The sequence below is a fragment of the Reyranella sp. CPCC 100927 genome (assembly GCF_007859315.1).
Taxonomy (GTDB): Bacteria; Pseudomonadota; Alphaproteobacteria; order Reyranellales; family Reyranellaceae; genus Vineibacter.
In genome coordinates this window covers 166,355-278,240 of sequence record NZ_VOHA01000004.1, presented here as the reverse complement: position 1 = coordinate 278,240, position 111,886 = coordinate 166,355, and the positions used below count along the sequence as shown (strand labels likewise).

The following is a 111,886-nucleotide window of genomic DNA, read 5'->3' as shown; positions in this document are numbered from 1 at the left end:
CGGCGACAGAACGTCGATTCCCAGCATGCGAGCGATGTTGTTGGCGGTCCCGGTGGGCAACAGCGCGATCGGCACATCGCGGCCGGCGAACGCTGCTGCCACTTTCCCGACGGTCCCGTCGCCACCGGCGACGATGACCAGTTCGCCGGGATCGTCGATCAGGGCCTTCCAGCTGCTCTTCTTGTCGACACAGTGCGCAACGGTATAGCCGGCAGCCCGCAGCAACGCCTTGAGCTCCTTGCCTGAGTGCGCCGCACCGCCCGATTTGGAATTGTACACCAGACTGACGCGCATCGGTCTCCCCCTGCGTCTGGAAGTCGGTAAACGCAGGGGACCCTGGAAAGGTTGCCGCCCTCACACCGCGCGGCGGATTGCCGTCATCACCTCGCGCAAGCCACGGCCGATGACCTTGTCGCGGCGAACGACCAGCGCCAGCTTGCGCTGCAGGCGGGGCACCAGCGGGCGCGCGATGATCGGCAGGCGCTCGGCCTTGCGGATCGCCATGCCAGGCAGCACGGCACAGCCCAGGCCGGCAGCGACCAGCTCCTTGATCGCCTCGACGCTGCCCAGTTCCATGACCGGCGCCAGCCGCACGCCGGCGCGCGCGAACCAGGCATCGACGATACGGCGCGTGTGGCCGGCCGTCTCGTAGAGAACCAGCGGCAGCTTGGCCAGCGCCGCCGGTGTTGCCTGTTTAGGCAGCCGGTCGTCATCGGCGGCACCGACCACCACGAACGGGTCGTCGCGCACGGGGATCACCTCGAACATGCGGCCCGCCGCCGGCAAGGTGACCAGGCCGACATCGAGCTGGTTGGCTTCCAACGCCCGCAGCACGTCGCCGGTGTTGCCGGTCGTGACGGCGATATCGAGTGTCGGAAAGCGCCGCCGCAGATCGCGCAGCACCGGCGGCAAAAGGTAGATGCAGGCCGTCGCCCCGGTTCCGACGCGCACCCGCCCCAATGCGCCACTGACATGCGGCGCAATCGCTTCCAGGGCCGCCGCGACCGCCGCTTCGATGTGCTGGGCATGCTCCAGCAACGACACGCCGGCGCTGGTCGGCGTCGCGCGCTTGCCCACGCGCTCGATCAGCCGCACGCCCAGCCGTCGTTCGAGTTGCCGCACTTGCAGGCTGACGGCGGGCTGGCTGCGTTGCAGCCGCTCGGCTGCCGCCGAGAAGCTGCCCAGTTCGATGACCTGCATGAAGGCGTGGATCTGATCGAGCTTGAGGTCGCGCATGCCAAAGTTTCGCTTATGCTCGGCATGAGGTGCAACAGCTTCTCTTATGAGGTGCCGTGTCCCACCATGACGATCCATGAACACTGCGCATTCCCTTACCCCGATCGGCGGACCTTCGGCATGGCACGCGGCCGACCTTCAGGGTCGCGAGGACTGGATTCTCCATCTTGCGCCAAATGATATCGACGAGATCGATGCCGCCGTCGCCGACACACGGCGGCGCGGTCTGGCGATCATCGACATCGCGCCGGCGGATTTCCCCCTGCCGGGCCTGACGGTGCGCCTGCAGGCTTTGCGTGCTGCCATCAAGGACGGCATCGGTTTCGGCTACGTCCGCGGCATCCCGGTCGACCGATACGATCGCGACACCCAGCTGCGCGTCTATTGGGGCCTCGCCCGCCATATCGGCGATCCGGTGCCGCAGAACCGCAACGGCCACCTGATCGGCCACGTGATCGACGTCGGCGACGGGCCGCAGGACGTCAACAAACGGCTGACGCAGAGCACCGCCGAATTGGCTTTCCACTCCGACTCCTGCGATGTCGTCGGTCTGCTGTGCGTGCACACGGCGCGGCGCGGCGGCCAAAGCGCCATTGTGAGCGCGATCGCCGTGCACGACGAGATGCTGCACCGCGCAGCCGATCTGTGCGGCGCCCTTTATGATCCGGTCGTGATCGACCGCCGTGGCGAAGTGCCGCCCGGCCAGGCGCCCTGGTTCGCCATGCCCGTCTTCACGCAGCATCAGGGGCAGTTCAACAGCTACGGTCCTTTGCCACAGTACATCGAGTCGGCTCGACGCTTCGCCGATGCGCCGCGCATGACCGCGCGCCAGCAGGCAGCGATCGCGTTGTTCTATGATATCTGCGGTGACGATCGATTCTGCCTGCGCGTCCCCTTCCAGCCTGGCGATATCCAGTTCCTGCACAATCACCTGATCTTTCATTCGCGCACGGCGTTCGAGGACTGGCCCGAGCCGGTACGCAAACGTCACCTGCTGCGCATATGGCTGTCGCTGCCCGACGGCCGCGAACTGCCGCCGATCTTTCTCAACAAATGGACCAATATCACGCGCGGCACCCGCCGCGGCGGCGCGGTACTCGCACCCGGTAAGCCGCTGACAATCCCGTTCGACCCGGAGATACCGGCGTTCGCTTGACCGCAGCCTCTACTCTGCCGGTGCCGTGGGTATCGCGTGATTGACCTGATGGATGGCGGGACGGCTCAGCCGTGGCGGTTGACGTGCTGGCCGCTCCTTCGACATGCCGGCCAACACACTACCGTTCCATTGATAACCCTGGATCGGCATGGTCGAGATCATGTCGAAATCCGTATCCAATGCCTGGAACTTGCGGCGTATACGCCGCACCGCCGACCGCACATTGGTGCGGTAGCCCTCCTCGCCAGTGCCGCCGATGAAACCGGCATAGTGCATGCAGTCGTATATCTCGCGTGGCGAGACGTATTCATCGACCTTCGACGTCAGCAGCTGGATGACCTTGAACTCGCTCAAGGTCAGGTTGATGTCGACATTTTTCCAGTAAGCACGGCAGATGTGCGGCCGCAGCAGCAACGGACCGCAGCGGATCGTCTCGTCGGCCTGAACCGCCGGCACAGGCCTCGCCAGCAGCACGATGCGGTGGATGCGCTGGGCCAGAATCGCAACGCCCCGCGACTTGCTCAAGAAGTCGATCGCACCACGATCCAACGCCAGGCGTTCGCGCCGGACAGAGGCGTTGCTTGCCAGAAGCACGACCGGCAGCCGCACGCCGCGATGACGCAAGCGGACCAGCAGGTCGAGGCCCGACACGTCTGAAGGCGACCAGTCCAACACGATCACGTCACCACCGCCGTCGCCGGCAAAGTGGTTCAACAACTCGTGGCCCTTGGCGAAGCCGATGGCCTCGACACCATGGTGAGTGAGCTTGGAGATGATGACGTCGCGATAGGCGTCGTCATCATCGACAAGAACAACGCGGGTTCGCTCCGCGTTGTTTCGGCCACGACACACAGTCCCCGTTACCGGCGTCGTCATTGGTATCCCCGATCAGATAGCAGCACTCCGTTGGTACGCACACGGTGTGCCAAGGCGCTGGCATGCAGACGTCTGGGTCGAAACGACACATACAGGGCCCTGGTGTGGCCGCGCGGCAACAACAACCCGAATCCTACACAAGCATCATTGCAGGATCATAAACACGTACGGTGCCTGACCTATTCGGTTCCTTTGATTGCTCTCTGGCATCTCTCCGGAAAGAAAACTCAAAGTACACCAACCCGCCGCAACCCAATACCGATCTGGTGACCAGTCAACATTTCTTGATCATTACAGTAATTCAACTCCTGCGCTGATCTTAAGAGTTCACGTCAAGAAGAGCCACGAGCGGAAGGCGCAGACACACCTCTGCCGTTAAGACGTGAGGCGAAGAGGAACAGATGTGGCAAACGACAAGGTGCCGCGCGTGGCGACTGACCACGGTATGATCACGAGCGTGCGTTATGTCTGCATGATAACAAATGGCGCTCATGGCTGCGTTTCTTGGGGGAATCATGGCCGGCGGGCAGCCATCCGGGGCAACGACAAGACGCGCGCGAGGCAACCGAAATCCGTCGCAGACGCTGCCGCCCGGCACGCATGTCGGGCGCTATGAGATCGGCAAGGTCCTGCGGCTGGGTTACGCCGGCGTCACCTACCGCGCACGCGACACGACGCGCGGGGGCGACGTCGCTCTGAAGGAATATTTGCCGGTCGACATTGCCGCGCGACGCAGCGATCTCAAGGTGGTGCCGCGCCTGCATCAGCACGGCGACGACGTCGCGTGGGGACGAGAGCGCTTTCTCGCCGAGGCCCGAATGCTGGCGGCATTGGCTGTCAGTTCAGGCGAGCGTGTGCCGGGCATCCTTGGCGTCGACGAGTGCCTGGAGGCCAACGGCACAGCTTACGTTGTCGCGCCGCTGCCATCGCGCGACACGCTCGCGTCGCGCCTGTCACGAGAAGGACCGCTGACACCCGATCAAATCAACCGGCTGGTGCCGCCATTGCTGGAGGGTTTGTCGCGGGCGCATGCCGCTGGCATCCTGCATCTCGATATCAAGCCGGCCAATATTGTGCTGGATGATCAGGGTGTTGCGTACCTGTTTGACTTCGACGGCGCACGTGCGGCATTGGCCACGCGGCTGCCTTCGGCGACATCGGCGACGGCCTACGCCGCACTTGAGCAGGTCACATCAGCGCCGACCGGTCCGTTCACCGACATCTACGCCCTGGCGGCGACGCTCTACGAATGCATCTGCGGCGTGGCGCCACCACCGGCTATGGAGCGGCCCGGCGAACGCCTGGCGGCTGTGCCGCGCAAGACGGCGAAGGCGCATGACCCGCGCCTGCTGTCGGCGATCCAGGCTGGCCTGGCGTTGCAGCCGGCGGATCGGCCAGCGTCGATCGCAGCATGGCGCGCGATGATGGAGGCGACGACGGCAGCGCCCCATCCAACGCCGACGATTGCGCCCAAGCCCACCGAGGCGTCAGCGACGTCCGTCATCCCGCAGGCACGGCCCCCGGCGGCCGCCCGTGGCACTCCCCGGTCCTGGGAGCGCTGGCAGATCGCGCTGGCAGCGACCTTGGCTTTCGCCGTGATCCCGGCCGGCGTCGCCGGCGACTACGTGGCGTTTCCGCCGTCATCGCCGACGCGGCCATCCACCGTCGTCGCCACCGCAGACCTGCGCGAGACGCCGGACGCGCAAGCCGCCGGCGAGGCACGACGTCTGGCCGACCAGGTCGCGGAAATCGCGGCGGCGGAGGCGGCCTATCGTCAGATGGCTGAGCATGATGCCGCGCACCGCAATCAGGTGGCGGACGAAGCGCAGGCGCGCCTGGCGGCAGCAGCCGCTGCACACCGGCGGATCGAAGCCGAACATGCGCAGGCTGCCGCTGCGCAGGCCCAGACCGAGGCGGACGCCCGCCAGGCCGCGGCCGCAGCGGAAGCCACGCTCAAGCTGTCAGACCGTGACCGGCGTCGCGCGCAGGTGGCGCTGACGTCGCTGGGTCACGACACCTACGGCGCCGACGGACTGTTCGGGCCGCGAACCCGCAAGATGATCGCGGCGTGGCAGAAAAGCCGCGGTGCGTTCGATAGTGGATATCTGATCCCAGAGGATCTCGCCCTGCTCTGGATCCAGGCGGCGCCTGCGCTCGCCCGCTACGAGCAGCAGCTCGCGTTGGAAGAACAGCGCCGCCAGGAGGAGAAACGCCTGGCCAAGGAAGCGGCGACGCCGACGCCGGAAACCGACGAACCGACGTCTCAGTAGAAGAGCTGGAGCGACAGGCTCACCGGGTCGACTCGGCGACCGTTCACGGTGGCCTCGACGTGGCCGTTGCGCACCTGGATATGGATGTCGGCGATGCTGGCCTTGGCACCGTTGATGAAGGCGGCTGCCTCCCTATCGTGCACGAAGCATTTCGCTGATCCCGTGCTGTGCACGATGCGCATCTTGTACGCCGACGGCCGACGGATCTCACCGATGTGGAACAGGTCGATGGAATCGAGGCTCACCGGCCGCGACCGCGTCGGGCGGTGAACGATGTGGCCGTCGCCGACATAGATGCCGACATGGGTGATCACGCCGGGTCGGAAGTTGCCGTAGGTGTTGAGATACATCACGACGTCGCCCGGCCGCACGTCGGTGCGCGATATCTTGGCACCGACATCGTCGCCGGCAAACGAGTCGGCATAGCCGGGACCGAGATCGTCGGGGTTGGGCAGCAGACCGCGGTCGGTTGGCCGGCGCGCATTGCCGATGGGCACGTGCGCTTCCTGAAAGACCGCCCGCACGAACGCGGCGCACTGCGCTTCCTGACCGGGATGAAAGTCGCGCCCGACCCAATGGCGGGCAACCTCGACCACCTTGCGCGCATCAGCGCTGTGCGCCGGAGGCGTCGGCGCCATATGAGCATGACCGTGGCCGGTGGCAAATCCATCGCCGGCGACGGGCATGCCTGTGCCGCCGCCGGTATGCTGCGCGTGGGCCGCACTTGGCCTGATTTCCGCCATGTCCACTCCCGGGAGGTACCGTCCGGCTTGGCTCTACACCCATGATTTCGCACAGCAATGCAAAACATTTGAGACATCATAGCCTTCAGGCATAGTGTGTCTCGCAACGACGCATTGACCGACGCGCTACGCTGGCGCGACCGCGTGATGCGGCGTCTCCTGGCATGGTCTGGGGAAAGCGCGATAGCATAAATCTCGAATGGCGGAAGCGGCCGGGAACGAGGAAGCATGAGCATCAACCGCAGCGTCAGCCCATCGATTCGGGCGCTGATCACGTTTGAATCGGCGGCACGGCACGGCAATTTCCGCCAGGCATCGATGGAACTGTCGCTGACGCAAAGCGCCGTCAGTAAGCAGATCCGCCAGCTCGAAGAAATGATGGGCATCAAGCTGTTCGAGCGTGTGCGCCAGCGCGTGGTGCTGACCGATATCGGCCGCAAATATCTCGATGACGTCAGCCGCATCCTGGGCGATCTCGAGGAAACCACGCACCGCGTGATGGCATCGAAGGCAGGCGCCGGCGAGCTTACGATCTCCTCCCTGCCCACCTTCACCGTTTGCTGGCTGATGCCGCGAATCGGCGATTTCCTGTGCCGCAACAATGGCATCCAGCTCAACATGGCAACGCACTTGCTGCCGTCGTTCCACGGCAGCGAGTCCTATGACGCTGCCATCCACTACGGCACGCCCAACGTTCCCGGCGCCACCTCCTGCTTCCTGATGAGCGAGCAGATCGTTCCGGTGTGCAGCCCCGCCTACCGCAAGCAGCACGGTATCAGGACCCTCGACGACCTGAACGACGTTGTACTGCTGCAGCGTACGACGCGGCCCAATGAATGGTGCGACTGGAGCGAGCATCAGGGCCTGCGGCTCAGCGCGCCGCGTTGCGGGCCGCGCATCAGCCATTTTCCGGTCCTGACCCAGGCGGCCGTCTACGGCATGGGCGTGGCGCTGGTGCCGCGTTTCTTCATCCAGGACGAGCTCAAGGCCGGGCGGCTGGTGATGCTGTTCGACTCGGACTACACCAGCAAGTCGGGCTACCACCTCATTGTCCCGGACGCCAAATGGCACGCCCCGACGGTGCGGGCGTTCCGCACCTGGCTGCTGGAGACGATAGCCAGCGACGCCAAGCGCCCGGCCCGCAGCCTGCGGTACGATTCCTCAGCTGCGCCCGCCATTCACGCTTAGCACCTGGCCGGTAACCCAGCCGGCCAGGTCTGAGGCAAAGAAGAGTACGGCGCGCGCCACATCGTCGGCGCTGCCCAGCCGACGCAAGTGGATCGACTCAAGCAGGGCCTTCTGCCCTTCCTCGCCGTAGGCCAGCCACTGGCGCTGGGTGCGGGCACTGACGTTGATGAAGCCGGGCGCCACACTGTTGACGGTGATGCCCCAGGGGCCGAGTTCCTCCGCGAGATGGCGCGTCAGCGAGATGACCGCCGCCTTGGCGGCACCGTAAGCCACCAGGCGATTGCGCGCGGTGCGAATGCCCGCATCGCTGGAGATGTTGACGATGCGGCCGCCGCCGGCGGCCTTCATGCCGGGCGTCACAGCCTGCGTGCAGTGCAGAGCGCCGGTGCTGTTGACGTCGAAGACCGCGGCCCATTCCTGCGGCGAGACACTCTCGATGGGCCGATGCGTATAGCCGAGCCCGCCGCCGGCATTGTTGACCAGGATATCGACGGTACCGATCTCGGCCACGGCGGCCAACACGGCGGCACGATCGGTGACATCGAGCGCCTGGCTGTGGCACCGCGTTCCCGCCGTCTGCGCCGTGGCTGCCGCCGTCTTCCCGTCGATATCGCAAGCCCACACGCTGGCGCCGCAGGCCGCCAGGCTGAGCGTGATCGCGCGCCCCAGGCCACCCCCGGCACCGGTCACCATCGCGGTCTTGCCCGCCAGCGAAATCTCCATCGCAGTGTTCTCCTCGTTTATTGCCGGGAGCGCGCCGCTCCAGTGGCGCGCTCCCGGCAAGATCGCTCGCTATCCAGACACTTGCGCGGGGTTGCCGCCCATCCCGCGCGGCACGAACTGTGGGCCCAGCGGATACAGGCGCACGCCTGGCCGCAGGCGTTTGTAGTCGTAGCAGGTCGGGTCGACGACATGGCCGCCCGGTGCCAAGGCGACAAGGACCTCTTCCGCGATCGGCTGGAAGTGGGCGCGGAAATGCACCGTGCTCTTCAGCACCAGGATCTTCTGGTCCTTGGGCTCGACGCCCAGATGGCGGAAGATCTCCTGGTCATGTGCCTGCATGCGCTTGCTGGTGACGACGACGCTGACCCCACCCACCGTCAGCAGCGCGGTCGGTCCGAGATCGACCATGCGGCCGCCGACACAGGGGCCGGTGGTGGTGAATCGCCCATCCGACAGCCGCGTCACCCGGAACGTCGCCTGAAAAGGCATCACGCCTTCCGGACCGGACTTGCCGCCCAGCGCCAGGCTGACGCTGTTCCCCTCGCCCGCCTGGTGCGCTGCCGCGGCGGACTCGGCATCGCACAAGGCGCCGACCACGGCGCCTTGTGCATCAAGCCGGCACAGCGCTTCCAGCATGCCGGTGGTGTCGGCGCTGCCGCCACAGCCGGGATTGTCCTGGGTATCGGCGATCAGCACCGGCCGCCGCGCCGACGCCGCGATCAGCATCGCCTTCTGTACGGCCTCGTCAGGCTGCAGCATGGGCGCCGCGAACGCAGGCTCCAGCAATGCAATCGCGTGCGCCAGTTCGTCCGCGGCGCGATCCGCCGCCGCCTGGCTGAAGGCATGCGCGATGACGGCCGGCCCGCAGTCGAACAAGTCCGACGGCGGGAAGCCTGCCAGGTACGCCAGCGTCAGCACCTCGCCGCCCTCGCCCTTGGCTGCCATCGCGACGGCGGCCTTCGACGGGTCCACCATCGTGCACTGGTGATTGAGCGGCAGCAGGAACGGCAGCTTGCGCAGCGCCCGGCCGCGCGGACGTCCCTTCTCGAGCAGGCGCGCCATGGCGGCAGCGGCGCGCTGTCCCGTCTCGATGCGATCGACATGCGGGTAAGTCAGGTACGGCACCATCGCGTCGGCGAACGTCACCATCTGCGGTGTGACGTTGGCATGGTAGTCGAGGCTGATCACGACGGGCACGTCGTCGCCCACCACGGCCCGCACGCGGCGCAGCAGCTCACCCTCGCCGTCCTCGAAATCCTGCGTCACCATGGCGCCGTGCAGGTCGAGATAGACACCCGTCACCGGCATGGCCAGCGACAGCAGGCCCAGCAGTTCGGCCGAAATCCGCTCGAAGGCATCGCGCGTCACATAGCCGCCGGCGCCGCCGCTGGCCCACACCAGCGGCACGATGTCATGCGCATCGCCGACGGCGTCGAGGAAGCCCGACATCGCGAAGTTGCGGCCCGGCAGTTGCGCCAGCAAGTCCGCGCCGCGGCTGAGCGGCGGTCGATCACGATGACTGCAGAAGTAGCCGTAGTCGGTGACCGACGGCACGAAGCAGTTGGTCTCATGCTGAACGCCGCCGACGGCGATGCGGGCCATGATGTTTTCCTTCTACACGGATTGAACTGACGAATTTTTCGCACGGCAGTCGTTCACGTCCGCCGTTCCCCAAGCCTCTCAAGGGAATGCATGGTGACAGGCGGCCAGGTGGCCGTGCGCCGTATCGGTCACGGCGGCAAGGTCCGGGCGCTCGACGCGACACTGCTCGTCGGCGTGGGCGCAGCGTGTGCGGAACGCACAGCCGGAAGGCACCGCGGTGGGCGACGGTGGATCGTCGCGCAGCGAGGGCATGTCATCGAGGCTGCCGGGCGTCAGCGTCGGTGACGCCGCCAGCAGCGCCCGCGTGTAGTGATGTGCCGGCGCGGCGAAGATCTGCGCCGTCGGGCCGATCTCGACGATGCGGCCCAGGTACATGATGGCGACGCGATCGCACATGCGGCGCACCACCGACAGATCGTGGCTGACGAACAGGTAGGTGAGGCCCAGGCGATGCCGCAGGTCGTTGAACAGGCCCAGCACGGTGGCCTGCACCGACAGGTCGAGCCCCGACGTTGGCTCGTCGAGGATCACGATGCGCGGCCGCAAGGTCAGGATGCGCGCCAGCCCGATGCGCCGTTGCTGGCCACCGGACAGCTCGTGCGGATAGCGGCTGAGGAACGACGTATCCAACCCTACCGCCATCAGCATCTCGGCGATGCGCGCCGCCCGCTCGCGACGATCGCGCACGCCATGGATGCGCAAGGTCTCGTCGAGCGCATGGCCCACGGTCCACCACGGATCGAGCGCGGCACCGGGATCCTGGTGCACGTAGTGAATGCTGGGCCGCGCCCGGCGCGCCGCCTCCGGCCGCAAACCGGAGACCACCTGCCCGCCCAACCGGATACTGCCGCTCTTCTCCGTCAGCAATCCCAGGATGGTCTTGGCCAGGGTGGTCTTGCCGCAGCCCGACTCGCCGACCAACCCCAGCGCTTCGCCCTCGCGCAGTTCCAGGCTGACGCCATCGACGGCACGCACCTCGGCGCGCGGCCCGCCGAAGGCTCGCTTGCCGCCGCCATAGACAGTCGTGATGTCGCTGAGTGACAGGATGGGGGCTGCGCTCATGCCGCCACCTCGTGGCAATGTACGCACGCGACCATCCGAGCCGCGCCGCTCACCGCCTCCGGCCGCGCACGCTGGCAATCCGCCACCATCTCGGGACAGCGTGGATGGAAGCGGCACCCCGACGGTGCCCGCAACGGCGACGGCACGGCACCGGGAATGCCCTTCAGTTCCTGCGAGCGCTCGGGATGACAGGCCAGCAGCATGCGGGTATACGGGTGCCGCGGGTTGCTCATGGTCGCCGCCACCGGACCCGACTCGATGGTCTGGCCGGCGTACATCACGGTGACAGTGTCGCAGAGCTGCGCCACGACGCCGAAATCATGGGTCACGAACAGCATCGACAGGCCGCGCTCACGCGCCAGCTGTCGCAGCAGCTTCAGGATCTGCAGCTGCGTGGTGACGTCGAGCGCCGTGGTGGGCTCGTCCGCCAGTACGATCTGCGGCCCGCACGCCAGCGCGGCCGCGATCAGCAGGCGCTGGCGCTGGCCGCCGGAGAACTGGTGCGGATAGCGCTGCAGTGCCTGCTCCGGATCGGGCAACTGCACGGCGCGCAGCAGTTCGACCAGACGCTGGTCGTACACCCGCCGGCGCACCGCGCGCGGTTGGTTCCGCTGCGGATCATCGGCCGACATGCCGTACTGCCACATCGCCTCGCGCAGCTGGTCGCCGACGCGGAACACCGGGTTGAGCGCCAGCAGCGGATCCTGCGGAATGAAGCCGATGTCGCGGCCGCGCGCGCTCTGCGCAGCGCTCTTTTGGCCGGCAGCCAGCAGCGCGCGCCCCTGCAAGGTGATCGATCCCTCGGTGGCGCGACCACGGGCCGGCAGCAGGCCCAGAATCGCCTTGATCAAGGTCGACTTGCCGCAGCCCGACTCGCCCACCACGCCGTGGATGGATCCCGGTGTCAGGCGCAGGTTGACACCGTCGAGGATGCTGGCCGTGCCCTCGTCGGTGCCGACCGCGACCGACAGGTCGCGGATCTCCAGCAGCGCCGTATCGGTGCCGCTCATGACCGCGACCGCCGCAGCTTGGGATCGATCAGGTCGCGCAGTCCATCGCCGAACAGGTTGAAGCCCAGCACCGTGATCAGGATCGCCAGGCCTGGAAACGTGGCGGCCCACCAGACGTCGGGCAGATACTCGCGGCTTTCGGCGATCGCCAGGCCCCAGTCCGGGTTGGGCGGCGTGGCGCCGACGCCGAGGAAGCCCAGCAGCGCCGTGGTCAGGATGGTGAAGCCCATGCCGACGGTGGCGCGCACGATGATCGGCGACGCGACGTTGGGCAGCACATGCACGAACAGGATGCGTGTCTTGGACGCGCCCAGCCCCTGCAGTGCCTCGATGAACACGGTGTGCCGCAGGCGGCGCGTCTCGGCATAGACCGTGCGGCAGAAGAACGGCCAGTAGGTCAGCGCCAGCGCCGCCATCGCACTGCCCAGTCCGCGGCCGGCCAGCTGCGCAATTGCCAGCGCCAGGATCAGCTGCGGCACCGCCAGGAACACGTCGGTCACCCGCATGATCACCTCGGCCGGCCAGCCCGTCGTATAGCCGGCGTAGATGCCCAGCGGCACGCCGATAGCGATGGCGATCGCCACGACCGTCAACGCCACCATCAGCGCCCCGCGCGTGCCGATGATCACACGCGAGAAGATATCGCGCCCCAGGTTGTCGGTGCCGAACCAGAACTCGGCCGACGGTGGCTCGAAGCGGCGCAGGATGTCGCTGTCGAACACCAGGTCGGGATGCGGCAGCAGGAACGGCCCGAAGATCGCGATCCCGATCACGACGCAGATGATGACGAAACCAAGCACGGCCGCCACGTCGCGCAGGAATTTGCGGACGATCAGCATCACAGTTGCTCCGCGACCCGCGGGTCAAGCAGTGCGTGCACGATGTCGACGGCGATGTTGACCGCGGCGTAGATGACGCCGACCACCAGCGTCACGGCCAGGATCGCCTTGTAGTCCGAGGTCAGGATGGCCTGCACCGCGTACGAGCCGATCCCCGGCCAGTCGTAGATGGTCTCGACCGCGACGGCGCCGGCGATCAGGGCACCGAACAGCAGGCCGATCTGCGTCGTGGTCGCCACCAGGGAGTTGCGCAGCACGTAGACCCAGATCACGCGCCGCTCGGGGTAGCCGGCGGCTTTCTCATAGGCGACGAAGTCCTTCTGCAGGGTCTCCAGCATGCCTGCCCGCGTGAAGCGCGTGATGCTGGCCAGCGATCCCAGCGACAGGGTGAAGGCCGGCAGCAGCATGTGGCGCGCCGCCGTTGTGAGAAGATCGAAGCGGCCGGCCACCAGGCTGTCGATCAGGTAGAGCCCGGTGACCGTGGGCGGCGGCGGCATGCCGACCGGGATGCGACCGCGCAGCGGCAGCCAGTCGAGGTCCATGGCGAAGACCAGCTGCAGGATGATCGCGAACCAGAACGGCGCGATGGCCAAGCCGCCGACGGTGACGATGCGCACGGCATGATCGAACGATGAGTTGTAATAGACAGCGGCCAGCACGCCGAGCGGGATGCCGACGCCGGTGGCAAACAGCAATGCCGCCAGCACCAGTTCCACCGTGGCCGGCAGGCGGCGCGTGATATCGCCCAGCACCGGCTGCTCGGTGAAGATCGAGTTGCCGAAATCGCCGGTCAGGACCTGGCCGACATAGACCACGAACTGACGCCACAGCGGCTGGTCGAAGCCGTAGGCCTTGCGGATGGCGGCGATCTGCTCGGGTGTCGCATTCTCGCCGGCGAGCGCCGTCGACGGATCCGACGGCACGACCCGCAGGAGCACGAACGTGAGCACCAACAGCCCCAGCAAGGCCGGCAACGCCAGCAGCAGACGGCGCAACAGGAAGCGGGTCATGCGATCCTCCCCTCTCCCCCGCTGCGCGGGCGGAGAGGGTTTCATTTCACGTTAGCGACAGGAGGCGGAATTCGCTGCCGCCGCCGATGGGTGAGAAAGCGAAGCCCTGGATGCGCTTGCTCAGCCCGCGCATCTGGATGGTGTTGTAGATCCAGATGTCGGCCGCCTCGTCGACGACGATGCGCGAGGCCTTCTCGTAGAGCCCCTTGCGACGCTCGGCGTCCAGTTCACGGCGTGCCTCGCGCAACAGGCCGTCGACCTCGGCGTTCTTGTACCAGGCCGATCCCTTCCATGTGCCGTGGAAGGCGCTGTCGTACATCTGGCCGATCCAGTTCTCGGGGTCGACGAAGTACGCCGACACCCAGTGCAGCCACATGTCGGGCGACGTCTCGGGCTTGGTGGTCGCTGCCGCCAGCGGCGGCCACAGGTTGGGCACCACTTTCAGCTTGATGCCGATCTTGCGCAGGTCGGACTGGAAGACCTGCGCCGCCTGGGTCGTCTGCGCCTGCTGGTTCTGAGTGTGGATCTCGATCTCGCGATCGACCGGGGCGCCGGCGGCGCGCGCCTTCTCGAGTTCGGCCTTGGCTTTCTCGAGATTGAACTCGTAGCCCTTGAGGTCGGCTGGCGAACCCCACAAATTCTGCGGAATCGGGCCGGGATTGCGCACGGCGCCCTTCTTCAGGATGCCGTCGATGAAGCCCTTGTAGTTGAAGGCATAGCTCAGCGCGCGCCGGTAGTGCACGTTGTCGAACGGTGCCCGCCCGTTGTGCATCGTGATGACGAAGACCCGCATGGTCTCGTCGTTGGTCACCCGCAAGCCGGCGGTGCGCCCGATACGGTCGAGCTGATCGACCGGCAAATAATGGTCGATCGCATCGATGTCGCCGCGCATCAGCGCGCTCACCCGCGTGGTCGTCTCCAGGATGTAGCGGTTGCGCACCAGCTCGACCGGGTTGGCGTTGTGGCCCCAGCCCGCGAAGTGCTCCTTGAAGCGATGGAAGTCGATCGCCTCCATCGGCCGGTAGGTGGCGGGATCGAGCCGGTATGGGCCCGAGCCGGCCGAGTTGGCGCTGAGCCAGGCGGCACCCCAGTCGTCGTTCTTCACATTCGGCGCGATGACACGCGGATTGACGATCGCAACGATGGGCACAGTCGACAGGAACGGCGCGTACGGCACCTTCAGCTTGAACTGCACCGTGTAGCGGTCCTCGCCGACGCTGACGCTGTCGAGGATCGGCTTGAACACCGCTGCGGGACCGCGGTTGAGCGCCACCAGACGCTGGAAGCTGTAGACCACGTCCTCGGCCACGATCTCGCTGCCATCCTGGAACTTGGCACCCTGACGCAGCTTGAACGTCCAGGTGAGCCCGTCGGGGCTCGCCGTGTAGCTGCTGGCCAGCCACGGCACGATCTTCGGCGGATTGCCCTCGTAGCGGTAGAGCGTGTCGTAGGTGTTCAGCATGTAGAACACCATCGGCCCGTCGAAAATGACATGCGGGTCGAGGATGTTGGGCGGCCCCTCCGACCAGTTGAGCTCGTGGGTGCGTGTCTGTCCGTGCGCCCACGAAATGCGCGACACCATGGTCGCCGCAAGCGCCGTCGAGTTGATCAGAAGCGAGCGCCGGCTAGGCACGTTTCCCTCCCCTTGTTGATCATGTTGCTTGCTCCCTTCTCCGCCTGCGCGGGAGAAGGGATCACTGAAGATCGTGCAGCGTGTCGCGGATCAGGTCCTGGGCATCGTGCAGGCCGTCGGCGACCCGGTTGCGGGCGCGACGCAGCTGGGTCTCCAGCAGCCAGCGTTCCTCGCCCTCGGCTGTCGCAGCCAGCCGCGGCACGTCGTACAGGCAGGGAATGACGGTGCTCTGCGGCGTAAACCCGTAGGGATCCTGCTCGTAGACGCCGCAGGCGGTCGACTGCAGCGGCACCAGCAGGCGCGACAGCCGCTTGAGGCAGCGGTTGAGCCGCAGCGCCGCGCTGTCCGAGCCCTGCTTCTTGCTGAACCGCGCCGCCTCGCGTTGCGCGACATCGTCGAGCCGCTGGGCTTCCCGTATCAGGTCCTGGGCCATCGTCGCCAGCGCATCGACACCGACGCCGGCGCCGGCCGCGCCCAGCGCCGACAAGCGCTCGTGCAGCAAGGCCGCCACCGGCACGAAGCGGAACGGCAGCACCGGCGCCGTGCACAGTTCCCAGATGTAGGCGGCATAGAGGCGGATATGCTCGCCCATCAAGGTCCAGTCGAGCTTGTCGATGCGGTTGTCCAGCGTGTGGTGCCACCAGCCGTAACTTGCGTTGGCGGTGGCCTTGAGCTCGGCGTCGGTGTAGGCGCCTTCGGCCGCGAACATCGGGATGCCGATGCCGAAGAAACTGGCATCGCCGGTCTTGGTCGACGGCTTCCACTTCAGCGGCTTGTCGAGCATGCGCTGCTCGATGGCGGTGTGGAACGCCCGCAGCTCGCTGTTGGACTTGGTGCTCCACTGTGTGGTGCCGATGCAGCCCGGCTGGTCGATCTGCAGGTAGGCCACGCAGTGGGCGCGCAGGTGATCCCAGTTCTGGTCGCAGAACCAGGTCGACCCGGCCATGGTGCCGGTCTCGTGCGCCGTCCACAGGCCGAAGGTGATGCCGCGCCGCAGCCGGTCGCGATAGCCGTGGAACGCGCGCGCCAGCTCGACCATGCAAGCGTTGCCGGCGGCATTGTCGGTGGCGGCCTCGCCGAACCAGCCGTCCTGGTGGCCGCCGACCAGCAGGAAGTCGTCGGCTTCCGGCGATGACGCCGCGGGCGACAGCCGTCCCACGGTGATCTCGACATCGCGCCAGCCGTTCTCGACATGGGTGTGGAACCAGACCTGCACCGTCCCCTGCTCGCACTGCGCCTTGAGCTGCAGACCGGCAGCACGCGAAATGCCCACGCACGGCAGCGTCGGCATCTGGGTGCGGATCGTGTCGGGTGTCGGGTTGCCCCAGGCCGGCTTGACCGACCCGTAGGGCAAGGCCTCGTTGTCGGCCGGACCCCAGTTCATCATCACGGCGCCGATGGCACCCTTCAGCGCCGCGATGCGCTGCTTTTCATGCCGTCCCGGCGCGTAGGACAGCTCTGTCAGGATGATCTTGCCGCGCACATCCTTGCCGGCGTAATCGTCGAAGCCGCCGGGGCCGACATAGACCAGATCGCCGCGCAGGCCGCCGACGGCGGTCTGCAGTGAATGCCCCAAGGTCGTGGCCTGGATGGCCCGGGCCTGCGGGCTTTCGACACGCAGATCGGCGTGCTCCGGAAACGAGACGATCGCCGGCAACGACTGCACGGCAGCATCACGGACACCGGCGGCGATCAGGGCGTCGCGATTGTAGTGCGCGCCGCGTGTGCCGTTGGGGCTGCCGGCCGCGCGGTACGGAATGGCGACCAGGTCTTCGACGTGCTTGCGGATGGTGTCGACACGGACATCGGCGCAAACCGGCGCCTCGCTCTTGATCTCTGCTGCCATGACTGTCTCGCTATCCATCTTCATATCCACCATCAGCGCGTCGCGACGGCCAGGTGTGCCAATTCGGCGATGTTGCTTTCATCGAACCCGCGCGTGCCCGCTTCCACTGCATGGATCATGTCTACCAGCCTGTGCAGCAACGGACAGTCCAGCCCGTGCATGGCGCCGATGCGCACGATCAGACCCGGCTGTTCGTCGACCTCGGTCTTACGCCGGCGCACCGCCATGTCGCGCCACATGCCGGAGTGGTTCTTGGTCGTGGTCTTGCGGTAGGCGATCATGCCGTCCAGCGACGCCTGCCGTTCCGACGCGCTGCCGTCAGGCCGATAGGCAGTCGGATCGAAGCCGTTGAAGCCCTCGGGCCGCACCTTCTCCGCCGTCGCCACGGCAATGGCCTCGCCGGCCAGGCCGTGCCACAGCGGCGCCCAGTCGGGACGCGCCAATGCCTCGCCCATCGGCAGATGGCTGAGGGCGGTGGCGAACAGCAGGGACGAATAGGCCAGCTTGCCCCAGAGATAGCCGCGGATGTTCTGCGTGCGCTTGACCGTTTCGTCGAAGTCGCGCAGCACGGCGTGCAGGTGCGTCAGCCGGTTGGTGATGCGGCCGTCGAGTTCGCCCACTGCAAGCGCGCCGCGGCCGCCATAGAGGATACGGCCGGGCTCGACATAGTCGGCGCCGAAATTGACGAAGGCGGCGATCGTGCGCTGCGCGCCGATGACCTCGGTGATATGGCGATCGTTCAGTCCGTTCTGCAGCGACGCGACGAAGCCCTCAGCGGCCAGGAACGGCTGCAGGGCGCGCGCGGCGGTTGATGTGTGTTGCCCTTTCACGCACAGCAGGACGGCATCGAACGTCCCTTGCAGCTCGTCGGGAAGATAGGCCGGCGCCTTGACCGCAAACGTCGCCACCGGCCCCTCGATGCGCAGGCCCGCGGTGCGGATGGCCGCCACATGCTCGGCCGCGACGTCGACGAACGTCACGTCATGGCCGGCGCGGCGCAGAAATCCGCCGATCGTGCCGCCGATGGCGCCAGCGCCCCAGACCAGCCAGGCTGTCACCGATACCTCACGTTACAGACGCAGAATGACGAAGGACGCTATGCGGGCATGGCGCCAGCGAAAAGCGATTTGACGGACACAGTTGATCGCCAATTGGAACCAAGAGGGCCGCGAGGCGCAAAAGTCATCATCTGGTGGAGAGATGTCGCTTTACGCGCCCGCTGCGGGTCGATGGATATGCCGGCCGCGAACTCAACAGCGAACGGCAGCACCATGGACAGTCCCAACGACAAGCCCAACCCCGACAGGCCTCGGATCGTGATCCTCGGCGCCGGTGCCGTGGGCGGCTACATCGGCGGCAATCTGGCCCGCGCCGGGCACGACGTGATCCTGGTCGATCCGTGGGCCCAGCATGTCGATCACATGCGCCGTCACGGCCTGCGGCTGGAGGGCACCTCGGCGGAAGAATGCTTCACGACGCCGGTGCGCGCCCTGCATCTGGGCGAACTGCATGGCCTGTGGCGGGAAAAACGGATCGACATCGGCATCATCTTGCTCAAATCCTACGACACGCCGTGGGCTGCGATGATGTTGCGCGACCTGCTGGCCCCCGGCGGCTTCGTCGTTACCATGCAGAACGCCATCAATGAACCGGCGATTGCCGACGTCGTCGGCTGGCCGCGCACGGTGGGCGGCATCGCCAACAAGATCGTCGTCGAACTGGTCGCGCCCGGGCACGTCCGCCGCTCGATCAAGAAGGGCGGCGGCGGCTTCGAGGTCTTTCGCATCGGCGAGGTGCACGGCCGCATCACGCCGCGCATCCAGCGCCTCAAGGACATGCTGGCGGACATCGATTCGGCCAAGGTGATCACGAACCTGTGGGGCGAGCGCTGGTCCAAGGTCGTGCAGAACGCGATGTCGAACGCCGTGTCGGCGGCCTGCGGCCTGCCGACCAAGACCTACATCGAAGAACCACTGACGCGCCGGCTCTCGATCCGCATCGCGGGCGAAGCCGCCGATATCGGCCAGCGCCTGGGCTACCAGCTCGAAGCCATCAACGGGCAGGAACCGTCCCTGTGGATCGAGGCCTGGCGCGCGGCCGGTGGCCAGACGAGCGATACCGGCGCCCTGCAGCGGGCCGAGGCGATCCTGCTCGACCTGGCATCACGCATGGTCTCGACGGCGCGGCCATCGATGGGCCAGGACATCGTCAAGGGCCGGCGTACGGAGATCGACTACCTGAACGGCATGATTGCGCGCCAGGCCGCCGATCACGGCCTGCAGGCGCCCGCCAACGCTGCCCTCACCCGGGTCGTACAGGCCATCGAGCAGGGCCGCACGACACCAGGCCTCGATGCCGTGCGCGCGATCTGAGCGAGCGGAGACGCGATCCTATCTCAGCCGGAAACCGAGACGGTTGACGAGCACCAGGAAGCCCGGGTCGCGGTGCAGCAGGTTGAATGCCGGGTCGATCACCAGGTTCAGCACTGCGGACTCGCGGCGCTCGAAGGCCAAACGCAGGCCAGCCAGCGCCGCGGCACCGTCGCCGGTGAGCGCATGGGCCTGCGCCAGATCATAGGTCGACGACGTGCCGGCGCCGTGGAGCCTCTTGCGTTCGGCCAGCATCGCGGCGGCCATCGCCGCCGGGCCGCCCTGCTCCAGGCCGCGCTGGCCGGCCAGCGCTGTCTCGTAACCGGCCTCGTCGCCGCGCAGGCAGACGACACGCAACAACGCCGCGAGATAGAGCGCGTGATCGCCCAGCGACAGGCGGATTGCGGCGAGATAGGCATGCGGCGGCAGGAAGTCGGGCGACGCCACGGCCAACTGCGTCAGCACGGCCATGGCGTCGGCGCGCTGGCCGGCATGGAACAGGATGCGCCCCTTGTCGGCGAGCACCGAGCGATAGACCGGGTTGAGCGTCTGCGCCGTGGTGATCTCGTCCAGGGCTTGGGCGAAGCGACCCATATGCAGCAGCGCCAATGCATAGCGGTGATGGGCGAGCGACGATTTCGGATCGAGCTGCAGGGCGCGCTGGAAGGCGGCGAGCGCACCCTTCACGTCCCAGGCACCGTAGAACATGACGACGCCCAGCAGGCTGTGCGCCTCGGGTAGCCTGTCATCGAGGGTAACGGCGCGCTCGACCGCGGTCCGGGCGCGGGCATAGGCGTCATCGTCCGGCATCACGGTGAGACGCCGCAACTGCGTGTAGCACAGCGCCAGCCCGACAAAGGCTTCGGCGTAGTGCGGGTCGATGGTGATGGCGTGCGTGAAATGATGCAGCGCGCGGTCGATCCCCTCCGCCGTCTGCATGTTGTAATAGTACATGCCGGCAAGGTAGAGCTCGCGCGCCTGCGGGTCCGTGGACCGCGCCGCGCCGATGTGTGGCACTGTCGGCGCCGGCAACGGGGCTGTCGCCGGAGCGGTCATCGACGCGCCGCCGCCTTTCAGCCACGCCGTCAGTTCGCCCACGAAGCCGAAGACCTTGGTGCCGCCGCGGCCCGGCACGCGATGGACCGGCAGGCCGCGAGCGGCCTCCCAGCGCTTGACCGTCCGTTCGTCGCGGTTGAAGAACGTGCCGATCTCTTTCCAGCTGTTGAGGCGTCGATCGGCGATCGCACTGCCGGTGTTCGCCATGATGTCTTGTATCCCGGTTGGAGAATGGTCTGGCACCACCATACGCGCGAATGAGCCGGCGCTCCCCTCTCCGCGAGGAGAGTTGACAGGACCAGCACCTTATGATCCGCCCCGCAGGAACAGGCGCGCCACCGCCTGCGTGCGGCTGTGGGCGCCGAGCTTGCGGCGCGCCCGCTCGACGTGGAACTTCACCGTCGTAGGCGCGATACCCAGGATGCGCCCGGTTTCCCAGTCTGATTTGCCGGCCGCCACCCAGCGCAGGCAGTCGTTCTCGCGCGCCGTGAGCTTCTCAATCTGCGGGCCGCCGGGATCGACATTCTTCAGCGCCCGGCAGCGCTCGTGCGCCAGGAACGACAGCATGTAGAGCCAGGCACGCTGTTCGGGCGGCGGCGACGGCAGCGACCGCGTGCTGAGCAGCGAAGCGACCGCGACATAGCCGCCGGGCCCGTGGATCGGCACGACGAAGCCGTCCTCCAGCCCGCAGGCCGCGCTGAAGGCGCTCAAGGGCTCCTCCTCCGGCGGCTCCGGTCTCATGGCCAGCAACTCGGCCCAGGTGAACGGCGCAATCCGGCGGCGTGACTCGGCAATGACCGAATCGATGGCCGACATGTTGTTGTCGAGATACGTCTGCCGCCAGACATCGGGCGTGTTCGAGAAGAAGACATAGGGCGGTGGCCCCCGGTCGGCAGGCAGGAAGGCGGCCAGCACGGAATGGGTGTAGCCGGAGGGCGCGATCGCGTCAGCGAACGCCGCGGCCACGGCGGCAATGTTGCTGCCGGCCTCGATGCGCGCAGCGGACTGCCAGCGTGCCGCCGTCGATGCCCGCCTCACGTCGGCATGCCCCCGATCCTCTCCCCGCGCGTACACGGCGGCCGCGACGCCTCTCCGCGCGGAGAGTTGACGGCGATCACGCCTTATGATCCGCCCCACAGGAACAGGCGTGCCACCGCCTGGGCGCGGCTGTGGACACCGAGCTTGTTGCGGGCCCGCTCGATGTGGAACTTCACGGTCGTGGGCGCGATGCCCAGGATGCGCCCGATCTCCCAGTCCGACTTGCCCGCCGCCACCCAGCGCAGGCAGTCACGCTCGCGCACGCTCAGCGGCTCGGGTAGCCGGCTGCGCGACTCGACGCCCTCCAGAGCGCGGCAGCGTTCGTGGGTCAGGAACGACAGCATATGCAGCCAGGCCCGCTGCTCGGCGGACGGCGGCGGCAGTTCGCGCGTGCTGACCAAGGAGGCGACACCGAAATAGCCGCCCGGCCCGTGAATGGGTACGACGAAGCCGTCCTTCAGGCCCCATTCGTCGACCAGGGCGCGCAGCGGCAATTCCTCGTCGGGCAGCGGCACGTCGGCGCGCAGTTCGGTCCAGGTGAAGGGCGCGATGCGGCGGCGCGATTCGGAGATGATCGAATCGATCGCCGACATGTTGCGCTCGATGTAGTCGCGCCGCCAGGACTCGGGCGTGTTGGTGAAGAAGAGATGCGGCGCCGGCCCCTTGTCGGTCGGCAGGTAGGCGCTGACGGCCGAGTTGGTGTAGCCGCAGGGCGCGATTGCGTCGGCGAAGAACGCCGCCAGGGCAGCCATGTCGGCGCAGGCCTCGATCTGCGCCACGATATCCCAGCGCAACGCCGTCATGGGCGCCACGGGAAGCGTGCGCAGCAGAGGGATAGGGAGGCTTTCACGACAACTTTTTATCCGGTCCCACGCTGCCGTGCAGTCGAAACTTGCGGTGTCTCGCCTTGCCCTGCCCTGCCCCGAGAAACCCTCTGCCGGCGCCAACGCCCTTCCCTACGGTGCGATCATCGACTTGTGCAGGTGGCCGCGATGGATCTGGATCTGGAACTCAGGCTCCTGATGGAAATGATCGAGACGTTCGAGGGCATGGCCAGCGCCGAAGCCGCGGCCGCCTACTGGAGCTCGACGGTCCTGCCGCAACTGGCCAAGATCGCGGCGGCCACCGGCCTGGGCCGCAAGGTTGCCCAGGAATTCGCCTATCGCGCGCTGGGCTTCCTTGCCACCAACATCGCCTCGGACGCCGAGATCGCCATGCTGAGCGGCATGCTGGCGCGCCGGCAGATGAGCCTGTTCATGCAGCGTGCCGTGGCGCGCGCCGCGGCCGCCGGCATCGGACCACAGGATGCCATGCCGCTGGTGGCACTGACCCTGATCGGCGTCTCCCTGATCGGAACCGCCCGCGAAGTATCGGCAGCCACCAACGACATCGAAACCTACAAGCAGTACATGTCGCGCTACCTGGGACATGTGTTCCGCCACGCCCAGCTCAACAGGAGCCGGCACCTGCCGCCGCCGGCGACGTTCGACCAATGGCTCAAGCGCGACCGCTCCGGTGCCTGGTGGCAGTTCTAGCGCCGCCGACACAAGCATTGCCAGCACGCGGCCGGACGCGGTTGAATGGCCGGGCGCCGGGGGTGCGCCAATGATTCTCCGCCAGATCGAAGCTTTCCAGGCCGTCATCGAACAGGGAACCTTCAGTTCGGCTGCCGCGGTCATCCGCGTCTCGCAACCCACCGTCAGCAAGCTGATCCAGAACCTCGAGCGCACCCTGGGCTACAAGCTGTTCCAGCGTACCGGCAGCCGGGTGGTGCCGACGCCGCGGGCGCTGGCGCTCTATCACGAGGTGCATCGCGCCTGGCGCGGGCTGGATCGCCTGGCATCGGCAGCGCAGACGCTGCGCCAACCGGCGGCCGGCCACCTGCTGGTCGGGGCCGACCCGACGCTATCCTTGGGGTTCGTGCCCAAGCTGCTGGCGTTGTTTGCCACCGCGCACGCCGACGTCGCCTTCACCCTGGAGTGCGAGAATGGCCGCATCCTGGCCGAGGCCTTGCGCGCCGGCACCATCGATATCGGCTTCGTGACCCGGTCGTCGCCGGCCGACAGCGTCAGCGGACAGACGGTGGTCAGCGGTGAGATGGTCTGCGTTCTGCCGGCCGACCATCGGCTCGCCAACGCCAATGTCCTGCATCCGGACGATCTGGCGGACGAGGCCGTGATCGGCCTGCTCGACGGCACCGAAACCCGCCGCGCCGTCGACCGCCTTTTCGACCACATGCCGCGCCGGCCGCGGAGCGTGGCCGAGGCCACCACCGGCCTGGGCGCCTGCATGCTGGCAGCCGAAGGCATCGGCGTCGCCCTGGTGCCCGACCTCAGCGCTGCCGCTGCCCTGCAGGCCGGCGCCGCCGTCGTCGTCCGCCCATTCCGGCCGATCGTGCTCTACACCATCGACTACGTCCTCTCCGCGTCGGCGCAGGCCCAGGCCTTGCCGGCGGCGCTCGCCCGTTTCGCGCTCGAGCGCGGCGGCGCCATCCACGATGCTGTCGGGCAGCGCTGGCTGGGCAGCGTCGCCTTCACCGCCGCGATGATCCCGGTGGATCTGCCGCATGCAGCTTCGGCAGATTGAAGCCTTCCAGGCGGTGATCGACGCGGGCACGTTCAGCCGTGCCGCCGCCCGCATCCGTGTGTCGCAACCGACCATCAGCAAGCTGATCGCGGCCCTGGAACGTGCACTGGGCTATACCCTGTTCGAGCGTCATGGCGGGCGTGTGGTACCGACGCCTCAGGCGCTGGCCCTGCACCAGGAGGTGCAGCGCGCCTGGGCCGGCATCGATCGGTTGACGTCAGTGGCCCAGGCCCTGCGCGCAACGGCGCCGGCGCGCCTGGTGATCGGCACCAGCCCCATGCTGGCCATGGGCTTCGTGCCGCGGCTGATCGCGCTGTTGCGGGCGGCGCGGCCGGACGTCGAGGTTGTGCTCGACACCGACAACCTGCGGCCGATGATCGAGAACTTCCGCAGCGGCGCCATCGACGTGCTGGTCATCACCCAGTCGCCCAGCGCGGCGCGGCCGATCGTGGTCAGCACGCCGTTTGCCAGCGGCGAGCTGGCCTGCGTGCTGCCGGCGGATCATCGTCTGGCCGCCGCCCGCGCCATCACGGCCGCCGACCTGGCGGACGAGCCCTTCATCGGCCTCGCCGCCGTGCCCTCGGCGCGCCGCTCGATCGACCGCGCCTTCGAGCACCAGAGCGGCCGGCCGCGCATCGTGGTCGAAGTGACCTCGGCCCTCAGCGCCTGCATGCTGGCAGCCGAAGGCATGGGCATCACCCTGGTCGGCGATATGACCGCCGCGCGCGCGATCCAGGCCGGCGCCGGCATCGTCGTGCGCCCGTTCCGACCGGCCGTTCCCTACACCATCGACTACGCCACCGCGCGCCCGCCCGACGAAGCGCCACTGATCGGCACCTTCTGCCGCCTGGCCCGCAAGCACGGCCCGGCACTGCATGCGGCACTCGCACGCCGCGCATGAACGACCGCCTTGGCTCGCGTCAGGCCAAAATACCGGCAATCCCCTGTCCATATTTTCCAGGTCACCGTATCCGTTGAATTCGATAAGTTCACTTTATTGTTTCTAGCAGATAAACGATAAATATCCCGACTAGCGCATATTGAAAAAATATCCCAATTGCCGTATAAGAAACGAATGATACTGGCTCGCACCCCTCAGCAGATTGGCAACGCCATTCGCCGCGCCCGCAAGCAACTGGGTCTGAATCAGGCCGGGCTGGGGAAACGCGCCGGGATTCGCCAATCGACCGTATCGCTCATTGAGACGGGCAATCCGGCGGCGCGTATTGATACTGTGCTGGGGTTACTCGCCGCGCTGGAACTGGAATTCCAGGTTGCGCCAAGAACGAAGCAATCCTCGTCGGATATAGAGGACTTGGCCGGCTGATGGGACGACAACCCCGTCATGTCCCCTTGCGGGTCTATCTGAACGATCGCCTTGTCGGACGCCTGACCAAGGCCCCCAGCGGCGCAACAGCGTTTCGGTATGATGCGGCCTGGCTGGACCTGCGGGACGCGATCCCAGTGTCTCTTTCCCTGCCGCTGCGCGAGGACGCTTACCGGGGGGAGTCCGTCAATGCCGTTTTTGAAAACCTCTTACCCGATTCCGACGCGCTGCGGCGGCGCGTGGCGGAAAAAGTCGGTGCGCGCGGCACCGACGCCTACAGCCTGTTGGCAAAGATCGGACGCGATTGCGTCGGGGCTTTGCAGTTCATCGCCGGGGACGACGCTATCACGCCGAATGACGGCATCAGCGGCGAGATCGTTGATGACGAACAGATTGAGACGCTCCTGAAAAATCTGGCGCAGGCGCCGCTCGGACTTCATCGCGACGATGGTTTCCGCATTTCGGTCGCCGGCGTGCAGGAGAAAACGGCGCTGCTCTGGCATGAAGGACGATGGCTCAAGCCTCACGGCACGACGCCGACCACACATATCCTCAAGACGCAGATCGGCACGCTGCCCAACGGTATTGACCTGACCGACAGCGTCGAGAACGAGTTCTATTGCCTGGCCCTGGCCGAAGCGTTTGGCCTGCCGGTCAACAAGGCGCGGATCGCCACCTTCGGCAAGACGAAGGCGCTGGTCATCGAGCGGTTTGACCGCCACTGGACGAAAAGCGGACGACTGATCCGCCTGCCGCAGGAGGATTGCTGCCAGGCTTTGTCGGTGCCGCCGACCCTCAAATATCAGGCTGACGACGGGCCGGGCATGGTCGCGATCCTCAACCTTCTGAAGGGCAGCGACGCACCGGCGAAAGATCAGCAGACCTTTCTTATCGCGCAGATGCTGTTTTGGATGATCGGCGCGACCGACGGCCACGCGAAGAATTTCAGTGTATTCCTTTCGCCCGGCGGCGGCTATCGCATGACCCCGCTCTATGACGTGCTGACGGCGCAGCCCAGCCTTGACCGGCGCCAGATCGCCCGCAAGCAGATGAAGCTGGCCATGTCGGCCGGGACCAATCGCCACTACCGGATCGATGAAATTCATCCGCGCCATTTTCTTCAGACAGCCGCAGCGGCCAACATCCCCGAGAGCGTCGTTCGCGCCGCCATCGCGCATGTCGTGGAGCACGGCGAACGCGCCTTTGCCCGCGTGGAGGCCGCACTGCCGGAAGATTTTCCGGCAGAATTGCACGCCCGCGTCAGCGCGGCGGCGCTGCCCCGGCTGAAGGCGTTAGCAGAAGCGGAAGCAAAAGGCTGACGTTGCAGCCATGACAACCGGCGCCCATCTGCTGGCCAGACACCGCCTGCCCCTTTAGAACGAACCGTATGGTGAGGAAAATTCCACCGACGAGTCGCCCGGTGTATTCCATCACGATTCTTGTGCTATGGTCGGCTACTGGGAGTAGCATACCGGGGATTTTATGAGCGTTTTCGTCGTATCGGGGTCGACCTTGTGCGTGGCCCCCAACAAGCATGCAGATTGTACAACAAGTTGGGGCCCTTCTGCCGCATTGATGAGCGGCTCGGCATTGGCCCTTCTCATCGGCCTCGCCATCCCGTCCCCAACCCAAGCCCAGCTCACCGTGACCGGCGACGTCGTACCGGTCGGCGCGACATCGCCCAGCTGGTCGGCGGGAGGCGTGCTGGACGTCGGCGCCACGGGCGCCGGCAGCATGACCCTCTCGGCGGGCGCCGCGGTCACGAACACACTTGGCCGTATCGGCGCGAACCCCGGCTCCAACGGCACGGTGATCGTGAACGGCACAGGCGCGACCTGGACCAACACCGGAAATTTCTTTGTCGGCTTCAATGGCACCGGCTCGCTCACGATCGAAAATGGCGGTGTCGTCACCAGCGCCGGCTCCTCCATCGCCACGCTCAACAGCGGCATGGGCGCGGTGACGGTCAATGGCGTCGGCTCGGCATGGCGCAACAATGGCCATATCACGGTGGGCGGCAGCAGCACCGGGACGCTCACCATCACCAACGGCGGCCTGGTGGCCACCAACACGATGACCATCGCCGGCCCGCCCCTCCCCGGTCAGAATGCCGGCACCGGCACGCTCAACATCGGCGCCCCGTCGACAGCGCCTGCCGCGCCGGCCGGACGGCTGCAGACATCCTCGATCCAGTTCGGATTCAACGCCCACGGCACGATCAACTTCAATCACACCGACAGCGGCTACACGCTCGCCTCGGTCATGAGCGGCCGCGGCACCATCGAGCAGCGTGCCGGCACCACCATCTTGACCGGCGACAACAGCGGCTTCATCGGCACCACCATGGTGAGCGGCGGGGTTCTCCTTATCGCCGCTGGCGATGCCGGTGGCCTGGGCGGCACCACCACTGTCGGCGCCGGCGCCGTGTTAGGCGGCATCGGCCGTCTCGGCAGCGGCGATCTCACGCCCGTCGCCCTGACCATCGCTGCCGGCGGCGTCCATGCTCCCGGCACAGCTATCGGCACCCAGGCCGTCGTCGGTGGGTATGTCAATCGCGGCACCCTGCGGATCGAGGCCAGCTCGACGCAGGCCGATCGCGTCATCGTGACCGGCGGTGTCGACATCAGCGGGGCGACGCTCGACCTGCAGCTGTCGCCGACCAACGCAAATGCCTGGGGCATCGTCGCCGGGCCTTATGTCGTCATCGACAAGCGCAGCCCCGGCGCGGTCACAGGGATGTTCGCCAGCGTCACCAACAACCTGCTGTTTCTGGATCCGACCGTGAGCTACGCCGGCGGCGACGGCAATGATGTCACGCTGCGGCTGGTACGCAATAACGTGACGTTTGCCGATATCGCCGCAACGCGCAATCAGCGCGCTGTTGCCGGCGCCATCGAGGCGTTGCCCGAAACCAGTCCGATATGGGCCGCCATCGCCTTTGGTGCCGACCCGCAGGCCGTGCGCCGCAACCTTGATCAGGTCACCGGGGAAATCCACGCCAGCACCCGCTCGATGTTGATCGAGGACAGTCACTACGTGCGCGATGCAGTCCTCGGCCGCACCCGCCAGGCCGGGTTCTCGACCAGCGCGGCACCGCAGTTCGCCGCGCTGGCACAGGCCGCTGACCAGGCACAACGACCGCAGGACGGTACCACGATCACGGCCTGGACCCAGGCCTTTGGCGCCTGGGGGCATACGGCCGGCGACGGCAACGCCGCGCGCGCCAGCCGCAGCATCGGCGGCGTCCTTGTTGGCGCCGACGTCCGGTTTGCCGATACCTGGACTGTCGGCCTGGCGACCGGTTACACGCGCTCGACACTGGATATCAACAGCCGCTCTTCGCGGGCGTCGATCGACTCTTATCATCTCGCTTTGTACGGCGGCGCACGGTTCGGCGCCCTTGGCCTTCGCCTGGGCGCGGCCCACACCTGGCACAGCAGCGACACGTCCCGCAGTCTCAGCCTGCCGGGCCTTGCCGATACGCCGCGCGCCGACACCAAGGCACGCACCACGCAGCTGTTCGGCGAAGCGGGTTACGCCTTGGGCCTCGGCGGCGTCGCCGTCGAACCGTTCGCCGGCTTGGCCTGGGTGCATCTCAACAGCAATCGCTTCGGCGAGCGCGGTGGCGCCGCCGCGCTGCGTGCCGCGAGCGGCAGCGACAGCAACCTGTTCAGCACGTTCGGCGTTCGCGCCGCCAGCGCCGTCTGGCGCGAAGACAACAAGGTCCTGACCCTGCGGGGCACGCTGGGCTGGCGCCATGCTTTCGGCGACGTCACGCCGGCCGCGCGGCTGGCCTTCGCCGGCGGCGCCTCATACGGCATCGAGGGCGTGCCGATCGCGCGCAATGCCATGCTGGTCGAGGCCGCCTTCGACCTCGGGATCGGCCAATCGATGACGGTCGGCGCCGCCTACAACGGCGCCTTCGGCTCCGGCATCCAGGACCACGCCATCAAGGGCAATCTCACGCTGCGGTTCTGACGACGCCGGCGCATACCTCAACCCGGCGCATCAAACCGTCCCGAATACCCGGCACTTCTGCGGGGCTACACACCATCCATCCTATCTGTAATGGTTTCTCTGCCACCGCCTAGGTTCCAGTTGTCCATTACGGCCATCCGAAGGGCCTGCGTCTCAGATCGTGGAACTAGGGTCGTTCTGTTGGTCTGGGCACGGTCTCTAATTTTCCAAGCAAGATCCATTGATTCAGCCTGCGCATCTCCTCTGATAATGGCGTCAGCCTGCCACGACATGCCCGTATGGACATACCACAAGGAAGCGGCAAGGCAGGCGGCCATCTCATTTGAGATGGCGAGAATATTGGCCGGTTTCTTCGAACTCGCCATGACGTCAAATATGGCATGCGTCGCTTCATGCACCATGATCCACAGCTCATTCGTATTGGCCAACTGAAGAGTTCCCGCCGGCGCTTCTCCATATCGATCGTTCGGGAACAAAAACATGTTTGGGACTGCGCTCTGAACGCCGTCCCCCTTGATTTGGTCGGCCAGGCCCTGGTTGGCTATGTATTGCGCCACTATCTGTTTTCCGCTGTCAGCCGTCACTTTCGCCACATCGCATGTGATCTTGCGGGCGCTCAACGCACTATCCACCAATGTGAATCGGACGTGCGTTACGACCAATCCACCGTCCTGGAGTTCGAAATTGACCTTCCGTAGTGCGGGACTGCGGAGCAGGTTTTGCAGACGTGAGGTCAAGATTTCGTTGGGCATTAGACCTCAACTCCCATCCAAGCGGTATGCCCGCGACGTGCGCTTTTGCTCGTGGCGAACGACGTCAGTAGCGGATCGCGCGCGTGCCGGCGTCCTTCGAATAGAGGACGCGGCGCCCGAAAATCTGCTCGCTACTGTCCCGGGCTGCACGGAACAGCTCGTAGATGTCGCTCTCGCGATCGCCGAGTGGATGCAAGGCCGACGCCCGGCTGCGCGCTGTCAACGACATCGCCTCCACGGACCTCAAGTCGATCGGCTGTTTGTGCCGCCTTCGCAATGTCGTGGAGCATGGCGAACGCACCTTTGCCCGCGAGGAGGCGGCGCTGCATCGGCTGGAAGCGTTCGCCCATGCGGACGCAGAACCTGACGGCGGTGCCGCTGGCGATCAGCGTGATCGGCCTGCCTGAACGGCGGCGGAAATCTGTAAGGATTGCCCTTTGGAAATATATGAGATATCCTCATAAGGATATCCTTCAGCAGCGGGGATCTCCATGCCCTTGTTCATCAAGGATGATTCGGTGCTGGCCCTGGCCAAAGAGTATCAGAGTCTCACCCAAGCCCGGTCGACGACGGACGCCGTCCGATCCGCCCTGCAAGCCGCCATCGCGCGGGAGACCAGGCGCATTCCCCTGAGCCAGAGATTGGCGAAAATCCGGGCGCAGACCCTGGCCGAGCGCAAGCCCGACCGTCGACTCGATCGCAAGAAGCTCGCCGATCGTCTGTGGGGCGAGTGATGTTCATTGATGCATCCGCCGTCATCGCCAGCCTGACGGGAGAGCCCGAAGCCGAAATCGTTGGCGCCAAGATCGACGCGGCGCGTACCGCGTTTGCGGTATCGCCTGTATCGCTGCTGGAAACGGTTGCCAACCTCGCGCGCATTCTGCGTGAGGACCATGACACGGCGCATGCGCGCGTACAGGAATTCCTGCGTGTGCTTGACGCGCGGACCGTGTCGATCACACCTGAAATCGGCATGACGGCCATCGCCGCGCATGCCAGATACGGCAAAGGCAGAGGTCACAAGGCCCGGCTGAACCTGGGCGATTGCTTCGCCTATGCCTGCGCCAAACAGTTGCGTGTGCCCCTGCTGTGCGTCGGTGACGACTTCATCCACACCGACGTCAAAGTGGCCTGACGGATCCCCTATGGCGTGGACGGCAGCCCTATTCTGGCCATGACCGCGTTCCAGCGCTTGGCGTCTCGCGCCTGAAGCTTGGCAAATTCGGCCGTCGATGCCGTGGCGAGGCCGTCGGGCGGCTTGTCGACGCCGTCGACATGCGGACCGAACGTGTACGTCACGATCTTGTCCAGTAGGCGGAAGGTGGTCTCCCGCAACTGCGTGCGCTCCTCTTCGCTGATCCCCGCCCAAGGGCCCCCGGCATAGGAAAACGGCACGCGCTCAATCGGCGCCGGAACGTCATGTCCGGAACGTGCAGCGGCACCGATCCGGGAGGCAACAGTCTCGAAGGTCCGGCCGTCCAGTATCGCCACCCCGCAATGGGCGAATGCGTGGGCGACCGTGCCGTCCTTCATGAAGGGGTTATATCCCCCGATCATTCCCGTTCCGATCAAGGCTCGGAGCTTCTCCGCATGGGTGAGCTTGTCGAACGGCACGCCGGAACCACTGATAAAGATGATGACGTCCGCCAGCCCGCTCGGCACGACCCTCTTCAAGCGTTCGATGATCTGGGGCCTCGCTTCGAGCCTCTCCCTGACAGCGAGATCTGCCGGACTATAGGTGACGGTCTTGATCTCACACTTGCCGGCCAATCTTTCCGCCAATCGTGCTCGAACATGGCTGTCGATGCCCCAGTTCACTTTCACGAATTCATCTTCCGACGTGCCCGAAAACAGGACCTTGAAAAACCGCGTCCACTTCAGATGCACCGTGTCGGTGAATGACGTCAGGATCACCACCGACTTGATACGCTCCTCCGACATGGGTGGCAGTTCCTGGCGTGCCGAGACACAGCCGCACGCCGCCAGCGCCAAGGGCAGCGCCAAGACTCTCCGTCGCTTCATGTTCGATCCCCAACGCTGCGTCGTTCGTTCTAGCCCTTGGCGTAGTGCTGGCGCAGGTCGCGTTTCAGCAGCTTGCCGCTGGGGTTCTTGGGCAGCGTGTCGGTGAAGATCACGCGCTTGGGCACCTTGAAGTGCGCCATGCCGGCGCGGCAATGGTCGATCACGGCCGTCTCGGTCAAGGCGTGGCCGTCCTTCGTCACGATGATGGCGGTGATCGCCTCGATCCAGTAGGGATCGGGCAGGCCGACGACGGCGACCTCCGACACACCGTCGAGCGTGTAGATCATCTCCTCGACCTCGCGGCTGGCGACGTTCTCGCCGCCGGTCTTGATCATGTCCTTCTTGCGGTCGACCACCGTGACGATGCCCTCCGCGTCGACGGTGGCGAGGTCGCCGGAATGGAACCAGCCGCCGGCAAACGCTGCCGCGGTCTTCTCAGGATCGTTGAAGTAGCCGGTCATCAGCTGCGGCGAGCGGTGCACGATCTCGCCCACCGCGCCCGGCGGCACATCGTTCATGTCGTCATCGACGACCCGGGTTTCGACATTCACGACGGGCTTGCCGGCAGCGCCCGGCTTGCGCAGCTGGTCATCGGGGCCGAGCATGGTGGCCAGCGGCGCGATCTCGGTCTGCCCATAGAGGTTCCACAGCCGGACGTCCGGTAGACGCCGTGACAACTCCATCAGCACCTCGACCGGCATGATCGAGGCGCCGTAGTACCCTTTACGCAGCGACGACAGGTCGGTGCAGTCGAACAGCGGCGAGCGCAGTAACACGATCCACACCGAGGGCGGCGCGAAGAACGCGCTGATGCGATGGCGCGCGAGCAATGGCAGGATCACTTCGGGCTTGGGCTGGCCGGTGATGACGTTCGTCATGCCCACGTATATGGCCGGCCCCAGGAACGTGTCGAGCTGCGCGCAGTGATAGAGCGGCAACGCGTGCAGCATGCTGTCGCGGGGCGTCAGTTCCTCCTCGATCACGCAACTGACGTACTCCCACAGGATCGCCTCGTGGGTCAGCATCGCGCCCTTGGGCAGCGACTCGGTGCCGCTGGTGTAGACGATCTGCGCCAGCATGCGGTTGTCGAGTTCGACCTCGGGCCGCGAGTCGTCGTCCGACAGCAGCCGGTCGAACGGGGTGAGATCACCCGGCGGCGTCGCAGGCTCCTCGCCGGGCAGCCAGAACAGGGTCCGCACACTGGTGTCGAGTGCTGCGGCGGCACGGCCCAGCGCGACGAAATCAGGACCGACGGCCAGCGCCTTGGTGCCCGAGGCACGCAGGATGAAGGCGATCTCCTCGGCGTTGAGCATGAAATTGACCGGCACCAGCACGGCGCCCAACCGTGCCAACGCGAAGCGCATGGCGGCGAAGGCGTGCGAATTGCGCGACAGCACGGCGACGCGGTCGCCCAGCGCAATGCCCTGCGCCGCCAGGCCATGCGCCAGGCGGTTGCTGATGCGGTCGAACTGCGCGTAGGTCCACGCCACATCGCCGCAGATGATGGCGGGTTTGTCGGGGTAGCGTCGCGCCGTGCGGCGCAGAATATCTCCGATCGTGTGCTGGAAGACGATGCGCGGCGGCATGACGCTACCCGACATGATCAGGCGTCCTTGCTGTCGAACAGCAGAACGTCGGCACCGCCGGAGGCGAAATTGGCCACGTCGGCACCCGCTGCCTGCCCTTCCGGCGACCCCATCCCCTTCTGCAGGTCGGCCATGCTGTCGAATGCCAGGATCGCGACCAGGTGGATGTCGGACGCACCGGCCGGCGTTCCCACGCCGCCTTGGCTGACCTCGTACGTCTTCAGGCCCGGGATCTTGTAGGCCAGCGGAATATGCGTGCTCTTGTAATAGGCATCGAACGCCGCCTTGTCCTTCGGCGTCTTGTACAGCACCACGACCTTGGCCATCACTCTCTCCGCTCTCTCGGTTGTCGACGGGGTATGTCCGCCGTGCGGCATGCTACCCGCCCGGTCCGCGATCGCCAAACCGGCATGAGCCGGACACAGAGTTGCGTCCACGGCCTTCCATCCGCCTGCCCTAATCTTGTCGCAAGACAACCTTAGAAGTCTTATTAACGCAACGATATCAGGAGCAACCCGTGTCATTCCGAGCGGTTGTCCATCGACGTCTCGTGATCCGGTCCGCCAGCGCGCTGCCGCTTCTCATGGCGTGGGGTGTGTCCGGCCCCGATGCCGTCGCCCAGTCCGGCCCGCCGGCGGAACGTCTCCCCTCCTTCGAAGCCGCCCTGAAGGCCGACATCCGCACGTTCGCGGCAGCCGACCTGTCGAACGTCCAGTTCCTGCAGGACAAACTGTCGACACGCCTGGAGGAAGGCCCCAGCAGCAACCCGCGGCTCACCATTCGCCACGGCAAAGGGGGACGCTTCGCGCGTCAGGAGATTGGCGACGTGGAGTTGCGCACGGAGAAGGACAGCGGCGCGCAGAGCATCCTGATCATTAACTTCGTACAGCCCCGCGTGCAGGCCTCGACCTTCGTCGCATCCTGGCCGGACGCGACGCTGACGCCAGCCTCGCCGCATGCGTCCGGCTCGACGCCGTACTGGGGCTTCAAGGAAGGCGGCCGCCCCGTCTTCATCGGCATGCCCCGCGACAAGGATCTGATTTCTTCCGTGTCGTTCCACCGCAAACCTTAGAGCGCCTTACTGGCTCGGCCGGTTGACATGCCCTCAGGTGCGCTTCGGAATCACAGGGACCAGCAGAAACGACTCCCGGCCGGGCCCCGTGTGAAGGGTGGTCTTGCCGCCGAAAATGCTTGTCGGCCGGTCGAGCGCATCGTCGTGACGCCACGGGCCCGATCCGCCGCCCAGCGGATCGCCGTCGGCCGACGGACGGCAGAAATCATGGCCACGGATATCGAGTGCCAGGCGACATCCGGCCGGCAGGACAATGCAGGTCGGCCAGATTTCAACGTCGAGCTCGTAGATTTCCCCACTGACAAGAGGCTGCTTTTCGTCGTGCGTGTGATAGGGCTGAAACGGTGTCGAGCGTTTGGCGCAGAGCTTTCGGTGTGACGCCCGCAGCCAGCCTTGCGCCAGGGGCGTGTGCGGATCAACCGTGCCCTGGAACTCGACCTCGCGACCGTCAGGCGCGAACGCTTGCAGCGTCACAAACAGATCGGCATCGACTGTCGATGACGATACGAACAGCTTCAGCGCCAGTGGTCCGGTCACCTCTGTTTCCACCGTCAAGGGCGGCGACATCCAGCAGAAATTGTCGACGGTTGCCGCAAACGTCGCTTGAGCCTTCTGCGTCGGCGTCTCCCAGGTCAGCGCGCCCTTCCCTGCGTCAAGGTACAGCTTCGTCCAAGCCGTTCTGGCGAGAGGCCATTCGTTCTCCTTGCGTAGCTCGACCGCGTCCGTGAACGGCCGGCGCAGGTTCAGCCAGACACGGGCTTCCTCACCCCACCCGTTCGTCTCTCCCTTCAGGAAATGGTCGAAGAACCTCTTTTGAAGTTGCAGCCCATAGTCGAGGTAGAACCACTCCTCGTGGCGGCCGGGGTGCGCTTCGAGCCACTTCTGTGTTGATGCGGCATGCACGAATGCCGCGAAATTTCCCCGCGGGTGCAGGCCGAAACCGGCCCAGCTTGCGGCACTCAAGAACGGCGTGATCACCTTCGACCAATCGGGAGAGCGATCCTGGTACCAGTGTTCGTCCATCTCGCGGGCGCGCGCGTTGGCAAGGGTTGCGAAGCGGTTCGCGGCGCGTTGCGTTTCCGACAATTCCGCGGGTCCGGCGGATGACTCGTTCAGCCACGGGTCCGGCGGTGCCGCCGGAGTGCCATACTGAACCGAAAGAACCTGGCGCGGATACCAGAGCTCGATGAACTTGTTGGACAGAATGCCGCCATGACGGAAGACATCGCGGTAGGAATCCGCCGCGCCCTCCCATGGAATCATCGCCGTCAGATGCGGTGGCTGCAGCGCCGCGACGCGCCATTGGTTCATGGCGTAATATGAGATTCCGTTCAAGCCGACCTTGCCATTCGACCAGCGTTGCGTCCCCGCCCATTCGATCGCATCGTAGTAGTCGAGCGTCTCGCGCTCGGAAAAGATGTCGAGGATACCCGGCGAGCGTCCGGCACCGCGCGAGTCGACGCGGATCACCGCATAGCCCCAGGCAACCCATATCTCGGGGTCGACCGTTTCCCACGCCAGGTATCGGTGCTGCGAGCCGGCCAGCAGGTCCGGGTGGTGTTGAATCATCCAGTCCCAACTCGGCTTGTAATGATGGTCCTGGTACCTGACGCCTTTGCCGTAGGGCCCCATCGTTATGATCACCGGTACGGGCTCGGCCCTGTCGGGCCGATAGACGTCGGCACGCAGCTCCAATCCATCGTCCATCGCGATGGGAACATCACGTTCGATAATCATGGCTTTCCTTCCATTGCGAAGATCTGCGCCGGACTGATCGCTACTCGACGCTCACGCCGGCCTCGCCCACGAGCAGCCGCCATTGCTCAACGAGTGCGCGGTACATCGCGGGAAAGTCCTGCGGCCGCTCGGTCGCCGGATCGACGCCGAGGTCGATCAGCTGGCGGCGCAAGTCCGGATCGGCAATGACCTTGGAGAATGCTGCAGCCAACCCGTCGACGACGGCTTGCGGCGTTGCGGCGGGCGCCAGGAGGGCCTGGAAGCCGCGCGCCAGCGAAAACCCCGCCACGCTTTGGGACGCGAGCGTCGGCCATCCGGGATAGGCCGCGCCCTGTTCAGGGCTGGTGGTGCCGATGAGAGTCACCAGCCCGCGCTCGACGTACGGTTTCGCCGAGACGACGATCGCCAGTTCGATCTCCCCGGCCATGAGAGCCTGCACGGCGGCAGCTTCTCCCTTGTACGGCACATGCACGATATCGACGCCGTTGTGCTTTTTCAGGACTTCCCCGAACAGATGCCCGGCCGAGGCGTGGCCAAAGGTGCCGTAGCTGAGTTTGCCGGGATGGGCGCGCGCATAGGCCAGGAGTTCCTGCGCATTCTTGACGGGCAACCTCCTGGAGGTGATCAGCGCCAGCTGCGTTTCGCCGACGCGCACGATCGGGGCGAAGCTCTTGATCGGGTCATAAGCAAGCGTCTTGTCCAGCGCGGGCAGCACGCCATGCGATGTCCCGTTCGCCAGCAGGATCGTGCAGCCGTCCGCCGGCGCGTGCATCACGGTGGCGCCACCGATCGCGCCACTGGCGCCCGGCTTGTTCTCGACGATGATGCTGCCGCCCAGTCGCGGTGCCGCCTTGCTGGCCACCAGCCGTGCGATGATGTCGGACAGCCCGCCGGCTGCGCTCGGCGCCACGATCGTCATCGGCCTGGCCGGACATTTCTGCGCGGCGCTGGGCCATGCCATCAGGCACAGACAGGCAGCGACTGCAAATCGCCTCAGCATGTCCCCTACCCTCAATGCGATGCGAGCGCATCGTGGCGGGCAGACATGAGCGCCTTTCAGATATATTGAAAATAGTAATTTCTGATCATAGGTATGTTGATCCATGATATCTGTCATGGACCTCATCTCGCTTCGCTACTTCGTGGAGATCGCCCGGCAACGCAGTTTTTCGCGCGCCGCGATCTCGCTCGGTGTCGTTCAGCCGGCGCTGACGCGACGCGTCAAGCTGCTCGAGGAGCACCTCGGCGCGGAACTGTTGATGCGACACCGGCGCGGCGTCGAGCCGACGGAAACCGGCCTTCTCGTCCTTGAACGCGCCGAGCTCATGCTGCGCATGGCGCAACAGCTTGAAACAGAGGTGCGATCACAGGGCGCGGAGCCGGTCGGAGAGGTCGGGTTTGGTTTTCCGCCATCCATCGGCGTCCTCTTCGTCGGCGAGGTTCTATCCGAGTGTCTCGCCCGTTACCCGCGCATCAAGCTATCGCTGTGGGAGGATTTTTCATCCGCCGTCCGCGACGCTCTGCTGTCCGGCCGCATCGATATCGGCATCATGAGCGCCGAGGCAGAGCATCCCGATCTCATCGTCGACCCTCTGTTCAAGGAAACGATGTGGCTGATCGGCAAGCCTGAACGTTGGCCCTTCAAGACGCACCGGATAAGGCCAAGCGACCTCGACGATCTCCCGCTCTTGTTCGGCAGCTTCACGCGCGTGCTGCTGGAGCAGTTCCGGGCAAAATCGCGCTCCAGCCTGCGCGTCGTCGCGGAGATCGACTCGTCGACGCTCCTGATGCATGCGGTCAGCGCCGGTGCCGGATTTGCCGTCGTCCCGTCGTCATGGGTTGCACGTCAGCTGCGGGAGAAAGAGTTCGTCGGCGCGCCGATCGAGGGACTCGACGTCATGCGCGGCCTCTTTCGCCACCGTGGCCGACCGCCGACCCGGGCCAGCGTTGCCTTGACGGGCCTGATCGCCGAACAGGTCTCGCGGGTCGTCTCGGCGCACCCCAAGACGTTTCGCCGCGTCGGCACGGCTACGCCCGCAACCTGACGGGATCGAACGTCGGCAGACGCCCCGGCGCGAAGGGACGCAGGTCGACGGTGCGCGCCGCGCCGTCCAGGATCAGTTCCGCCATCGCCTCGCCCGTGGCGGGTGCGTTGAGGATGCCCCACACGCTGTGGCCAGTGGCGATGTAGGCATTGGCCACGCCGGGGATGGCGCCGATCAGCGGCAGGCCATCGCGCGTGACGGGGCGATAGCAGGCCTGGCGCGCCTGCACCGGCGCCCGACCCAGCGCCGGCGACAGCTGGCGGCAGATGGCCGTCAGGCGATCGATGGCACCGGGATCCGGCGCCACCGCCGCCGGGTCGACCGGCAGTGGCGCCTCGCTGGAGATCGCGCAGACATAGGTGGTGCCGTCGGGACGCGGGAACAGCTCGGGCGACTGCACGTCGCCGGAGGGCTCCTCGATATCGACGAAGGCTGCGTGCGCCGGCCCGCCTGCGCCGGTCTCGAAGACCACGCTGTGCCCCTTGAGCCCGAACACCGCCGGCAGTGGCAGCCATTGCGTGGCCAGGATCGACCACGGTCCCATGGCGATCAACACCGCATCGCCGCTGACGACCGCGTCGTCGACCACGACGCCGCGCGCGGCGCCGTCCTCGCGCACGAGGCCGTCGACCGTACCGGCGCGCAGCACGGCGCCATGCGCCGTCGCGGCCTGCATCAGCGCCGCCGTGAAGGCACCGGGATGAACCTGCGCCGTGCTGTCGGTCGATCCCAGGCGCCGCTGCCGGCGCGCCTGCGGCGAGAGCCAGTCGATGGCGGCGATGCCACCGTAGGTATCGAGTCGGCGATAGCCCCAGTCACCGTCGATCTGCCGTGCCAGCTCGGCATGCAAGGCGAAGCTGCGCCGGGCCAACGCCTGAAGTGGCGAGCCGTCGCACCAGTCCAGCGCCAGGAACCCGCCCGACTTGCCCGACGCGGCGCAGGCGAGCCCGGTGCGCTCGATAACGATCACCTCGATGCCCCGACGGCTCAGGAAATAGGCGACTGCCGCGCCGATCACGCCGCCACCGCAAATCAGGACACGCATGGGTTCCTTCCCGATCGATCATATCCTTCAAATGAAGGACGCGCTGTCTACCGCGCACCGTTAGTTTCGCTGACACGGAGCGTCGGCCTCAGCTTGGCAGGAGACATTGCAACGATGCCGGAACCTTCTGCAAAACCATTTCTGGAGCGCGGGGCGCGTTGCAACAACACAGCCGCCCTGCAGCATGCCCTCAATCTGAACTGCAAGATGGACAAGGCGCTGCAGATCGACGGCATCTTCGGCGAGGCAACGGATACTGCGGTCCGCAAGTTCCAGAAGCAGAGCGGTATCAAGATCGACGGCAGGGTCGGCAACATCACGGGCGGACAGCTGTTCGACATCGTTTCACTCACGCGCACGCTCAGCGTGGAGATTCCCAAACCGGTCTCCACGCTTCTCGCCAGTTCCGGAACGCCCAAGCCGCCCGCACTGACCCCACCGACCTTCAACGATGTCACCGGCACGCTGCTGGCGCGCCAGCGGTATGTCAGCGGCTGGCTCCAGACGCCGCGCGTCGAGAAGAATGTCCTCAAACTGCCCCCGCTTGCGATGCCTCTGGCCGGTCTCAGCCCGGAAGCCATGAACGCCCATGGTATCGGCACGCAGATCCTGCGCAGCCTTCCCGTTGTCGGCCCTCTGTTCGACCCCGCGAAATCATTCCAGATCGCCGCCACGCTCGACTTCGCCGGCAAGATTGCCCTGGTGAAAACGGTTCCGATCGTGGTCATGCCGAAGGGCGGGTTTGAGTTCGGCCTGACGCCACGGGTTTCCTTGGGCGACATCTCGGCGGAGGCCCGGTTGTCCCTGGGACCGCCGCCCATCGGCGTGCAGTTCGGCAACATCCTGACCATGCGGGCTGGCGTCGAGACCTGGGGTGGCATGCGCGGCTCGGTCGGCCTGGGCGGCGTTGCCGGCGAACTGACCGCAGGGGCGCAGGCCAAGCTCGGCGCCGAGCTGCGGTTGGTGCGGACGCCCGTGGCTCTCGGACCATTCCGCCGCGGCCTGGGGATCGACCTGTTCCTGAACGCCCATGCCGGGTTCAACGCGCGACTGACGGTATCGTCCGGCCGGGGAATCGAGGGTCAATACCTTGCCCCCGACTTCGGCGGGCTGCTCGGACTGAGCGTCTTTCTGGAAAAAGCGGAACCTCCCCGGCGCTGAGCGACAGGCCGACGTCGTCCTCAACCGAACCTGTCGCGCGCTCGCGCCGCCGGGCTCTAGATCTTCGTCCAGTCCATCAGCCAGTTGTCTTCCCACGTTGCGCCGCCGTCGCGCGATACCGACTGCCGCCAGCCGTGCGCGCTGCCCGTGATGCGCTCCCATATGCCACGCACCTTGATCGGCTTGTCGCCGTCCGTCTCGTCCGCGACGAACCAGCCTTCGCCGTTGACGAAGCCGCCCATCATCCCCGGGCCCCGCAGCACGCCACTCTTGGCATTCACCCACACGTCGCTCCACACGCCGTTCTCGACATCGATGAGACGCACGCCCATGCCGGTGAAATCGCGCGCCGGGATCCGCAGTTCCTCGATCAAGCCGGCGCCCTGCCACACGGTCCAGCACGTCGCCTCGCCCGCGAACGCATCCCATACGCCTGGTGATTTGAGTCTGCGGTGGTCGATGCGCCATTCGCCAATCAGGAAATCGAACTCGCCCGGCTTGGCCCTGCCCGGCGTCAGCGCCAGCGCCAAGGTTTGCGCCTCCGTGAGCGTTGCGTTGCCCGCCAGCGCCTCGACGGTCGACAGCTTCCGGCTTTGCTCGTTCATGCGGTACCCCCTTTTGCGGTACCGTCACGCCTAGCACGCATTACCTGTCATCCTGTGTCAGGTATCCGCGGCGCATTTCGCCATCGACAGCACATGCCTGGACTAGCGTCGTGTAATACTCGACCGCTTCCGAGGCGGATGTGATAGTACGGTTGCAAGCGACGTCTGGGCCGCTGGCGTCAGACGTGCGCGTCCGGCTTCAAGCTTTTCGCGCCAACGACTGCCGACGTCCCATGCGATCCGCCACGCCGCCGCAAGTTCGACGGGACGTCTGCTCGCCAGAGCTTCGATCAGAATCGCCGCCTGCTCAACGTCTTTTCCCGATTTCGCTTGATCCCGGCGCTCGGCCGCAACGATCAGCTTATGGACAGCGTAGCGCTCCGCGCGCGGTATTGTGACGGGAACACCGCCACCATAAAGCAGGACGGACCGCTCCGGTTCGTGAATCAGGAAGTCGAGATGGCGCAGTGGCTGAGCACCGGCGCCCGCCAGCGCCTTCATTCGCGCGGGCCTGCCCTGATGCCGGTCGGAGCCTCGATTCGGCGTCAGGAAGTCGACGGCGTAGTCCCTGGCATTGCGGTAGCGCGTCGATACGAACGGATCATTGATGTCTGGAATCTGTCGGAAGGACGGGTCGACTGCACGCAAAATGTCCAATGGTGCGACGATAATCTCGCCGATGTTCTCCGATATCCCCCAGAACTGGGCGAAGTCGTCATCCTGTGTCATCAGCGGGCGGCCTCCGACACGAACACCCAGCGTGCCGGCATATGTCTGAAACGCGAGCGTTCCAACAAGAACGCCCCGAAGACGGAAGAAGCCAGCCTTCCACATCGCCTCGACGATCGATCCGGAGAGCGGATCCGGCGTCGGCAGGCCCGCCGCTACAAGGGACCGGATCAGGGTCTGCCTTCGCTTGAAGCCCGACTTCAGTGCGCCGAACCGGGTGACCCGGTCGGTGATGGATTGATCGGAGACCGGGCCGACATACTTATTGAGCATCCTGTCGCCGGCGCGCCACTGGAAATGCCAATACAGCCGCCCTTTGGAGCGCTTGCGCACGAAGCTGCCCCGCTCGCTGAATTCGGTATCGAACTCGGCATCCAGGCATCGCTGCTGCAGTTCAGCGAACATGGTCTGGGTCGCCAGATCGATCTCTTGCACAGGCCCTCCAGGTTGACCATCAAAATGGAAATGATGGTCAACCTTGTCTCCATCTCTCGCAGAAGACAAATTCTCCATATCAAGAATAATCATGGGAGCGGATCATGACGTTCAGGCAGATCACGCTGATCGATCAGGAAATCATGCGCGAAGGCGGGCGCGACCTCACATCGCCAACCCGGCGCATCGCGGCCTGCGGTGTGCTGGCCAATCCCTTCGCGGGCAAGCCGCCGATCGATGACTTTTCGGCCCTGATCGACCTCTCGGTGCAGGCCGGCGAGGTCCTCACCGCCCGGGCACTCGCAGCACTGGCACCGTTGAAGCCGCGCGGCTACGGCAAGGCGGCGCTGGTCGGCACGGCGGGCGACCTCGAGCACGGCGCCAGCATGATCCATGTCCGCATCGGGCTCGCCATGCGTCGCGGGGCCGGTGGCGGGCCGGCGCTGATCCCCGGCAACGCCAAGGTCGGCGGTGCCGGCGCGGCCATCGACATCATCTTCGGCGGCCTCGAGGACGCCTGGGACTACGACGCCATGGACACCATGACGGTGTCGATCGCCGACGCTCCCAGGCCCGACGAAATCCTGCTGGCTGTCGCCTTTCTGGGCGGCACGCGTCCCAATGCCCGCATCAAGGGCGCAGCCCAGGCACAGGTGGCGCAGGTCGTGCGTGAAATCCGAGGCGGTTGAGCCTGGCAAACCATGCGATAACGCCGCCGGGCTTCGGCAACAGGATATGATCAATGAAGCGTGCTTGCGTCATTCGCCACCTCGCCTTCGAGGACCTCGGCATTCTTGCGCCGGTTCTCGCGGCGCACGGCTACGACATCGCCTATCGCGACGCCGGCGTCGACGATATCGGTCCTGCCCTGGCGACGACGACCGACCTGCTCGTCGTGCTGGGCGGGCCGATCGGCGCCTACGAGGATGCCATCTATCCTTTTCTCGCCGGCGAGATTGACCTGATCGAGCGCTGCTTACGCGCCGAGATACCGGTGCTGGGCATCTGCCTGGGGGCGCAGTTGATGGCCCGCGCGCTGGGCGCCCGCGTGTATCCGGGGGAAAAGGAAATCGGCTTCAGCCCGATCACCCTGACCGGCGCCGGCCGCCGCTCGTGCCTGCGCTGGGTGACCGAGGCCGACGGCGTCGTCTTGCACTGGCATGGCGACACTTTCGACCTGCCGGCAACCGCCGAGTGCCTGGCATCGACACCGGCCACGCCGAACCAAGCCTTTGCCGTCGGCCGCCAGGCGCTGGGGCTGCAATTCCATCTCGAGGCCGATCCGGCCGGCTTCGAGCGCTGGCTGATCGGACACACCGGCGAACTGGCCGCGGCCAGGATCAGCATCCCGGCGCTGCGCGCCGCCGCCGCGACACAAGCGGCCGCAACCGTGCGGGCCGGACACAAGATCTTCGACGACTGGCTAACCTCAGTAACGAGCGGGAAACCGCAAACATCAACTTAACCCACTTCTTGAGGTGGCAATAAATCTGGTCATTGATTCAGCCCGCTATACTGCACGGCCTGAGATAAAGATTAATCACACGCCCGTGTAACGCTGATAGAACACTGTTTTGCCACGTATAACGCGCGCAGCAGGCGCGGATAGACTCGTCAAAAATGACGAATCGCGCTATTCTAGATTCGCTTGGGTGAAGCGGCTTCGGCGGATCGGTCACGGGATCATCCGCAACGGGACGAAGCCGTGAAACCCGCTCCGGAGAACGGGGTCAGCAGTCAACGCGAAGTGTTATCACGCCGGAGGGGTGGCGTGCCTGATGATGTTTCGCCCTCGGCACCTGCGTCAGCAGCGGCCGGTGGCACACGGTTCGATGCGCTGAAGCCGGGTACGCGCATCTGGACCTATAAAATTGGCAAGGTCCTGCGACATGACGCGTTCTGCATCACGTATGCAGCGCGTGATGCCGTGCTTGAGCAGGACGTTGCCATCACGGAATACCTGCCAGCGCATGCCGCGGTTCGCGCGGCTGATCTCGCGGCGGTGGAGCCGCGCTCGACGCGATGGATCGAGGACTACCGCTGGGGCCGTGATCGCTTCCTGGCCGAAGCCAGGGCGCTGGCCGAACTCGCCGGCACGCCCGGCATGGTCCACATCGGCGACTGCCTGGAGGCCAACGGCACCGCATATCGAGTAGCCCGGCGCATCAGGGGCGAAACGCTGAGCGGACACTTGGCGCGCCACGGCACGCTGTCGGCGGCAGCGCTTGATCGGCTGCTACCGACCCTGCTCGACAGCCTCGAGACAGCGCACGCCAGGAACCTGCTGCATCTCGACATCCAGCCGGCGAAAATCATCCTCGATGCGAGCGGCAACCCGACGCTGGTCGGTTTCAGCGCCGCGCAGGCCGCGCTGGCTGTACGCCAGCAAATGATCACGGTCATGCATGCACCGGGCTATGCGGCCATCGAGCAGTTCTCCGATGGACAGACCGGACCGTCCACCGACATCCATGGCCTGGCCGCGACACTCTATCAGTGCGTCACCGGTGCGGTGCCAGTGCCGGCGATCAAGCGGCTGGCCGAGCGCCTGCAGCCGGCATCGCAGCGAGCGGCGGGCCGCTACGCGCCCGGCCTGCTGGCGGCGATCGACGCCGGTCTTGCATTCCGCGCCTCGGGACGACCGGCGTCGATCGCCGCCTGGCGTCCGCTCTTTAAAGGGCATGCGCCCACACCGCACGTAACCTCAGTACCGTCGGCGAAGATCGCGATTACCGCCCTGCCCGTTGCCGATCTGCCGCCGCGACCTCAAAGCGACTCCCCGCCGGAAACCGAGACGGATGGCAGTGGACACCGTCGGTCGCTGCTGTCGCGGCTCGCATTACAGGTCCGGCGCGAGCGCGCCGCAATGACGGTCGCCGGCCTGGCGGCGCTGGCGATCGTGTTTGGTCTTGCCGCGGGATATGTCCTGCGGCCGATCAACGACCAGGCCACACGCGACGCTGCCGAACGCGCCGCAGCGGAAATCACGGCGCGCGAACGCGCCGCAGCGGAAGCACGCCGGCTGCAGGCCGAAGCTGCCGCCGAAACCGCGGCTGCACGGCAGCGCGCCGAAGCCGCAGCGCGCCAGGAAGCCGAGGCTGCTGAACGAGCTGCGGCCGAGCGGCGACGGTCCGAGTCGTCCACGCGGCCTGAGATCGAGGCCGCGGCCAGCGCACGTGCCGAAGCGGAGGCCAAGGAGGCCGAAGCCAGGCGCCAGCAGGAAGCCGAGGCAACCCGACGCGCAGCAGAGGAGAACGCACGCCTTGAAGCCGCGGCGCGGGAGAAAGCCGCAGCGGAGGCCAAGGCACGCGCCGAGGCTGAAGAGAAGGCTCGCATCGAGACCGCGGCACGCGAAAAGGCCGCCGCCGAAGCCAAGGCACGCGCCGAAGCCGACGAGAAGGCTCGCATCGAGACCGCGGCACGCGAAAAGGTCGCCGCCGAAGCCAAGGCACGCGCCGAGGCCGACGAGAAGGCTCGCCTCGAGGCCGCGGCACGCGAGAAGGCCACCGCCGAAGCCAAGGCACGCGCCGAGGCTGAAGAGAAGGCACGCCTCGAGACCGCGGCGCGGGAGAAAGCTGCAGCCGAGGCCAAGGCACGCGCCGATGCCGAAGAGAAGACTCGCATCGAGACCGCGGCGCGCGAGAAGGCTGCCGCCGAAGCGGAGGCCAGGCGGCAGCAAGCTGCGGCGCCAGGGCCGACGACGGAAGCTGCTGGTGCGCGGTCTCCGGCGGACGATGACGCGGCGCGCCTGGCGGCGGAGGATGCACAGGCCGCGGCCGCGGTTCGTCAGGCGATCGAGGACGCGGCGCGCGCCGACGAGGCCAAGCGCGCGGCGGAGAAAGCACGCGAGGATGCCGCCGCCAAAGCGCGCGCTGACGCCGCGGCGCGCGAAAAGGCGACAGCCGAGGCCAAGGCGCGGGCCGACGCCGAAGCCAGGCGTCGCGCCGAAGCCGAAAAGGCCAAGGCAGTCACTGCCGCCGACCGCCGGCAGGCCGAGATTGCCGAACAGGGCTTGCGACTGTCACCCCGCGACCGCCGGCGGGCGCAGGTCGCGTTGACGGCGGTGGGTTTCGACACCAACGGCATCGATGAGGAATTCGGCAACCGCACGCGCCAGATGATCGCGCAGTGGCAAAAGCGGCAAAACGCGCCGGACACCGGCTTCCTGACCGCGCAGCAGATCGCCCTGCTGCAACGGCAAGCGGCGGCGGCGCTGGCAGCCTACGATGCCGAAGAAGCCCGGATCACCAGTCAGCGACGCCGGCGCGCCGATCTTGCCGACACCACGGCCTCCGGCGCGTCCCGCCAGACGGCGGCGAGTACGACAGGCAACGATGCCCGGCCCCACGCCGCCGGCACATCGAGTGCCAGCGACGTCGCGCCGGTCCCGGCGACGGATGCCGGCGGACGGACACCGGCCATCGCCGCGGCGGTGCCTCGGGGCAGTGCTTCCGACGGCGCATCACCGCGAGTCGAGGAATACACTGGGGTTGCGCGCATCCGGCTGAACGGGGGCGAGAGCCATGATCAGGTCGTCGACTACACGCTGACCTTGCGGGTGATGGGCCAGTTCGTCAGCGGCATAGTGGTCAGGCAATGCGCGAGCTGCGGCCCCGGCGGTAGTGCGGATCGCCGCAGCTTTACCTGCGCCAGCGCGCCGCTGCGCGCCGGCCGCACCTTCAGCCTGCGGTGCGATGGCGCTTATGCCTGGGGCACGCTGGACCGGGCCAAGGTTCACTTCAGCAACAGCGGTGCCGAATTCTCGCTCACCCGCGTCCACGGCGGCGGCTGATGGGCGTCGCCGCCGCGCTTGTCAGTTGAGCGACCAACTTCTTCGGCGCCTGCGCGCGGTAGCTCTCGTCGATCCAGGACTTCAGCAGTTCCAATGACGGCACCTGGCCATCGCCCGGTTCCACGGTGACCCAGCCGCTGCGGCCCAGGCCATAGGATGCCGGCTTGACGAACGGCAGCATGAGCGCGCCGCCACCGGAGTGCGGCAGCTTGCATGAGATCTTGAACGGCATGCCCTCGGCGTTGAGATAGGCGAAGGTCTTGTCGTTTACCGCCAGATCGTCATGCCCCGGCCACGGGCTTTTGCGATGAGCGCCGGGATAGCCAAGGCCGAAGGCGCGCAGTTCCCGCACCAACGCGTCAGTCCCGACAGCAGCCTTCTTGCGCATGATCCCTGCCCTCACGTGTCGCGGGCGTTATCGACCGGTGTCGTCGGGGTCTGCGGCGGGCGCGCCGTCGGCAAGCGCCAACCACGCCAGACCGCCATCACGCGCAAGCCGAAGCACAAGGCGGCACCCAGCATCATGGCTACGCCCAGTGGCGCCGACAACAGGCTGCCGACCACCACCACGGTCGCGCCGGCCAGCGCCGCGATCGCGTAGAGTTCGGCCTGCAGCACCATGGGCACCTGCGCCAGCAGCAGGTCGCGCGCGATGCCGCCGCCGATTCCCGTCAACATGCCCAGCAGCGCCGCCATCGCCGGATCGAGCCCCGACGCGAGCGCCTTGTGCGTGCCGGCGACGGCGAACAGCGCCAGGCCGGCAGCGTCGAAGATGCGCACCGGGTTGCGCAGCCGCTCGATCACGGCAGACCAGCGGAAGGTGATCACGCCCGCCAGCAGGGATACCGCCAGGTAGCGCCAGTCGCTGATCGCCGCCGGCGGCACGGCGCCGATCAGCACGTCGCGGGCGATGCCGCCGGAACTGGAGGCGGCGAACGACAGCACCAGCACGCCAAAGAGATCGAGCCGGCGCCGGACACCCGCCGTCGCGCCGCTGAGCGCAAAGACGAACGTGCCCACCAGATCCAGCCCCAGCAACAACGCCTGCATGGTCACTCCCCTGTTTCCCTACCTTCCCCCGCTTGCGGTGGAAGGTAAAGACGGAGGCGATGGCGGCGCGGCGCGGCGCGCGGTTGCCGCGAACAGCTCTGCGTCTAGCCCGCCGGCGGACGGTCGCTGCTGCCGGAGCTCAGCGGACCCTTCCGCGTCGCCGGCTCTTTCAGCGCATTCAACCGCGCCAGCTCGGCACGCAGGACTTCGATCTCGGCCTGCTGTGCCATGTTCGCAATGGCGAGGTGGCCGATCTGGGCCCGCAGCTTCGCATCGAGGCTGGTCTGTATGGCGTCCTGCAGGTGGTTCACGTGCCGTGCTCCTGTGTTGTCAAACATCGACGTCGTCTTCGCGCCGTGCCGCCGCCACGCCTGCCCGCACGAAGGCATCGCGCAGCGCCTCGCGGTAGCGCGCCCGCCACTGCACGTCGGCCAGGATCTCGCTCAGGGTCGGGCGCCATTTGTGCGCGGCGCGGCGGTTCTTCAGCGCCCGCAGCACACAGTCGGCGGGATAGCGCACCAGCGCCTCGACCACGGTGTCGATCGCCAGTTCATCGTCGACGCCCTGCCCGGCGCGGCCGGCCGTGACGGCGACCGTGCGGGCCCATTCCTCGACGATGCGCCGCTGCGCGGCGCGATCCGCCCCGGCCGGCCGGCACGATGGCTCGATGCAGCGCCACGCATCCGCCAGCCTGTCGGCATCGACGGCCGGCAGGTCGATGCGCGCGATGTCGCCGTCGTACTGGCCATCGGTGAAGGTGCTACGCCAGACCACGACGGGCGATGACCCGAGCCGCTGCGCCAGCGACGCCTGCAGGACCTGGCGTGCGTCCCGCTCCGTCACCGCCTGTTGGACGGCTGCGACCAGTGCTGCCGGCGAGCGCGCGACAGCGATTGCGGAATGTCGCGGCCCAGTCGAGCTTGCAGCCGCGGTATCCGGGCACGGCGTGCCAATAGTCGCGGAATTCGGCAGCGACCTGCTCGGCGTCGAGCCCGAGGCCGTCGGCGAAGGCTCGCTCGGCATCCGTGGGGCACCAGTCGGGCGCCAGCCGTGTGCCGCGGACGGTGCGCTCGACGGCGCTGCTACGGGCATCGGTTTCATGGGCTTTCCTGTCCGGCTTGTCGGAGGCGCGCTGCGGCATGGCAGACGGCGGCCGCGGCGCGGACGCTGTCGACTCGTCCATCCCGTCCCGTCTCGTCCCGTCCCGTAACGGCAAGTCCGGCAGGACAAGCGCCGCCGTCCCCTCGGACGATGCCGGCAGTCCCGCAGGATCGTCGTGTGGCGGCACTGCCCCGCGTGACGCCCGCTGGCGCTGCTTGCTCTGGCGCCAGCGCAGGCGCCGGTCGACGGCGGCCGGGATCACTTCGCTGCACAGGTAGCGGTGATACCAGCGGCCATCGTCACAGCGTACGAAGCCGTGCATCGCCGCGTCCTTGATCTCGGGCCAGCGCTCCAGGGCGCACTTGGCGAGATCGGCCAGCGCATCGTCATCGTCTGGCAGCGAGCCCGCCGGCTTGCCCCAGAATGCCGCCACCCAGAGGTTCACCAGGTAGAAGCCCAGCTCCGGCCGCCGCCGCGCCTGACGCCAGGCGTCGGAGCGCAGCAGGTCGGCGATCATCAGCGGCATGTAGTCGAGCCCCGACAGATCGACCACATGCGTCGTCAGCGGTGCCGGCACGGGCTCGTTCATGCGCCACCGCCGTCCGTGTCCGGTGGCGCGCCCGCGTCCGACGGACTTTCGGTGACGTGCCGTGCCACCAGCGACTGCCGGCTGAGCCGCTTCAGCAGGTCGAACGCCGTGCGCGGCACGCCCAGCGGGCGGCACTCGGCCGTGATGATGCTGAGCGCCAATGCCCGCACGATGGTCTCGGCCCGTTCGCGGCGGCCCTCGTGCGCCGTCTCGACGGCATTGCGGATGATGCGGCACAGCGCCGCCGGCGCCACGGTCTCGATCGGCGTGCGGTAGCGCGTCACCTCGGCGCCGTACAGGTGCACGTAGCTGGCGATGTTCTGGCGCGCGGCCCGGATCGGCAGCCGCGGCGGCATGAAATGCAGCGGCGGCGAGCGCGTCGCGCTCAACGCGCCCCGATCGACGCTGTCGGTCGTGATGCCATTGGCTTGGGTTTGACCGACGGCATCGGTGGTCGGCGCCGTCACCGCCTCGCTGCGCGACAGCGGCGGGACGGGATGATCGGGGATGTCGCGCGGCATGGTGACCATCGCGTTCATGGCGCTATCCGCCAACGGCTTGAATCGTATCGTGTGCATTTTCGCGGTTCCTCGCTGTCAATCCGTTCGGCGCCGCAGTCCTGGCACAGCACGTGAGCCGGCTGCGTCTGTGGGCCGATGCCGCGACGGGCCAGTTCGCGCGCCATCGCGCCGGTACTCACCGCCCGCAGCCAGGCTTCCGACACCTCGTCGGGCAGCCGCAAAACCTCGAGGCAGCGGGCGCGGTGCCGAAACAGCCGGCGCACGTAGCCGCGTTCCTCGAGCAGGCCGATCAGGGCATGAATGTTGCCGCGTGCCTTGGTCTGCAGCGCCTCCATCATCTCGCTGTTGCTGGGGCATACGCCGGTCGCCCGGATGCGTTCGGCGATGAACACGAGCAGCCGATGCTGCTGGGGGGTCAGGCTCATGCCTTTGCCTTATCCTTTAAAAGAGAACAAAAGTAAAACAAAATATTCTCATATTAGGAAATGACTTTTTCTCGCACTGTGGATAAATTTGGCCATGGCAGACGAAACGCCTAAGCGCGGCAGGAAGCGCGATCCGGATCGGCCCATCAGCGGGTTGGCGGCGCTGCGCCTGGCGCGCGGCCAGACGTTGCGGCAGGTCGCCGACGGCGTCGGCACGGTGCCGTCGAATGTGTCGAAGTTCGAAATGAAGCCGGAAGCGATGCGCTGGTACTGGGCCAAGCGGTTCGCGGACTATTACGGTGTCGACCCGGCGACGGTGATGTTCGGCGGCCGGGTGCCGGTGGTGCCGGTCGTGGGTTATGTCGGCGCCGGCGCCGCGGTCGAGCTGGTCGATTCCTATCCCAAGGGCAGCGGATTGCTGGAAGCGCCCTGCCCGCCAGGCGCCGATCCCAAGAAGACGATCGCCGTCATCGTGCGCGGCGACAGCCAGGCACCCACCATTCCCGACGGCTGGATCATCTTCTACAGCCGCGATCCCGAGCCCGACCTGTCGAGCGTGGTGAACAAGCTGTGCGTCGTGAAGGTGGTCGACGGCCCGGTGCTGCTGAAGCAGGTCCGGCGCGGCTACACACCCGGCAAGTTCAACCTGTTGTCCGCCAACGCGCCGATGATCGAGGACGTCGCCCTGGAATGGGCCGCCCCGTCACGCGGCATGATCCCCGGCGATCTGGCGCACAAGACGACGTGATCTGAACGCGCCGGTGTCCCCCGCATCGCCAACGACACGTTGATCAGGCCTGGAATCCGGGAAGGTTTGGTTCCGCGCCGAATGGTCGATTGATGATCGATAGCGCTTCTGGGGCTGCGAATATCCGGTTGCGGCGATGCCCTGTTCGTTCTTCCAGGATTCGCGCACCGACAAGCTGCTCAATCCCTGCCGTGGCGGCCGTGATCGTGATGCCGAGAAGGGCAGCCAGCCTCTTCACGGTGACCACAGGGTAATGTGGGAGCAACGCAAGGGACCGCGCGGCGGCTGATCTGGCGCGGAATACCCTGCGGGTCTGCCAGATCTCCTGCAGCTTTCGCAGAGCATCGCGCGTTGCCAACAGCTCACGGACTGTCCCAGTGATGGCATCGGAAATGAAGCCTATGGCGGACGGCCATTCGAGCTGCTGCTGCGCCTCCTTCAATGCGTCATAGTAGGCTTGCCTGTGCGCTTCGATGTATGGCGACAGGTACAGCGGTACGTGGCCTTCCGCCGCCATCATCAGTGGCAGCAGCAGTCTTCCGACACGTCCATTTCCGTCCCTGAACGGGTGCACCGCCTCGAAGTGAACATGAGCGACGGCCATGCGCGTAATGAGGCTTTGCGTCATGACATGCATCCCGTCGCTTTGCATGTAGGTCATCGTTTGGGCAAGACAGACGGAGATGTCATCAGGCGGGGTAGGATTGTAGGTGGAATAGGCAATGTCCCCCCGCCCACCGATCCAGACGACAATGCGGCGAAATTCGCCGGGCACATCCTGGTAGCTGCTATCGCCACGCATGACGGCACGGTGAAGCATCCGTACGAGCTCCATATCGAACAACCGATGGCCCTGTGCTTTGGCGCGGGGGAGCAGATCATCGAGAGCGCAAGCATAGTCCCGCACCTGAATAGCGGCTTCGGATGCGTCACGGTTGTCCATTTCCTCTACTATAAGCAGCTCGTCGAGGGTGCTGTTGGTGCCCTCAATGGATGAGCTGCTGACCGCCTCTCGCCGGGTCAGGACACGGCTGATCAGGTAGGGGTCTTCAAGTTCGGAGGCCAGGGTGTCCACCCGAGCCAGGGCTTCACTCGCAGCCTGATGTCTCTGCTGGGCGCCGCCCACGGCTATCGCCTCTTCGGGCGGCGGCAGGGGAACGACACCATAGTGAGCCGCATACGGCGCGGGGAGCCGCTTCAACCTCTGCCGGACGGCATGACAAAGATCATCCCTGCGCACGAAGAACCTGATATAACGACGCTCAATTTCATCTCATATTACAGGTTATATCATTAAACTTCAATAAGAATGGTTTCAAGGCTCTGTTATCGAGGTTAAGGGGGCCGAGGCCGGCCGGGCACCTTGCCGGAAGAAACACGCCTTGCGGCGACCGTCAGCCCCCACCTGGACAGTTGGTGGCTGTAAATTTTACCAACGCATTCCTGTCGACGGAGAAGCCATGCGCCTTCACCGTGAGCCTGCCGACCATCGTGTCGTTGCAGAGCATGATTGTCGTGGACCGATCGCTCGTCAGCTGCATGTCGCAGATGCCGCCAAAGCTCGGATTGCGGCCGCCGGTATCATCCGGGATCTCGACCAGGAGCGAGCATTTCAGCCTGGCTGACAGGCCCAGATCCGTCAGGTTCCGTTCGAATTCGCCGGTCCGTTGATTGATCTCACCAGGGGCACTGATATCGCGGGCTTGGGGATCGACAGCGATCGCCGGCATGGTGAACAGGACGAGCCCTGCAAACAGCAGACTCGCAAATCGGTGGTGCATGGTTGCCTTTCCTTCGATTGCTTAGGATATACACCGAGAGTGCCGCAGTACCTAGTCTAGCGCAGCAACGCACGCACATCCTTGAGTGACCTCGGCACGAGATCGACAGGACGTTTGCCCGCCGTGTCCTTGACGGTCTTGTCGGCGCCGCGGTCCAGCAGCAGCTGGACATCCGCCGGCGTTTCGATGCGCTCCGCCGCAATGTGCAGCATCGTGCGGCCGGACGCGTCGGTCGCATTGATGTCCAGGCCCTGCTCGAGCAGGGAATCGAGGCACGCCACCTCGTTGGCGAAACTGGCCCGTATGCTCGTCATCCGCAGGAGGTTGTGCAGCAACGTACCGCCGTCGGGCGTGCGCTCCAGGGGATCGAGGCCATACGCCTTGATCAGTTCGAACCCCTCGCGTGTCGTGCAGTAGCAGAGCGTGCTGCGACCGTCGGCGTCGCGGACCTTCGGATCGGCGCCAACATCGAGCAGCGCTTTCGCGACATCGAGGGTGCCGCCCCTGGGCGCCAGCAGCGCACCCTGGAGCGGCGTATAGGCCAGGTCGTCGGCGTCGCCGGGTGATCGCTGAGCGATAGCATTGACGTCGGCGCCCTGCGCGGCGAACAGGTGGACCAGTTCCGCGGTGCGTGCCCGGTGCAGCACCGTCCAACCATGCGCGTCGCGCGCGTGGATGTCGGCGCCGTGCTTGAGCAGCAGCCTCGCCGTTTCGACACCATCCCACATCAGCATGGTGATGCCATTGTCCCAGCGGGCATCCGGATCGGCACCCGCTTCCAGCACGGCCCCCAGCATGGCCTTGTAGGTGGGCACATCGATATGGCGCGCGACCAAGGCGGCGATCTCAGCCGGCTCCTGGGGCCAGCCCTGCTCGCGCAGATGGCGTTCGTATTCCGCCTTCGTCCTGGCGGCGACCTCGGCGCGGCGCGTGACCAGCAGGTGCAGCGGCCAGAACCGCTGGTCCTTCCAGCCGTTCGCGCGCGCACCCCGTGCGATCAGCCACGTCACGGTCTGCAGTGCGCTGAACTCGACGGCCTCCCCCAGCGGCAGTCGCCTGGTGTTGAGCGTGGCGCCGCGGCGCACGAGCGTTTCCAGCATCGTGATGTTGTCGTGGCGGGTCGCATAGGTGACGGCGGTGCAGAATTCGTCACTCCACAGCGCCATGTCGAGAAGCGATTGCTGGTTCCACACCGCATCGACCTTGGCGCCGGCAGCCAGCGCCGCGTTGACGCCGGTGAGCTGATTGGCGCGCGCTGCCGTCAGCAGTGCATGGTCGGCGGCCGTCGTCTCGACGATCGACGGTGGCGGTTCATCGCGTTCCCCGGCATTCGGATCCCGCTCGAGCCAGGCACGCCAAGCCTTGCCGCCATCGCTGTCGGCACGCAGATAGTAGGTGTCGTCGACCTGACGGCCGAACCGCAGCCATGAAGCCCATTCGGTGCCGGCGAACCCGAGTTTCGACATCTCCGTGACGAAGCTGAAAAAATCGGGTGCCAACGCCAGCCCATGCAGCATCTCCAGCTCGTGGCTGAAATAGCGTACGGGATGCGGTCCTTCCGCCCTGGACATATCGATCGTGAGCATGTCGCCGTTGACCAGGTCGTAGAAGGGAAACTGGTTCTCCCACATCTGCGGCCGGTTGGGCGCTTCCGAAATGTCGCGCTGGGCGAGGTCGCACTTCCAGTTGAAGAAATTGGGTATGGCGTGCGTGTCCATATGCGCGAGATCCCAGAGCGCGTTGCGGTTGGCGCTCATGGTCGGCATCTCGCGTTTCTCCATGGCCTGCAGATGTCCTGGAATGTGCCAACCGAACGCGACATGCGCCGAATACTGCGTCAGCAGCGTGCGCAGCTGCGGCGGGCATTTCAGGCCGTGGCGCGCTTCGATGCGGGCGATGTCGGCGTCCGTCGCCGGCGGTGCCATGCGCAACGGCGTGAGCGTCCAACCGCGCCGCCGCGCGATCGCCTCCATCCAGCGCCAGTCCGCCTGCCACTGCCGCCAGAGTCGCTCAGCCATGGGATCCTTCCTCGCGCAGTTCGCCAGGATCGACGCAAGACCGGCGCCAATCATGGCCCGGCGGTTCAACAATCGCCCCTCCCCTGCGATTGAATCCGTCGGCCAGCCGTCATGTCCTCGTCACACCAGCCGCGTCGTGATCGTCATGCTGCGCTTCAGGGTCTTGGTGACCGGGGTCTTTTCACAGATCTCGGCGATGCGTCCCAGTTGCTGCGCATCGAGGTCCGACTCCAGCGAGATGTCGCGCTCGATCCGTTCGGTGCCGTCGGCCTCGCGCACGAAGCGCGCGTGGATGCCGATCCGGCCCAGCGTCCACTCCTTGCGGGCCACATAGAGGCGAATCGTGAGCGCGGTGCAGGCCGCCAGGCTGGACAACAGCAACTCATAGGGGTCAGGTCCAGTGTCCGTACCGCTGTTGCTGAGTGGCTCGTCGGCCGTCAGCGTGTGCTGGCGGGCCCGAATGTGCTGCGAAAAGCCGCTGGCGTTCTCGAGGTGAACGGAGGCCATATTCTTCTCCTGACGCAGGACGCGTCCCTGATCTTATGATTGGCGGGCGCCTGTGATGCAATGGCACGGAGGACCGCATGACACGTTGGACCTATAGCAAGGGTCTGCATGATCTCGGCAACGGCTGTCACGCCTGGCTGCAGCCGGATGGTACCTGGGGCTACAGCAACGCCGGCCTGGTGGTCGACGGCAAGGACTGCCTGCTGGTCGACACGCTGTTCGACCTGCCGCTCACGCGCGAGATGCTGGCCGGCATGCGGCGCGCGGTGCCGCAGGCGGCGCGTATCGACACGCTGGTCAACACGCACTCCAATGGCGACCACACCTTCGGCAACCAGCTTGTCGAGGGTGCGCAGATCATTGCCGCGCGCGGCTGCGCCGAGGAAATGGCCGAGCGGCCGGCGGAGACCTTCCAGGCCATGATGGCGAACTGGCGCACCATGGGCGAGGCCGGCGCCTTCCTGCACGAGGTCATGGGCGCTCGCTTCGATTTCCGCAACATCGTCCATACGCCACCGACCCAGGTCTTCAACGGCGAGATGAGTGTGCGGGTCGGTGGCAAGGAAGTCCGTCTCGTCGAGGTTGGCCCGGCGCACACGCGCGGCGACGTCATCGTCTACGTACCGCAGGACCGCGTCGTGTTCACCGGCGACATCCTGTTTGTCGGCGGCCATCCGGTGGTGTGGGCCGGCCCGGTCTCGAACTGGATCAAGGCCTGCGACCTGATGCTGTCATGGGACATCGAAACGGTCGTGCCGGGTCACGGGCCGATCACCGACAAGAAGGGCGTGCGCGACCTGAAGCAATACCTTGAATTCATCCTGGTCGAGGCGCGCAAGCGCTACGATGCCGGCATGAGCGATGCTGACGCGGTGCGTGACATCGCCTGGGACGCCTTCCGCGACTGGACCGACCCGGAACGGGTGTTCGTCAACGTCGCCGCCGCCTACCGCGACTTCCGCGCCGACGGCAAGCCACTCGACGTGATGCGCCTGTTCACCCTGATGGCGCAGGCGCACAACGCACGCAAGGCTGCCTGCGGGCATGGGCACGCGCACTGACCAGAGCATAAAGCGGCATCTCTGGAAGGCGCGCCGTCTCGCTGACCCTGCGACCTTCGTCAACCACCCCGCGCGCCGGCACGGGAGGTTGATCACATCAGCGTGACCTGTGGGACGACCTCGAGCGCATCGATGTTGATCGGTCTGCGCGCGTTCGTGCATGGCGCCGCCGCCCCGGCTAGCGACAGACGCCACGTCGAGACCCTGCGGGACAAGCGAGCCTCGTATGCCGATCCAACTGTTTGTCGAGGCCGCGGATGCGGTCGATGGGAAGCTCAAGGCCGTCGAACAGGATGTCTTCTTTCAGCCTCTCGCTGAGGCGATCAAGGAGTCCACGGCCGTCGTCGACGACAAGAGCGCCGACGTTGTTTCGCAGGTAGCCGCCATTCGTCGCGTGCAGGAAGCGCAGGAAGACGCCGGCTTCTATGAAGTCGCCAAGATGTGGGTCGAGGGCTACACATTCCTGCTTCGGATCGGACAAGGCAAAGAGAGAGGTGGAATCGGTGGCTGGGCCGAGGATGGGCTCAGGGTCCTGGCTGTTGCGGCCCCTTTTCTCTCACGTCTCGGTGTCACGAAGATACGTAACGGCGCGGGCATCGCGGCTGCCGTGGACGTCGATGCCAGCCTCGGCAACTGTGCCTGGATCGCCGCCACGCGCGCCGCACGCGTGACCGGCCAGAAGCTTCACGCGGTCGTCGCCGACCTCGCGCGCGCGGCCGGCATTTCCGTTCCGGAGACTGGCGGTGTGCGCGGCTACCTCGCCATGCTGGGCCATCTGAACAAAATCGGCGTGGCGGCCAAGCAGGTCAACCTGCCGAGCCGGGTGGGCAAGATCCTTCAGGCCGAATCCTCGATCGCCGATCTGGCAAACGCCGCGAAAAACGCCCGAGGGTCCGTCTTCATCTTTGGCGTCGAATACAATTTCGCCAGTTCAGTCCCCGGCGTCAAAGCGATCATCCCGATGAACCACACGATGCTGGCGCGCTGGAAGGCCGGCGCGCTGGAGATCATCGACCGCACCGGCAAGCAATACAGGAGCCTGGCCGAGCTCGAGCGCGACGCCGTAAGCCGCTTTCCCGCTCTGGCGGGAATCTCGAAAGGTGTGATCGTCCCTGAAATGGTGATGGTTGAGAGCGCCTCGATCGTGCCGGCTTTCGGCACCACCGCGGCGATGACGCCGATGCTGCTGGATCTGGTTGCGGTGTGGGTCCTGCCGGGGATCGTTCAGGAAACGACGCTCACCTTTGGACGCCCGGCGCCGCCGGCCTCGATCGCGGGCGCGAAGTACCAGGGACCGATCCCGCCCGGCAAAGCCTGGCCGCCGAAACCCGACAGCATGCTGTCCTATGGATCGTACTTCACGTACGCCGCCAAACCCGCCGACACGCTCGCCAAGGTCGCCCAGGCCGTCTACGGCAGCGACGCCCTCTGGCGCCCGATACACGACGCCAATCCCAAGGTCACCAACGGCAATCAACATAGAGCGTTCGGGCTGCAGGCGATGCTCGGTCTGGAGCTGATCATTCCCAGCCAGTTCTGATGTCTGAACGCCGCTCCGTTCACGAGCAGCCGGACACCCGCACGCCCGGACGTCACGCCGCCGCGGCCGCCGGAAAGTGCTCGCGCATCCAGGCCTGCCACGCCGGCTCCTCGCGGGCGATGGTGGCTGGTGCGGTCTCGCCGTAGAAGTAGAAGCTGATGGCGACCTGCGTGCGGCCACCCCAGGTGAAGGCGCCGACCAGCGCGATGCCCGGCCCCGGCGCATCCAGTCGCAGCAGGAACTCGCCATGGTCTGCCTGCGCGTTGATGCGCTCGATGGCGCCGGCCAACGGCGGCGTACCTTTGGCCTGCCAATGCGTGCTTTCGGCAGCATCCACGAAACCCACGGCCTGTCGTAACGCCGTCCATGCCGCCGCGGCCGGCCCGGCATGATCGCCGGTGACGCGCAGATAGGACGAGCGCATGCCGACGAAGTGCCGCAAGTACACTTTCAGGATCTCGAAGTAGGACGGCCAGCCGCGCTCCATGCTGCCCAGCTCGTCATCCCACTGGTCGCGCTCGGTGAACAGGCTGTGCACCATGCGCACGCGACACGTGCCGCCGGCCTGCGCCTCGATCACGATCTCCGTCGCCAGCGGCGGCGCCTCGCCGCTCCAGCCGATCTCCTCGTAGCAGAAGCGGTGCGGCGGCTGCCAGGTCGTCACCCGGCCCCGGCTCGCCATGTCAGGCCCGAAGTGGAAAGCGATCGCCCCGCCCTCGCGCTCCTCGATCTCGCAAGCAGTGAACCAGGCCGCGTTTCCCGGGCCCGTCGCCAACGCCTGCCACACCTGCTCGGGCGTGCCGGGAACCTCGATGTTCATTTCGACCGCGCGGCGGCCGGATGCGTCTTTCTTCAAGGGCATGACGCCTACTCCTCAATCGGTGGAAATTGCGCGGCGAGCCACGCCTGCCATGCTGCTTCCGTCGGCGGCGCTGCGGCAGATGCCTGCTCGCCGTAGAAAAAGAAGCGGAAGGTCAGGAAGACCTTGTCGCCCATGGCATGCGCCATGATGTGCGCCAACCCGGGCGCAGGCGACGCATCAAGGCGGATCAGAAATTCCTCGGGCAGTGCGACATCCCCAATCCGCTCCACCACGCCGGCGAATGGTGGCGCATCTGCCGCCGCGCGCACGTGGTCACCGACACGGCTACCGTCGAGGCCGAGTTGGCGCACGAGGGCCTTCCACACCGCCGATTTCGGTGGAGCCGCCATGCCCATGAGCTGGAACGCGACGCAGCGCTGGCTAGCGAAATGAGCCAGGTAGAGCCGCAGGATGCGAAAGAACGCAGCCCAGCCGTCGGTGTGGCCCTCGAACTGATCATCCCAGTCGTCGGTACTGGCGAACCAGCTATGGACGACGCGCACGACACAGGTGCCGCCTGCGCGCGCTTCGACGGTCCATTGCGTCGCGATGGTACCGGGCCCCTCCGTGGTCTCGACCACGAAACGATGCGGTGGTTCCCACACCGTGATCTTGGCAACGGAGTCCATGCTGTTGCCCGACCCGAAATGGGAAACGGCCGTACCGCCTTCGCGCTCTTCGACATCCGTCGGCACGAACCAGGCCGATATCCCAGGGCCCGTCGCGATCGCGTTCCACACCGCCTCCGGCGTGCCGGGCACCTCGGCCTGCGCCTCGACCGACCGGCGGCCAGATGGCTCCTTCTTCACAGGCATCACGTAACCTTTCTGCTGGATCCGCCCGGCGTGGGATGCGCCACCACGATCAGGCGATGCGGCCGACCGTCCGGCGCGGATGCAGCGTGATAGCGCGCCGCCAGCGCCGTGACGGCTTGCGTGAGATCACGCGTGAAAGCAGCGCGGTCGGCAGCCGACGCGAAACGGATTTCGGTATCGATCGACAGGGTCGCCAGGCGCTTGTCGGCCGCCCGGGCGCGGCGCCACAGGTCGCCGACCTCGCGCACGATGCGTGCCGCCAGCGCGATCGCGTAACTCGCCGACAAGCGGTCGGCATTGCGCTTGGGGTCGGCGGCAGCAGGCCCCAATGCCTCGGGTGACACCACGTAGGATGCGGCCGACGCCACCAGCAGGCGCTCCGTCAGCCCGCCCCACTGCCGCTCCTCGGCAACATGCACCAGCTCATGCGCTTCGAGCGTGCGCAGGTGATAGTTGACCTTCTGCCGGGCCATGCCCAGCCGCGCCGCCAATGCCGCAGCCGATGCCGGCGCCGCCAGTTCCGCCAGCAGGCGCGCCCGCACCGGTTCGAGCGCAACCGCCGCGGCTGCCGGATCTGCGATGACATCGACGTCGATCATGGCTCGACCTTACATTGACAAATTTTTTTGTCAATGCGCCAACAAGGCCCCTGGCGCGGCGATCAACGCGTTCGAGGGCGATATTTTCGCAGGCCGCCTGGCGCCTCAGAACCTGACGGTGAGGTTGGCGCGGATGCCGTGGTCGCTGACGCCCGAGCCGATCTGTCCGTTGTAGTGGCGCAGGCCGACGGCGATGTTGCCGGTCAGGGCGACCTGGGCACCGGCATCTGTGGCGGCAATCACGTGCATTGATTCGGCACGGGCGGCCTCACGGCGCATGCGTGATCAGGGATGTCGTTCGTCCATAGGGGCGGCCCAGGGAATAGATGCCGCCGCGGCGATAGGGAAAGACGCGGTAGCAGGCGCCGTCATTGTAGAGCAGCAGGGCGCCGAGCTTTTCCGTCACGATATCGGCATGGAGCTCAACCGGGCTGCCGTAGCGCATCTCGGGCAGCGCGCGCGGCGAGCCCAGCACCTGATCCTTGCCGACGTACAGAACCCTGGTGCGATCGCTGGGATCGATGTAGGCCGTCACATACTCCCTGAAGACGTGGGCGCGGCCGAACAATTCCACAGGCCGGCCCAGGTTGTCGAAGCCCTGGCTTTTCAGCGAATCGATGTGACGCACCGCCATGGTCACCAGCGGATCGAAAGCCACCCGCTCGCCGGCCGTGTAGCGGCCCTGCCACCGGCTCTCGTCGAGCACGTTGCGGCGCAGGATGTCGAGCACACTTTCAGGCGGCAATTCAGGGGCGTCGGGCGGCGGATCATCGCTGTCCGGCACTCTGCCCTTGGCCCCCGCCAGCGCCTCCATGCGCGCGAGCATGCGGCCGCCGGGGTCGACGAAGCCGCTGGTCTGCCCGGGAAAGTGCTTGCTCTCGAAGCGCGAGATCGCGCTGTAGAGCGCGTCGCTGGCCATGCCGTCCACCATCCGGCCGTTGATCTTGCCGGTCAGGCTCCCGCCGGTACCGCCGTCGCTGACCGCAATGCGGTTCAGCAGGTCGATCACCGTTTGCTGGTCTTTGATCCAGTTCTGACAGTGGCGGCCGCCCTGGCGTGTGTGGCGTCCGACGCGGCCTTGCAGTGGCATTGCGGTCTCCCCCCGGCCCCAAAAATGGGCGCACACTCATATTAGAGGAACCGGAAGCCCTCCGGGCATGAGTTCTCCCTATCGCGGCGATCAGGGAAACTTTGAGTGCATGCGGCGGACAGGTCATCACCCGCGACGCCCGCGCTGATGGGCATTGCGGATCTGGTCGGGGGCGCAGGACGCGCGGTCTCGCCGCGTCACTCCGACGCGACGATCAGCGCATGTCAGGGCGATATTTCCGCAGGCCATCGAAGAAGGTGCGGATCTCGCCGGCCGCGACATCGGGACGTTCCGCATGCACGTAGTGGCCTGCATCGACGAACGCGAGACTGTGGTCTGTCCAGTAGTCGCCGAGGCGATCGGACCAGTCCGGCGGAATCAAGGGATCGCGGCGGCCCCACAGCAATCGCGTGGGGACAGAGATGGGTGGTTGCGGCGGCAGCTTGCCTTCCAGCCAGAGGCGTCGGGTCGCGGCGGAACTCAGGTACCAGTCGAACCCGCCCTGAATGTTGCCGGGCTTCATGAAGTTGTCGACGTACGCTTCCAGCAGATCGGCGAACACCGCCGGATTATCGCCCGACCAGTGATCGAGGAAATGCCGGAAGTACAGGCGACAGGCATGCCTGGAACTGCCGACAAGTTCGGCGGCCCAGGGCAATTGCTGGAAGTACTGGTACCAGACCTCGATGAGATGCCCCGGTTGTCCATAGCGATGCCCGAGACCTGGGTACGGCGTGCAGAAGTAGAAGCTTCCTACAAGACGCTCGGGCGCACGGTGCGACATCGCCTGGATGACGTAGGCGCCAAGATCACCGCCCACGACGCCGAAGCGCTGGATACCCAGCGCTTCCATGAGGCCGAACATGTCTGCCGCGTGCCGGTCCGCCGTCGCGGTCGGGTCCGGCTGGGCGAAGGGCTTGCCGGTATCGCCACAGCCCCGAAGATCGGGTGCGATGAGTTCGAAATCGTTTCCGAGCCTCTCCATGATCGGACGCCAGACCAGCCAGAACTCGGGCCAGCCGTGCAGCAGCAGAAGCGGCCTGCCCCGCCCATGACGCGCGACGTTGAAGCGCAAGCCGTCGACGGGCACGCGCTCCTGCCTGATCCCTGCCGCTTCCGCCGCGGCAAAGGCTTGCTCCAGGGCTGACATCGGTTCCTCCGCAACCTCGACCGCGGCAAGCTCCGACAGACAGGCATGCTCGTCCAATACGGTCTCGATACGATTGCAGACGCCCGGCCTATGGTCGCGCGCGCACCACTTTCGTCGCGCCAGTGCCGCCGATATCGTGCGGCATGGAACTGCGCCATCTTCGCTATTTCGTCGCCGTCGCCGAGGAGCTGAGCTTCACCCGCGCCGCCGAACGCCTGCACATAGCCCAACCGCCGCTCAGTCAGCAGATCAGGCAACTCGAGGAGGAGCTTGGCGTTACGCTGCTCCAGCGCGGCGCGCGTCCCATCGGATTGACCGATGCCGGACAGGTGCTGCTGGCGCGATCGCGCACGATCCTGGCCGATCTGGCGGCGGCGGTTGACGAGACGCGCCGCACAGGCCGCGGCCTGACGGGAAAGCTGTCGATCGGCTTCGCCGGCTCGGCGATGTATGTCTTCCTTCCGGACGTCATCAACGCGTATCGCGAAGCGTGTCCAAACGTCGAACTGGCCCTGCACGAGATGCTCGCGTCCGAGATCGCCGAAGCCCTGCAGGACCGCCGGATCGATGTCGGGTTCGCCCGCCCGCAATTGCCGCCGCATGCCCGCGTGGCGCAGAAGCTTCTGTTGGAAGAGCCGTATCTCGCGGCGCTACCCCAACGGCACGGACTCGCGCGGCGTCGGCGCGTCGCTCTTGCCGACCTCGCCGATGAGCCGTTTGTCCTCTATCCGTCGAACCCGGGCCCGAGCGTGACGGAACGCATCGTCGCGGCGTGCCAGGCGTCGGGATTCACACCGCGCATCGTGCAGGAAGTCATGCATTTGCAAACGGCGGTCAGCCTGGTGGCGGCCCGTGTCGGGATCTCCCTCGTGCCGCAAGCCGCCGCCCGCGGCCATGCACGGCGCGGCGTGACCTTCATTCCCCTCTCCCCGCCCGCGCCGACGGCACCTCTTACCGTCGTCTGGCGCGAAGACGACGTTTCACCGCCGCTACGGCGCTTCCTTGACGTGATCGATGCGGAGCGCGCAAGGATGAGCGGCTGACGCCTCAGTGCTGCCGCAGCCAGGCCTCGCGGCGGCACAAGGCATCGGTCGGCGGGATCGCCGGTTCGGGATCGTCCAGGCCTGATGTCGCCGTGGCGATGAGTCGCCTGACATCGCGCACCGAGGCCGACAGCGAACGGCCGGCCCCACGATAGGCCTGCTGTACATCGTCGTCGGTCGCGGCCTGGATTTCCGCGTCCAGGGTGTCGAGGAGACGGCGCAACTCGGCCGGTGGCTGCCATTTGCGCATGGGGGGCTCCTTCATGGAACGCTCCACGACAATCCGGCGCGCAGCAACGCCCGCCGCATCCGCTTGCGCGCCGAGTCGTATTCGCGTTCCGACAGGCCATAGGCGCGGCAGATCTCGCTCGCCGTCAGGCCCTCGGCCAGGCCGGCGATGATCTTCAGCGCCACCTGATCGGCGCTGAAGAGCCGATGAATGGCGGTCAACGCCTGGGCTGCAGCCAGCACGCGCTCGGCATCGGGCGGCGCTGTGGCGGCATCATCACCGACATCGGATACGTCCCCGTCATGGACAACCCAGGCCAGTTCGCGGCGCACGCGCCGCCAGTGCTCGTCGCAGATGCTGCGCATGACGCCCGACAGGAAGGCCAGCAGCGGCACGTCGGGCGGCCACGGCCGTACCCCGTTCAGGGCGCGCACGATCGCCTCGTTCAGGATATCGACCCAACCCAGGCCGCCGGGCAACCCGCGGCTCCATAATCGGGCCAGCGCCTTCAGCCGCGCCAGCTCGGCATTCGACAGCGATCGCAGGGCGCGCGCGATATCGCGCGCCGGTGCGTCGGGGGCACCAACGTCCCAACGGATCCGGACTGTCGAGCGTTCCATCATGGCAGTATGCGCTTGCCAGGGGTCCACGCGGACAGGGTGACACAATTTTTTCTGCCGTGTCCGCCCCTGCCCCGGTCGACCGCACTGCTTGGAGACGCCACTCCGCACAAAGAGGGACCCATGCAGGACGACACGACGGCGCTGCGCCGGTGGTATGCCGAGGGACTGCGGCTCACGGCCCCGATCCGGCGCAACCCGGCCATCGTCGATGCCTTCGCCGCGGTACCGCGCGAGCACTTCCTGGGACCGGGACCATGGCAGATCATGCCGGACAAGCGGCCCGACGATCCCTTCACGACGCCGGACGACCAGCCGCATTGGCTCTATCACGACGTGCTGGTCGCCATCGACCCGGCGCGCCGCCTCAACAACGGCATGCCGAGCTTCTGGGCACACAATCTCGATCACCTCGACCTGGAGCGCGGCGAGCGCGTGATGCAGGTCGGCGCCGGTACTGGCTACTACACCGCGGTGCTGGCCGCGATCGTCGGGCCTGTCGGTCGAGTCGTGGCGGTCGAGTACGATCCCGATCTTGCGGCACGGGCAGCAGCGAACCTCGCGCCCTGGCCACAGGTCACGGTCGTCGCGGGCGACGGACGCAGGCATGACCCGGGTGAGGTCGATGCCGTCGTGGTGTTCGCGGGCTCCACCCATCCCTCGCCGTTCTGGATCGACCGCCTTGCCGAGGGCGGCCGGTTGCTGATGCCGCTCACAGGCGAGAACTGGCTGGGATTCATGCTGCGTGTCATCCGCCGCGGCGAAGCCTACACGGCTGACGCCATCAGCGGCGTCGGCATTTTCCACTGCGCCGGCGGGCGCAATGCTGAAGCCGCCATCCGCCTGCAACAGGCGTTGGAGCCGCGCGAGGCACCGTCCGTCCCCTGGCAGCGCCGCGAAATCCCGATCCGGGCCCTGCACCGCGGTGCGCCCACGGCAGATGTTGCCGCCCGGGTCTGGTACCACGGTCCCGGTTTCTGGCTCGAACGCAAGGAACGGTAGCAGCCGCCCACTTCAAGGCGGGGTTGACACGCCAGTGGCACCAGACCGTGCGCACGAAATCAAACGCCCTCAACCTAAAGGTTGACGCGCGCAATCGGCGTGTCATGCAGCATGCGCCTTCCGTTCGGGACTGACATCGATTGTGGGGGGCTCGACATGACCCATCACGGTCCAGGCATCCCCTGGCGCCGCCGCGTGCTCGTGATCCTCGCGGCGATGGCGCTGCTGTGCGGTCAGCCCGCCCCCGCGCCGGCCCAGGACAGGCGCGACGACTATCTCAGCACGCCGGGCGCGGCGAGCAACGCCGTTGCGCGCCTGGTCAAGGAGATCGGCCACACGCCGGCGGTCTCGCGCATCACCATCGAGCCGCACAAGATCACGCTCCTGGTCCAGGGCCGCCGGCTGCCGCATGACGTCGATGCCTGGACGGTGACGCGCCAGCGGATCCTGCTGATCGATCGCGAGTCGGTCAGCGGCCCGACGCCGTCACACACCGACACCATCGTTGCCGAGGCGGAGGGCGGCTTCTTCCCGCTGCGCGACGTGGCGCTGGCCGACGTCACCAGCGTCATCGCCAACGCGATCCGGCGCGTGGGACTTGAAGAACCGGGCCAGGTGGAGCGCGTCATCATCGACCGGCGCATCGCGATCATGCCGAAACCCGCTTACGACGAGGTGCGCTGGACCATCCCCGTCACCAGCGGCCGTGAGAGCGCCACCGCCTTCGCCGATGCCGGCGGGCGAATCGTCGGCCTCGACCTGTCGCAGACCAACCGCGCGCGGCGACTCGACCTGCTGGCGCAGGACGATTGGCCGATGGCGCAGGCGCGGGATGACCTACTGGCGGTCATCGGTCCCGGTGCGGTCGTGCATGAGGTGCGCGTATACAACACCTACCTCTTCGTCGTGGCCGACCATCCGACGAACCCGGGGATGAGGCGCGACTATTCCTGGAATCTGTCCGGCGTGAAGCGCGGCATCGTCGACACGCCCCGGGTCGATTCGCAGATGCGCGGCACCGCGCCGTTCAGCCTGTCGGCGCTGGACTACACGAAGCTGCCGCAGATCAAGGCTGCGGCGCGAACCGCGCTCGGCATGCAGGACAGCAAGATCACGTTCATCAAGGCCGAGAAACCAACCACGGGCGCCCGGCAGACCGATGTGCGCTGGGCCGTCGAAATCGGCGCCGACAGGAGCGAGCGCGGCGTGGCGATGATCAGCACGTCTGCCCAGGTGCTTGAGGCCATCCTGCCGCCCAGCCGCCGGCCGGTCGAGCCCTGGCTCGCGCCCGCCACGATCCAGAAGACGCTGTCGCGGATCGGGGCCGAGTTCGGCCCGAAAGCGCGGTTCCACGAGATCTTCATCAACCATTCGTCGGCACGGATCATGGTCGAGGATCCTCAGGCGCCGGGCACGATGGTGAACCTGATGATGAACGTCGAGACGATCCGACGCGAAGGCCCGCCCATCATGCCCTGGGACAAGCGGCCCGAACCGACCCGGGTCTTCACCCTCGACGAACTGGCGCCGCTGACCACGGAGCGCTTGGCCGAGTTCACGCCACGCGCCCTGCGGCGGCTGAAGCTCGATGGCGGGGCGGTCGTGCGCTACACGATCGCGCGCGGTGACAACCGGATGATCGCGCGCTCGCCGCGCGGCATCCCCGTCGTGGAGGTGCGCGCCGAAAAGGACGGCCGCCAGGGCCGGGTGGTCTTCGATATCCTGGGCGCCGAGATCGACGTCGTCATGCCCTGAACGATTCCACCGCGCCTGGGAGCAACCCGTCTCCTGCGGTAGGCGGAAGCCCATGCTTCGCAGCATGGGCTTGTTGGACTATATCGGGCACGGATGACCGTAGAGGATCCCCGTGCCCGACCAGACGCCTGCTTCAAATCCGCTGAGAACGCTGTATCCGCCGATCGAGCCCTACGACCACGGCCATCTCGATGTCGGTGATGGCCATCGCGTCTATTGGGAGCTCTGCGGCAACCCGCAAGGCATTCCCGCCGTCTTCCTGCATGGCGGACCCGGCGGCGGCTGCGCGCCCGACCATCGCCGGCTGTTCGACCCGGCGCGCTATCGCGTGCTGCTGTTCGATCAACGCGGTTGCGGGCGTTCGACACCGCACGCCGGCCTGGAGGCCAACACGACCTGGCATCTCGTCGCCGACATCGAGCGGCTGCGCACGATGATCGGCGCCGACCGCTGGCTGGTGTTCGGCGGCTCGTGGGGCTCGACCCTGGCGCTGGCCTATGCGGAAACCCATCCCGAGCGCACCAGCGCGCTGGTGCTGCGCGGCATCTTCGCGCTGCGCCGGGCGGAACTGCACTGGTACTACCAGGAAGGTGCCTCCTGGCTGGTCCCCGACACATGGGAGCGTTTCCTGGCGCCGATCCCGCCCGACGAGCGCGGTGATCTCATGGCGGCCTATCACCGGCGGCTGACGCATCCCGACCGCGCCGTGCAACTCGAAGCGGCCAAGGCCTGGAGCCTGTGGGAAGGCGAGACGGTGCACCTGTTGCCGGACCCGGACATCAGCCGTGAATTCGGCGAGGACCTGTTCGCACTGGCCTTCGCGCGCATTGAGAACCACTACTTCGTGAACGCGGGCTTTTTCGAAGAGGGCCAGCTGCTGCGCGACGCGACGCGCCTGCGCAATATCCCGGGCGTGATCGTGCAGGGTCGCTACGATCTCGCGACACCGATGAAGACCGCGTGGGACCTGCACCGCGCCTGGCCGGAGGCTGCGTTCCACATCGTACCCGACGCCGGTCACGCCTTCAACGAACCCGGCATTCTGCACCACCTGATCGAGGCGACGGACCACTTCGCCGCGACGCTGTCGTAACGACTGTCATCCCGAGCGCAGCGAGGGATCTTTCTATGCAGGCGCACCCTGCGTCACTTGCAGAAGATCCCTCGCTGCGCTCGGGATGACAGGTGGTGCTAAGCCAGCACGCGCTGCGCAGCGACGAGCGCCCGGCGGGCGCGCTCGAGCGGATCCATCTTCTGCGCGATCGGCACTTCCAGGCTGATGGGAATATCCGGGGGCAACGCCTGCAGCAGGCCGCGCAGATCGAGGCCGCCGTCGCCGGGAAACAGCCGGTCGCCGCGCGCCTGCCGGATCAGTTCGGCCCGATCGGTGGGGCACGCTGCCGGCGCATCGCACAGCTGCATGTAGTGCAGCCAGGACCGCGGCAAGGCGGCAACCTCCGCCAGGCTGTTGTCGGCGCGAAAGAAGTGGATGGCATCGAGAAGGACGCCACTGTTGGCGGCACCGCCGGCTGTCACGATGCGCCGGGCCGTCGCCACGGTGGCGACATCCGTCCACGGCATCGGCTCCAGGCAGGCGTTGAGGCCGTATCGCGCGGCCAAGGTGCCGAGCTGCGCGAAACTGTCGGCCAGCCGCGCCTCCTGCGGATCGTTGCCCGCCACCAGGATGTGCTGCGCACCCAGCCGCGCGGCGGTCGCCAGGGCCGACTCGAAGTCGGCGATGCGCACCTCGGGCGTCAGCCGGAAGATCTCGACGTCCAGCACCTTGATGCCGGTGTCGACCAGGCGCCGCTCGAGTTCGCGCACCATCGGCGTATCGCCGATAACGGGATGACGGACCTCCTCCGGCGTGGCCGGTATCAGGCGCAAGCCGACATGGCTGTAGCCGGCCGCGGCTGCGGTCTCGATTTGCTCGGGCGGCGCAACGTCCAGCACTGTCAGCGCCGCCAGTCCGATCGCTCTCGTCACGCGATTGTCCATGCGCACAACCAAGGTGCCGCTACAATCGACGTTGACACCGCGACTGTCCACCTTATCCGCTACGACGGTTGCCACGGGTTGCGTTGCAACGGATCGTGCCCTGGAAAACTCGGGCGAGACGCCCCGCCCCCAGGTTGACCGGAATCCCGCTCTACCATCGTGCGCCCGGTCGCCATGCCGGATTGGTCCGCTGCGCTTGGAGCTGTGCTTGTCGTTGCAGGTCGCCAACATGCTGCTGCATGATCTCAACAAAGGTCTGCAGAGCGAATTGCAGTCGATAGTGGGTCACCTGCAGCACGATGTTGCTGTCAGCGGCCGTCAACGGTCCGGCGGATGCTTGCAACTGGCGCGCGCGGCGAATGAGTTCGGGAGTGACCTCCCATTCCGCGGCACCCGCCGGTCTCGCCGTGAGCATCAGCGCATCAACGATCAGTGACGCTGACGCCAGCACGGAGAAGCACGACAGGAGCGTGCCGGCCGACCGACTCGCCAGGCGCACCCACTGGCCGTTCTTGAACACCATCGTTTCAACCTCGGCCGCCGCAATTTCCGGTGCGGCCTTCAGGGCTTGCATCGCCTCGGGTGACAGTTTGGCCGTCTCTTCGATGACCTCGGCGGCAACCTGCACCTCGCGCGCGGTCTTCGCCAGGCGACGTTCCTGCAGGACGGACTGGGTCGTTTTGGCGATGGCCTGCACCTGCATCGGTGACTTGCCGAGGAGATCCTTCAGAACGACACCGATGGCCTTCGCGGTCTTCAGCTTGCCGTCAAGCTCGGACTGGGCCTGGGCCGCCCGCATCAACCAGATCTTGGCTTGCGGGGGCATATTGGCGAACGGATCCATTGTGTCCTCAGGTGTTCATCCCCGGCGATGGGCGGCAAGCTTGCCGTTCCGGGCGAGACAAGGCACGGCGTGCGGGACGACAGATGGATATCTGGCTCGGTCCCATGCGCAACGCCAACGCTGTCTCGGCACTATTTACACTGCGCTGCAGGCCTCACCAGAGAAGAAGCTTTGTGCGTCATAGCCAAATGGAATGACGATCGGTTGCGCGCGGACTCGACGTGCGGACGACCTCGGAAGGAAGAGGTACACGGATCACGGGCAGCGCAAACGACTCAGTTGTCGCGCGCCACGCGGAAGCCGACCATGAAGTTGCGCACGCCGATCGTGTAGCGGACGCGGGTTGCCGACCGCGTGACCCAGGCGTTGGTGAACCACGAACCGCCACGGGCGACGCGGCGCGAGCAGTCGCCACCCTCCTCCCACGACCGGCCATCCGCTGGCGCCTGTTCATAGCCGACATGCCAGCAGTCCGATGTCCACTGCAGCACGTTGCCCAGCATGTCGTTCAGTCCCCACTGATTGGGCGCAAACGCGTCCACCGGCGATGTGTAGGCGTGCTCATCGGCACAGGGAAAGACGTGCTGATGGCGTGGCACCTCCAGCGTGCTGGCAATCGTCTGGTCGAGCACGTTGGCATGGCGGCAGGCTTCGGTGCGGCCATCGCCCCAGAAGCGCGCCGTCGTGGTGCCGGCGCGCGCCGCGTACTCCCACTCCGCCTCCGTCGGCAGCCGATAGGATCTGCCGGTCGTGCGCTTCAGCCACGCCATATAGGCCCGCGCATCCTCCGACGAGACGCAGACCACGGGATGGCGGTCCGTCTGCGCGTAACCGGGATTGCGCCAAGAACGGTTGCCGGTGTCCTGCCACTTGTCACCCCAGGCGCCGATCACGCAGGACGTGCCGGTCTGATGCCCGGTCGCGGCCACGAATGCAGCGAATTCGCCGCGGGTCACGGGGTATTTGCCGAGCGCGAAGGGCGCGGCGAGCGTAACCCGGTGCTGCGGCATGGCGTATTCCCGCGACCCCGGCGGTACGCCCTCGCGCTCGTTCTCGGCCGGCGTCGAGCCCATCAGGAACGTCCCGGCCGGCACCATGACGATCTCTGGGCACTGCTCGCAGTCGCGGAAGGCCTGGCCGCGCGGCCGCGCAGCCTCCCTGGCCTTCTCCGCCGCCACCTTGCGCGCTACTTCCTCCTCGGCTTCCTTGCGCGCCCTCTCATCGGCGTCCTTGCGGGCCTTGGCATCCCGCTCGGCCTGCTCGCGCGCGGCAGCCTCGGCCCGCGCCTTGTCACGCGCCGCGGCTTCGGTGCGCGCCTTGTCGGCTGCTGCCTTGCGCGCCGTCGCCGCCGCCGCTTCCTTCGCCCTCGCCTCCGCATCGATCTTCGCCTTTGCAGCGGCCGCTTCGCGCTCCCGCTGTGCGGCGCGGTCTTCGATCACCCACCAGGCGCCGGCGCCACCGGCCGTGCATAACGCGATCGCGGCGACCGCCGGCCACAGCCATCGCCGCCGTCGCGGTGGCGTTCCTGCGCCGTCGACGCGCCGCGTCTGGGCGTGATCGCGCAGCTCGCGCGACGTCGGCGTCACGCCGGCAAACACGGGCCGCCATTGCGCGATCGCCTGTGGCCGCTCATCGGCCTTCAGCCGTAACCCAGCGTCGATGGCCGCCAGCAGGCTGGGCGCGTAGTGACCGCGCCCCACCGTGAGGGCCGGCACCAGCGTATCGTCCATCATGCGGTCGAGCGCGTTGGGCGGCGGCGCGCCGGCGATGCAGTGGTAGAGCGTACCGGCGAGCCCGTAGACGTCAGTCCACGGTCCTTGCGGCGCCGAGCCCATCTGCTCGATGGCGGCGTAGCCCGGCGTATAGACGGCGGTCATTGCCTGAGTGCGGTCCTGCAACGCCACGCGCGCGGCGCCGAAATCGATCAGCGCCGGCGCCCCCTCGGTATCGATCAGGATATTGGCCGGCTTGATGTCGCGATGCAGGAAGCCGGCGCGGTGCACCTGCTCCAGCCCATCGAGCAGCGGATAGAGCAGACGCTCGATGGTCGGCTGCGTCAGGCGCCCGTCGCGCCGCAGGCGGGCCTCGAGCGTCTCGCCCGGCACCAGCGCCATCACCATGTAGGCCGTGCCGTTGGCCTCCAGGAAATCGTGCACGCTCACGATGCCGGCGGCGCGCTCCAGCCGCGCCAGCGTCTTGGCCTCGGCCAGGAAGCGCTCGCGGCCCCAACGGAAGTCTTCGGCCTGGTGCGTCGAATGCGGCAGCACCGTCAGGTCGGGCTGGCGCGCCGCCATGCTGGTGGGCAGGAATTCCTTGATCGCGATTTCGCGGTCGAGCTGCGTATCGAGCGCGCGATAGGTAATGCCGAAGCCGCCCACGCCCAGCAGGGCCGTCACCGTGTACTTGCCGATGCGGCTGCCGGTCGGCAACGCGATCGTGTTGCCGCCAGCCGAGGCCTCGGCCTGCCCGGATGCCGATCCGCTGCTGCCTTGCGTCAAGCCGCGTCCCCCTGGCGCCGCCTCCCGCCTCCCCGCGAGATGACCGCGTCCGCGACATAAACTGTCCGCTGACGGAACGGCGAAAGCAAGCCCGATGCGCGGGCTATGGCGATGCTTCAGTTGTCGCGGGCGACGCGGAAGCCGACATTGGTGGTACGAACGCCCACGGCATGGCTTCCCCGCGCGGCGAAGCGGGCCGCCCAGGCATTGGTCTGCCAGCTGCCGCCACGGACAGCACGGCGCGAGCAGTCGCCACCCTCCACCCACGACTGGCCATCAACCGGCGCATCGCGATAGCCGGGATGCCAGCAGTCGGATGTCAGCTGGTACACGTTGCCCAGCATGTCGTGCAGGCCCCAGGCGTTGGCGGCAAAAGCGCCCACCGGCGAGGTGTAGACGTGCTCATCGCTGCAGGGAAAGACGTTGCGGTCCCCGCCGATATCGCCGTCCAGCATCTTGGCGATCGTGAAATCGAAGACATTGGCGTAGCGGCAGGTATCGGCACGGCTGTCGCCGCCGATTCGGGCGGTCGTGCTGCCGGCCCGCGCGGCATATTCCCATTCGGCCTCGGTCGGCAGCCGGTACGGCTTGCCGGATACCTTGGCCAGCCATGCCACGTAGGCCCGGGCGTCATCGGCCGACACACATACCACCGGATGGCGGTCGCTTTGCGCGAAGCCCGGCTTGCGCCAGTTCCGCCCGGTCGTGTCCGCCTCGCCAGCGGCGTTGATCAGGCAGGCATTGCCGGTCTGATGGCCGGTGGCCGCCACGAACGCGGCGAACTCGCCGCGGGTGACCGGGTATTTGCCCAGCGCGAACGGCGTGACGATGATCACGCGATGCGCCGGCGCCGTACTGTCCCGCGCGACAGGTGGTACACCCTCGCGATCATCCTCGGCCGGCGTCGAGCCCATCATGAACGCGCCGACCGGGATCGTCACGACCTCCGGGCATTGGGCGCAATCGCGGACAGCCTCGCCCCGCGGCCGTGCCGCGTCGCGCATCTTCTCCGCCGCCGCCGTGTCGGCCGCCACTGTGTGCATCACGGCGTCAGAGCGTGTCCGATCGGGCAGCGGGCGCGTGCCGGAGGCCACCTCGCGCGCTCTTACCTGCGCGTCGGTCTTCGCCCTGACCGCCGCCGCCTCCCGCTCCTGCTGCGCGGTGCGTTCCTCGATCATCCACCAGGCGCCAGCGCCGCCGGCCAGGCACACGACCGCGGCGGCGACGGCCGCCCACAACCAGCGCCGCCGCGATGAGGGCACCGGAGCGACCACGCGCTGTGCCAGAGCCTCCTCGCGCACCGCACGCAACACCGCCCGGCCGCCGGCCGCGGTTTCAGCCTGCCGCGATGACGGTCCGTTGCCGACGTCCACCCCAGGATCCCCCTGGCGCCGCCATCGTCTCGTCCCCTCGGGATGACGGCGCCGCGCTCGATACGCCGAGAGTCCGCCCCCGGACGGGCGAAAGCAAGCCGAGAACCTACCGGATCCGGTGATTACAGGTCCGCCGTGCGCACCAACTCTCGGCGCATGACGCGCGCGGGGCCGAAGCGGGTGCTGTGCTCGCCGGCCGGCTCAAAGCCGCAGGCACTGTAGAACCCCTGCGCCTCCGGCGCCGCGATGACCGACAGCACCCGCGCCCCTTCGGCCGCAGCCAGGCGTTCTGCCGCCTGGACCAGCAGGCGGCCGATGCCCTGCCGGCCGTGTCCGGGATCGACGAACAGCCCGTCGAGTTCCGACTCGCCGTCCGGCCCGGGCAGCACGACGCTGAACCCCAGGACGACACCCCGTTGTTCGGCCACGAAAACGCGCCCCGTCGCGATCTGCTCGATCGGCAGCTCGATGGCGTCGGGATGCGCCAGCAGCGATTCGCGATAGGCGTCCCACATCAGGGCGGCACGCCGCTGCAGATCCTCCAGCAGCTGCCGCTCATCGGGGCGCGCGCAGCGAATGACGACATCGTTTACCATCCGATACGCCCTACGCCATCCGGCCGGGCTAGGCCAGCAGTTCGACCACCCGTCGCTGATCGGCGCGTGGCGGCAGCGCCGGCTGTGGCGCCGGCGTCTTGATCGCGCAGGTCATCAGATAAACCCGATGGCGGCTGCGGAACTTCGCGAACTTGCGGCTGCCCTCGATGGCGGCATAGTTCTCAAGAGCCCGACGCAGCAGGATCCGGTACAGCCATGGCACCCGGGTGCGGATCAGCTGCCGGCGCCGCACGCTGTCCTGCCGGCACGCCGCGATGACATGATCGGTGATATCGTTGAACGTCGCATCGAAGCCGGCATCGCGCAGTGCCTGCGTCGTGCCCGGCACGTCCCTGGCGCGACGCGTGTCGCAATAGAGGAATGCGCCGCCAGGCCGCAGCACGCGATGCGCTTCGCGGAAGAAGGCCGCGTAATCGCCGTAGTCGTTCGAGGCCTCGACATTGACCACCACGTCGAAGGAGCGATCGGCAAACGGCAACGACAGCGCCGAGTCGCACACGAAACTGATGTTGGCGATGTCGCCGTGCGCCGCGCGACAGGCGCGCACGGCATTTTCGGCGTGATCCAGGCCGACCGCGCGCACCGATCCCGGCCAGCCACGCACCAGGTGCGCGAGCCCACCGCCACGCCCGCAGCTCACCTCCAGCAGGTCGGTATGCACCCGCAGGCGTCCGCGAGCGCGCAGCCGCTTGAAGAGCTCGCTGTACATCTGCAGCTGGTACTGCTCCGGTCCATCCACCTCTGCCGGGGCAAAGCCATAGTTGTTGGTCGTCACGTCACCCCAGTCCAGGCCGTAGATCCGTTCCCACAACTGATCACGCTCGATACCGCGCGTCTTGCGTCGCGCTTTCAAGACCAATCGGACAATGCGCGCCGCCTGGACTACCGCGACGGCGATCACGGCTACCGCGATGGCGACCATAACAATCAGAACATCGGACACGCTGACGACTCCACCCAGAGCGCGACCCGTCGCGGACGGGACCAGAGGTGCGGCACTCTGGTGCGGCGAGGTTGCTCGAACGTGCCCGCGGCGCCGTGGCACTGCGGCGCACGGACGCAAAGACTCGTCGTCCTGCCCCTGAAGGTTGCGGCAAGGTGTCCGCGCCACCCGTTGGACACCTTGGCGCAACCTGGATATGTCCAGGGTGCGCCGCGCGGCGGATCGGTGCGGCGCCAGCAGGCAGGCCTATGACACGCATTCTCCTGGTCGAAGACGAACCCGAGATGGCCCGGCTGGTGGCTGGCAACATTGCCAAGGACGGCTTTCTCGTCGATCAGGCCGGCTCGTGCGATGCCGCGCGGCTGACCCTGCAGCTGGCCCGCTATGCCCTGGTGCTGCTCGACCGCCGGTTGCCCGACGGCGATGGGTTGTCACTGCTGCCGATGGTGCGGGCGACCCAGCCGGGCGCGCCGGTGATCATGCTCACCGCGCTCGATCAGCTGGACGACAAGGTGCGCGGCCTGGATGCCGGTGCCGACGACTACCTGACCAAGCCGTATTTCGCCGACGAATTGATGGCGCGCATCCGCGCTGCCCTGCGCCGTCCCGGCGCCGAGCCCGCGGCACCTCTGCAGTGCGGCCGGCTGCGCTTTGACATGGCGCGCCGCGAGGTCGAGATCGATGGCCAGCCCCTGGTGCTCAAGCGTCGCGAACTGCTGGCGCTGGAGGCGCTGGTCCGCCGCGCCGAGCGCGTGGTGCAGCGCGACGCGCTGGTCGCTGCCGTCTACGGCCTGGACGACGAGGTGCAGCCCAAGGCGCTCGACAGCCACATCTCGCGCCTGCGCAAGCGACTGTCTGACTGCAACGCCGGCGTCACCATCCATCCCGTCCGCAATGTCGGCTATATGCTGAAGGCGTCATGATCCGCCCGCGCAGTTCACTGGTCGGACGCCTGATCTTTCCGCTGATCATCATTCAATCGGTCCTGTCGCTCATCGCGCTGATGATCTCGCTGCTGTACTGGCAGCAGCCCGGCGACGAGTACGCCTTCTCGCAGATCCATCTGCAGAACCTGGTGGTCGATGCGCTGGCCAAGCAGCCCGACGGCGGACTCGCCATCACCGACACACCGGCGCTCGCCGACTTCCGTGCCGCGCGTCCGAAGGTGCGCATCGCCGCCCTGCTCGGCCGCCAACCGCTGCAGGGATCATCTGCCGATCTGGTCGCGGCGCTGGAAGCGCTCGGCTTCCCGGACTTCGCCAACGCCACGTTCTCGCTCACGCAAGGCCCGCTCGCCGGTGCCATGGTGGCGGCGAGCGTCGCAGATACGCGATGGGGCGCGATCGTCGTGGTCAGCACCGACAACACCCTGCAGAGCGCCGACCTGCCGGCGCTGGTCGGCTACATGTCGAGCTACCTGGTACGGGTCATGGTCCTGGTGTTGCTGGGCGCGGCGCTGATCGTGCCGCTGGTGGTGACGCAGGCCCTGCGGCCGCTGCGCAATGCCGCGCGTGATGCCGCCCGCATCGACCTACGCTCGCGCGACTTCCGGCTGCCCGACGGCAAGGGCGTGCCGTCGGAACTGCTGCCGTTCATCCGCTCGATCAATGCCGCGCTCGACCGTCTCGACGACGGCTTCAGCCGCCAGCAGCGTTATGCCGCCGAGGCGGCGCACGAGCTGCGCACGCCGCTGGGTGTGCTGGCCGCCCGCATCGACAGCCTGCCCGAATCGCCCGTGGCCCGCGGCCTGCGCCGCGATGCTGAACGCATGCGCACCCTGGTCGACCAGCTGCTGTTCGTCGCCTGGCTGGAAACCCGCCACGTGCTGCCCGACGAGTCGCTGGACCTGACCGCCGTGGCCCGCGGGGTGGTCGCCGATTGCGCGCCGCTGGCCATCGCCCAGGGCCGTGACATCGCCCTGACGCCGGAAGCCGAGCACCTGCCGATCCGCGGCAACACCCGCGCCGTGGAAAGCGCGATCACCAACCTGGTGCAGAACGCCGTGCGCGCCGAGCCGCAAGGCGGCACGGTCGAGGTCGTGGCGCGCGCGCCGGCCGAGATCCTGGTCATCGACCATGGCACCGGCATCGCGGCCGCCGAGCGCGACCGGGTGTTCGAGCCGTTCTGGCGCCGCGATGAGCATCACCCGGGTGCCGGCCTGGGCCTCACCATCGTCAAGGAAGCCGCCGCCGCGCACGGCGGCACGGTCACGGTGGAGGATACACCCGGCGGCGGCGCAACGTTCCGGCTGACCTTGAGCGGCACGACGGCCGGACCGTGAGGACACATCTTCCGGTCAGTTGCGAGCTTGGCTAATGACGGCTGGGACCGCGTCGCTCCAGCGACGCTCATAGGCCGGCGCTTCACGCCGGGGCGCCGCTGGAGCGGCGCGGTCCCAGCCTTCACCAGCAGCACCACGTCTTATCGTCTACGGCGGCAGGGGCCAGTCGAACAGCCGGCGCACGCTCACGTGGCCGGGCCGCCAGCACCAGCCCCATGCGGCGCCAGCGTGTCATCACGGGTCGATCGTTTCCGTCTTGTCACGGCCCACCAGGCGCTGCAGCTCGCTGACGGCACGCAGGAAACTGTCGGCGGGTGTCGTGTCCGGATCGATCAGGCGATGCAGGCGGAAGCCGTCCTCCAGCGCCAGCAACAGGGCGCCCGCCCAGGCGGCGTCGATGTTGCGGCCGGCCGCGCGCGTGGTGGTGGCGACGATCTCGCTGACCAGCGCGCGGCGGGCACGCAGGCGCTTGGCCAGCTCCGGCCGACGCTGCTCGGCGCGGGCGGCGAACAGGATCAGCTCCATGTGCAACAGCGGCGCGCGGCCCAGCGGATCCTGGCGGCTGCGCTCGGAGGACCGCAGGGCGGCGATGTAATCGGCGGCATTGCTGTAGCGCGCCAGCAGGTCGCGGTGGTGTTGCAAGGACCTCTCCACGTGGTCCTCCAGCATGGCGATGATCAGCTCGTCCTTGCTGTCGAAGTTCGAATAGAACGCGCCGCGCGTGAAGCCGGCGGCGGCCGCAATGGCGTCGATACTGGCGGCGCCGATGCCGCGTTCCTCGAAGACCTGGGCGGCGGCCTCGAACAGCCTCTGTCGGGTTTCGTCACGGGTCGGACGGATGCGTACTCTTGACATCGTGGCCCGGACATAGCACGAATCAATTCGATACAACAATGTATCGAACTGCACGGATTGGACATCCCATGGCCGAGGCAACCCAGGCCGAGCGGTTCTTCCTGGCCGCCATGTCGCCGGGCTTCCGCGAGGATCCGTATCCCCTCTACGAGACCTATCGCGGCCGCGGCCGGCTGCTGCGCATGGCCGACACGATCTGGTTCGCGCTGGGGCACGGCGACGTCACCACCCTGCTGCGCCACCCCAAGCTCTCCTCCAACGAGACACGGGCCACGACCGAAGCGGCCAAGCAGGACGAGCCGACCTGGGAGTCGCGCAGTCTGCTGTTCATGGATCCACCCGATCACACGCGCCTGCGCGGCCTGGTCGCGCGCGCCTTCACGCCCAAGCGCATCGCGGACCTGCGGCCGACGTCGGAAGCGATCGCCGCCCGCCTGCTGGACGCCATCGCCGCACGAGAACCGGGCACGCCGGTCGACCTGATCGAGGCTTTTGCCTATCCGCTGCCGGTGCAGGTGATCTCGGCCCTTCTGGGCGTGCCAGCGGCCGACCAGGCGGCCTTCACGGCGTGGTCACGCGGCGTGGCACGCTCGCTCGATCCTTCGGTGCTGCGCTCGACCGCGATCGATGCCGCCATCGCCGAGGCCGAGCGGGCGCTGATGGCGTACCTGGAGGACCTGCTGGCGCTGCGTCGCCGCCAGCCGGGCGACGACCTGCTCTCCGCCCTGGTCGCGGTCGAAGCGGATGGCGATCGCATCGCGCCGCAGGAGGTCGTCGACCTCGCCCTGCTGCTGCTGATCGCCGGCCACGAGACCACGGTGAACCTGATCGGCAACGGCGTGCTGGCCCTGCTGCGCGCGCCCGACCAGTTGGCGCTGCTGCGACGCAGCCCTGATCTGATCGCCAATGCCATCGATGAACTGCTGCGCTTCGACGGCCCGGTGCAGATGACCCAGCGAATTGCCACCGAAGACCTCGACCTGCTGGGCCACCCCGTGCGGGCCGGCGACGAGATCATGATGGTGCTGGGCGCCGCCAACCGCGACCCCGCGGTGTTCGCCGATCCGCACCGGCTCGACGTCACCCGCGACGCACGGCGCCACGTCGCCTTCGGCGGCGGCATCCATCACTGCCTGGGCGCCACCCTGGCGCGCGTCGAAGGTCACGTGGCCCTGCACGCCCTGCTCGCTCGTTTCCCGCATGTGGCGCTGGCTGGCACGCCGACCCGGCGACCCACCTTCACGCTGCGCGGCCTGGAGGCCCTGCCGGTGGAACTGGGCAACGCCTGACACCCTCCGCTGCGCAGCTACGACAGGCTGCGCTTTCGGGGAATGACTCGATGATACGAAACGTCGGATATAATCTTGCTATATCCGACGTTTCATATCATTCTATGGGATGGCTTCTCAACAGGACCAAGCTCTCTCTCTGCTGCGGCGGCAAGGTATGGCGCGCCTTTCCGAGTTCACCCGCGTCGGGATAACCGCGGCCACGATTTCGCGCATGAAAGAGAACGGCCTTGTCCTTCAGCTTGGGCGTGGCCTTTATCAGCTGCCCGACGCTCCCCTTGATGCCAACCACTCGCTTGCGGAAGCCAGTAAACTCGTGCCCATAGGCACAATCTGTCTCGTCTCCGCGCTCGCTTTCCACGACCTCACAGATACGATCCCGTCGCGGGTATGGATGGCGATTGGTCCCAAGGACCGCCGGCCAAACACGACACATCCACCGATACAGTTCGTGCGCTTCGGCGATAAGGTCCTCAGAGCAGGCGTTGAGGCGCACAGCATCGAAAGCGTTACGGTACGGGTCTACAATCCGGCCAAGACCGTCGTGGACATGTTCCGGTATCGCGCCAGCGCGGGAAGGCGTTATCAGCGGAGCCCAGGCCTCAATCTTGCACTTGAAGGTCTCGGGGCTGCGCTGAGGCAGCGCAAGGCCACGCCATCGGAAATCGCCAGATTTGCCACGGACGCGGGTGTCTGGAGGGTTGTCCAACCCTACCTGCAGGCGATGACCGCCAATGCGTGAACCTCCCCGCGATATGGGTGCGTCGGTACGGGCACGCCTCTTGAAAATTGCGACAGAGCGCAACCAGCCCTTTGACCTGATTCTTACGCGTTATGCCCTGGAGCGGCTGCTGTTTCGCCTCAGCACAACCTCCTATCGCGAGCGATTCATCCTCAAGGGTGCCACCTTGATGGCCGCGTGGTTTGACACGCCCTTTCGACCGACGCGCGATATCGACTTCCTCGGCTTTGGCGACTCCGATCCCGAGGCGGCGCTGCGTGCTTTCCAGGAAATCTGTGCCATCGAAAACAACGATGGTGTCGTGTTCGACGTTGAGAGGCTCGCGGTTGATCGCATCCGCGAGGAACTGGAATATGGTGGTCTTCGCATTACAACAATCGCCAGCATAGGCGGCGCGCGAAGCAAGGTTGTCATCGACATTGGCTTTGGCGACGCCACTGAACCCGGCATAGCCGACCTGAAACTGCCCGTGCTGCTCGACCTGCCGGCCCCGCGTTTGCGCGCCTACCCGCGAGAGACAGTCATAGCCGAAAAGTTTCAGGCGATGGTCATGCTCGGCCGCGACAACAGCCGTATGAAAGATTTCTACGACATATGGATGCTGTCGCGCTCATATGAGTTCGACTCGGACCGACTGGCCCAGGCTATCGCCGCAACTTTTGCTCGTCGCAAGACGACTATCCCAACCGATTTACCTGACGCGCTGACACGCGACTTCGCCGAGGATCCGGCGAAGCGAAAGCAATGGACCTCATTTGTCGAGGCCATCGCGATGAAGCCGGGTTCACTACTGGAAATCGTAGAAGCGTTGGCAACCTTCCTCATGTCGCACGCGGCAGCAGCTAGAAGACGTGGTGCATAGTATCTGTGTGACGGAGGTGAGATACCGAGTCGAGGCCGCCTTCCGTTTCCCCGTGTAGCCCCGCGTAAAATATGAGCTACGCTGGCATCCGCACGATCAAAGGAGCGTCATGCCGATTTCAGGGAATGGATGGGAATTGCTCGTCCGCAGGCACAGCGCGTCCAGCGCAGCGGTGCTCAGTCGCGAACATACGGTACGTACCAGACCTTCCTGGACGGAAACGACGTCGCCGGCTTGTCGGGTTGGGTGTGCGAGTGCCTGGGTCCCGGCGACAACCAGCAGGCGGACAACGGCAAGAGGATCGAGGCCGGCGGATACCCGCTCCATACGCACTTCGGCGACGTGTACCAGTCCATCGGATACGCAACGGATCTGCAGCCTCCGGGCTCTTCTCCCATGCCGGGAATCCGGTTGGAAGGCACCGGGCAACGCTACGACATCCTCATTCACCCCGCCCGTCCACCGACGTTGTACCTGTCGAGCGTGGGCTGCCTCAACTTGACGGGACCACTGGCCGATTCCGAGACGATGGATTTCTGGGACTCCCGCGCCCGCGTCATTGCGCTGATCGAGAGCCTGCGCGATTTCGCACCCGGCGCCTTCGCGGCGAGCGAGAACACGCGCATTCCTGACGCCTGGATCGTCGTGGAGGGCGAACCGTCGTGATCAGCCGGCGCTCACGCCGATCCTGAGGCCTGTTTGCTCGCCTGATCGTAGTCACGTTGCGCCCGCTCGGCTGCCGCCAAGGCAAGATCGCGTACCGTGCGCGCCTTCTGATCGAGATAGAGCAGCCCGCAGGCAACCAGGACATAGAGGGCACCGAGAACCCAATAGCTCCACGGCGCCAGGTGGTGCCGGAACACGACGACAATGAAGGGTACGACAAAGAAGTGGATGGCCAGCTTGATCCAGGCGCCGCGGTCATAAACGCGCGCCGCAGCCTCGCCCGCGCGATGCGCGGCCTCGGCATCGCGTTTCAGTCGTTCCGTATCCGTCATCGAAGCATTGCGAACGTCAGGGCCGTGGCGAGCGCACCGATCCTCTCATGCGTTGCGGCACTGTCTCGTACGAACGCCTGGTACTCAATAGCTGCGTGCCGCTGGCCCTGGACCGTGGATCATCGCCGTCCCATACTGGCGCCTTCCTTGCGGGACGAGCACGCGCATGACGGCTTCGACACCTCGCCTTCTTTCCGGCCCCGATCTGCGGGCGTTGTCGGTGCGTTCGGATGCCAAAGGGGCTCTGCAGACCGGCCTGCACCTGGCGCTGGTGGCGGGCAGCGGTTGGCTGGTGACACAGGCGTCGGGCTGGCTGCTCGTGCCCGCAATGCTGCTGCTGGGCATCGCACAGGTGACATTGTTCGCGCCGCTGCACGAGACCATGCATCTCACTGCATTCGCCAACCGGCGCGCCAATGTCGTCGTCGGCTGGCTGGTGGGGTGCCCATCCCTGCTGAACTGGCACTTCTATGGCGCCTTTCACCTGGCGCATCATCGCTTCACGCAGGATCCCGCCCGCGATCCCGAGTTGACACCGCCGCCGCCGACCGGGCTGGCCGGCTACCTCGCACGCATCGCGGCGTTGAACTACTGGCGGGCGCGCCTCACGCTGATCGCCGATGCCTGGCGTGGCGATCTCGCCGCCTACCCGTTCATTGCCAACCACGCACGGCAGCGCATCGTGGCCAGCACGCGATGGATGAGCGTGTTCGTCGTCGGACTGGCGTTGGCCTCGGCGGTGCTGATCGCCTGGTGGGTGCCGCTGGTGTTCTGGGTTGGGCCGCAGCTTCTGGCGCAACCGCTGCTGCGCCTCTACCTGCTGACCGAACATACGGATTGCAGCGAGACCGACGACGGCCTGATCAACACCCGCACCACGCTCACCAACCCGCTGGTGCGGCTGTTGATGTGGAACATGGGCTATCACGCCGAGCACCACCTCTACCCGTCGATCCCCTTCCACCGCCTGGCCGATGCCCACCGCGCGCTGCGCGACCGCCTGGGCGTGGTGCAGCACGGCTACGCCCGCTGGCACTGGGCCTATCTGAAGGGCCTGCTGCGCGCAGGATAACGGGCGCCTCATGCCGACCCGCAGACACGTCATCCAGCGCCTCGGCACCGCCGCCGTGGTCGGCCTGGGCAGCGCTGCTGACGCCCGCGCCGTCGGGCGCTGGCACATGCCCGACGAGCACCTGCCGCAGGAGCGCGTGTTCGTGTCCTATGCAGCCTCTCGTGCCGTCTGGAAAGATTGGGTCGCCCCGGTCAATGCCACTGTCGGCCGGCTCGCCAGGACCATCGCCCGCTACCAGCCGGTGACCGTGCTCTGCCGGCCCAGCCAGGAGGACCAGGCACAGCGCGACTGCGGCGGCGCCAATATCGACTTCCTGCCGCTGGCCCTGGACGACATCTGGGTGCGTGACTATGGCGGCTGCTTCGTGGTCGATGACACCGGCGACCTCGGCGTGGTGGATCTCAATTTCAACGGCTGGGGCGGCAAGCAGCGCGCCGGCAACGACACGCGCGTCGCCAGAATCCTGAGCGATGAGCTGAAGGCGGACTACATCGCGAGTTCGCTGACCGGCGAAGGCGGCGGTATCGAAGTGGATGGCCACGGCACGGCCATCCTCACTGAAAGCTGCTGGATCAATGCCAATCGCAATCCGGGGCTGGGCAAGACGCAGATCGAGACCGAACTGAAGCGGCGCCTCGGCCTGCGCAAGATCATCTGGCTGCCGGGCATCCGCGACAAGGACATCACCGACGCCCATGTCGACTTCTATGCCCGTTTCGTGCGCCCGGGTGTCGTGATCGCCAACCTCGACAACGACCCGCAATCCTATGACTACGCGCTGACCCGCCAGCACCTGGATATCCTGAAGAGTGCCACCGACGCCGACGGCCGCCACCTGGAGGTCCACACGCTGCCGCCGCCACTGAAGCTGCGCAGCAATCACTACACCGAGGACAACCCGGATTTCGCTGCGGGCTACATCAACTACCTGCCGGTCAACGGCGCGGTGATCGCGCCACAATTCGGCGACACCGCGGCGGACGGATACTGCCTGAGTCTGCTGGCGCGGCTCTATCCGGGACGCAAGGTGGAGCAACTGGACATCGACCCGATCGCCGCCGGCGGCGGCGGCATCCACTGCGTGACCAAGCAGTTGCCGCGCGCTTGACGGGCTGGGTGGTTCGCGATCAGAGCGGCAATCCGTCGTTCGGCGTCTGCCGGTCGGGATCCGCCCTGAGGTCGGCATAGACCGAGTCGTTGAGAATGGCCGTACGCATGGCATTCGCGTCGTTGACGCTGACACGTTGCCCGAGTCGACCGCGCATCGTGGACGCGATGAGAAAGGCGGTGCGATGGACCGGCACGCTCGCCGCCCACATTGGCGGCACAGGCATGCCCGTCAGCCCCGCACTCTCCAGAACGTAGTAGAACATGCCCGCCACATAGGCGCACGCCTCGTTCGACACATCGCGCGGAGACGCGCCCGATGCCGTGGCCTGTTTCCCCTTGGCGTCGATCATCGCATGCGTGCTCTCGTGGACGATAGACACCCGTTCCCTCAGGGTGGTGCCGACATTCACCGACTTGAACCGGAACGTATTCGAGTATGGATTGTAGCCGGCGGCGACGTTTGGAGGGGGATTTGGCTCTATATCGATCGTCATCGACCTCAGGGCCAGCGCGACATAGCTGAATGCCGAGCCATCGATGTGATGTCCGTCGAGCCAGAAGTCGATCGTCTGGCAGGATGGCGACATCAGGATCGCACCGATTCGGTTCTTGATCGCGGCGGCTTCGGCTGGCGTGGCAAGGGCCATCTGCGTCTCCATGGCAGGAAGCGTGCAGCCAACATGCTCCTCACTTTATACCACGCATCATCCGTTCGGATGATATCGGCGATCCACAACCAGCGTCGGTCATACGCGCAGCGCGCCGATGCTCAGCTCGAATGTGAGTCGCGACTTGTCATCCCGAGCGTAGCGAGGGATCTAGGAACGGCGCCTAGATCCCTCGCTACGCTCGGGATGACAGCTGTATCAGTGACCCACGATTCCAGATACTAGCGGCCGGTCAGCACTGCCGCCGTCGGTGACGGTGCCGCGTCGCCCTCGACGACCAGGATTGCGGTCTGGGCGTTGCCCTGTTTCGTACCAGGCGTGATGTCGCGCAGCGGGCCGATGGCGGCCACCGTGCCCATGCCCTTGGCGTTGGTCTTCAACGCCGCCACCGGCGCATCACGGCCTTCCAGGAAGACGCGGTAGACCGTGTCGGGCTTCAAGCCGAAGACGTTCGTCTCCAGCATGTCGACAAGACCGAGGTTGCGGGCCACGACAAAACCGCGTCCGCCACCGCCCTGTGATGCCTTGAGCGCAATGTTGACGGTCGGCGGCGACGCCGGCAGCGGCGCGAGGTTGGCACGGCCATCGCCCTGCCCGACGGCATGCGCAACATAGACCAGGGCCTGCGGCGCCTGGCCGATCGGAATGTGGCCGACCACGTCGCTCGTCGCCGTGTCGATGACGTCGACCGCATCGCCGTTCTCCAGGCCGACATAAACCCGGCTGCCATCCCCAGACGCCCAGATCCCATGCGGCAGCGCGCCGACCGGAACGGTCTTGACCAACTGCGCCGTGGCATCCGTGGTGAAGATCTTCACGGCGTTCTCGCCCCCGACGGTGACGTAGGCCAGGGTCCTGCCGCCGCTTGCGGCAAACGCCAGGTGGTTGGTGATGAAGCCGGTATCGATCACGCCCCTCACCTCGAGCGTGGTCGTGTCGATGCGCGTGACCTTGCCCACGTCCTTGTGGGTCGACCACACCTCCTTGCCGTCCGGCGTGATCTGGATGAAGGGCGAGAACGGCGACACCACCGGGATTTTCTTGATCACCTTGCGCTGGGCGACGTCGATCACCTCGACCACCGGGTTGAAGCTGTTGGCGAGGAACGCGCGCTTGCCGTCCTTGGAGAAGATCACCATGCCGGGGCCGCTGGTGGTCTTGATGCGGGCCGTCTCCTTGAACGTCACGGGATCGATGACCGCGAGATAATCCTCGCCGCGCACGACGACCCACGCTTCCTTGCCGTTGGGCGTGAAGAAGCCCTCGTGCGGATTGCGGCCGACATAGGCGATGCCCTTCACCGCATTCGTCGTCGTGTCGATGAAGGTCGCCGAGTTGGTGACTGTCGAAATGGCGATCAGCGTCTTGTGATCAGGCGAGAAGCCGAGACCATGCACATTGACCTCGCCCTTGTAGAGCGGACTGAGCACATCGGGCCGCGGATTGCCGAGCCGGATCTGGCCCAACAGCGTGTTGCTCACCGGATCGATCACGGAGACGGTGTTGCTGTTCTGATCGGCGGTGTAGACCCGATCCTGCGCGCCGGGAGTCGCGAGAGCAGCCGTGCTGACACCCATGGCGGCCAGCACCATCAGAAAGCCTCTCATGCGCTGTCTCCTACTTCACGGTCGGGGGAATAGGCGCGTTGGCACCCAGCATGTTGCGCATCAGGCCGATCTCGTATTGCTGTTCGGTGATGATCGACTGCGCGAGATTGCGGATGCGCGGATCCTTGGTGTGCAGCAGCACGATCTTCGCCATGTCCACCGCACCCTGGTGATGCGGGATCATCATGGCCAGAAAATCGCGATCGGGATCGCCGGACGGCCGAGCAGCCGCCATGTCGGCATGCATGCGGTCCATGGCCTGCGCCATCAGCGTGTCGAACGGCACGTCGGAACTGATTACCAGCGGCGGCGCCCGCCCATGCTCATGTCCACCGTGCCTGTCCTGTGCAACGGCGGCGCCGGCCATGCCGATAGCAATGGCAGGACCCCATGCCAGCTTCTGGAAAAATCGCACAATCCTTTTCCTCTTCGATCCGATGGGCGGATGTGGAAGACGTCCAGCGACCCGGGCTATTCCGGGCGCCTGATCAAGTCGCTGTGACGTCGTCGTGATCGCCTTCCCGCACGCTGGCGGAATAATCGCCGGGGTTTGGCGTCTCCTTGCGTGTTGTCACGATCAAACCCGGGAGACGTTCCATGAAAAAAGCAGCCTTTGCCACCGCGTGCGCTGTCGCCGCCCTGCTCCTGGCCGGTCCGGCATTTGCCGGTCCGGCGGCCGACAGGGCCAAAGCCCACATCGATGCGATCGCCAAGGGCGATGTCGGTGCGATCATGGCGGCCTACACGGGCACCGCGACTTTGCACTGGGTCGGCGGCCCGCTGGACGGCACGTACGCCGGCACCGAAAAGCTCAAGGAACTCTGGGGCAAGTTCAGCAAGGCGCAAGGCGCGTTGAAGGCGAGCGTGACCAACCTTGCCGAGAGCGCCAATCCCAAGGGCGCGACCGTAACCGCCAATGTGGTTTTCGCCGGCCAGAACACGGTCAAGGTGCGCTATGTGATGTTCTTCCGTGGCGATCAGCTGGTCGACGAGATCTGGCAGGTCGATCCGAACCTCGCGAATTGAGGCCGCGATAGTGGCCGCATGACGATGATTGTCCGCTAAGGTCCGGCGGCGATGGATGATATCGCTGCCCTGATCGAACCACACGTGCCGGCGCTGCGCCGATACGCCTGGGCGCTGCTGCGCGACGATGACGCGGCCGATGACCTGGTCCAGGACTGCCTGGAGCGCGCCATCGGCCGCTGGCATTTGCGTCGGCGCGACGGCGATCTGCGGGCATGGCTGTTCACTATTCTGCGCAACCACTTCATCGGCGGCCTGCGCCAGACGGCACGGCGCGGCGTCCACGTGTCGACCGACGCCATGACGGTGCCGCCGTCCAGCGCCGCGCCCCAGGAAGACCGCATGGTCGTGCGTGACGTGCTCGCAGGATTGGATGCGCTCCCGGAAGAGCAGCGCTCCGTCCTGTTGCTGGTCAGCGTCGAGGATCTGTCCTACCAGGACGCGGCGCGCGTGCTCGACGTGCCTGTGGGAACCGTGATGTCGCGCCTCAGCCGCGCGCGCGAGCGTCTGCGGCAATACCTTGAGACCGGCCGCGCCGGCATGCTGCGGAGGGTGAAATGACTGCGGGCGACGACCGCCCCGTTGGCGATGATGATCTCCAGGCTCTGGTCGACGGACGACTGTCGCCGGAGCGCCGTCAGACGGTAGAGGATCATCTTGCAGCGCACCCCCAGAGCGCGGCGCGGGTCGCCGCCTACCGCCAGCAGCGCGAGGCCCTGCGCGGCCGGCTGCAGTTCAAGATCGACCAGCCCATTCCGGCGCGCTTGCGCATCGCCAACCTGCGGGCAGAGCGGCGCCGGCGAATGCTGCGCCGATCCACGGCCATCGCCGCCGCGGCGGTGTGGCTGGTGCTCGGCGTGGCGATCGGCTGGTACGGCAAGGATCTCGTGGCGCCGGCGCCTGCCATCGTGATGGCAGCGGATGCGATCGCGGCGCACCGTACGTTCGTGGTCGAGGTCGCGCACCCCGTCGAGGTCGAGGCGGCGCGCGAGGAGCACATGGTTCAGTGGCTGTCCAAGCGCCTGGGACGGCCGCTCACGGTGCCCGACCTGCGATCGATCGGTTTCCGCCTGATGGGCGGCCGCCTCCTGCCCGCCGCCGACGGTCCCGCCGCCCAGTTCATGTATGACGATGACCGTGGCGTGCGCCTGACCTTATATGTCCGCGTCGGCGAAAGCGGCGAGACGGCCTTTCGTTTCGTGCGCGAGGGCCGCGTCGCCAGCTTCTATTGGATCGATCAAGGCTTCGGCTATGCGGTGTCGGCTGAAACCGACCGGGACCGCTTGCTGCGAGTCGCCGAAGCCATCTACCACCAGATCATGCCGGCACGGTAGCACGTCGCGCGGGCTGTCATCCCGAGCGAACCACGTCATCCCGAGCGCAGCGAGGGATCTCCTGCGATTGACGCATCGCGCGTCGTTGCCGAGAGTCCCTCGCTGCACTCGGGATGACGTGGTTGGCTCTACCGGCTGGGAATGACCTGACCGCCGCGGATGACATGCTTGCGCGGCGGACGCCGGGCGACGGCGTCACCCAGGGAATCGGCGTCCAGCACGATCAGGTCGGCACGATCGCCGACCTCCAGGCCGCGTGATGGCAGTCCCATCGCATTCGCCGCGAAGCGCGAACAGAGGTCATAGGCCAGCGCCAGGTCGTCATCACGCCGGAAGCCTTGGCGCCAGGCGACCAGCATGGCCCGGTCCAGCATGTCGCCACTGCCCAGCGGCGACCATGTATCGCGGATGTTGTCCGATCCGGCGAAGACGCTGACGCCGGCGTCCAGCAGCGGCTTGACCGGCGGCATGGGCGCTGCCCCCGGCGCGCTGGTCAGGATGCTCACGCCGGCCTGGGCCAGTGCGTCGGCGGTGCGCGCGAAATCCTGCCGGTCGGGTGTGCCGAGACTGAAGGCGTGGCTGACGGTCACGCGGCCGGCCAGACCGGCCGCCTGCGTCCGCGCGGCGATGTCGCGTAGCTGTTCGTTGCCGCCGGCATCGGCGTCGTGCAGGTGGATGTCGATCCCGACCCCGCGGCGCTCGGCGATCGCGAAGACGACATCGAGCTGGCCCGATGCATCGCCGTCGATGGCGCGCGGATCGAGACCGCCCACCAGGTCGGCGCCCGCCGCGACCGCGGCATCCAGCAGCACCGCCACGCCCGGTCGGGTCATCACGCCACTTTGCGGGAACGCCACGATCTGCACGGTGACGTCAGCCGCAAATCGCTCGCGCAGACCCAGCAGCATCTCGACATGGGCGAGACCAATATCGTCATCGACGTCGGCGTGCGTGCGCAGTGCCGTCGTGCCGGCCGCCATCAAGCGGCGCAGCAGGATCTCCGCTCTCTCCGCCACATCAGGCCGGGCATCGCGACGCAGGCGGCGTTCGCATTCGATGCGCTCGCGCACGGAGGCGCCCGCCTCGTGCGGCAACCACGGCCCGCCCCACAGCGTCTTGTCGAGATGCACATGGCCGTCGACAGGCGCCGGCAGCACCAGCAATCCGGCGAGGTCGAGGCTGGCCTCGCCGGCGGTGGCCGCGCCGGTTGCCGGCGCCCGAGCGGCGATCACGCCATCGCGCAGGCTCAGGGTCCATAACCCGCCATCGGCGAGACGGGCGTTGAGAAGATGCAAGGTGTTCGGATCAGTCGGCATGGCTCACTGTGCGTCATTCGATGTCGCGTGCCAACCGAGGCCATCAGGAGGAGGTCACCCCAGTAACCCTGAAAGGAAACGGGCCAAGGCGGCTCGATCACACGCTGTGGGCGCGCCACTCCGTGGCGCGTCATGTGCCGATCCAAACGAAGACGCGCGACGGAGTCGCGCGCCCCCAGCGTCTATCCTCACGACCGTGCGCCCTTTCAGTCCTTGTGATCGGCGTTGCTGGTGGGGACTCCGTGGCGCGCCGTCCCGCGGCGCCATCAGCGATCTTTCTCAGACCAGAAGTAGCCTTCCGGGGTCGGGCGTTTGCCGAAGACGGCGGTGCCGACACGCACCAGTGTCGACCCCTCCTCGATGGCCTGCTCAAAGTCGAGGCTCATGCCCATCGACAGCACATCCATTGCGACACCGTCGATCGCCTCGCTCTTCAGGCGTTCGAAAAGGCCGCGCAGCAGGCGCAGGCAGTCACGGGCCCGCTCGCCTTCCGTGAACAGCAGCCCGATGGTCATCAGGCCGCGGATGTTCAGACACTCGAACCGCGCCAGGTCACGCACGAACCCGGTGACGGCCTCGGGCGCCAAGCCGAACTTGCTGGCTTCGTCCGAGGTGTTGACCTGCACCAGCACGTCGAGCCGGCGTCCCTCGCGCTGCAGGCGTGCATCCAGTTTCTCGGCATGATCCAGACGGTCCAGCGACTGGATGCACGTCACGTATTTCAGGACGTCGTTGATCTTGTTGCTCTGCACATGCCCGATGAAGTGTCGTTCGACCGCGACGTCGGCCAGCGCGGCATGTTTCTGCTGGAACTCCTGGACCTTGTTTTCACCGATCAGGGTGCATCCGGCCTCGATGGCGAGGCGGATCCGCGCCGGCGGTACGGTCTTGGTCGCCAACAGCAGCCGGACGTCTTCCCTCGGCCGCCCGCAGCGCCGGCACACTTCCTCGATCCGCGCGTTCACCGCCTTCAGATTGCGCCGGATGCCTTCTGCATCGGCATTCAGGTCTACGTCACGCTCCACAACGCCCTCGCTTCGAACAAGCCCTGGCCCAGATTGTTCGGCGATCCGGGCAGGAATGACAGGTCCATTCCGGCGCAGCGGCCAAAGCCAATTCGCGGCGCCTAGGTGGTGCCCTGCTGCGGAGGCCTGGACGTCGCGAAGCCGGCCAGCGCGCCCAGGACCAGGCGCACGAGTTGCAGCTGGGAATTCGTCTCGGTGCGCGTCATCGCGCGGGCCAGTAGCGTGCGAACGGTGTTGTAGGACAGCCCTGTCTGGTGACTGAAGGCCGGCAACGGCACGCCACTGACCAGCGCCAGCACCAGCCGGGCTTCCGCCGGTGTGAAATCGAAAAGCTGCTCCAATGCCACCGGGTCGATCGCCGGTGTTGCATCCGGGTCGGCAATGAAGACCAGCACCGCCGGCGAATCGCGTCCCGTGCCGACGCTGCGTCCCATCGGCGCCACCGTCACCGCATAAGCCCGCTTGCCCGACGGCCGGCTGACCGACAGGTGACCGCCGGCACCATGGACGCCGACGCCGTTGAGCGTCGTCTGCCGCGCGCCCGCCAACAGCGCCTGCAGGCGCTTGTCGTCGTCACCGCGCGCGGCCCGTAGCCCGGCCACGCTGCGCATCAGGCCGTCACCCTGGGCCAGGATCGCGCTGCCGCTTGCGTTGGCGTGGATCAGCTTGCCGGTCGCACCGAGCAGCACGACACCCAGGCTGAGCCAGTCGAACGCCGCCAGCAGCGAGCGATCGGGCGCGGCCGGATGCTGCAGCTTCTGCCGCACTTCCAGTGCCCGCTGCAGGTGGGGCAGCACGCGGCCCAGGGCCTGGATGTCGGCCGGGTCATACGCGGCGCCATCACGCGGCCGGTGGATGCCGATGACGCTGAAATCCCCGCTGTCCAACGCCATCAGCGAGCCCGCCACATGGTGGATGTTGACCTTGGGCCGCAGGAATTCGTTGTAGAACAGGCTGCGCTCGAACGTGTGGGAGTCGACCAGCTGGTCGCCGGTCAGCGGCTGCCCGAACAGTCCCTGGCGCATCGCCGATTGGGCCCAAATATCGTGCTGGGCGTAGTATGCGCTGTACTGCTGCAGATCATCGGCCGCCATGCCCAGCGTCGTCACCAGGTCAACGGCCTCGCCCAGCGGGCTGTGCACCGACAGCAACAGTGTTCGTCCACCGACCAGCCGGACCAGATCCGGCCCGACGTCGTCCCACGGACGATGCCCCAATGCGGCGTCGTACAGATCGCCGATCAGCGCTCCTTCGGCGTGCGGATGCATTGCCGCTTCCCCCTTGCAGATGCGACTTGAACACCGGTGCAGGCACCCCCATGCCTGCACGATCCGCGTGCAAAGCTATACAGCAGTTCTTGCAGTCTTGTCACTCAAATGGGTGACGACGGGCCGGCGCTTTGTCGTCACTATGCCGCCCGGCTTGGGGGAGAAAAAAAGCAAATCATGATGCCGCGCCTTCCACACCGGAGGGCGCGGCACAACTATGTAACCCTTCTGACATGCTCGCGCTGGATCGCCGGCATCGCCTGCCGCATACTGGCTGCCATCTTCCACCCATCCCAGCACAGATGCCCCATGACCTGGCCTCAGGAGACCGGACGCTTCGACCTCGGCGACGTCACGACGCTGTCGGGCGCCACGCTGCCCGGCGCATTCCTCAGCTTCAAGACGCACGGCACGCTGGCGCCGGCGCGCGACAACGTGGTGCTCTATCCCACCAGCTACGGCGGGCAGCATCCCGACCTGCAGTGGCTGATCGGGCCGGACGGCATCCTCGATCCCACCCGCTGGTTCATCGTCCAGCCCGACATGTTCGCCAACGGCCTGTCATCCAGCCCGTCCAACACGCCAGGCTATCCCGACCTCGTCACCGGCTGGGACAACGTGCAGGCCCAGCACCGCCTGTTGCATGAGCGGTTCGGCATCAAGCGGCTGGCCTGTGTCTACGGCTGGTCGATGGGGGCGCAGCAGGCCTATCACTGGGCAGCGATGTTCCCCGACGCGGTCGAGCGCATCGTGGTGAACTGCGGCTCGGCGCGCACCGCCGTGCATAACCGGGTGTTCCTCACCAGTCTGCTGGCGACGCTGGAGGCCGCGCCGGAGCATCTGGGCGGCGGCCGCTTTTCGGCTCAACCCCAGGCGGCGCTGCGTGCCTTCGGCCGCATCTACGCCGGCTGGGCGCTGAGCCAGGACTTCTATCGCGCCGGCCTGCACCTGTCGGCGCTGGGCGCGCCCGACCTCGAGACCTTCCTGCGCACCGACTGGGAGGAACGTTTCGCGCGCCGGCCCGCCGCCGACCACTACGCCCAGCTGCGCTGCTGGTTCGCCGGTGACATCAGCGCCAACCCGCTCTACGGCGGCGACCTGGTGGCGGCGCTCAAGGCGATCCGCGCCCGCGTGCTATTGATGCCCGGCAATACCGACCTCTATTTCCGCGTCGCCGACAACGAGGCCGAGTTGCCCCACCTCGCCCAGGCCGAGCTCTGCCCCATCCCCAGCATCTGGGGCCATCGCGCCGGCAATCCGATTCAGAACCCCGAGGACGCCGCCTTCATCAAGGCACACGTCCGGCGCTGGCTGGCATAGTCGGCACCGCACGGACGCATGCGCGGCGGCGGTCGTCATCATCACACGGTGGCCACTTTCGCGCGTCATACTGCCGCTTCTCGGCAAGGAGACTCGATGGGGAACAAGGCGCGGCGTTTCCTGGCCCTGCGACAGGCTGTATCCGACGGTCGCGACAACGGGCATGAGCCCGACCCGGCGATCGAGCGCATCTATCGCCTGTGGGTCGACGGCACACTCACCACGCAGGAGACAATCGGGCGCGTGATCTCCCATTATCGCCAGGTCGAGAGGATCCGTACCCAGGAACCTCGACCGGACCTCGACGCTATGCCGTTCGCCGCGCTCTGGAGCCTGGCTCAAACCCTGCCGGAGCACGTCCGCTCGTTCTACGTCCCCGTCGACGAAGGCGGCGACAACGACGCGCCGGTCGCCGACGCCTTGCGCAGCCGGCTCAAAGCCTATTTCGGCCCGATGCCGCCGGCGCAGCCCAACAGACTGGGATTGGCGACGGAGTGGCACCGTACCCTTGCCGTTCGTGATGTCTCGACGCTTTACCGGGCCGACCTGATCGTCCGGCCCCCCGAAGGCCGGGCTTGAGGCGCGCCCATCGCTACCCGCCCGCCACGAGCTTGACAGGCACCAGCACCGCGCTCTGTTCCACCGCTGCAAGTTCTTCGACAGCGGCGGCGCCGAGATAGACCTGCATCTGGTTCAGCACCAGTCGCGGCCGCATGCGGCGCGCCTGCGCCAGGGCCGTGCGGGCATCGTCATCCCGGCCGCTGCGATGCAGGGCCAATGCCTCGACCAGGGCGGCGAAGTAGAGGCTCCTGTCGCGTCGTTGTGCCAAGCGAGCCTCGTCGCGGGCTTCGGTCAGGCGCCCCACGCGCAGCAGGCAACCGGCCAACAGGGCGCCCCACATGCCCAGGCGCCGGTCGAGTGGACTGAGCCGCATGCCGCGGCGCAGATCGGCGATGCCGTCGGACACGCGCTCCGTGTAGGTGAGGCAGACGCCGCGCACCATCCAGGCCTGGGCGTTGCTGGGATCAATCTCCAGCGCCCGCTCGATCACGTCGAACGCGGCTCGATAGTCGCCCAGATCGGCGAGCGCGCAGCCGGCATAGCCCAGGACCTCGGGATTGTCGGGATCGAGTTCCAGCGCTGTCATGGCCATGCGCCGGATCTCGCCGCGCAGCATGTCGCTGTCGGGCAGCAGGCCGAACACCTGCGCCAGCGCCACCACGAGGCCGGCATAGGCATGCGCCAGGCCGAAGCCCGGATCACGCTCGATGGCGCAGCGCAGGTGCGTGCGCGTCTGCGCGATCGTCTCCTCGTTCCAGCCGCCGACCGTCAGCACACCGACGGCTTGGCGAAAGCAGGCCCAGGCATCGAGGTCCCCGGAGCCGCGGCGGCGGATCACGGCGAGTTCGGCGCGTGTCAGTTCCGGCTCCAGCGCGCGCACCACGGCGCGCGCCACGTCGGCTTGCAGGTCGACCATCGCAGCGCGAGCCACGTCGAAAGGCGCACTCCAGCATTGCACGCCGCTGGTCGCATCCGTGAGCTGCACGGCAACACGCACGTGATCACCGGCCGCCCGCAGGCTGCCGGTGACGACATAGCGCACACCCAACTCCCGCCCGACGGTCCGCAGGTCCACGGCGCGCTCGCGATAAACGCCGGCCGACCGCGCCGAGATCACGAAGAAGCCCGCGACCCGCGCCAGCAGCGCCGTCACGTCCTCGACCAGCGTATCGCCCAGCAGCGCCAGCGGCGCGTCGGCCGACCGGTTGTCGAACGGCAGTACCGCGATCGACGGCAGGTCCGGCACCGCCAGCACCGGTTCTTCCGCGACCACGGGCGGCACCTCGCCCAGCACCATCGACACGAAGCGAAAGCCGCGGCGCGGCAGGGTACGGATCATGGCCTGAGCCGAGCCGCTGTCGCCGATGGCGCGGCGGGCGGCGCTGATACGGCTGTCGACAGTGGCTTCCGAAACGATGCGGCCCGCCCATACCGCATCGATCAGTTCGTCGCGCCCCACCACACGCTCGCGATTTTCGATCAGTACCAGCAGCAGGTCGAAGACCTGCGGCTCCACCGTGACCGCCTCGCCGCCCCGCCGCAGCGTCCGCTGCCGGCGGTCGACCACGCAATCGCCGAACCGGTAGATCATCGCCCGTCTCCACCCGGTTTTGATCGGGCTGTCCCGAAGGAAAAGACCAGCCGATCTCCAGGTGGCCTCCAAGCGGGCACGCACTGCCCGGCGTAGGGTCGCACCTGTCCATACCTGATGAACGAACACCTTCAGCGCGGGAGATCATCCATGCTGGATGAAGCGAAGCTTAACCAATTCGTCGGCCAGCTGCTGGGCGATCTCGGCGGCGCCGCCAGCGTCGCGCTCGTGCGCATCGGCGATGCGCTGGGCCTTTACCGCACACTGCACGCCAAGGGCCCCCTGTCCTGCGCCCAGCTGGCCGCGCATACCGGGGTGCACGAGCGCTATCTGCGCGAGTGGCTGTCGCACCAGGCGGCCTCGAACTACATCGCTTACGATCCGGTGACCGAGAAATTCGCGCTGCCGCCGGAACAGGCCATGGCGTTCGCCGTCGAGGACAGCCCGGTCTACATGATCGGCGGTTTCGACGTGGTGGCCGCCAGCCTGGAAAACCAGGCCAAGGTGCAGGCCGCCTTCCGCACCGGTAACGGCGTCGCCTGGGGTGACCAGGCCGGCTGCCTGTTCTGCGCCGTCGCCCGCTTCTTCCGCCCCGGCTATCACAACAACCTCGTCGCAGCCTGGCTGCCGGCACTGGAGGGCATGACGGGGCGGCTGGATCGCGGCGGCAAGGTCGCCGATGTCGGCTGTGGCCACGGCTGGTCGACGGTGCTGATGGCCAAGGCGTTCCCCCACGCCGAGTTCGTCGGCTACGACTTCCACGCCGGATCGATCGACGACGCCCGCACGCATGCCCGCAACCACGGCGTGACGAACGCGCGCTTCGAGGTGGCGACGGCCAAGGATTTCCCCGGCAACGATTTCGACCTGGTGACCTGTTTCGACTGCCTGCACGACATGGGCGATCCGGCCGGTGCGGCAGCCCATATCCGCCAGTCGCTGAAGCCCGATGGCACCTGGATGATCGTCGAGCCGATGGCCGGCGACCGATTGGAGCAGAACCTGAACCCGGTCGGACGGCTGTTCTACGCCGCATCGACCATGATCTGCGTGCCGACCTCGCTGTCACAGGAAGTCGGCACAGCCCTGGGCGCGCAGGCCGGCGAATCGCGGCTGCGCGAGGTCATCGGCGGCGCCGGCTTCAGCCGCATCCGCCGCGCCACCGAAACGCCGTTCAACATGATCCTCGAAGCCAGGCCGTGAACGCCCTGCGCGGCTGCGGCGGCATGCCGTAGCCGCGCCACCGGCATCGCCTCTATGATGCCGCGATGAGTGACGTATCCACATCGCCCAACATCGCCATCTATATCGACGCCGACGCCTGTCCGGTGAAGGCTGAGGCCTATCGCGTTGCCGAGCGGTATGGTCTGCGCGTCTTCGTGGTCGCCAACGCCTACATCGCCGTGCCGCGCGACCCGCGCATCGAACGGGTCGTTGTCGGCGACGGTTTTGACGCGGCCGACGACTGGATCGCCACGCATGCCGGCAGCGGCGACATCGTGGTGACCGCCGATATCAAGCTCGCGGATCGCTGCCTGAAGGCCGGCGCCGCGGTGATCGGCACGACCGGCGAGCCCTTCACGGCATCATCGATCGGCATGGCCCTGGCGAGTCGTGATCTCATGGAGACCCTGCGCGCCATGGGCGAGGTCACCGGCGGGCCCAAGCCGATGACACAGCGCGCCCGCTCGCGCTTTCTCTCGACCCTCGATGAAACCGTCCAACGCCTGCGCCGGTCGTCGGCCCGGTAAGCGCGCTACTGCCGATCTCGGGCTGCCCTACGCCAGCGTTTCATCGAACAATGCCGCCATGTCGGCCCAGGAGCGCCGATCGGCATCCGCATCGTAGGCGTAGGCATCGGACCCGAACGATGCGGCATCGACGTTGGTGAAACTGTGCCGCGCCCGGCCGTAGAGATTCATCTGCCAGTCGATGCCGGCGTCGGTCATGTCGCGGCTGAACGCCTGCAGGATCTCCGGCGTCACGAACGGGTCCTGCGCGCCGTTGCAGATCAGGATCTTGGCCTTGACGGTCGCAGCCGTTGCGGCGGCCGTACCCTGAAGCCCGGCGTGGAAGCCAACCACCGCCCTGAGATCGGCGCCGTCGCGCGCCAGTTCGACGGCGGCCGTGCCGCCGAAGCAGTAGCCGATGGCGGCCAGCCGCGTGGGATCGACCTGCGGCAATCGCGCCAACGCCTGAAGCGCACCGTTCAGACGTTGTCGCAGGTCGTCGGGATCGGCCAGCAGTTTCTGGATCCAGCCGATCATCGCGTTGAGGTCCGCCGGCGTCTCGCCGAAAAGATCCATGGCGTAGGCGACATAGCCGAACTCGCTGGCGAGCCGGTCGGCGCGCTGCCGGGCATGCGCGCCCAGCCCCGTCGCCTCGTGTATGACGAGAACCCCGGGCTGCGGTTCACGCCGCCGTTCGTCCCAGGCGAGATGGCCGGTCAACGCATCGCCCTTGTGGGCGAAAGCCAGATCCTTTGATGGCATGGTCCTGCTCCTGTGATCGTACGCCCTGCCCTCACCAGCCCTTGATCTCGGGCATGACCTTGTCGGCGAACAGCTTCATCGAGGCCTCGGCGTCGTCGTAGGGCATGCCCGCGTATCCCGGCGACACGGCAAGATCGAACGGCCCGATCAAGGCACGGCGCTCGCGCAGTTTTTCAATGATGCGCGCCGGATCGCCCCACAAGTTGCACTCGATATAGGCGTCGATCACGGCCTGCTGGTCGGTCTTGCGCAGCGCCTCGGCAATCTCGGCATAGGACGCATAGGCGCCGCCGGCCTTGGCGAAATTATCGCTCAGCAGCTCATAGTGCTCCATGACCTGGACGTAGTAGCCGGCCATGTACTGGCGCGCGATGGCCTCGGCACGGCGGACGTCCTTGTCGACGAAAAGCAGGTCGGACGTGATGACCGGCGGCGGCGACCGGCGCTGGCTGTCCCGGTAGATCGCGCGGTGCCGATTGACGTCCTCGGCCACCGCCGGCCAGGGCGCATTGGAGAACTTCATGCAGCCCAGGCCGAGCTTGCCGGCGGTCTCGACCGACTGCGGCGACATGCCGACCATGTAGATGCGGTCCTTGAAGCTCTTGAACGGCCGCGGGCGCACCTCGATGCGCGGCTGGCGGTAGAATTCGCTGTTGCCCTCGACGATTCCGGTCTCCAGGCCGCGGATGATGATCTCGGCCGCCTGGTCGAACCGCGCGCGGGATTCGCTGTAAGGAACACGCAGCGCATCGAACTCGCGTTTGGCCAGCCCGCGCCCCATGCCTACGATCACCCGCCCCTCCGACAGGTGATCGAGCAGGATCGCCTTCTCGACAACGCGCAGCGGGTCGTTCCACGGCAGGATGAACGCCGCCGGCATCAGCTGGATGGTCTTGGTGCGCGCGGCGACGAAGCTCAGCAGCTGGGCGTTGTCGGGCACCATCGCGTAGTCGAAGAAGTGATGCTCGACCGGCAGCAGCATGTCGAAGCCCATCGCCTCGCCGGCCAGGGTGATCGCAAGCTCGCGCTTGTAGACGGTCTCGTCAGACGTACCGGGGCGTCCCTGGAAAAGAAGTTGAATGCCGACCTTCATGGTGTGGTCTCCCCATCGTGCAAGAGGTGAAAAGCGTCAGGCCGCCGGACCGGCACCCAGCAACGCGTGCCCGTCGGCGCACCGCGCGGCGGCATAGATGCGGGGCGATGAGCCGGTCCAGCGCCGGAAGGCGTGACGGAAATTGGCGCCTTCGCTGTAGCCCAGGCGCTGGGCGATCATTTCGGTGGTGAGACCGCCTGTCGTCAGGTAGTCGAGCGCCAGGGCGCACCGCATCTCGTCGCGGATCTGCACGAAGGTCGTGCCCTGCTCGGCCAGCCGCCGCCGGAACGTGCGCGCGGACAGGCCAAGTTGCGCGGCCGATTCACCCAGTGACAGCGTGTCCTCGCCACTCTTGCGCAGCAGGCGGCATACGCTTTCGCGCAGGCGCGCCTCCTCCATGTCCCGCATGAGGCGGCGAGCGGCGTACGTGGCGGCCTGATTGGCCAGACGATTTGCCCCGGGCAGAAGGCGATTGATCCGCTCCGCCGGCAGGCGCAACTCGCCCCTGTCGACGTCGGTCACGACGGCGTCGCCCATCAGCAGGCACGACAGGACGCGGGCAACCTTCGCAACGTCCAGGGCGACCAGCAGAGACTGTGATGTCTCGTCAAAGGCAACCCACGGCCGCAAGCCGATGATCACGTCGCCGCCGCGAAACGTCATCGCCAGGCCGCTGCGAACGTTGAGCAGTGGCGCGAATGCATTGATGGCGCCGATGACGCTGCGCAGGCCGGCGGATGTCGCGACCACCTGGCCGGCCACGCCAAGATCCGCCAGGTCATCGAAAGCAGGCACTGCCAGCACGTTCGCCAAAAGGCCGTGGCACTGCAGCTCCGCTGCCAGCATCCCCTGCTCACGCAACGACACGCTGGGCGCGCCTGCAACACCGTCCACCAGCGCCGCCCGCCCCTGGCCCTGCAGCAGTTGCCGGAACCGCTGCGCGTCCGCGCCGTCGAACACGGCATCGTCTGCCGACAGCTGAATCTTTTCGACCCATGTCACGCTCTCCTCCCTATGTCATACGACCTATCTTTTATAGGTCATATGACCTAGAATCAGATCACGCAACGGTCATTTCTGGCCAAAGACCGGCACAGGTCTCACCTCTCCCCCCGCGGGAGCGGGGAGATGAGAAAAGGCGGCGCCACCTTTTGGATCGTTCGACCAGTACCTGGACTCACAATTGACTGATACAGGCTGTCATCCCGAGCGTAGCGAGGGATCTTTGGATGATGGCGTGCAATGCATCAAAAGATCCCTCGCTATGCTCGGGATGACAGCGGGTAGCAATGATCGTGAGTACTAGGGATGCAGCGCGCGCTGGGTTGCCAGATCGCGGGTGCCGGCGTTTTCGACCATGGCGAAGCACACGGCTTTGGCGTTGACGGTGAGCTGCGCCCAGCCCGCGTGGTCTCGCGGTGCCATCACACCGCAGATCAGAAGCCCTTCCATCTGCGCGGCGATGGCGAGGCCCAGCGACTCGGCGTGCTCGGCCGGCAGATCGGGACGCATGGCTGCAACCAGGTTGCCGAGCGCTTCGTAGTACCGACGATAGCTTTCCCGTGCGATGTCGCGGACGGCGGGATCCTGTGTCGCTGTCGCCCACAGGTTGGCGTAGAAGCTGCGTGCAACCGGATCGTTGCCTGCCGACAGCAAATCGTCGAGCACCCACTCCAGCCGCTGGCGGGGCGACATCGTCGGATCCTTGCCGATGTCGATGTAGTCGGTGACGTATCGCGTCAGCAGGGCATCGATCGTCAGCGCCAAAAGGGCATCGCGATTGCCGAAATAATGTTGCAGCGTGCTGAGGGTGATACCGGCATTCTCGGCGATGCGACGCATGGAGAAGCCGGTGCCGCCTTCGCCAGCGAATACCGCGACGGCTACGGACAGGATCTTGTCCATCTTGCGGGCACGCGATTTCTCGCGGGGCGTCTCGTCACGCTTGATCAGTCTGGCGGCAAGCGCCGGATCATGCTTCAGGTCGCGATTTTTGACAGACGCGCGTGGTGGCAATCATCATCTCCCGTCGCCCGGATTGTCGCGACCCATGATCATATACCACGAAGGATCACGGAACGAAGGCCGTCGTCGGAAGATGATGATCGCCCTCCACATCTGTGGTGCGTGGCGTGCGTCAGGCGGCGGCAACCGGGCCCGTCAGCCGATCAAGGTACCAGTTGTGGAATTGCCACACCGGCTTCTCGAGGTATGAATAGCGCGGCGGTATCCACCCTTCCGACGTGACGCCCTTCTGCACGGCGTTGCAGACCAGCTCGTCCTCGCGGTTGATCTGCTTGAACCAGGCCCCCATCCGGTCAATGAAGGCGGCGAAACCCGGCGCCATCGTGGTGGCCTGCGGAACGTAGGTCACCCAGGTGAACCGTGTCCGGCCGGGGCCCTCCGGGTGGGTGGCGTAGATGCTGACGTGGTCTGGGGTCAGCGAAATCAGGAAGTTGGGATGGAACGCGAAGAACGACATGCCGCGGCGCGACCAATCAGGGACGCCGGGGATCTCGGGCACATCGCTTGCCGGCACAGTCTCGACGTAGGGCGTGTGCAGGTCGAACCAGGCCCGTCCGTTCTCAGCGTCGGTGGAAAAGCTGAGCTCGCCCGGCGCAATATCCTGCGCCGAGTCGCGGTGCGCGGCGATGATGTGATAGCCCTCGTTGGCATTCTCGCTCATCACCTTCCAGTTGAAGTCGCCGATGTACTCATCATGGAAGACCGGCTTGAGCGTTTCGATCCGCCATGGCGCCAGGATGTCGCCGAGATCGGCGATCCGTGGCGCCAGCGCCTGGGCGTCGTCGTCGAAGTTGACGAAGATCATGCCGTGGAACACCTCGGTGCGGATGGCACGCAGCTTGATGGCGCTGATATCGAAGCCGGTCGTCTTGTCCATCATGGGCGCCTCGATCAGCTGCCCCAGCGTATCGAACTTCCAGCCATGGTACGGACAGGCGATCACGTCGGCGTGGCCGCAGCCACTCGCCACCGCCATGCCGCGATGACGACAGACATTGTAGAAGCCGCGGATGATGCCGTCCGTGCCGCGCACGATCACCAGCGGCTGCCCGACCAGCGCCAAGGTCGTGTAGTCACCCGGCGACGGGACAGCACTCACATGCGCGGCGAACAGCCATTCGCGCTTCCAGATCTTCTGGATTTCCTGCGCATAGACCGCGGGGTCGACATAGACCTGGCGCGGCAGCCATGAGGCGAGGTCCAACGGCTTGCGAACATCGGCGAACGAGTCCGGCGTCAATTCTGGCAACATTCCCTACTCCATCCTGCTGCGCCACGGTGCATCACATGCCTATCTCATCGCTGGCGCCCGCGATGACAGGTGAACAATGGCCAAAGCGACGTTAGGACGAGGCCCCGGGCACGATCGCCGGCGTCGACCGCACGACACTCAACACCGCCGCCAGGGCAGCCAGGCAGATGACCGCGGTCAGCGTACCGATCACCTGCTCGGCATCGGCACGCTCGGCCAGCACGGCTGCCAGTGCCGGACCACCCACCGATCCATAGTTGATCGCAGCGCCGCCCAGCGCCGGCACGCGGCCACTGCCGTCCATTTCCGCCAGCAGTCCCTGCAGGTACGGGCTGGTGAAGTAGCTCGCCACGTAGAGCGTCAATGCGCCGGCGATGAAGGCGGCCGGCAGGCCCGCTGCATACATCAGCGCAATGCCGGCGGCCTGGGCGACGAAGCCCACCGCCAGCGGCGGTGTCGCTCCCCATCGCTTGCCGATGGCGCCGGCGAGAGCGGCGCCGCCGAGGCTGCCGATCGCGCCCACCGTCAGCACCGTCTCGATGCCGCCCTCGGTGAGGCCCGCGCGCAGGCCCGCCTGCACCGCATAGGCGCTGGCGGCGATCGCGGCGACATACATCAGCGCCAGCGCTGCCAGGATGCGTACCGCGCCCTTGGGCATGCGTCCGATCGCTGCCACACCACCCTGGAATTCCGCGCGCGGCAACCATGACGCCAGCGGCGCGAACAGTACGAGAAGGCCCAGCTCGCAAACGAACAGACCGATGCGTCCGACCTGTGCCACGACCATCGGTGTGAGAAACAGGATCGCGACCGACAAGCAGCCCGCCACGACCTGCATATAGGCAAACAGCCGCTCCGGCGCGGGGTGAGCAGCCGGCAGCGCGCTGGTCGCGGCGGCGATCAGGCCCAGGCCGATGCCGAAGACGATGCGGCTGCCCACCAGGACAGGCACGTTGGCCGTTGCGATCGAGGCCAGGCTGGCGGCGCTCGCAATAGCAAGGCCAATCACGGTCAGAATACGCTTGTCGCACCGCGCGATGACGCGCCCGATCCAGCTTGCCGTTATCGCCAGCGCCAGGATCTCACCGGTACCCACCCATCCCGCAACGGACGGTCCCAATCCGTAGTCGGTGGAGAGCGTCGCCACTTCGTAGGGCAACGCCAGCAAACTCTGGCATGCCAGGGCAAACATCACCGCGATGGCGACGGTTGATCCGATCCCGAATGCGCTATCGGCGCGCGCAGTTGCGTTCATCCTTCCTCCTCGAGCGGCCACGGCCGCTCCACGTCATCGGTCAGGGTCATGAAGAGAGAGCGGTATCGCGCCGTCCGCGCGGCCGCGATCAGAACGACTTGGTGATGCTGAAGATGGCGCGCGCGGCGCAGTAGTCGTAGCCGCCGCCATTGCAGCGGCGCTTGCCGACATTCGTGTCGACGTAGGTGATGCCGAGATCCACGCCCCACGCGGTGGCGATCAGGCCGATCTGCCAGTCCCACATGTCGGGATACGCGTAACGCGCATTGCGCTGGATCGACTGATGACCGACGCCGCCGAACACCTTGAGTGAGATCTGATCGTGGATCCTGATGAAGTCCAGCGGGATCGTCGCCGCCACCTGCTTGTACCAGGCGTCGCCCGAAGCGACGAAGAAGTTGGGGCTATAGCGCACCTGGCCCGCGACATTCATCCAGCCGAAGTCGTACGACAGCGAGCCGCCGAACTCATCGAACGACAGGCGTGCCGCTTTCATGGCTCCCGGATAGCGGTAGCCGATCCAGCCCAGGTCAAGCAGTGCCTTGCCCTCGAACAGCTTGAACCGCACACCCGCCAGCAGGTCGAGTTCGAGCGACTCGTCCATGTCAGGCGAGAAGTTGATGCTGGAGCCCCACACGGTGCCATAGAGCGAGACCGGCAACGCCTCGACAAACGCCAGCGGTGCCTCATAGGTCAGACTGGCCTGCACCGACGGCGCCCTCTTGCTGACCGAGACGCCGCGGATCGTGTAGTCGGACAACAGCGCCACGCTGCCGGAGATGGTTCCGCCGAACGGACCCTGAATGGGATCGGCTGCCGATGCCGGTGACGCCGCACCGACATGGATTGCCGCAAGCATCATCATTGTCGCCAAGCGACCTCGTGTGGCCATCGCCGTTTCCCCCTGATTATCGCGCGCACGTCTGGCTGTGCGATTCGCTTGCGCGCGAAGGTATCGTCAGGAGGGCATGGCGATAGGTGCGGGCTGGCCACAGTGAATGACGGATGGATGCCGCCGAACGCCGACGTCAGAGCGCACAGCATCCTTGGAGAGTCGGCGTAGCCGACGTCTCCGAAGACGGGCGACTCAGAGTAAGGTCAGTCTCTTCTGCAAGCGCTACAGGCGCACGCGCACGCCGGCGTAGATCGCGCGCGGCATACCGGGGCTCAGGCTGCGGGTGTTGGCGGCGTTGGGGGCCTGCAGCATCGGCACCTCCGATACCGGCGAGAACGTACCGAAGGTCGTGTACTTCGCATTGAAGATGTTGGTGATCAGGCCGAAGACCTGGATGTTGGGCGACAGGTCGTAACTGGTGTTCAGGCCGAAGATCGCATAGGGCTTGGTCCTGCGATTCTGGTTGTTCTCGTCGCCCACCAGGTAGCGGCCGCTCATGGCCTGTCCTGTCATGCCGACCCGCCACGCCTCGGTGATGGCGACCGCGCCGCCGAATTTCAGGCTGTGCGCCGGAATGCCCGGCAGGCGATCGCCGCGCTGCACCTGGATCGTGCCATCGTCATCGGCGACGGGATTCTCCGGACTGTTCAACGTCAGCGCCTTGCGAAACGTGGCGTGGAGGAAGGCGTAGTCGACGAATGCCATCCAGCGCTTGCTGCGCAACTCGGCGCCGACCTCGACGCCTTGCCGGCGCGTGGCGCCGACGTTCTGGAAGAAGGCGCGGCCCACCACCGGGCTCGAGACGAACATGATGTCGTCATTGGTATTGGTGCGGAACAGCCCCACGTTCCAGTTGAGCTGCAGATCGTCGAATACCTTGAAATGGCCGCGCACGCCCGCCTCGACGGTGCGCGCCACGACCTGCTTCAGCGGCGGATCGCCGACAAAGAAGTTGGTCAGGCTGCAGGGTGCTGCCGGGTCGGCGCACGACAGTTCAGCCGGCGTCGGGGCACGATTGGATTCGGCGTAGCCGGCATAGACCGAGATGTCTGATGTGATCTTGTACGTGAGGCCGGCCGCCGGATTGAAACGACGGAACGTATGATTGCCGTTCAACGCCGTGCCGATCTGGTCGCGCAGCTTGATCTTGGCCACGTTGAAGCGGCCCGACAGCGTGACAGTCAGCGCGTCGGTGACATCGAGCACGTCCGAGATGTAGAGGCCGAAATAGTCGCTGTTGGCCTTCACGGAGACCGGCGTGATCGAGCCGTCCTCCTGCGATATGATGATGCCCGATCCGAGAAAGCCACGATCGAGCGTCAGTTCACCGATCTCCGACGAGGCCTTGAATCGCGTGCGCCCGCCATCGTAGCTGGCGCCGACGATGACCCGGTTGGAACGGCCGAACACCTGGCCCTGGTGGGTCAACTGCAGGGCAACACCGAAGCCGTTGGTGCGTGTGCGCGTGCGGTTAAGCTGTGCGTACGGGCCGCCCTCGTCGAAGCGGTCGGCGAACGCCGGGAAGCCGAGATACGGACTGTTGGTGACGAAGTTGGGAATGGGATTGCGGGCCCGGTCCGTGAGCTGCGGCCCGTCGTCATCCAGGCACAGACGTGTTTCGTCGTCCTCGCAGGGCTCGGCATCCGACGCATCGCCGTTCTTGGTCCGTTGCGACAGGCGGCTGTAGTAGGCGCTGGCCTGCAGCGAGAACGCATCGTCGAGGTCGTAGTGGCCCGACAGTGCCACGCGCGCGTACTTGTTCTTCGTCTGATCGGGATGGGTGAAGACCTGGTCGCGATCGGCGGCCAGCAGGTCGACCGGCGCCGTGCCGTTGCCGACCAGGTTGTTGCTGGCGGCCAGCACGCTGAGGTTCACCTGACCCTTGCTGCCACGCCAGCCGATATCGCCGTAGATCTGCCGCAGCTTCGATGGCGAATGATCGCGCCATCCCGAATCGCGCAAGCCGGTGCCCGCAACGTAGATGCCGAAGTCATTGATCCGCTGACCGTGCTGGAACGACCCGGTCACGCGGCCGAACGATCCTGCCATCAGCTCGAACTCGGTACCCTGGTAAGTGAAGCCGTTCTTGAGTTGCACCGCGACCGAGCCGCCCAGCGCGTTGAGCCCGAACACGGGATTGGCGCCTTGAATCTCGACGCGGTCGATTGCGACGGAAGGAATCAGATCCCAGTTCACCGTCTCGCCGAACGGCTGGTTGAACCGGGTGCCGTTGACGTAGACCGCCAAACCCTGGGCATTGCCGGCCAGCGGCGAGGCCTCGAAGCCGCGAAACAGCACATTGGGCTGGAACGGGTTGTTCTGCGCGTGGTTGAGGCTCATGCCGCCGACACGGGCGTCGAAGCCGCCCAGCAGATCCGGCGTGCCGGTGATCTTGATGTCGTCGGCTTTCAGAACATGGCTGGCGCCCGGAACCTTGTCGCGGGCGATGCCCGAGCCCAGCATGGGTGATGCGCCGATCACCATGATCTCCGGCAGCGTCATGCCCCCTGGCGCCGCGGCCGGCGGCGTGGCCGGCGCCGGTGTCTGCGCCAACGCCGCGGCTGGCAGCCACGCCAGGAGTCCGATGCCCGCCGACAATCTGCCCATGGTCGCTTCCCCCGGATCTTGCTTCTGCTTTGATCGCCCTATCGGCATGTTAACCAACGCGCATCCGCCGCCTACGCAGACAAGTTCCAAATTTCATTGCACAATGTTCCCGGGTCGCCGCGCGGTGTGTTTGTGCACGTTTGTGCTTCTATGACCGTCGCGGGCGGCACCCTGGCGAAGAACAACAATGGCGCAACAGCCATGGCGGCGGGAGGAAGCAAATGGCCGAGATCAGTGTCGGCAAGGATGATGTGGCAGCCAGCCACGATGCCGTCGGCGGCACGTGGCTACGCTGGTTGTGGTACGACCGCTCGGTTCGCACCCAGCTGCTGGGCACGTTCGTCCTGATCAACCTGGTTGCCGGCCTCGCCGCGGCGGTGATCGTCATCTACAACGGCCGGCGCGCCATCGAGGCCGAACTCGCCGCCTCCGTCGAAGTGGCCGAGCGCTTCGTGCGCGGCACCGTCGAGCGACGGACCCGCGAAAACGCCGGCACGCTGCATCTCGAAGACCTGGCCGTCCACATCAACAACCCGCGGCACGTGCGGATCCTCCTTGTCGATGCCGACGGGCATGTGATCCCGTCGCCGTCGGGCGAGATCGATGACGGCGGTACGATCGCGCCGGCTACCGTGCCGCGCTGGTTCGCGGCCCTGGTCCAGGTCGACGACCTGCGCCGCGATGTGCCCGTGGTATCGGGCGGTCGGCGAATCGGCACCATCGTCGTCGTCGGCCAGGCCGCCGACGAAATCATCGAGATCTGGCAGGACGCCTCCGGCCTGGCACTGCTGGCCCTGCTGCTCAACGTAACGGTGTTCGCCATCCTCTACGTGGCGCTGGGCCGCGTGCTGCATCCCCTCACCCGCCTCGCCACCGGCCTGCGCGCGCTGGAACGCGGTCACTATCGGCACCGTCTGCCGCAACCACCGGTGCGCGAACTGGCCGACATCACCGGGCGGTTCAACGCCCTGGCCGACAGCCTGGCCGGCGCCCACGCCGACAACGCCCGCCTGAACCGGCAACTGGTCACCGTGCAGGACGACGAGCGGCGCCAGATCGCGATGGAACTGCACGACGAAATGGGCCCCTGCCTGTTCGGCGTGAAGGCCAATGTCGGCTCGATTGGCCGCATCGCGCAGACATTGCCCGAGGCCGCCGCCACACCGATCCGCGAGCGGGTCGCCTCGCTGATGACAATCACCGAGCGCATGCAGGTCGCCAACCGCGATCTGCTGGGACGCCTGCGCCCGATGGCACTGGGTCATGTGCCGCTGGCCGACGCCATCGCGGGTCTGGTGGCCGATTTCGAGGGCGCCGACCGGGACCGCCGGTTCGTGCTGGAGATCGGCCACCTCGCCCACGGCTACGGCAACGCCGTCGACCTGACGGTCTACCGGTGCCTGCAGGAAGGCGTCACCAATGCCGTGCGGCATGCGGATGCCGGCGTCATCACCATCGCGCTGAGCGAAGAGGATGCCGCGTCGGCGTATCCCGGCGAGCGCATGATGCTCCTGCGATTGTCGGTACGCGACGATGGCCGCGGCATCGCGCCCGGCACGCAACCGGGCCTGGGGTGGAGCGGCATGAAGGACCGTGTGCGCGCATTGGGCGGACGACTGACGCTGACGGGCGCTCCCGACGGCGGCACCCGGCTCGACATTGTCATCCCGCTGGAACCAGCCGAAGCCGCTGACAACGGATACAGCCAGCCATGACCCGAGTCCTGGTCATCGACGATCACCCCATCGTCCTGCACGGCTGCCGGCGCATCCTGGAGGATGCCGGCGCCCGTGAGATCCTTGAGGCGAGCAACCCGGCCGACGGCTACAGCGCCTGGCAGCGCCATCAGCCCGACGTCGTGATCGTCGACCTGGCGATGCAGGGCAAGGGCTTCAGCGGCCTCGACCTTATCCGCCGGTTGCGTCAGCGCAACGAACAGCTGCCGATCCTGGTCTTCAGCATGCATGGCGACCCGGTGATCGTCAGCAATGCGCTCGATGCCGGCGCCACCGGCTATCTGCTCAAAGACACCACGCCGGAGGATCTCCTGGAAGCCTTCGACGCGGTGCGCCGCGGCCTGCCCTATCTCAGCCATCAGATCGCAACCCAGGTGGCACTGCTGAGAATGCGCAGCCCCACCAAGAAGTTCGGCACCGTGACACCGCGCGAACTGCAGACGCTGGCCCTGCTGGCCGAAGGCCACTCCTACGGCCAGATCGCCGACGACCTGGGCGTCAGCTACAAGACGGTGGTAAACATGTGTTCGCAGCTGAAAGTGAAGCTCGGAGCCCGCAACTTCGCGGACCTGATCCGCACCGCCGTCGAATACCTCTCCACCTCGCCGAGCCGGTCGTGATCTACTCGTTGCCGCTTCATGAATTGCGTTGTGCGTACGATGACCCAGAACATTTATGACAACGAGACGTTCTTCCAGGGCTACAGCCAGCTCGAGCGATCGATTGACGGGCTGGACGGCGCGGCGGAATGGCCGGCGCTGCGCGCGCTGCTGCCGGATCTCAACGGACGCACGGTCGTGGACCTGGGCTGCGGCTTCGGCTGGTTCAGCCGCTTCGCGCGCCAGCGGGGCGCCGCACGCGTGCAGGGCTTCGACGTCTCCGAGAAGATGCTGGCGCGGGCGCGGCAGCAGACGACGGACGCCGCGATCACCTATACCCGCGCCGACCTCGAGCGGCTGGAACTGCCACCCGACTCGGTCGATCTGGTCTACAGCTCATTGGTGCTGCACTACATCGAACGGCTGGATGTGCTGGTGGCGCAGATCGGCCGTGCGCTGGTGCCGGGCGGTCGCTTCGTCTTCTCGGTGGAGCACCCGATCTACACGGCGCCGTCGCATCCGGGCTGGACCACCGGTGCCGACGGTCGCCGCACCTGGCCGGTCAACGGCTATCTCGACGAGGGGCCGCGCTCGACCGACTGGCTGGCCAAGGGCGTGATCAAGCAGCACCGCACCATCGCAACATATCTGACGCTGCTGCTGCAGTCGGGCCTGAGCCTGCGCCACATCGAGGAATGG

111 protein-coding genes (2 of these 111 cut by a window edge) are annotated in these 111,886 nt (G+C 66.6%); 44 read left to right on the top strand and 67 right to left on the bottom strand.

The features are described from left to right. Both FQU96_RS14090 and FQU96_RS14085 read right to left on the bottom strand, forming a co-directional pair. A protein-coding gene (locus FQU96_RS14090; protein WP_146541907.1) for a diacylglycerol kinase family protein crosses the window boundary here: on the bottom strand, positions 1-294 show its 5' portion. It extends 678 nt beyond the left edge of the window; only the first 294 of its 972 coding nucleotides appear in the window; its start codon is at positions 292-294; its stop codon lies beyond the left edge, outside the window. Positions 295-354: 60 nt separating this feature from the next. Continuing rightward, on the bottom strand, positions 355-1,236 hold the full coding sequence (locus tag FQU96_RS14085; protein WP_146541906.1) for a LysR family transcriptional regulator: 882 nt from the start codon (positions 1,234-1,236) through the stop codon (positions 355-357). A 76-nt stretch (positions 1,237-1,312) separates the two neighbouring features. Here FQU96_RS14085 and FQU96_RS14080 point away from each other — a divergent pair, with 76 nt between their 5' ends. After that, positions 1,313-2,392, top strand: a complete 1,080-nt coding sequence (locus tag FQU96_RS14080) for a TauD/TfdA family dioxygenase (RefSeq protein WP_146541905.1) — start codon at positions 1,313-1,315, stop codon at positions 2,390-2,392. A 9-nt stretch (positions 2,393-2,401) separates the two neighbouring features. On the opposite strand, the gene FQU96_RS14075 is transcribed toward FQU96_RS14080, so the two are convergent. Then, positions 2,402-3,268: a response regulator transcription factor gene (locus FQU96_RS14075; RefSeq protein ID WP_146541904.1), complete on the bottom strand. Its 867-nt coding sequence runs from the start codon at positions 3,266-3,268 to the stop codon at positions 2,402-2,404. Positions 3,269-3,783: 515 nt separating this feature from the next. Between FQU96_RS14075 and FQU96_RS14070 the strand changes: the two genes are divergently transcribed. Further along, entirely contained in the window at positions 3,784-5,538 is a 1,755-nt protein-coding gene (locus tag FQU96_RS14070) for a serine/threonine-protein kinase (RefSeq protein WP_178130505.1), read from the top strand. Here FQU96_RS14070 and FQU96_RS14065 read toward each other — a convergent pair. Next, entirely contained in the window at positions 5,532-6,281 is a 750-nt protein-coding gene (locus tag FQU96_RS14065) for a C40 family peptidase (protein WP_146541902.1), read from the bottom strand. The genes FQU96_RS14070 and FQU96_RS14065 overlap by 7 nt on opposite strands. Positions 6,282-6,509: 228 nt before the next feature. On the opposite strand from FQU96_RS14065, the gene FQU96_RS14060 reads away from it, so the two are divergent. Next, positions 6,510-7,469, top strand: coding sequence for a LysR substrate-binding domain-containing protein (locus FQU96_RS14060; RefSeq protein WP_146541901.1), 960 nt, complete (start codon positions 6,510-6,512; stop codon positions 7,467-7,469). Here the strand turns inward: FQU96_RS14060 and FQU96_RS14055 are convergent. The 9 genes from FQU96_RS14055 to FQU96_RS14015 form a co-directional block, all read right to left on the bottom strand. Continuing rightward, positions 7,443-8,192 (bottom strand): SDR family NAD(P)-dependent oxidoreductase, encoded by a 750-nt coding sequence (locus FQU96_RS14055; RefSeq protein ID WP_146541900.1) that lies wholly within the window; start codon positions 8,190-8,192, stop codon positions 7,443-7,445. The genes FQU96_RS14060 and FQU96_RS14055 overlap by 27 nt on opposite strands. Before the next feature lie 69 nt (positions 8,193-8,261). Then, positions 8,262-9,794, bottom strand: coding sequence for a M81 family metallopeptidase (locus FQU96_RS14050; RefSeq protein WP_146541899.1), 1,533 nt, complete (start codon positions 9,792-9,794; stop codon positions 8,262-8,264). Positions 9,795-9,872: 78 nt separating this feature from the next. Then, the gene (locus FQU96_RS14045) at positions 9,873-10,856 is read right to left on the bottom strand and encodes an ABC transporter ATP-binding protein (RefSeq protein ID WP_146541898.1); all 984 of its coding nucleotides are present in this window, start codon (positions 10,854-10,856) and stop codon (positions 9,873-9,875) included. After that, complete coding sequence (locus FQU96_RS14040; protein ID WP_146541897.1) at positions 10,853-11,866, bottom strand: ABC transporter ATP-binding protein; 1,014 nt, start codon at positions 11,864-11,866, stop codon at positions 10,853-10,855. Before FQU96_RS14040 ends, FQU96_RS14045 begins: the two co-directional genes overlap by 4 nt. Beyond that, on the bottom strand, positions 11,863-12,705 hold the full coding sequence (locus FQU96_RS14035; RefSeq protein ID WP_218574715.1) for an ABC transporter permease: 843 nt from the start codon (positions 12,703-12,705) through the stop codon (positions 11,863-11,865). The genes FQU96_RS14040 and FQU96_RS14035 overlap by 4 nt, the downstream gene beginning before the upstream one ends. After that, positions 12,705-13,715 (bottom strand): ABC transporter permease, encoded by a 1,011-nt coding sequence (locus FQU96_RS14030; protein ID WP_146541895.1) that lies wholly within the window; start codon positions 13,713-13,715, stop codon positions 12,705-12,707. The genes FQU96_RS14035 and FQU96_RS14030 overlap by 1 nt, the downstream gene beginning before the upstream one ends. A 46-nt stretch (positions 13,716-13,761) precedes the next feature. After that, positions 13,762-15,348: an ABC transporter substrate-binding protein gene (locus FQU96_RS14025; RefSeq protein ID WP_146541894.1), complete on the bottom strand. Its 1,587-nt coding sequence runs from the start codon at positions 15,346-15,348 to the stop codon at positions 13,762-13,764. 61 nt (positions 15,349-15,409) lie between these two features. After that, entirely contained in the window at positions 15,410-17,212 is a 1,803-nt protein-coding gene (locus FQU96_RS14020; RefSeq protein WP_178130504.1) for a M28 family metallopeptidase, read from the bottom strand. A gap of 14 nt (positions 17,213-17,226) precedes the next feature. Beyond that, positions 17,227-18,252, bottom strand: a complete 1,026-nt coding sequence (locus FQU96_RS14015) for a ketopantoate reductase family protein (RefSeq protein ID WP_146541892.1) — start codon at positions 18,250-18,252, stop codon at positions 17,227-17,229. 213 nt (positions 18,253-18,465) lie between these two features. On the opposite strand from FQU96_RS14015, the gene FQU96_RS14010 reads away from it, so the two are divergent. Then, on the top strand, positions 18,466-19,566 hold the full coding sequence (locus FQU96_RS14010) for a ketopantoate reductase family protein (protein WP_178130503.1): 1,101 nt from the start codon (positions 18,466-18,468) through the stop codon (positions 19,564-19,566). Positions 19,567-19,584: 18 nt separating this feature from the next. Here the strand turns inward: FQU96_RS14010 and FQU96_RS14005 are convergent, their stop codons facing one another. The 3 genes from FQU96_RS14005 to FQU96_RS13995 all read right to left on the bottom strand — a co-directional run bounded on the left by FQU96_RS14005 (position 19,585) and on the right by FQU96_RS13995 (position 22,460). Then, positions 19,585-20,826, bottom strand: a complete 1,242-nt coding sequence (locus FQU96_RS14005) for a tetratricopeptide repeat protein (RefSeq protein WP_178130502.1) — start codon at positions 20,824-20,826, stop codon at positions 19,585-19,587. Positions 20,827-20,925: 99 nt separating this feature from the next. Continuing rightward, entirely contained in the window at positions 20,926-21,657 is a 732-nt protein-coding gene (locus tag FQU96_RS14000) for a LuxR family transcriptional regulator (protein WP_146541889.1), read from the bottom strand. 83 nt (positions 21,658-21,740) lie between these two features. Then, positions 21,741-22,460 carry a LuxR family transcriptional regulator gene (locus FQU96_RS13995; RefSeq protein WP_146541888.1) on the bottom strand — a complete coding sequence of 240 codons (720 nt, stop codon included), beginning with the start codon at positions 22,458-22,460 and terminating at the stop codon, positions 21,741-21,743. 189 nt (positions 22,461-22,649) lie between these two features. Here FQU96_RS13995 and FQU96_RS13990 point away from each other — a divergent pair, with 189 nt between their 5' ends. The 6 genes from FQU96_RS13990 (at position 22,650) to FQU96_RS13965 (ending at position 29,548) form a co-directional block, all read left to right on the top strand. Further along, positions 22,650-23,192: a hypothetical protein gene (locus FQU96_RS13990; protein WP_146541887.1), complete on the top strand. Its 543-nt coding sequence runs from the start codon at positions 22,650-22,652 to the stop codon at positions 23,190-23,192. A 70-nt stretch (positions 23,193-23,262) separates the two neighbouring features. Then, positions 23,263-24,243 carry a LysR substrate-binding domain-containing protein gene (locus tag FQU96_RS13985; protein ID WP_178130501.1) on the top strand — a complete coding sequence of 327 codons (981 nt, stop codon included), beginning with the start codon at positions 23,263-23,265 and terminating at the stop codon, positions 24,241-24,243. After that, positions 24,224-25,144 carry a LysR substrate-binding domain-containing protein gene (locus FQU96_RS13980; protein WP_146541885.1) on the top strand — a complete coding sequence of 307 codons (921 nt, stop codon included), beginning with the start codon at positions 24,224-24,226 and terminating at the stop codon, positions 25,142-25,144. Before FQU96_RS13985 ends, FQU96_RS13980 begins: the two co-directional genes overlap by 20 nt. Positions 25,145-25,318: 174 nt before the next feature. Next, positions 25,319-25,570: a helix-turn-helix transcriptional regulator gene (locus FQU96_RS13975; protein ID WP_146541884.1), complete on the top strand. Its 252-nt coding sequence runs from the start codon at positions 25,319-25,321 to the stop codon at positions 25,568-25,570. Positions 25,571-25,596: 26 nt separating this feature from the next. After that, positions 25,597-26,889, top strand: coding sequence for a type II toxin-antitoxin system HipA family toxin (locus FQU96_RS13970; protein ID WP_370461368.1), 1,293 nt, complete (start codon positions 25,597-25,599; stop codon positions 26,887-26,889). A gap of 271 nt (positions 26,890-27,160) precedes the next feature. After that, positions 27,161-29,548 (top strand): autotransporter domain-containing protein, encoded by a 2,388-nt coding sequence (locus FQU96_RS13965; RefSeq protein ID WP_178130500.1) that lies wholly within the window; start codon positions 27,161-27,163, stop codon positions 29,546-29,548. Positions 29,549-29,613: 65 nt separating this feature from the next. Here the strand turns inward: FQU96_RS13965 and FQU96_RS13960 are convergent, their stop codons facing one another. Continuing rightward, positions 29,614-30,300 (bottom strand): hypothetical protein, encoded by a 687-nt coding sequence (locus FQU96_RS13960; RefSeq protein ID WP_146541881.1) that lies wholly within the window; start codon positions 30,298-30,300, stop codon positions 29,614-29,616. 164 nt (positions 30,301-30,464) lie between these two features. Between FQU96_RS13960 and FQU96_RS13955 the strand changes: the two genes are divergently transcribed. The 3 genes from FQU96_RS13955 to FQU96_RS13945 all read left to right on the top strand — a co-directional run bounded on the left by FQU96_RS13955 (position 30,465) and on the right by FQU96_RS13945 (position 31,435). After that, on the top strand, positions 30,465-30,707 hold the full coding sequence (locus FQU96_RS13955) for a hypothetical protein (protein ID WP_146541880.1): 243 nt from the start codon (positions 30,465-30,467) through the stop codon (positions 30,705-30,707). A gap of 84 nt (positions 30,708-30,791) precedes the next feature. After that, positions 30,792-31,034 carry a type II toxin-antitoxin system VapB family antitoxin gene (locus FQU96_RS13950; RefSeq protein ID WP_146541879.1) on the top strand — a complete coding sequence of 81 codons (243 nt, stop codon included), beginning with the start codon at positions 30,792-30,794 and terminating at the stop codon, positions 31,032-31,034. After that, positions 31,034-31,435, top strand: coding sequence for a type II toxin-antitoxin system VapC family toxin (locus FQU96_RS13945; RefSeq protein ID WP_146541878.1), 402 nt, complete (start codon positions 31,034-31,036; stop codon positions 31,433-31,435). The genes FQU96_RS13950 and FQU96_RS13945 overlap by 1 nt, the downstream gene beginning before the upstream one ends. 8 nt (positions 31,436-31,443) lie before the next feature. Here FQU96_RS13945 and FQU96_RS13940 read toward each other — a convergent pair whose 3' ends face one another. Genes FQU96_RS13940 through FQU96_RS13930 form a run of 3 tightly spaced genes read right to left on the bottom strand, consistent with a single transcriptional unit; the run spans position 31,444 to position 34,234 of the window. Further along, a complete protein-coding gene (locus tag FQU96_RS13940; protein ID WP_146541877.1) occupies positions 31,444-32,304 on the bottom strand; it encodes a hypothetical protein in 861 nt (286 codons plus the stop codon). 47 nt (positions 32,305-32,351) lie between these two features. Then, positions 32,352-33,923, bottom strand: coding sequence for an acyl-CoA synthetase (locus tag FQU96_RS13935; protein WP_146541876.1), 1,572 nt, complete (start codon positions 33,921-33,923; stop codon positions 32,352-32,354). Between the two features lie 2 nt (positions 33,924-33,925). Continuing rightward, positions 33,926-34,234: an EthD family reductase gene (locus tag FQU96_RS13930; protein WP_146541875.1), complete on the bottom strand. Its 309-nt coding sequence runs from the start codon at positions 34,232-34,234 to the stop codon at positions 33,926-33,928. Between the two features lie 224 nt (positions 34,235-34,458). Between FQU96_RS13930 and FQU96_RS13925 the strand changes: the two genes are divergently transcribed. After that, a complete protein-coding gene (locus FQU96_RS13925; RefSeq protein ID WP_146541874.1) occupies positions 34,459-34,980 on the top strand; it encodes a hypothetical protein in 522 nt (173 codons plus the stop codon). A 33-nt stretch (positions 34,981-35,013) separates the two neighbouring features. Here FQU96_RS13925 and FQU96_RS13920 read toward each other — a convergent pair whose 3' ends face one another. Together FQU96_RS13920 and FQU96_RS13915 are read right to left on the bottom strand one after the other, a co-directional pair. Continuing rightward, the gene (locus FQU96_RS13920; protein WP_146541873.1) at positions 35,014-36,717 is read right to left on the bottom strand and encodes a CocE/NonD family hydrolase; all 1,704 of its coding nucleotides are present in this window, start codon (positions 36,715-36,717) and stop codon (positions 35,014-35,016) included. 40 nt (positions 36,718-36,757) lie between these two features. Beyond that, positions 36,758-37,636: a tripartite tricarboxylate transporter substrate binding protein gene (locus FQU96_RS13915; RefSeq protein WP_178130499.1), complete on the bottom strand. Its 879-nt coding sequence runs from the start codon at positions 37,634-37,636 to the stop codon at positions 36,758-36,760. A gap of 196 nt (positions 37,637-37,832) precedes the next feature. On the opposite strand from FQU96_RS13915, the gene FQU96_RS13910 reads away from it, so the two are divergent. Next, positions 37,833-38,762, top strand: coding sequence for a LysR family transcriptional regulator (locus FQU96_RS13910; protein ID WP_178130498.1), 930 nt, complete (start codon positions 37,833-37,835; stop codon positions 38,760-38,762). On the opposite strand, the gene FQU96_RS13905 is transcribed toward FQU96_RS13910, so the two are convergent. After that, on the bottom strand, positions 38,746-39,807 hold the full coding sequence (locus FQU96_RS13905) for an FAD-binding oxidoreductase (protein ID WP_146541870.1): 1,062 nt from the start codon (positions 39,805-39,807) through the stop codon (positions 38,746-38,748). The genes FQU96_RS13910 and FQU96_RS13905 overlap by 17 nt on opposite strands. A 114-nt stretch (positions 39,808-39,921) precedes the next feature. Here FQU96_RS13905 and FQU96_RS13900 point away from each other — a divergent pair, with 114 nt between their 5' ends. Continuing rightward, a complete protein-coding gene (locus FQU96_RS13900) occupies positions 39,922-40,968 on the top strand; it encodes a peptidoglycan-binding protein (RefSeq protein ID WP_146541869.1) in 1,047 nt (348 codons plus the stop codon). A gap of 56 nt (positions 40,969-41,024) precedes the next feature. Here FQU96_RS13900 and FQU96_RS13895 read toward each other — a convergent pair whose 3' ends face one another. Both FQU96_RS13895 and FQU96_RS13890 read right to left on the bottom strand, forming a co-directional pair. Next, a complete protein-coding gene (locus FQU96_RS13895) occupies positions 41,025-41,573 on the bottom strand; it encodes a hypothetical protein (protein WP_146541868.1) in 549 nt (182 codons plus the stop codon). Positions 41,574-41,675: 102 nt separating this feature from the next. After that, complete coding sequence (locus tag FQU96_RS13890; protein WP_146541867.1) at positions 41,676-42,830, bottom strand: GSU2403 family nucleotidyltransferase fold protein; 1,155 nt, start codon at positions 42,828-42,830, stop codon at positions 41,676-41,678. Between the two features lie 11 nt (positions 42,831-42,841). Between FQU96_RS13890 and FQU96_RS13885 the strand changes: the two genes are divergently transcribed. From FQU96_RS13885 to FQU96_RS13875, 3 genes are all read left to right on the top strand, one after another. After that, complete coding sequence (locus FQU96_RS13885) at positions 42,842-43,426, top strand: amino acid synthesis family protein (protein ID WP_146541866.1); 585 nt, start codon at positions 42,842-42,844, stop codon at positions 43,424-43,426. Between the two features lie 53 nt (positions 43,427-43,479). After that, positions 43,480-44,202 carry a glutamine amidotransferase gene (locus FQU96_RS13880; RefSeq protein WP_146541865.1) on the top strand — a complete coding sequence of 241 codons (723 nt, stop codon included), beginning with the start codon at positions 43,480-43,482 and terminating at the stop codon, positions 44,200-44,202. Between the two features lie 306 nt (positions 44,203-44,508). Continuing rightward, a complete protein-coding gene (locus FQU96_RS13875) occupies positions 44,509-47,529 on the top strand; it encodes a peptidoglycan-binding protein (RefSeq protein ID WP_146541864.1) in 3,021 nt (1,006 codons plus the stop codon). Here FQU96_RS13875 and FQU96_RS13870 read toward each other — a convergent pair. From FQU96_RS13870 to FQU96_RS13840, 7 genes are all read right to left on the bottom strand, one after another. Beyond that, a complete protein-coding gene (locus tag FQU96_RS13870) occupies positions 47,504-47,917 on the bottom strand; it encodes an MmcQ/YjbR family DNA-binding protein (RefSeq protein ID WP_146541863.1) in 414 nt (137 codons plus the stop codon). The two genes, FQU96_RS13875 and FQU96_RS13870, sit on opposite strands and share 26 nt — an antisense overlap. A gap of 11 nt (positions 47,918-47,928) precedes the next feature. Then, a complete protein-coding gene (locus FQU96_RS13865; protein WP_146541862.1) occupies positions 47,929-48,579 on the bottom strand; it encodes a trimeric intracellular cation channel family protein in 651 nt (216 codons plus the stop codon). Between the two features lie 104 nt (positions 48,580-48,683). Beyond that, positions 48,684-48,890, bottom strand: coding sequence for a hypothetical protein (locus FQU96_RS13860; RefSeq protein ID WP_146541861.1), 207 nt, complete (start codon positions 48,888-48,890; stop codon positions 48,684-48,686). A 19-nt stretch (positions 48,891-48,909) separates the two neighbouring features. Next, positions 48,910-49,353 carry an iron-containing alcohol dehydrogenase gene (locus FQU96_RS13855; protein ID WP_146541860.1) on the bottom strand — a complete coding sequence of 148 codons (444 nt, stop codon included), beginning with the start codon at positions 49,351-49,353 and terminating at the stop codon, positions 48,910-48,912. Next, on the bottom strand, positions 49,340-50,269 hold the full coding sequence (locus FQU96_RS13850; protein WP_146541859.1) for a DUF1376 domain-containing protein: 930 nt from the start codon (positions 50,267-50,269) through the stop codon (positions 49,340-49,342). The genes FQU96_RS13855 and FQU96_RS13850 overlap by 14 nt, the downstream gene beginning before the upstream one ends. Beyond that, complete coding sequence (locus FQU96_RS13845) at positions 50,266-50,808, bottom strand: hypothetical protein (RefSeq protein ID WP_146541858.1); 543 nt, start codon at positions 50,806-50,808, stop codon at positions 50,266-50,268. Before FQU96_RS13845 ends, FQU96_RS13850 begins: the two co-directional genes overlap by 4 nt. Continuing rightward, positions 50,805-51,215: a LexA family transcriptional regulator gene (locus FQU96_RS13840; protein WP_146541857.1), complete on the bottom strand. Its 411-nt coding sequence runs from the start codon at positions 51,213-51,215 to the stop codon at positions 50,805-50,807. Before FQU96_RS13840 ends, FQU96_RS13845 begins: the two co-directional genes overlap by 4 nt. Positions 51,216-51,309: 94 nt before the next feature. Here FQU96_RS13840 and FQU96_RS13835 point away from each other — a divergent pair, with 94 nt between their 5' ends. Next, complete coding sequence (locus tag FQU96_RS13835) at positions 51,310-51,963, top strand: LexA family transcriptional regulator (RefSeq protein WP_146541856.1); 654 nt, start codon at positions 51,310-51,312, stop codon at positions 51,961-51,963. A gap of 43 nt (positions 51,964-52,006) precedes the next feature. On the opposite strand, the gene FQU96_RS13830 is transcribed toward FQU96_RS13835, so the two are convergent. The 4 genes from FQU96_RS13830 to FQU96_RS13815 form a co-directional block, all read right to left on the bottom strand. After that, on the bottom strand, positions 52,007-53,089 hold the full coding sequence (locus FQU96_RS13830; RefSeq protein WP_255468096.1) for a Fic family protein: 1,083 nt from the start codon (positions 53,087-53,089) through the stop codon (positions 52,007-52,009). 268 nt (positions 53,090-53,357) lie between these two features. After that, entirely contained in the window at positions 53,358-53,744 is a 387-nt protein-coding gene (locus FQU96_RS13825; protein ID WP_255468091.1) for a hypothetical protein, read from the bottom strand. Between the two features lie 56 nt (positions 53,745-53,800). Beyond that, positions 53,801-55,762 (bottom strand): ankyrin repeat domain-containing protein, encoded by a 1,962-nt coding sequence (locus FQU96_RS13820; protein ID WP_178130497.1) that lies wholly within the window; start codon positions 55,760-55,762, stop codon positions 53,801-53,803. Positions 55,763-55,882: 120 nt separating this feature from the next. Beyond that, complete coding sequence (locus tag FQU96_RS13815; RefSeq protein ID WP_146541853.1) at positions 55,883-56,269, bottom strand: OsmC family protein; 387 nt, start codon at positions 56,267-56,269, stop codon at positions 55,883-55,885. A gap of 77 nt (positions 56,270-56,346) precedes the next feature. Here FQU96_RS13815 and FQU96_RS13810 point away from each other — a divergent pair, with 77 nt between their 5' ends. Together FQU96_RS13810 and FQU96_RS13805 are read left to right on the top strand one after the other, a co-directional pair. Then, complete coding sequence (locus tag FQU96_RS13810; RefSeq protein ID WP_146541852.1) at positions 56,347-57,330, top strand: MBL fold metallo-hydrolase; 984 nt, start codon at positions 56,347-56,349, stop codon at positions 57,328-57,330. A 226-nt stretch (positions 57,331-57,556) separates the two neighbouring features. Further along, positions 57,557-58,870, top strand: coding sequence for a hypothetical protein (locus tag FQU96_RS13805; RefSeq protein WP_146541851.1), 1,314 nt, complete (start codon positions 57,557-57,559; stop codon positions 58,868-58,870). A gap of 52 nt (positions 58,871-58,922) precedes the next feature. Here FQU96_RS13805 and FQU96_RS13800 read toward each other — a convergent pair whose 3' ends face one another. The 6 genes from FQU96_RS13800 to FQU96_RS13780 form a co-directional block, all read right to left on the bottom strand. Then, positions 58,923-59,732, bottom strand: a complete 810-nt coding sequence (locus FQU96_RS13800; RefSeq protein ID WP_146541850.1) for an SRPBCC domain-containing protein — start codon at positions 59,730-59,732, stop codon at positions 58,923-58,925. Between the two features lie 5 nt (positions 59,733-59,737). Further along, the gene (locus FQU96_RS13795; RefSeq protein WP_146541849.1) at positions 59,738-60,547 is read right to left on the bottom strand and encodes an SRPBCC domain-containing protein; all 810 of its coding nucleotides are present in this window, start codon (positions 60,545-60,547) and stop codon (positions 59,738-59,740) included. Next, complete coding sequence (locus tag FQU96_RS13790; protein WP_146541848.1) at positions 60,547-61,146, bottom strand: helix-turn-helix domain-containing protein; 600 nt, start codon at positions 61,144-61,146, stop codon at positions 60,547-60,549. Before FQU96_RS13790 ends, FQU96_RS13795 begins: the two co-directional genes overlap by 1 nt. Positions 61,147-61,251: 105 nt before the next feature. After that, a complete protein-coding gene (locus tag FQU96_RS42195; RefSeq protein ID WP_178130496.1) occupies positions 61,252-61,389 on the bottom strand; it encodes a hypothetical protein in 138 nt (45 codons plus the stop codon). A 25-nt stretch (positions 61,390-61,414) separates the two neighbouring features. After that, positions 61,415-62,236: a hypothetical protein gene (locus tag FQU96_RS13785; protein ID WP_146541847.1), complete on the bottom strand. Its 822-nt coding sequence runs from the start codon at positions 62,234-62,236 to the stop codon at positions 61,415-61,417. Positions 62,237-62,450: 214 nt separating this feature from the next. Beyond that, positions 62,451-63,386 carry an alpha/beta fold hydrolase gene (locus FQU96_RS13780; protein ID WP_146541846.1) on the bottom strand — a complete coding sequence of 312 codons (936 nt, stop codon included), beginning with the start codon at positions 63,384-63,386 and terminating at the stop codon, positions 62,451-62,453. A gap of 143 nt (positions 63,387-63,529) precedes the next feature. Between FQU96_RS13780 and FQU96_RS13775 the strand changes: the two genes are divergently transcribed. Further along, complete coding sequence (locus FQU96_RS13775) at positions 63,530-64,429, top strand: LysR substrate-binding domain-containing protein (RefSeq protein WP_146541845.1); 900 nt, start codon at positions 63,530-63,532, stop codon at positions 64,427-64,429. A gap of 4 nt (positions 64,430-64,433) precedes the next feature. Here FQU96_RS13775 and FQU96_RS13770 read toward each other — a convergent pair whose 3' ends face one another. Then, the gene (locus FQU96_RS13770) at positions 64,434-64,694 is read right to left on the bottom strand and encodes a hypothetical protein (protein WP_146541844.1); all 261 of its coding nucleotides are present in this window, start codon (positions 64,692-64,694) and stop codon (positions 64,434-64,436) included. Next, on the bottom strand, positions 64,691-65,281 hold the full coding sequence (locus tag FQU96_RS13765; RefSeq protein ID WP_255468063.1) for an RNA polymerase sigma factor: 591 nt from the start codon (positions 65,279-65,281) through the stop codon (positions 64,691-64,693). The genes FQU96_RS13770 and FQU96_RS13765 overlap by 4 nt, the downstream gene beginning before the upstream one ends. Positions 65,282-65,401: 120 nt before the next feature. Here FQU96_RS13765 and FQU96_RS13760 point away from each other — a divergent pair, with 120 nt between their 5' ends. The 3 genes from FQU96_RS13760 to pip all read left to right on the top strand — a co-directional run bounded on the left by FQU96_RS13760 (position 65,402) and on the right by pip (position 69,128). After that, a complete protein-coding gene (locus FQU96_RS13760; protein ID WP_146541843.1) occupies positions 65,402-66,280 on the top strand; it encodes a protein-L-isoaspartate O-methyltransferase in 879 nt (292 codons plus the stop codon). A gap of 156 nt (positions 66,281-66,436) precedes the next feature. Beyond that, positions 66,437-68,035, top strand: coding sequence for a hypothetical protein (locus FQU96_RS13755; RefSeq protein WP_146541842.1), 1,599 nt, complete (start codon positions 66,437-66,439; stop codon positions 68,033-68,035). A gap of 112 nt (positions 68,036-68,147) precedes the next feature. Continuing rightward, positions 68,148-69,128: a prolyl aminopeptidase gene (pip, locus tag FQU96_RS13750; RefSeq protein ID WP_255468060.1), complete on the top strand. Its 981-nt coding sequence runs from the start codon at positions 68,148-68,150 to the stop codon at positions 69,126-69,128. Between the two features lie 98 nt (positions 69,129-69,226). Here pip and FQU96_RS13745 read toward each other — a convergent pair whose 3' ends face one another. The 6 genes from FQU96_RS13745 to FQU96_RS13720 form a co-directional block, all read right to left on the bottom strand. Then, positions 69,227-70,021, bottom strand: coding sequence for a sugar phosphate isomerase/epimerase (locus tag FQU96_RS13745; RefSeq protein WP_255468058.1), 795 nt, complete (start codon positions 70,019-70,021; stop codon positions 69,227-69,229). 163 nt (positions 70,022-70,184) lie between these two features. Continuing rightward, on the bottom strand, positions 70,185-70,877 hold the full coding sequence (locus FQU96_RS13740; protein WP_146541840.1) for a hypothetical protein: 693 nt from the start codon (positions 70,875-70,877) through the stop codon (positions 70,185-70,187). Between the two features lie 275 nt (positions 70,878-71,152). After that, on the bottom strand, positions 71,153-73,375 hold the full coding sequence (locus FQU96_RS13735) for a bifunctional serine/threonine-protein kinase/formylglycine-generating enzyme family protein (protein ID WP_178130495.1): 2,223 nt from the start codon (positions 73,373-73,375) through the stop codon (positions 71,153-71,155). Between the two features lie 116 nt (positions 73,376-73,491). Then, entirely contained in the window at positions 73,492-74,748 is a 1,257-nt protein-coding gene (locus tag FQU96_RS13730) for a formylglycine-generating enzyme family protein (protein WP_146541838.1), read from the bottom strand. A 122-nt stretch (positions 74,749-74,870) separates the two neighbouring features. Then, a complete protein-coding gene (locus tag FQU96_RS13725) occupies positions 74,871-75,344 on the bottom strand; it encodes a GNAT family N-acetyltransferase (protein ID WP_146541837.1) in 474 nt (157 codons plus the stop codon). 28 nt (positions 75,345-75,372) lie between these two features. Next, positions 75,373-76,308, bottom strand: coding sequence for a class I SAM-dependent methyltransferase (locus FQU96_RS13720; RefSeq protein WP_146541836.1), 936 nt, complete (start codon positions 76,306-76,308; stop codon positions 75,373-75,375). Positions 76,309-76,556: 248 nt separating this feature from the next. Here FQU96_RS13720 and FQU96_RS13715 point away from each other — a divergent pair, with 248 nt between their 5' ends. Beyond that, positions 76,557-77,231: a response regulator transcription factor gene (locus tag FQU96_RS13715; protein WP_146541835.1), complete on the top strand. Its 675-nt coding sequence runs from the start codon at positions 76,557-76,559 to the stop codon at positions 77,229-77,231. Next, on the top strand, positions 77,228-78,589 hold the full coding sequence (locus tag FQU96_RS13710) for a cell wall metabolism sensor histidine kinase WalK (protein WP_146541834.1): 1,362 nt from the start codon (positions 77,228-77,230) through the stop codon (positions 78,587-78,589). Before FQU96_RS13715 ends, FQU96_RS13710 begins: the two co-directional genes overlap by 4 nt. A gap of 234 nt (positions 78,590-78,823) precedes the next feature. Here FQU96_RS13710 and FQU96_RS13705 read toward each other — a convergent pair whose 3' ends face one another. Further along, on the bottom strand, positions 78,824-79,444 hold the full coding sequence (locus FQU96_RS13705; RefSeq protein WP_146541833.1) for a TetR/AcrR family transcriptional regulator: 621 nt from the start codon (positions 79,442-79,444) through the stop codon (positions 78,824-78,826). Between the two features lie 68 nt (positions 79,445-79,512). Here FQU96_RS13705 and FQU96_RS13700 point away from each other — a divergent pair, with 68 nt between their 5' ends. The 4 genes from FQU96_RS13700 to FQU96_RS13685 all read left to right on the top strand — a co-directional run bounded on the left by FQU96_RS13700 (position 79,513) and on the right by FQU96_RS13685 (position 83,003). Further along, a complete protein-coding gene (locus tag FQU96_RS13700) occupies positions 79,513-80,733 on the top strand; it encodes a cytochrome P450 (protein ID WP_178130494.1) in 1,221 nt (406 codons plus the stop codon). A gap of 109 nt (positions 80,734-80,842) precedes the next feature. Next, positions 80,843-81,475: a type IV toxin-antitoxin system AbiEi family antitoxin domain-containing protein gene (locus tag FQU96_RS13695; RefSeq protein ID WP_146541831.1), complete on the top strand. Its 633-nt coding sequence runs from the start codon at positions 80,843-80,845 to the stop codon at positions 81,473-81,475. Then, positions 81,468-82,337: a nucleotidyl transferase AbiEii/AbiGii toxin family protein gene (locus FQU96_RS13690; protein ID WP_146541830.1), complete on the top strand. Its 870-nt coding sequence runs from the start codon at positions 81,468-81,470 to the stop codon at positions 82,335-82,337. The genes FQU96_RS13695 and FQU96_RS13690 overlap by 8 nt, the downstream gene beginning before the upstream one ends. 129 nt (positions 82,338-82,466) lie before the next feature. Then, entirely contained in the window at positions 82,467-83,003 is a 537-nt protein-coding gene (locus FQU96_RS13685) for a hypothetical protein (protein WP_146541829.1), read from the top strand. Between the two features lie 11 nt (positions 83,004-83,014). On the opposite strand, the gene FQU96_RS13680 is transcribed toward FQU96_RS13685, so the two are convergent. After that, positions 83,015-83,335, bottom strand: a complete 321-nt coding sequence (locus tag FQU96_RS13680; protein ID WP_146541828.1) for a hypothetical protein — start codon at positions 83,333-83,335, stop codon at positions 83,015-83,017. A gap of 166 nt (positions 83,336-83,501) precedes the next feature. Here FQU96_RS13680 and FQU96_RS13675 point away from each other — a divergent pair, with 166 nt between their 5' ends. Both FQU96_RS13675 and FQU96_RS13670 read left to right on the top strand, forming a co-directional pair. Then, a complete protein-coding gene (locus tag FQU96_RS13675; protein ID WP_146541827.1) occupies positions 83,502-84,407 on the top strand; it encodes a fatty acid desaturase in 906 nt (301 codons plus the stop codon). A gap of 10 nt (positions 84,408-84,417) precedes the next feature. Continuing rightward, complete coding sequence (locus FQU96_RS13670; RefSeq protein WP_146541826.1) at positions 84,418-85,515, top strand: agmatine/peptidylarginine deiminase; 1,098 nt, start codon at positions 84,418-84,420, stop codon at positions 85,513-85,515. A 19-nt stretch (positions 85,516-85,534) separates the two neighbouring features. Here FQU96_RS13670 and FQU96_RS13665 read toward each other — a convergent pair whose 3' ends face one another. The 3 genes from FQU96_RS13665 to FQU96_RS13655 form a co-directional block, all read right to left on the bottom strand. Continuing rightward, positions 85,535-86,164, bottom strand: a complete 630-nt coding sequence (locus FQU96_RS13665; RefSeq protein WP_146541825.1) for a hypothetical protein — start codon at positions 86,162-86,164, stop codon at positions 85,535-85,537. 242 nt (positions 86,165-86,406) lie between these two features. After that, positions 86,407-87,792, bottom strand: a complete 1,386-nt coding sequence (locus FQU96_RS13660; protein ID WP_146541824.1) for a hypothetical protein — start codon at positions 87,790-87,792, stop codon at positions 86,407-86,409. Between the two features lie 10 nt (positions 87,793-87,802). Beyond that, on the bottom strand, positions 87,803-88,207 hold the full coding sequence (locus FQU96_RS13655; protein WP_255468037.1) for a DUF305 domain-containing protein: 405 nt from the start codon (positions 88,205-88,207) through the stop codon (positions 87,803-87,805). Between the two features lie 182 nt (positions 88,208-88,389). Between FQU96_RS13655 and FQU96_RS13650 the strand changes: the two genes are divergently transcribed. The 3 genes from FQU96_RS13650 to FQU96_RS13640 are packed head-to-tail and all read left to right on the top strand — an operon-like array spanning position 88,390 to position 90,152. After that, the gene (locus tag FQU96_RS13650) at positions 88,390-88,818 is read left to right on the top strand and encodes a nuclear transport factor 2 family protein (RefSeq protein WP_146541823.1); all 429 of its coding nucleotides are present in this window, start codon (positions 88,390-88,392) and stop codon (positions 88,816-88,818) included. A gap of 51 nt (positions 88,819-88,869) precedes the next feature. Next, positions 88,870-89,379 (top strand): RNA polymerase sigma factor, encoded by a 510-nt coding sequence (locus tag FQU96_RS13645; protein ID WP_146541822.1) that lies wholly within the window; start codon positions 88,870-88,872, stop codon positions 89,377-89,379. Further along, complete coding sequence (locus tag FQU96_RS13640) at positions 89,376-90,152, top strand: anti-sigma factor (protein WP_146541821.1); 777 nt, start codon at positions 89,376-89,378, stop codon at positions 90,150-90,152. Before FQU96_RS13645 ends, FQU96_RS13640 begins: the two co-directional genes overlap by 4 nt. A 128-nt stretch (positions 90,153-90,280) precedes the next feature. Here FQU96_RS13640 and FQU96_RS13635 read toward each other — a convergent pair whose 3' ends face one another. The 3 genes from FQU96_RS13635 to FQU96_RS13625 all read right to left on the bottom strand — a co-directional run bounded on the left by FQU96_RS13635 (position 90,281) and on the right by FQU96_RS13625 (position 93,761). Then, a complete protein-coding gene (locus FQU96_RS13635; protein WP_146541820.1) occupies positions 90,281-91,468 on the bottom strand; it encodes an amidohydrolase in 1,188 nt (395 codons plus the stop codon). Positions 91,469-91,734: 266 nt separating this feature from the next. Beyond that, positions 91,735-92,493: a YggS family pyridoxal phosphate-dependent enzyme gene (locus FQU96_RS13630; RefSeq protein ID WP_218574714.1), complete on the bottom strand. Its 759-nt coding sequence runs from the start codon at positions 92,491-92,493 to the stop codon at positions 91,735-91,737. Between the two features lie 101 nt (positions 92,494-92,594). After that, positions 92,595-93,761: a hypothetical protein gene (locus FQU96_RS13625; RefSeq protein WP_146541819.1), complete on the bottom strand. Its 1,167-nt coding sequence runs from the start codon at positions 93,759-93,761 to the stop codon at positions 92,595-92,597. Positions 93,762-94,070: 309 nt separating this feature from the next. On the opposite strand from FQU96_RS13625, the gene FQU96_RS13620 reads away from it, so the two are divergent. Next, a complete protein-coding gene (locus FQU96_RS13620; RefSeq protein ID WP_146541818.1) occupies positions 94,071-95,081 on the top strand; it encodes an alpha/beta fold hydrolase in 1,011 nt (336 codons plus the stop codon). Positions 95,082-95,177: 96 nt separating this feature from the next. Next, positions 95,178-95,660 carry a hypothetical protein gene (locus FQU96_RS13615; protein WP_146541817.1) on the top strand — a complete coding sequence of 161 codons (483 nt, stop codon included), beginning with the start codon at positions 95,178-95,180 and terminating at the stop codon, positions 95,658-95,660. Between the two features lie 13 nt (positions 95,661-95,673). Here FQU96_RS13615 and FQU96_RS13610 read toward each other — a convergent pair whose 3' ends face one another. After that, a complete protein-coding gene (locus FQU96_RS13610; RefSeq protein WP_146541816.1) occupies positions 95,674-97,233 on the bottom strand; it encodes a winged helix-turn-helix domain-containing protein in 1,560 nt (519 codons plus the stop codon). Between the two features lie 150 nt (positions 97,234-97,383). On the opposite strand from FQU96_RS13610, the gene FQU96_RS13605 reads away from it, so the two are divergent. Both FQU96_RS13605 and FQU96_RS13600 read left to right on the top strand, forming a co-directional pair. Further along, a complete protein-coding gene (locus FQU96_RS13605; RefSeq protein ID WP_370461367.1) occupies positions 97,384-98,436 on the top strand; it encodes a class I SAM-dependent methyltransferase in 1,053 nt (350 codons plus the stop codon). A 65-nt stretch (positions 98,437-98,501) separates the two neighbouring features. Continuing rightward, positions 98,502-98,984, top strand: coding sequence for a YaiI/YqxD family protein (locus FQU96_RS13600; protein WP_146541814.1), 483 nt, complete (start codon positions 98,502-98,504; stop codon positions 98,982-98,984). Positions 98,985-99,011: 27 nt separating this feature from the next. Here FQU96_RS13600 and FQU96_RS13595 read toward each other — a convergent pair whose 3' ends face one another. From FQU96_RS13595 to FQU96_RS13560, 8 genes are all read right to left on the bottom strand, one after another. Continuing rightward, on the bottom strand, positions 99,012-99,725 hold the full coding sequence (locus FQU96_RS13595; protein WP_146541813.1) for a dienelactone hydrolase family protein: 714 nt from the start codon (positions 99,723-99,725) through the stop codon (positions 99,012-99,014). Positions 99,726-99,756: 31 nt separating this feature from the next. After that, entirely contained in the window at positions 99,757-100,818 is a 1,062-nt protein-coding gene (locus FQU96_RS13590; RefSeq protein ID WP_146541812.1) for an LLM class flavin-dependent oxidoreductase, read from the bottom strand. A gap of 36 nt (positions 100,819-100,854) precedes the next feature. Beyond that, positions 100,855-101,820, bottom strand: coding sequence for an AraC family transcriptional regulator (locus FQU96_RS13585; protein ID WP_146541811.1), 966 nt, complete (start codon positions 101,818-101,820; stop codon positions 100,855-100,857). A gap of 300 nt (positions 101,821-102,120) precedes the next feature. Beyond that, positions 102,121-102,834, bottom strand: coding sequence for a TetR/AcrR family transcriptional regulator (locus tag FQU96_RS13580; protein ID WP_146541810.1), 714 nt, complete (start codon positions 102,832-102,834; stop codon positions 102,121-102,123). Positions 102,835-102,955: 121 nt separating this feature from the next. Next, complete coding sequence (locus tag FQU96_RS13575) at positions 102,956-104,095, bottom strand: aromatic ring-hydroxylating dioxygenase subunit alpha (RefSeq protein ID WP_146541809.1); 1,140 nt, start codon at positions 104,093-104,095, stop codon at positions 102,956-102,958. A 91-nt stretch (positions 104,096-104,186) separates the two neighbouring features. Next, positions 104,187-105,350, bottom strand: coding sequence for an MFS transporter (locus tag FQU96_RS13570; RefSeq protein WP_146541808.1), 1,164 nt, complete (start codon positions 105,348-105,350; stop codon positions 104,187-104,189). Between the two features lie 88 nt (positions 105,351-105,438). Beyond that, the gene (locus FQU96_RS13565; protein ID WP_178130493.1) at positions 105,439-106,212 is read right to left on the bottom strand and encodes a TorF family putative porin; all 774 of its coding nucleotides are present in this window, start codon (positions 106,210-106,212) and stop codon (positions 105,439-105,441) included. A gap of 255 nt (positions 106,213-106,467) precedes the next feature. Next, a complete protein-coding gene (locus FQU96_RS13560; RefSeq protein ID WP_178130492.1) occupies positions 106,468-108,852 on the bottom strand; it encodes a TonB-dependent receptor in 2,385 nt (794 codons plus the stop codon). Positions 108,853-109,073: 221 nt separating this feature from the next. On the opposite strand from FQU96_RS13560, the gene FQU96_RS13555 reads away from it, so the two are divergent. The 3 genes in view from FQU96_RS13555 to FQU96_RS13545 are tightly spaced (at most 39 nt apart) and all read left to right on the top strand, a layout consistent with a single transcriptional unit that may run on beyond the window. Continuing rightward, positions 109,074-110,567, top strand: coding sequence for an ATP-binding protein (locus FQU96_RS13555; RefSeq protein WP_146541805.1), 1,494 nt, complete (start codon positions 109,074-109,076; stop codon positions 110,565-110,567). After that, a complete protein-coding gene (locus FQU96_RS13550; protein WP_146541804.1) occupies positions 110,564-111,208 on the top strand; it encodes a response regulator transcription factor in 645 nt (214 codons plus the stop codon). The genes FQU96_RS13555 and FQU96_RS13550 overlap by 4 nt, the downstream gene beginning before the upstream one ends. Positions 111,209-111,247: 39 nt before the next feature. Continuing rightward, positions 111,248-111,886: the 5' portion of a class I SAM-dependent methyltransferase gene (locus tag FQU96_RS13545; protein WP_146541803.1), read on the top strand. Its footprint extends 90 nt past the window's final position; 639 of the gene's 729 nt are visible here — the first part of the coding sequence; the start codon lies at positions 111,248-111,250; the stop codon falls past the right edge of the window.

What these genes read in the sequence shown, in the direction of transcription:
- FQU96_RS13880 (WP_146541865.1), top strand. Translation starts at nt 43,480, where the DNA reads ATGAAGCGTGCTTGCGTCATTCGCCACCTCGCCTTCGAGGACCTCGGC.
- FQU96_RS13950 (WP_146541879.1), top strand. Translation starts at nt 30,792, where the DNA reads ATGCCCTTGTTCATCAAGGATGATTCGGTGCTGGCCCTGGCCAAAGAG.
- FQU96_RS13890 (WP_146541867.1), bottom strand. Translation starts at nt 42,830, where the DNA reads ATGATTATTCTTGATATGGAGAATTTGTCTTCTGCGAGAGATGGAGAC.
- FQU96_RS13820 (WP_178130497.1), bottom strand. Translation starts at nt 55,762, where the DNA reads ATGGCTGAGCGACTCTGGCGGCAGTGGCAGGCGGACTGGCGCTGGATG.
- FQU96_RS13645 (WP_146541822.1), top strand. Translation starts at nt 88,870, where the DNA reads ATGGATGATATCGCTGCCCTGATCGAACCACACGTGCCGGCGCTGCGC.
- FQU96_RS13935 (WP_146541876.1), bottom strand. Translation starts at nt 33,923, where the DNA reads ATGTCGGGTAGCGTCATGCCGCCGCGCATCGTCTTCCAGCACACGATC.
- FQU96_RS14010 (WP_178130503.1), top strand. Translation starts at nt 18,466, where the DNA reads ATGGACAGTCCCAACGACAAGCCCAACCCCGACAGGCCTCGGATCGTG.
- FQU96_RS14080 (WP_146541905.1), top strand. Translation starts at nt 1,313, where the DNA reads ATGAACACTGCGCATTCCCTTACCCCGATCGGCGGACCTTCGGCATGG.
- FQU96_RS13850 (WP_146541859.1), bottom strand. Translation starts at nt 50,269, where the DNA reads ATGAACGAGCCCGTGCCGGCACCGCTGACGACGCATGTGGTCGATCTG.
- FQU96_RS13700 (WP_178130494.1), top strand. Translation starts at nt 79,513, where the DNA reads ATGGCCGAGGCAACCCAGGCCGAGCGGTTCTTCCTGGCCGCCATGTCG.
- FQU96_RS13625 (WP_146541819.1), bottom strand. Translation starts at nt 93,761, where the DNA reads ATGCATCCGCACGCCGAAGGAGCGCTGATCGGCGATCTGTACGACGCC.
- FQU96_RS13555 (WP_146541805.1), top strand. Translation starts at nt 109,074, where the DNA reads ATGGCCGAGATCAGTGTCGGCAAGGATGATGTGGCAGCCAGCCACGAT.
- FQU96_RS13770 (WP_146541844.1), bottom strand. Translation starts at nt 64,694, where the DNA reads ATGAAGGAGCCCCCCATGCGCAAATGGCAGCCACCGGCCGAGTTGCGC.
- FQU96_RS14085 (WP_146541906.1), bottom strand. Translation starts at nt 1,236, where the DNA reads ATGCGCGACCTCAAGCTCGATCAGATCCACGCCTTCATGCAGGTCATC.
- FQU96_RS13715 (WP_146541835.1), top strand. Translation starts at nt 76,557, where the DNA reads ATGACACGCATTCTCCTGGTCGAAGACGAACCCGAGATGGCCCGGCTG.
- FQU96_RS13590 (WP_146541812.1), bottom strand. Translation starts at nt 100,818, where the DNA reads ATGAAGGTCGGCATTCAACTTCTTTTCCAGGGACGCCCCGGTACGTCT.
- FQU96_RS14060 (WP_146541901.1), top strand. Translation starts at nt 6,510, where the DNA reads ATGAGCATCAACCGCAGCGTCAGCCCATCGATTCGGGCGCTGATCACG.
- FQU96_RS13740 (WP_146541840.1), bottom strand. Translation starts at nt 70,877, where the DNA reads ATGGATCCGTTCGCCAATATGCCCCCGCAAGCCAAGATCTGGTTGATG.
- FQU96_RS14020 (WP_178130504.1), bottom strand. Translation starts at nt 17,212, where the DNA reads ATGGATAGCGAGACAGTCATGGCAGCAGAGATCAAGAGCGAGGCGCCG.
- FQU96_RS14045 (WP_146541898.1), bottom strand. Translation starts at nt 10,856, where the DNA reads ATGAGCGCAGCCCCCATCCTGTCACTCAGCGACATCACGACTGTCTAT.
- FQU96_RS13920 (WP_146541873.1), bottom strand. Translation starts at nt 36,717, where the DNA reads ATGATTATCGAACGTGATGTTCCCATCGCGATGGACGATGGATTGGAG.
- FQU96_RS13665 (WP_146541825.1), bottom strand. Translation starts at nt 86,164, where the DNA reads ATGGCCCTTGCCACGCCAGCCGAAGCCGCCGCGATCAAGAACCGAATC.
- FQU96_RS13660 (WP_146541824.1), bottom strand. Translation starts at nt 87,792, where the DNA reads ATGAGAGGCTTTCTGATGGTGCTGGCCGCCATGGGTGTCAGCACGGCT.
- FQU96_RS13675 (WP_146541827.1), top strand. Translation starts at nt 83,502, where the DNA reads ATGACGGCTTCGACACCTCGCCTTCTTTCCGGCCCCGATCTGCGGGCG.
- FQU96_RS13910 (WP_178130498.1), top strand. Translation starts at nt 37,833, where the DNA reads ATGGACCTCATCTCGCTTCGCTACTTCGTGGAGATCGCCCGGCAACGC.
- FQU96_RS13900 (WP_146541869.1), top strand. Translation starts at nt 39,922, where the DNA reads ATGCCGGAACCTTCTGCAAAACCATTTCTGGAGCGCGGGGCGCGTTGC.
- FQU96_RS13840 (WP_146541857.1), bottom strand. Translation starts at nt 51,215, where the DNA reads ATGAGCCTGACCCCCCAGCAGCATCGGCTGCTCGTGTTCATCGCCGAA.
- FQU96_RS13995 (WP_146541888.1), bottom strand. Translation starts at nt 22,460, where the DNA reads ATGACGGCGTTGCGCTGGGATATCGTGGCGCAGATCGAGGCCTGCGCC.
- FQU96_RS14040 (WP_146541897.1), bottom strand. Translation starts at nt 11,866, where the DNA reads ATGAGCGGCACCGATACGGCGCTGCTGGAGATCCGCGACCTGTCGGTC.
- FQU96_RS13575 (WP_146541809.1), bottom strand. Translation starts at nt 104,095, where the DNA reads ATGTTGCCAGAATTGACGCCGGACTCGTTCGCCGATGTTCGCAAGCCG.
- FQU96_RS13605 (WP_370461367.1), top strand. Translation starts at nt 97,384, where the DNA reads ATGCTGGATGAAGCGAAGCTTAACCAATTCGTCGGCCAGCTGCTGGGC.
- FQU96_RS13640 (WP_146541821.1), top strand. Translation starts at nt 89,376, where the DNA reads ATGACTGCGGGCGACGACCGCCCCGTTGGCGATGATGATCTCCAGGCT.
- FQU96_RS13915 (WP_178130499.1), bottom strand. Translation starts at nt 37,636, where the DNA reads ATGACGATCGTGGCGCCGAGCGCAGCCGGCGGGCTGTCCGACATCATC.
- FQU96_RS13790 (WP_146541848.1), bottom strand. Translation starts at nt 61,146, where the DNA reads ATGATCGACGTCGATGTCATCGCAGATCCGGCAGCCGCGGCGGTTGCG.
- FQU96_RS13795 (WP_146541849.1), bottom strand. Translation starts at nt 60,547, where the DNA reads ATGCCTGTGAAGAAGGAGCCATCTGGCCGCCGGTCGGTCGAGGCGCAG.
- FQU96_RS13885 (WP_146541866.1), top strand. Translation starts at nt 42,842, where the DNA reads ATGACGTTCAGGCAGATCACGCTGATCGATCAGGAAATCATGCGCGAA.
- FQU96_RS13930 (WP_146541875.1), bottom strand. Translation starts at nt 34,234, where the DNA reads ATGGCCAAGGTCGTGGTGCTGTACAAGACGCCGAAGGACAAGGCGGCG.
- FQU96_RS13835 (WP_146541856.1), top strand. Translation starts at nt 51,310, where the DNA reads ATGGCAGACGAAACGCCTAAGCGCGGCAGGAAGCGCGATCCGGATCGG.
- FQU96_RS14055 (WP_146541900.1), bottom strand. Translation starts at nt 8,192, where the DNA reads ATGGAGATTTCGCTGGCGGGCAAGACCGCGATGGTGACCGGTGCCGGG.
- FQU96_RS13825 (WP_255468091.1), bottom strand. Translation starts at nt 53,744, where the DNA reads ATGCACCACCGATTTGCGAGTCTGCTGTTTGCAGGGCTCGTCCTGTTC.
- FQU96_RS13690 (WP_146541830.1), top strand. Translation starts at nt 81,468, where the DNA reads ATGCGTGAACCTCCCCGCGATATGGGTGCGTCGGTACGGGCACGCCTC.
- FQU96_RS14005 (WP_178130502.1), bottom strand. Translation starts at nt 20,826, where the DNA reads ATGGCGAACACCGGCAGTGCGATCGCCGATCGACGCCTCAACAGCTGG.
- FQU96_RS13570 (WP_146541808.1), bottom strand. Translation starts at nt 105,350, where the DNA reads ATGAACGCAACTGCGCGCGCCGATAGCGCATTCGGGATCGGATCAACC.
- FQU96_RS13810 (WP_146541852.1), top strand. Translation starts at nt 56,347, where the DNA reads ATGACACGTTGGACCTATAGCAAGGGTCTGCATGATCTCGGCAACGGC.
- FQU96_RS13805 (WP_146541851.1), top strand. Translation starts at nt 57,557, where the DNA reads ATGCCGATCCAACTGTTTGTCGAGGCCGCGGATGCGGTCGATGGGAAG.
- FQU96_RS13905 (WP_146541870.1), bottom strand. Translation starts at nt 39,807, where the DNA reads ATGCGTGTCCTGATTTGCGGTGGCGGCGTGATCGGCGCGGCAGTCGCC.
- FQU96_RS13565 (WP_178130493.1), bottom strand. Translation starts at nt 106,212, where the DNA reads ATGATGCTTGCGGCAATCCATGTCGGTGCGGCGTCACCGGCATCGGCA.
- FQU96_RS13650 (WP_146541823.1), top strand. Translation starts at nt 88,390, where the DNA reads ATGAAAAAAGCAGCCTTTGCCACCGCGTGCGCTGTCGCCGCCCTGCTC.
- FQU96_RS13945 (WP_146541878.1), top strand. Translation starts at nt 31,034, where the DNA reads ATGTTCATTGATGCATCCGCCGTCATCGCCAGCCTGACGGGAGAGCCC.
- FQU96_RS13865 (WP_146541862.1), bottom strand. Translation starts at nt 48,579, where the DNA reads ATGCAGGCGTTGTTGCTGGGGCTGGATCTGGTGGGCACGTTCGTCTTT.
- FQU96_RS13725 (WP_146541837.1), bottom strand. Translation starts at nt 75,344, where the DNA reads ATGGTAAACGATGTCGTCATTCGCTGCGCGCGCCCCGATGAGCGGCAG.
- FQU96_RS13760 (WP_146541843.1), top strand. Translation starts at nt 65,402, where the DNA reads ATGCAGGACGACACGACGGCGCTGCGCCGGTGGTATGCCGAGGGACTG.
- FQU96_RS13685 (WP_146541829.1), top strand. Translation starts at nt 82,467, where the DNA reads ATGGGAATTGCTCGTCCGCAGGCACAGCGCGTCCAGCGCAGCGGTGCT.
- FQU96_RS13670 (WP_146541826.1), top strand. Translation starts at nt 84,418, where the DNA reads ATGCCGACCCGCAGACACGTCATCCAGCGCCTCGGCACCGCCGCCGTG.
- FQU96_RS13595 (WP_146541813.1), bottom strand. Translation starts at nt 99,725, where the DNA reads ATGCCATCAAAGGATCTGGCTTTCGCCCACAAGGGCGATGCGTTGACC.
- FQU96_RS14035 (WP_218574715.1), bottom strand. Translation starts at nt 12,705, where the DNA reads ATGCTGATCGTCCGCAAATTCCTGCGCGACGTGGCGGCCGTGCTTGGT.
- FQU96_RS13610 (WP_146541816.1), bottom strand. Translation starts at nt 97,233, where the DNA reads ATGATCTACCGGTTCGGCGATTGCGTGGTCGACCGCCGGCAGCGGACG.
- FQU96_RS13975 (WP_146541884.1), top strand. Translation starts at nt 25,319, where the DNA reads ATGATACTGGCTCGCACCCCTCAGCAGATTGGCAACGCCATTCGCCGC.
- FQU96_RS13705 (WP_146541833.1), bottom strand. Translation starts at nt 79,444, where the DNA reads ATGTCAAGAGTACGCATCCGTCCGACCCGTGACGAAACCCGACAGAGG.
- FQU96_RS13600 (WP_146541814.1), top strand. Translation starts at nt 98,502, where the DNA reads ATGAGTGACGTATCCACATCGCCCAACATCGCCATCTATATCGACGCC.
- FQU96_RS14070 (WP_178130505.1), top strand. Translation starts at nt 3,784, where the DNA reads ATGGCCGGCGGGCAGCCATCCGGGGCAACGACAAGACGCGCGCGAGGC.
- FQU96_RS13800 (WP_146541850.1), bottom strand. Translation starts at nt 59,732, where the DNA reads ATGCCCTTGAAGAAAGACGCATCCGGCCGCCGCGCGGTCGAAATGAAC.
- FQU96_RS14030 (WP_146541895.1), bottom strand. Translation starts at nt 13,715, where the DNA reads ATGACCCGCTTCCTGTTGCGCCGTCTGCTGCTGGCGTTGCCGGCCTTG.
- FQU96_RS13765 (WP_255468063.1), bottom strand. Translation starts at nt 65,281, where the DNA reads ATGATGGAACGCTCGACAGTCCGGATCCGTTGGGACGTTGGTGCCCCC.
- FQU96_RS13895 (WP_146541868.1), bottom strand. Translation starts at nt 41,573, where the DNA reads ATGAACGAGCAAAGCCGGAAGCTGTCGACCGTCGAGGCGCTGGCGGGC.
- FQU96_RS13990 (WP_146541887.1), top strand. Translation starts at nt 22,650, where the DNA reads ATGGATCTGGATCTGGAACTCAGGCTCCTGATGGAAATGATCGAGACG.
- FQU96_RS13985 (WP_178130501.1), top strand. Translation starts at nt 23,263, where the DNA reads ATGATTCTCCGCCAGATCGAAGCTTTCCAGGCCGTCATCGAACAGGGA.
- FQU96_RS13615 (WP_146541817.1), top strand. Translation starts at nt 95,178, where the DNA reads ATGGGGAACAAGGCGCGGCGTTTCCTGGCCCTGCGACAGGCTGTATCC.
- FQU96_RS13845 (WP_146541858.1), bottom strand. Translation starts at nt 50,808, where the DNA reads ATGAACGCGATGGTCACCATGCCGCGCGACATCCCCGATCATCCCGTC.
- FQU96_RS13780 (WP_146541846.1), bottom strand. Translation starts at nt 63,386, where the DNA reads ATGTCAGCCCTGGAGCAAGCCTTTGCCGCGGCGGAAGCGGCAGGGATC.
- FQU96_RS13550 (WP_146541804.1), top strand. Translation starts at nt 110,564, where the DNA reads ATGACCCGAGTCCTGGTCATCGACGATCACCCCATCGTCCTGCACGGC.
- FQU96_RS14075 (WP_146541904.1), bottom strand. Translation starts at nt 3,268, where the DNA reads ATGACGACGCCGGTAACGGGGACTGTGTGTCGTGGCCGAAACAACGCG.
- FQU96_RS13560 (WP_178130492.1), bottom strand. Translation starts at nt 108,852, where the DNA reads ATGGGCAGATTGTCGGCGGGCATCGGACTCCTGGCGTGGCTGCCAGCC.
- FQU96_RS13980 (WP_146541885.1), top strand. Translation starts at nt 24,224, where the DNA reads ATGCAGCTTCGGCAGATTGAAGCCTTCCAGGCGGTGATCGACGCGGGC.
- FQU96_RS13775 (WP_146541845.1), top strand. Translation starts at nt 63,530, where the DNA reads ATGGAACTGCGCCATCTTCGCTATTTCGTCGCCGTCGCCGAGGAGCTG.
- FQU96_RS13680 (WP_146541828.1), bottom strand. Translation starts at nt 83,335, where the DNA reads ATGACGGATACGGAACGACTGAAACGCGATGCCGAGGCCGCGCATCGC.
- FQU96_RS14050 (WP_146541899.1), bottom strand. Translation starts at nt 9,794, where the DNA reads ATGGCCCGCATCGCCGTCGGCGGCGTTCAGCATGAGACCAACTGCTTC.
- FQU96_RS13710 (WP_146541834.1), top strand. Translation starts at nt 77,228, where the DNA reads ATGATCCGCCCGCGCAGTTCACTGGTCGGACGCCTGATCTTTCCGCTG.
- FQU96_RS13635 (WP_146541820.1), bottom strand. Translation starts at nt 91,468, where the DNA reads ATGCCGACTGATCCGAACACCTTGCATCTTCTCAACGCCCGTCTCGCC.
- FQU96_RS13870 (WP_146541863.1), bottom strand. Translation starts at nt 47,917, where the DNA reads ATGCGCAAGAAGGCTGCTGTCGGGACTGACGCGTTGGTGCGGGAACTG.
- FQU96_RS13815 (WP_146541853.1), bottom strand. Translation starts at nt 56,269, where the DNA reads ATGGCCTCCGTTCACCTCGAGAACGCCAGCGGCTTTTCGCAGCACATT.
- FQU96_RS13960 (WP_146541881.1), bottom strand. Translation starts at nt 30,300, where the DNA reads ATGCCCAACGAAATCTTGACCTCACGTCTGCAAAACCTGCTCCGCAGT.
- FQU96_RS13755 (WP_146541842.1), top strand. Translation starts at nt 66,437, where the DNA reads ATGACCCATCACGGTCCAGGCATCCCCTGGCGCCGCCGCGTGCTCGTG.
- FQU96_RS13785 (WP_146541847.1), bottom strand. Translation starts at nt 62,236, where the DNA reads ATGCCACTGCAAGGCCGCGTCGGACGCCACACACGCCAGGGCGGCCGC.
- FQU96_RS13620 (WP_146541818.1), top strand. Translation starts at nt 94,071, where the DNA reads ATGACCTGGCCTCAGGAGACCGGACGCTTCGACCTCGGCGACGTCACG.
- FQU96_RS13955 (WP_146541880.1), top strand. Translation starts at nt 30,465, where the DNA reads ATGTCGCTCTCGCGATCGCCGAGTGGATGCAAGGCCGACGCCCGGCTG.
- FQU96_RS13695 (WP_146541831.1), top strand. Translation starts at nt 80,843, where the DNA reads ATGGCTTCTCAACAGGACCAAGCTCTCTCTCTGCTGCGGCGGCAAGGT.
- FQU96_RS14065 (WP_146541902.1), bottom strand. Translation starts at nt 6,281, where the DNA reads ATGGCGGAAATCAGGCCAAGTGCGGCCCACGCGCAGCATACCGGCGGC.